This window comes from Bradyrhizobium sp. Kon69, assembly GCF_055807515.1.
Map to the genome: position 1 here is coordinate 56652 of NZ_JBVVOS010000009.1, position 115343 is coordinate 171994.

Genomic DNA, 115343 nt, shown 5'->3' on the forward strand with positions numbered 1-115343 from the left:
ATCACCACGCCCGGCCTCCTCGCGCAATCCGCTGCCGCTCCGCTTAGCCCAGCCGCGATGGCCGGCCTAGCGGAATCGGACGGTGCCGGGCTAGGCCTGTTGCCGCAAGGCCGCCGGCAGGTCCTGCCGCTTCGACCAGGCGATGTAGTATGCGACCGCGGCCATCGCCGCGAAGCCGGCCAGACTCACGGCGATCTGCATCACCACCAAATTGGCGCCGGTGATCAGGATGAGATGGCCGGCGAGGGACAGGAATACGCCGACGCAGAACACCGCGAGCCATTCTTCGCCGCATCGGATGACCACCCGTAGCGATCTCCATTGCAGGCCGGGATGATTGGCCGGGACGAGATGTGTCGCGATGAAAGCGAGCGCGAGGAAGTGGACCACGCGATAGGGCGCGAGGTTTTCCTTGTCGGTCGGCGTGATGTTGTCGAGCACGATGTTCGGCAAGTAGGCGGCAAGCGCCGGCGAGTGGCGCATCAGCGTGATCGCCATCGCGGATACGAGATAGGCGCCCGCAAGCACGCGTAGCCAGGGCAGGCCATGCAGCGCGCGGCTCGACGCACCGGTCACGGCGAACCAGGCGCCCAGCACCATCAGCATCTGCCAGCAGTATGGGTTGAAGGTCCACTCCTGGTCCGGATAGACCCGGAAATTCCATTCGAACCAGCGCGCGGCGACGTACAGCGCGACCGATGCAGCCAGCGTCAGGTTCGGCCGCCGCAACAGCCCCCACAGCGCGAACGGAAAGAAGGCCATCAGTGGGATCATCAGCTGTAACAGATCGAGATTCAGCGGCTCCTCCTGGAGCACGAGGCCACGCACCAGGATGCGCAGCGGGTGTTCGAGAATTCCCGATATGTTGTATTCGTGGATGATTTCGGGCGCCATCGATTGCGAGGCGACATAGGCGATGGTGTCGATATAGATCACGAACAGCACGACATAGGCGGCATACAGCCGCCACACGCGGCGAAAGATGCGCGTCGCCGCGACAACGTAGCCGCGCTCAAGCGCTATCCTGCCGTGAATGATCGCGACGCCATAGCCCACCACGAACACGAACAAGTCTGCGGCGCCGCTGAAGCCGAAGTTGCGCAGCGTCAGCAAATTGACCACGTTGTTCGGGATGTGGTCGACGAAAACCGACCAGTTGGCGATGCCGAGCGTCAAATAGAGCCGGGGGTCGTGATGGAATGCGGCGAGGTTCGCCTGGACAGACGGTTTCATCGAAAAAATGACTTTTGGAATCAGGGGCGCTGCTTTTAGCGGCAACCGCCTGCCTATCCGAGTAGCGTTTGCGTGAGTAGGGACATTCGCGTCGGGCGACGCAAATTTGGCGCGGCGCCCGCGGGTGTCGAATTCCGAAAGATGCGCTTGCGGGACCTATGACGAAATTTTCTAACGCGCGCTAGCCGCTACTCGGCAGGTTCAGCCGATGCCTCGTCGGGTACGCCGGCGCGGCTCGCCATGATTCCGAGGGCGACGCCGCCGATCGCCAGGATCGGCAACAGCCGCTTGATCCCGATGGCGCGAACGATCTGGAGTCCGGTGGCGAGCAGCATCGGGTCTGCGAGCATGCTCGAGGCCGCCGACTTCGTGGCGCGCTCGGCTGCGATATGAGCTTGCTTGCGCAGCTGCCGTTTGTAGACCCAATAGCTCACCGCTGCGGTCAGGGTCAGCAGAAAGAAGATGCCTGCACCGGCGAGGCAGGCCTGCACCGGACCATATTTGTTGAGCACAGAAATGAACGCCGCCGCGCACAGGAAGCACGTTGTGATGAAGAGTGCGAACGCCGCGCCTGCTGCCAGCGATGTCAGCCGCACAGTGGTGCCGGTGGATGCGCTGATCCCGTCGATGATGCGCTGAAACATGGCCTTGCTCCTCAGATCCCCACAAGCCGGCACCGGCGGCGCCGCTGCGCCACCGTCTTAATACCCGTTCGCGATCTCAGCGGCGCCAGACCGCGCCGATCAGGAAGCCGATGCCCAGCGCGAGCCCGACGGTCGCGAGCGGCCGCTGCGTGATCGCGTCCTCCAGCGTCTCCTCGATCGAGCCGTAGGCCTCCTGTGCCGCGCCCATCATCGCGCTGCCGCGCTCCGACATGTCGTCGATCGCGGAATCCACGTTCTCGCGCGCCTGGCTATAGCCGCGGCGGGCCTGCTTGCTGGAGGAGTTGGCAAAAGTATTGAGCGCGTCGGTGATCTGATCGGTGAGGGCGGCGATATCGCTTTTCACGGCTGCTACATCCTTCTCGAGGCGTTCTCGGGTGGCTTTGTCGGTCCAGTCTCTCATCCCGGCTTCGGCATTGGTGGCGGACATCGGGGGGCTCCGAGCTGTTGACGATTGAGACAGCCGGGAAACGTTTCGTCGTCGCGTAAGTTCCGTTCACGGAAACCGATCAGTCCTGCGGGAGCTGCGGCGAATCCTGCGGCAACAGATGCTCCTTCAGGATCAGGGCGACGATCAGCAGCGGCGACGACAGGAACGCACCCATCGGGCCCCACAGCCAGGTCCAGAACGCCAGCGCCAGCAGCACCGCAAGCGCATTGAGCGCCAGCCGCCGGCCGATGATGGTCGGCGTGACGAAATGTCCCTCCAGGAAGGTGATGCCGCCAAAGGCGAGCGCCGCCATCAGGCCGCCGCTGACGGTCGGGAAGGTGACCAGTCCCACCACGACCAGAATGGCGAACATGGCCACCGGTCCGATGATCGGAATGAAATTGAGGGTGGCCGCGAGCGCGCCGAGGCCAGCCGGATTGGGCATTCCGGTGAGGGCGCAGACGATGCCTGCGGCGACGCCGACGCCGACATTGATGAGGGTCACGGTCAAGAGGTAGTTGCCGAGATGGACCTCGATCTCGTTGAGGATGCGTAGCGTACGCAGCCGTGCTTCGTGATCGCTGAAGGTCATGATCATCGCACGTCGCAGGTCCCGCCAACTGGCGATGAACAGGATCAGGGTGACGAAGAACAGCAGGAATTCGGTAAACGTCGGTGACAGGAATTCGATCGTCGGCTGCACCCAATCGAATTTCGGCATCTGGAAGCTTGGCAATCCCTCCGAGCCGCCGAGCATCATCTGCAGCTCTCGCCACAGCGCCAGCGGCCGGTCGAACACGTGGACCTTGTCTTTCAACTGCGCGCCGAGTTCGGGCAGGCGCGAGCTCCATTCCATCGCTGGCGAGGCGATCAGCGCGACGATGAAGCCGACCACGGCGGTCACCGCGAGCACGATCAAGGCGGCGGCGAGCCCGCGCGGCACTTTCTGCTTCTCAAGGAAGGTCGCCGCCGGCGAGAGCATCGTGCCGGTAACGAACGCCATCACGACCGGCAGGAAGAACGCCTTGCCGACATAGAGCACCGCGACGATGGCGATGAGGAGCAGTCCGGCGAGCGAGAAGGCGACGAGCTCGGTGCGGCGGATCACCGGCGGGAGCTCGCCGTGGCTCTCAGGAAGCGGAGTGCCTTCGCCGTTTCCGGAAGTCATACGTTCACTGGGAAGGACGCGCACAATACCTCTCCGGCACGGAGGCTTCGGTCCGCGCGCCCATGACGAGAGGAGAACGTCCAAGCGCCCTGCGGGTTCCATCGCGGCTTCGTGAAGAGACGCTCGCTTGACTGTGACGTCGCTGCTGCATCGCTCCACGGAACTTGTATCGGCTCGGCCGCGTTGATCGAACCAGCGCATCACCCAGATGCGGGCATCCAACGGGGCAGCACATGACAAAGTTCTCTGCAGTCCGACGCCGCTTATCGCCGCGCCGCATCACCGCGTTCGCGTTCGCAACCGCCTTGCTGGCAGTGCCGTTCGGCGCCGCAAGCGCACAGACGCTGGGCTACACCTATCCGCAGGATCAGGCTTACCCGCAGGACCAAGGCTATTCGCAGGGTTATGCAAACCAAGGCTATGCGAACCAAGGCTATGCAAGCCCGAACGCGCAGGCCTCCGACGAGGATGCCGCGCTGCCCGATCGCCTGCGCAAGCAGATTGTCAGCTTCGACCGCAGCGAGCCGGCCGGTACCATCGTCATCGATACCAACAATACTTATCTCTATTACGTGCTCGGCCAGGGCCGCGCCATCCGTTATGGCGTCGGTGTCGGGCGCGAGGGTTTCACCTGGTCGGGCGTGCAGAGCGTCAGCCGGAAGGCGGAGTGGCCGGACTGGCATCCGCCGGCTGAGATGATCGCGCGCCAACCCTATCTGCCTCGCTTCGTCGCTGGTGGCCCCGGCAATCCGCTCGGCGCCCGTGCGATGTATCTCGGATCGAGCGAATACCGCATCCATGGCACCAACGATCCCACCACGATCGGCAAGTTCGTTTCGTCCGGCTGCATCCGCATGACCAACGAGGACGTCACCGACCTGTTCGGCCGCGTCAATGTCGGTGCCAAGGTCGTTGTGCTGCCCAAAAACGCGCCGCTGATGGCCAAAGGCGGGGATTCCGTGCGCAAGCGTCCGGCAGTGACGGCGCTGCCCTCGGGCCGTCAGGCGCTGAACATTTCGAATTCGGCCGTGAACTAAGGGTCGAGTGAGGTCACATGAAGAGACGTTCGATCGGCAAACTCGCCGGGGGCGCGGCGGCATTGGTCGCCGTTGCCTCCTTCGGCCTCGCGCTGACGCCACCGGCCCATGCGGAGGACTTTTTCTCGGCGCTATTCGGCGGCTTTCGCGGGCGGGCGGCGCCCGAGATCCGCATGCCGTTCCAGACCGATGACGCTCCGCGCTACGACACGCCGCGCCAGCGGGCCTCCTATGGCGGCGGCACGGCCTATTGCGTGCGCGGCTGCGACGGACGTTATTTCCCGGCGCAGGGAAATGATTCCGAGAGCAAGGCGCAATCCTGCAAGAGCTTCTGCCCGGCCTCGGAGACCTCACTGGTCTATGGCGGCAACATCGAGGACGCGACCACGGACAAGGGGAAATCCTATTCCGACCTGCCCAACGCGTTCCGCTATCGCAATGAGATTGTCGCAGGCTGCACCTGCAACGGCAAGGATCCGGTCGGGCTCGCTCAGGTCAAGGTCGACGACGATCCCACCTTGCGCAAGGGCGACATCGTCGCGGGCGCCGACGGTCTGGTGGTCGCCAGCCGCAATGCCAACGACCGCCGCGGTGTCGCGATGAATTTCTCGCCGCTGCCGGATTCGGTGCGCGCAAGATTCCGCCAAGTGCCGGTAGTGGCGAAGGAGTAGCCCTCAACGTCGTCCTGGCGAAAGCCAGGACGACGTTGAAGGTGTGGGCGCGGCTCTCTCTTTAACGGCCTACGCTACGCTGCGCGGATCTTGCCGAGGAAGTCGCTGACCTCATGGCCGAGCTGGCGGCTCTGGCTCTCCAGCATCTCGGAGGCGTGCTTCACGTTGTCGGCGGCGGCGGCAGCAGCGTCAGCATCGGATTTGACGCCGGTGATGTTGTCCGAGACGTTCTTGGTGCCCTGCGCCGCAAACTGGGTGCTGCGGGTGATCTCTTGCGTGGCCGCCCCCTGCTCCTGCACGGCGGCGGCGATTGCGGTCGCAACCTCGTTCACTTCGCCGATGATGCCGCCGATGGTCTGGATCGCGCTGATGGCGTCGCCCGCGACCTTCTGGATGTCGGCGATCTGCTCGGAGATCTCCTCGGTCGCCTTGGCCGTCTGGCTCGCCAGCGACTTCACCTCGGAGGCGACCACGGCAAAGCCCCGCCCCGCTTCCCCGGCGCGGGCCGCCTCGATCGTGGCGTTGAGCGCGAGCAAATTGGTCTGTTGAGCAATGGTGTTGATCAGCCCGACGACCTCGCCGATTCGGCCGGCCGACTTCTGAAGTCCCTGCACCGTGCCGTCGGTCTCGCGCGCCTGGGTCACGGCGCGGCTGGCGATGCCTGCGGCATGCGCGGCCTGCTGGCTGATGTCGTTGATCGAGGCGCTGAGCTCTTCCGCGGCGGCGGCAACGCTGTCGACGCTCATGGAGGCGTCGTTGGAGGCCTTGCCTGCGACCTGCACGCGGTCGTTGGTCTGCCGCGACACCGCGGAGAGATCGCCCGAGGTCTTGCGCATTTCGCCGGAGGCTTCGCTCAATTCGCCGAGCGTCTTGCGCACCGCGCCCTCGAACTCGCCGACATAGGCCTCGACCGCGCGCTGGCGCGCCGAGGCGCCCGCATTGCGTTCGCGCTCCTGCGCCTCGATCGTGAGCTTCTCGTTGGCCTGCTGCTTGAAAGTCTCCAGCGCGCCGGCAAGCGCGCCGATCTCGTCGTTGCGATCGAGATAGCCGCTATCGACGGCAAGGTCGCCGCCGGCGACCTTCAGCATGGCGTCCCGGATGGTGTTGAGCGGAGTGATGACGCGGCGGCTGACCAGCATGATCGCGCCGACGGCAAGCCCCACGGCGAGCGCCAGTAGCGTAAGCTGCACGAACAGTGCGCGCTCTGCGGCGCCGCGCTGCTCCTGCGTGTGGATCTTGGCAGCATCGAGCGCACCTTCTGCTACTGCGACCGCGCTCGCCATGCGGCCGACCGTGAGCGGGCTCCATTGGTTCGCCGTCATCTCGGGCTTCTCACCCTTGACCAGCGCGTCCGCGAGACGGTCGCGCAAGGCCAGATATTGCGGCTCGAAATAGGAGGTCTTGGCGGAGGCCATCGCGGAGGCGAGCCCCGCCGGCAACTGCATGCCGGACGTCGACAACTCCAGCGCCTTCCACATCGCGCTCGTGCCGCCGACATGTTGGGTATAGGCGTAGCGGCCTTCCGGCGTGATCTTGCCGGCGGCAAGCCCGGTCGAGACGATCAGCGACGCCTCGCCTGCGGTGTTGCGGAGCAGCCAGGCGTTCTGCTTGATCGACAGCAGCTGGTCGATCGCGGCGTCCAGGTGATTGACGGTGGCGGCGAGCGTGTTCGAGAGCTTGTCGAGCGTGTCGAGAAGTCCCTGCGTCGTCTCCATGTATTCCTTGGGCAGGCCGGCGCGGCGCTGGTCCTTTGGCTTGGCCACATCCTCCCAGAACTGCTTCTGCTCTTCGATCAGCAGCTTGTAGAGGCGCGCGAGCTCCGGCACCAGCGTGCCCGATTGCGGAAAGTCCATGGCCGGCAGCAGCTCGATCGCGCGCGCCATGGCGGGCATTTGGGCATCGCGCAGGGCGCGCAGATATTTCTCAATCTCGCCGTCCATCGGCTCGGTCGCGTTCAGGAGGCGGACCGTAGTCGAGCGGTCGGTGCGCAGATTGTGCATCGCCTTGAACAGATCGGCGGACGTGTCGGCGATCTGCGAGATGCGGTTGGCGGTCTTCAGGCGATCCCAGGACTCGTAGGCGGTGAGCGAGAGTGCGATCACCACGCAGACCGACGTGATCGCGATCACCGCCTTCAGCAGCGCGGATACGGTCAGACGATTCAGCATCGAAGTCCCCCAATTCCCATTACAAAGTGCGTGAAATCGCCCCGGCAACATCGGAAAACTGGGCGCACGCAAGACCAGGCAATCGCATGCCGTTTGTGGCTCAGGGCCCAAACGGTGACTGCATCTGAAAGGAAAAGGGTAAAGTTTTAGGCAGGCCGGCTGACGGTAGAAGTACGGAATTACTAGAAGTTGCAGAGGGTTGCGTCGATGGAACCGGCGCGAGAGTTGTGCGTTAAGAAGCGTCAGCAACTGGTCTAATGGGGGTCCTAGCAATGTTGGTCGGCGTCCTCGTCACCTTTCTCGTCGTCATTCTCGTACTTTACCTCATCAACATGCTGCCGATGGACGGCCGCGCCAAGCAAATCGCGCGCGTTGTCGTCATCATCATCGGGATCGTGTCGCTGCTGAAATATCTGGCAGTGTTCTAGCCGCGCTACTGCTCCAACAAAAAAGCCCCGGCGCGAGCCGGGGCTTCTGGTGCTCGCTTATTCGGGCCTACCCCGCCGCTTTGGCCTCGCGGCGGCGGGCGGTGAGGATGTATTCGGTGTAGCCGTTCGGCTGCTCGCGGCCCTTGAAGATGAGGTCGCTAGCCGCCTTGAAGGCTGTGCCGTCGAAGGCGGGCGCCATCGGCTTGTAGACGGGATCGCCCGCATTCTGCTTGTCGACGACGAGCGCCATGCGCTTGAGCGATTCCATCACCTGCGCCTCGGTGATGACGCCCTGGTGCAGCCAGTTGGCGAGGTGCTGGCTGGAGATGCGCAAGGTGGCACGGTCTTCCATCAGGCCGACGTCGTGGATGTCAGGCACCTTGGAGCAGCCGACGCCCTGGTCGATCCAGCGCACGACATAGCCCAGAATGCCTTGGCAGTTGTTGTCGATCTCCTGCTTGACGTCGTCGGGAGCCCAGTTCGACTTCGACACCGGGATGGTGAGGATGTCTTCGAGCTTTGCCCGCGGGCCGCCCTTGGTGAGTTCCTGCTGGCGCGCGGTGACGTTGACCTGGTGGTAGTGCAGCGCGTGCAGCGTCGCCGCCGTGGGCGAGGGCACCCAGGCGGTGGTGGCACCGGCCTGCGGATGGGCGAGCTTCTGCGCAAGCATGTCCGCCATCTTGTCGGGCGCGGCCCACATGCCCTTGCCGATCTGGGCATGGCCGGGCAGGCCACAGGTCAGGCCCATGTCGACGTTCCAGTCCTCATAGGACTTGATCCAGGGCTGCGCCTTCATCTCGTTCTTGCGGATCATCGGACCCGCTTCCATCGAGGTGTGGATCTCGTCGCCGGTACGGTCGAGGAAGCCGGTGTTGATGAACATGATGCGCTTGGAGGCGCGCTGGATGCAGGCCTTGAGGTTGACGGTGGTGCGCCGCTCCTCGTCCATGATGCCGACCTTGAGCGTGTTCTCGGGCAGCGACAGCATCTTCTCGACGCGATCGAAGATCTCGCAGGTCAGTGACACCTCGTCGGGGCCGTGCATCTTCGGCTTGACGATATAGGCCGAGCCGGTGCGGCTGTTCTTGACCTTGGAATTGCCTTTCAAGTCATGGACGGCAAGAAGCCCGGAGACGGCGGCGTCGAGCAAGCCTTCCGGAATCTCCTCGCCCTTGTCGTCCAGCACCGCGTCGGTGAACATGTGGTGACCGCAATTGCGCATCAGTAGCAGGCTGCGGCCGTGCAGCTTGACCTCGCCCTTGCCGTCAGGCGTCTTGTAGCTGCGGTCGGCATTGAGCGAGCGCGTCAGCGTCTTGCCGCCCTTCTCGAAATCGGCCGACAGCGTGCCGTTCATCAGGCCGAGCGTGTTGCGATAGACCAGCACCTTGTCTTCGGCATCGACGGCCGCGACCGAGTCTTCCATGTCGAGAATGGTTGAGACCGCGGATTCCATGACCATATCCGCGACGCCGGCCGGATCGTCCTTGCCGATCGCGCTGGTGCGGTCGATCTTCACCTCGACATGCAGGCCGTTGTTGGCGAGCAGCACCGCGCTCGGTGCGGCTGCGTCGCCTTGGAAGCCCGCGAATTGCGCGGCGTTCTTCAGCGCGGTGGCGTTGCCGCTCTTCAGCTTCACCGCGAGCTGGCCCGCGACCACGCTATAGGCGGTGACGTCGGTGTGACTGCCGGTCGCCAGCGGCACGGCGGCATCGAGGAAGGCTTTCGCTTTTGCGATCACCTTGTCGCCGCGCGCCTTGTTGTAGCCTTTGCCGCTCTCGGATGGATCGTGCGGGATCGCGTCGGTGCCGTAGAAGGCGTCATAGAGCGAGCCCCAGCGCGCATTCGCCGCGTTCAGCGCGTAGCGTGCATTGGTCAGGGGCACGACCAGCTGTGGGCCGCAGATCTTGCCGATCTCCTCGTCCACATTGGCGGTCTCGACCTTCTGCGTCGCCGGCTCCGGGACGAGATAGCCGATCTCCTTCAGGAAGGCAGTATAGGCATTGAGGTCGAACGCCTTGCCCTTGTTGGCGCGGTGCCAGTCGTCGATCTTGGCCTGCAACGTGTCGCGCACCGCCAGCAGCGCGCGGTTCTTCGGCCCCAGCTCCTTGATGATGGCGGCGAGCCCGGCCCAGAACGCATCCGGCGCGATCCCCGTCTTCGGGGCCGCTTCCTTGGCGATGAAATCGAACAGGACGGGAGCGATCTTCAATCCGTGGGCGTCGACGCGTTTCATGATGGGCTTTCTCGTTGGAAATGGCTGTTTTTGGCTGCTTTTGACCCGACAGCAGCAAAATGCGCTCCAAGGAGCGGCTTTCAGGGTCTTATTAGCCCCAAAATCGGGGCCGTGAGAAGGCCCCCAAAAGTTGTCAAAATGTCAAGGCGAGTGGCGCCGCTAGTGTCGTCCTGGCGAAGGCCAGGACCCATTACCCCAGGGAGGGGTTTGGCGAACACTCGTCGTCCGGTACTTCGACCGTGCCTAACGGATAGATCACGCGGTATGGGTCCTGGCCTTCGCCAGGACGACACCGATGATGTGGCGGCGCGTGGGCTCCCTCAAGCTGAGCCGGCTCAAATATTCGCGGCGAGGTCCACGAGTTCGTCGAACAGCACGCCGGTCGTCTTGAGCATCTGTTCGATCTCGTCCGCGGCTTCGGCGACCGTCCGCGTCGAGGTGTCGATCACGAGCTCGGCGGCCTCGGGCCGCTCGTAGTCGTTGAGGATGCCGGTGAACGACGCGAGCGTGCCGGCGCGGGCCTTCTTGTAGTGACCCTTGGGGTCGCGCTCCTCGCAAATTTCCGCAGGCGTCGCGACGTGGATCTCGCGGAACGAAGTGTCGGCGATGCGGCGCGCGGTGGCGCGGTCCTCGCGGGCGGGCGAGACAGCGGCGACAATGGCGATGTGGCCGTTACGGGCGAGATGCGTCGCGACTTCGGCGAGACGGCGGATGTTCTCGCTGCGATCGGCGGCCGAGAAGCCGAGATCGCTGTTGAGCCCGGCGCGCAGCGTGTCGCCGTCGAGCAGGATCGGCGAGCCGCCATTGCTGAACAGCCGCCGCTCCAGCGCTTTTGCGAGAGTCGACTTGCCGGAGGCGGGGAGGCCGGTGAGCCAGACCACGGCGCCGTTGTGACGATAGCGCGCGGAGCGCTCGTCGGGCCGCAGCGCGGACTCCACCGGCACGATGTCGACGGGCACGGCGCGCTGGCCGGCGTCGACCGACAGCACGAGACCGCCGCCGGCGATGCGCCCGGACACCTCGATCACCAGACGGCCGGTGCGCGGATTTTCCGTGTAGGGGTCGGTGGCAATCGGATTCGAAAGGGAAATGTCGATCTCGCCGACATGATTGCGCCCGATTGCCTTGTTCTCGACGCTCGACAGCTCGCCCGGATCAACCGCCTTCTCGATCGCGACGACGGTGGCGCGGCTTTCCTTCGGTCCGCAGCGAACCAGGAGCTGGTCGCCCTTGCCCAGCGGCTTGTCGTGCAGCCAGAAGATCCGCGCGCGCAGCCGCCGGGTCTCGCGCGGCGCGCTGTTGGTATGCGCGATGATATCGCCGCGTTCGAGGAACAGCTCGCGGTCGAGCGTGATGCCGACCGAGCGGCCCGCACCCTGGCGGCCCGCGACCGGCGTCACCGGCCAGCTCTCGACCGTCTTGATCCTGGCGATCTTGCCGGCGGGCATGATCACGATTTCGTCGCCGGCAACCAGGCTGCCGGATTCGATCCGGCCCGCGACGATGCGGCGGTCGTCGAACTTGTAGATCGCCTGCACCGGCAGGCGCAGCGCCAGCGCTTCCAGCGGCCGCGCCGGCTCGAGCCTGTCGAGGGCTTCGACCACGGTCGGACCCTTGTACCAGCCGATGCGGTCGGTCCGCTCGGCGACGCCGTCGCCGTCGCGGGCGGAAATCGGGATCACGGCCGTGGGCTTCACACCGAGGCCTTGCAGATGCGCCGAGATCTCGTCGCTGATCTCCCTGAAGCGTTCGGCGGAGAAGTCGACGCGGTCCATCTTGTTGACGACGACCGCGACCTGCTTCACGCCGAGCAGATGCAGGAGATAGCCGTGCCGTCTCGTCTGGTCGCGCACGCCTTCGAGCGCGTCGATGATCAGCACCGCGCCGTCGGCCTGCGAGGCGCCGGTGATCATGTTGCGCAGGAATTCGGCGTGGCCGGGTGCATCGATCAGCACGATGTCGCGTGAATTGGTGCGGAAGCGGATCTGCGTGGTGTCGATGGTGATGCCCTGGTCGCGCTCGGTCTGGAGCGCGTCGAGCAGGAACGACCATTCGAACGGCATGCCGCGCCGCGCGCTGACGGCCTTGAGCATGTCGAGCTTGCCGTCGGGCAGGCTGCCGGTCTCGTGCAGCAGGCGACCGACCAGCGTCGACTTGCCGTGGTCGACATGGCCGACGATGACGATGCGGACCTGCGGACGCGTGGTGCCGTTCGGGGTGGCAGGCGATGCGGGGGTGACGATCATGTTCATACGACGCTCGCGTCCTTGATCAGAGATAGCCGGCGACGCGCAGGCGCTCGAAAGCGTCCTCGGTCTCGTGGTCGAGCGCGCGGCCGGAACGTTCCGGCACCTTGGTCTGCTCGAGCTCGATCAGGATCTCGTCGATAGTCGACGCGTTTGAGGCGACCGGATTGGTGATATCCTGATCGCCCAGCGAGCGATAGCGCTTGCCGTTTTGCGACAGATACAGCGGGATGATCGGGATGTTCTCGCGCTTGGTGTAGGCCCAGATATCGGACTCGGTCCAATGCAGGATCGGATGGATGCGCAAATGCGCGCCTTGCGGCGGCGACGCATTGAAGTGGTCCCAGAACTCCGGCGGCTGGTCGCGCACGTCCCAATTGCCTTCGAGCCCACGTGGCGAGAACACGCGCTCCTTGGCGCGCGTCGCCTCCTCATCGCGGCGAATGCCGGCGATCAGACCGTCGAAACCGTATTTGCCGAGCGCCATCTTGAGGCCCTCGGTCTTGCGCGCGGCGGAACGGGCGGCGGGCGGCAGCGTTGGGTCGACGGCATCAATCGGCGGGCAGGGCTCGACACGCAGATCGAGATCCCATTCCTTGCCGTAGTGATCGCGGAAGCGATACATCTCCGGAAACTTCTTGCCGGTGTCGACATGGAGGGCCGGAAACGGCAGACGGCCGAAGAACGCCTTGCGCGCCAGCCAGATCATGACGTTGGAGTCCTTGCCGAGCGACCATAGCAGGGCGATCTTCTTGAGGCGGCCGAAGGCTTCGCGGAAGATGTAGATGCTCTGGGCCTCGAGCTGGTCGAGATGGTCCATGCTCGGGGCAAGGTCGGCAGAAAATTCTTGCGCGGACACGCGCTCGGCGAGAGCGGGGCTGCTCAGCCCGCCAGCAGTGGAATTGTCCTTGAGAAGATGCATCTCTGCCACTTTGCGTTTGGAGGCGAAAATTCTATAGTTGCGGTGCAAGGGAGAAGAAAAAATTTTCTCTTTGCGCGCTCGAAACGACACATATATAGAAAATAATTCCAGTCAACCCCGGATGTGGGGTAAGCGAGTATCGTATGCGGTTCTTGCCCGTGTTCCTCGATCTCAAGGCCGGTCCGGTGGTCCTCATCGGCGCGGGTGAGCTTTTGCGCGCCAAGCTGCGCGTGCTGGCCGCTGCCGGTGCGCGCATCCGCGTGCATGCGATCGACGGCAATCAGGACCTGGGCCTGAGCTCCGAGGACGCCGCGCGTATCGACATTGCGGCGGCCGATCCGCTGACCGCCGATCTCTCGGGAATCATCGCGGTCGTTTGCGCCGGCGCAGGCGATGTCGGCGTCGCGATGTCGGTCCGCGCCAAGGCGCTCGGGCTGCCGGTCAATGTCATGGACGATCTCGAGCATTCCAGCTTCATCTTTCCGGCGATCGTCGATCGCGGCGATGTCGTGGTCGCCGTCGGCACTGGCGGCACGTCGCCGGTCGTGGCGCGGCGCGTACGCGAGAAGATCGAGGCGCTGCTGCCGGCGCGGATCGGCGAACTCGCCGAGTTCATCGGCGGCTTCCGCAAATCCATCAACGAACGTATTGCCGAGTTTCCGCTGCGCCGCCGCTTCTGGGAGCGCGTCATCGACGGCCCGATCGGCGCCGCCATTCTGGCCGGCCGCAAAGGCGAGGCGGACGCGGCGCTCAAGGCGATTTCCGATCCATCCGCGTTCGCGCGGGCCGACAAGCCGGAAGGCTCGGTCGCGCTGGTCGGCGCCGGCCCCGGCGATCCGGATTTGCTCACCATCAAGGCGCTGCGCGCGCTTCAGGATGCCGATATCGTTTTCCATGACGAGCTGGTCTCGCCTGAAATTCTCGACCGCATCCGCCGCGACACCACGCGCGTGCCGGTCGGCCGCCGCGTCGGCAAGCCCGGCATCGGGCAGGACGCCATCAACAAGCGCATGATCGAGGCCGCCCAATCCGGCCAGCGTGTGGTGCGGCTGAAGGGCGGCGATCCCTTCGTGTTCGGCCGTGGCGGCGAAGAAGTCGAAGCGCTGCGTGCTGCCGGCGTTGCCTATTCGATCATTCCTGGCATTACCGCAGGTCTTGGTGGCGCCGCCGATTTCGAGGTGCCGCTCACCTACCGTCACGAAGCAACCCGCATCACCTTCCTCACCGCGCATAAGGCGCGCGACGCGGAAGTCGTGGACTGGTCGACGCTGTCCGACGCCAGGATGACCGTCGTGGTTTACATGGGCATGACGGCTGCGCCCGCTATACGCGCCGGCCTGTTTGCCGCCGGCCGTTCGCCGGAGACGCCGGTCGGCGTGTTCGCCCGCGTCACGCGTCCCGATGCGCAAGGCGCGATCGGCACGCTGCGCGACCTGCCCGAGCTGGTGCGGCGGACCAACGGCGGCCCTGCCATTCTCATCATCGGCGATGTGGTCCGGCATGCCGGCTCACTTCGCCGCCAAACCCCAAAGCAAATCATCTCTGACCTATTGGATGCAGCCGAATGACCTCCCCGCTTGAGCAGAAGAAGATCAAAATCGCCGGCCCCTCGGTCGTGACCGCCAACCGCACCTGGGACGGCATTGTGGTTTACCGCACCGCCGCCAAGAGCTGGTCCGCGGATCTCTCGGAAGCCGCGATCGTGCGCAACTCCGACGAGGCGAAAGCGTTGCTTGCGGAGTCCGTCGCCGATGACGTCGGCGCAATCGGTCCCTATATCGCCCCGGTACAGGTCGGCGCCGACGGCAAGGTCGAACCCGGCAATCTGCGCGAACAGATCCGCCGCACCGGCGTGACCATCGGACAGCCGGTCCAGGTTTAAGGCATTCTCTCATGTACGCTTACGACGAAATCGACCGCACGCTCGTCAACGAGCGCGTCTCGGAATTCCGCGACCAGGTGAAGCGCCGCCTCTCCGGCGAGCTCACCGAGGACGAGTTCAAGATCCTGCGGCTCCAGAACGGCGTCTATCTGCAACTGCACGCCTACATGTTCCGGGTCGCGATCCCCTACGGGACGCTGGCGTCGAACCAGTTGCGGGCGCTAGCCCACGTCGCGCGCAAATACGATCGCGGCTACGGCCATTTCACCACGCGGCAGAACATCCAGTTCAACTGGATCAAGCTCGCCGAGCTGCCAGATGCGCTGGCCGATCTCGCCGAGGTCGGCATCCATGCGATGCAGACCTCCGGCAACAACATGCGCAACGTCACTTCGGACCAGTGGGCCGGCGTCGCGCCCGGCGAGATCGAGGATCCCCGCATCTGGTCGGAGCTGATTCGCCAGCACACCACGCTGCATCCGGAATTCTCGTTCCTGCCGCGCAAGTTCAAGATCGCGATCACCGCGTCGGACCACGACCGTGCCGCGATCAAGATCCACGACATCGGGCTGAAGCTGATCAAGAACGAGAAGGGCGAGACCGGCTTCGAGGTTCTGGTCGGCGGCGGGCTTGGACGCACGCCGTTCATCGGCAAGACCATCAAGCACTTCGTGCATGGCCGCGACATTCTCAGCTATATCGAGGCGATCCTGCGCGTCTACAACCAGTACGGCCGCCGCGACAACATCTACAAGGCGCGCATCAAGATCCTGGTGCACGAGCTCGGCATCGAGAAGTTCTCGCGCGAGGTCGAGGAGGAGTGGCAGCACATCCGCAACTCCTCGCTCCAGATCGACGACGAGGTGGTCGAGGACATCCGCTCGCGCTTTACCTATCCCGCCTACGAGAAGCTGCCGCACAATCCGGACGAGCTGCGCCAGGCCGCGGCCGATCCCGATTTCGAGGCATGGCGCAAGAACTCGGTCGCCCCGCACAAAGTCCAGGGCTATTCCATCGTCACGATCTCGCTGAAGCCGATCGGCGCGCCTCCAGGCGATGCCACCGCCGAGCAGATGGATGCGCTCGCCGACCTCGCCGACAGATATTCGTTCGGTGAGATCCGCGTCGGCCACGAACAGAACCTCGCTTTGCCGCATGTCGCCAAGCGCGACCTGCCGGCGCTATGGAAGGCGCTCGACAAGCTCGGGCTGGCGACGCCGAACGTCAATCTGATCACCGACATCATCGCCTGCCCGGGTCTCGACTATTGCTCGCTGGCTAATGCGCGCTCGATCCCGATCGCGCAGGAACTGACGCGGCGCTTCGCCAATCACGAGCTGGCCAATCTGATCGGCCGGTTGCACATCAACATCTCCGGCTGCATCAACGCCTGCGGCCATCACCATGTCGGTCACATCGGCATTCTCGGCGTCGAAAAGAACGGCGAGGAGGTCTACCAGATCACGATCGGTGGGCGCGCCGACGAGAGTGCCGCGCTCGGCAATCTGATCGGCCCCGGCGTCAAATTCGACGAGGTTGCCGATGTCGTCGAGGACATCGTGGAAGCCTATCTGGCGCTGCGCGAGCGGCCCGAAGAGCTGTTCATGGACACCGTAAAGCGCCTTGGCGTCGAACCCTTCAAGGAGCGCGTCTATGCCACTCGTTAACGGCGGAAAGATCGCCGACGACAGCTTCGTCAAGCTCGCCGTCGACACGCCGCTGCCCGAGGGCGGCGACATCCTGGTGCCGGCCGAACGCTTCGTCGGCGAGGCCGATACGTTGCTCAAGCGGACCGGCAAGGTCGGTGTGATCTGGCCGAACAATCGCGACATCGCCGAGCTGGTACCCTATCTCGGCAAGATCGCCGTCGTCGCGCTGGTGTTCCCGACCTTCCGCGACGGACGCGCTTACAGCCAGGCGCGGCTGCTGCGCGAGCGCTACAATTACCGCGGCGAATTGCGTGCGACGGGTCAGATCCTGCGGGACCAGTTCGTGTTCATGCTGCGCGCCGGCTTCGATTCCTTCGACGTCAAGAAGCAGGCCGACGCGGAAGCCTTCATGCAGACCGCGAAGCGCTACTCGGTATTCTACCAGCCCACCGGTGACGGCCGCATCACGGCGCTGCACCGGCGCATGCAACTGCGTCACTCCGAAGGAGTCGGCACGTGAACGTAGTCGCGTCGCAGGTTTCGCCCATCTCCGTCTCGGCGCTGCCCTCGGCGGAGGAGCTTGATCGCGCCTTGCGCGATGCCTCGCCCGCCGAAATCATCGCCGCGGCGCTGAAGACGGTCGGGCGCGACAAGCTTGCGCTGGTGTCGTCCTTCGGCACGGAATCGGCGACGCTGCTGAAGGTCATGGCCGATGTCGATCCGGCGATCCCGGTGATCTTCCTCGACACCGGCTGGCTGTTCGAGGAGACGCTGGCCTATCGCGACACGCTGATTGCGACGCTGGGCTTGAAGGACGTCCGCTCGATCAAACCTGCCGAGGAGACGCTGTCGCGCGAAGATCCCGACCGCGACCTCTGGTTCTCCGATCCCGACGCTTGCTGCCGTATCCGCAAGGTCGAGCCGCTGGCGCGGGCGCTGAAACCGTTCGACGCATGGCTCAATGGCCGCAAGCGCTTCCAGGGCAGTACCCGCGCTGACATTCCGGTGGTCGAGGACGACGGTGCGCGGTTGAAGTTCAATCCCTTCGCCAATGTTTCGCGCGAGGAACTCGAGGCGATCTTCGCCCGCGCCAAATTGCCGCGTCATCCCCTGGTTGCGTCGGGATTTCTGTCGGTTGGGTGTATGCCTTGCACGAGCAGAACGACTGAGGGCGAGGATGAGCGTGCCGGTCGCTGGCGCGGCCGGGCCAAGACGGAATGCGGCATCCACACGATGAAGACTTCGTAGCAAAGTTACGCTGCCCTGCTACGAACAAGAAAATCCGTTTCCGTTGACTTAAGCGCGTTTCGCCCCGAGTTATGCCCGCACGTCTTCGCTGACACCGACGTCATCGAAGTGAATGGAGATGGACATGATGCGCCGTATCGTTCCGCTCGCGGCAGGACTGCTCGTGACAGGATTGTTGGCAAGCTCGGCTCTCGCCGCTGACATCAATCTGCTGAATGTGTCATACGATCCGACGCGTGAGCTCTATGTCGAGTTCAACAAGGCGTTCGCGAATGCCTATCAGAAGGAAACCGGCAAAAGCGTCGAGATCAAGCAGTCGCATGGCGGCAGCGGTTCGCAGGCGCGCGCCGTGATCGACGGATTGCAGGCCGACGTGGTGACGCTTGCGCTCGCCTACGACATCGATGCCATCGCGGGCAAAGGCCTCACGACGGCTGACTGGCAGAAGCGGTTGCCGCAAAACTCGTCGCCCTATACCTCGACCATCGTGTTCCTGGTGCGCAAGGGCAATCCCAAGGCCATCAAGGACTGGGACGATCTGCTCAAGCCGGGCGTCGCCGTGATCACGCCGAACCCGAAGACGTCAGGCGGCGCGCGCTGGAATTATCTGGCGGCCTGGGGTTTTGCGCAGAAGAAATACGGCTCGCCGGACAAAGCCAAGGATTTCATCGGAAAGCTCTATCAGCAGGTGCCGGTGCTCGATACCGGTGCGCGCGGCGCGACCGTGACCTTTGTCGAGCGTGGCGTCGGCGACGTGCTGCTCGCCTGGGAGAACGAGGCGTACCTGGCGCTGAAGGAATTCGGTCCGGAGAAATTCGAGATCGTGGCGCCGCCGCTCTCGATCCTGGCGGAACCGCCGGTGACGATCGTCGACAAGGTTGCCGATAAAAAAGGCACCCGCAACGCCGCCGACGCCTACCTGCAATATTGGTATACCAAGGAAGGTCAGGAAATCGCGGCGCGCAACTTCTATCGTCCGCGCGATCCCGAGATCGCCAAAAAACACGAAAACTCCTTTGCAAAGGTCGAGCTGTTCACGATCGACGAACTTTTCGGCGGCTGGACCAAGGCGCAGAGGGAACATTTTGCCGACGGCGGCGTCTTCGATCAGATCTACAAGAACTGATCGGGCGCTGTCGGCGGGGCTTAAACAGGGGGCCTGGTGAGCGCAATCGCAGCACGACGCCGGACATTGCCGGGCTTCGGTCTCACCATGGGGCTGACGTTGTCCTGGCTGTCGATCATCATCCTGATTCCGCTCGCCGGCCTGTTCCTGAAATCGCTCGAGCTGAGCCCAGAGCAGTTCTGGAACATCCTCTCCAGCCGCCGCACCCTGAATGCGTTGCGCGTGTCCTTCGGCCTCGCCTTTGCGGCCGCCTGCGTCAATCTCGTGATGGGCAGCATCATCGTCTGGGCGCTGGTGCGCTACCGCTTCCCGGGAAGGCGGCTGTTCGATGCCATCGTTGACGTGCCCTTTGCGCTGCCGACGGCGGTCGCCGGCGTCGCGCTGACCGCGTTGTTCGCCGAAAAGGGCTGGCTCGGCGCGCCGCTTGCGGCGGCCGGCATCAAGGTGGCGTTCACACCGGTCGGCATCTTCGTCGCCATGATCTTCATCGGCATCCCCTTCGTGGTGCGCACGGTGCAGCCGGTGCTCCAGGATCTCGATCCTGAGATCGAGGAGGCGGCAGGAAGCCTTGGTGCGAGCCGCTGGCAGACCATCATCCGCGTGATCCTGCCCTCGCTCGGGCCGGCGCTGCTCACGGGGCTGGCGCTCGCCTTTGCGCGCGCGGTCGGCGAATACGGCTCGGTGATCTTCATCGCCGGCAATCTGCCCAACGTCTCCGAGATCGCGCCGCTGCTAATCGTGATCCGCCTCTCCGAATTCCGCTACGCCGACGCGACCGCCATCGCGGTGGTCATGCTCGTCGTGTCCTTCGTCATTATTTTTGCCGTCAACCGGCTCCAGCGCTGGGCGCAGAGCCGGATCCCGGCACGCTGAGGGCGGATCATGACGATGCAGATCGCAGATTCGGTTTCGCTCTCGGCCCCCGACGCCAAGGCACGCGCGCATGCGGCGGCCGCGCGGAACAATCTGCGCACCGAACCGCGCGCGGTCCGCATCGTCATCATCGCGCTGGCGATAACCTTTCTCTCTGTCTTCGTCGTGCTGCCGCTGGTTGTGGTGTTCGCGCAGGCCTTCTCGAAGGGAATCCTCGCTTATCTCGCCGCGCTGGCCGACCCGGAGGCGCTGTCCGCGATCAAGTTGACCCTGTTGGTTGCGGCAATTTCCGTCGGCCTCAATCTCGTTTTCGGCTTGGTTGCCGCCTGGGCCATTGCAAAATTCGAATTCCCGGGCAAGACCTTCCTGATCACGCTGATCGATTTGCCATTCTCGGTTAGCCCCGTCATCTCGGGCCTCGTCTTCGTGCTGCTGTTCGGCGCGCAGGGCTATTTCGGCGGCTGGCTGCGCGATCATGACATCCAGATCCTGTTCGCGGTGCCCGGCATCGCGCTTGCGACCACCTTCGTGACCTTCCCCTTCGTGGCGCGTGCGTTGATCCCGCTGATGCAGGAGCAGGGCACGCAGGAGGAGGAGGCCGCGATCTCGCTCGGCGCCTCGGGCCTGCAGACCTTCTTCCGCGTCACGCTGCCCAACATCAAATGGGGCGTGCTCTACGGCGTCCTGCTCTGCAACGCGCGCGCGATGGGCGAGTTCGGCGCGGTCTCCGTCGTCTCCGGCCATATCCGCGGCGAGACCAACACGATGCCGCTGCTGGTCGAGATTCTCTACAACGAATACCAGTTCGTCGCGGCGTTCGCGATCGCCTCGCTGCTGGCGATGCTGGCGCTGATCACGCTGATCGCCAAGACCGTTCTGGAAAATCACCTCGACGAAGGACATGACGCAAGTGAGCATTGAAGTCAGGAATCTCGTCAAGAAGTTCGGCAGCTTCAAAGCCCTCGACGGCGTCGACCTCAAGGTCAATGACGGCGAGCTGCTCGCGCTGCTCGGTCCATCAGGTTCCGGCAAGACCACGCTGCTGCGGATCATCGCCGGCCTCGACTGGCCCGATTCCGGCGAGGTTTCCTTCAACGGCGAGGACGCGCTGGCGCAGGGCGCGCGCGAGCGGCACGTCGGATTCGTATTTCAGCACTACGCGCTGTTTCGTCACATGACAGTGTTCGAGAACGTCGCCTTCGGGCTGCGCGTGCAGCCGCGCGCGATCCGCAAGGACGAAGCGACCATCCGGGCGCGCGTCAAGGAGCTGCTCGATCTCGTGCAGCTCGATTGGCTCGCCGACCGTTATCCGAGCCAGCTCTCCGGCGGCCAGCGCCAGCGCATCGCGCTGGCCCGCGCGCTCGCGATCGAGCCGCGCATCTTGCTGCTCGACGAGCCCTTCGGCGCGCTCGACGCCAAGGTGCGCAAGGAGCTGCGCAAATGGTTGCGTTCGCTGCACCACGAGATCAACGTCACCTCGATCTTCGTCACCCATGACCAGGAGGAGGCACTCGAAGTCGCCAACCGCGTCGTGGTGATGGACAAGGGCAAGATCGAGCAGATCGGCTCGCCCGATGACGTCTATGAGAGCCCCGCGACCGCCTTCGTCCACAGCTTCATCGGCGAATCCATCGAGCTTCCGGTCCTGGTCGCGGACGGTCTCATCACGCTCGGCGACCGGCCGCTGCGGCTCGCGGCAGATGGCCTTTCGCCTGGCGCGTCAAGACTGTTCGTGCGGCGACACGACATGCTGGTCGGCCCGCCCGGCAGCGGTGCCCTCGAGGGCGCCGTGCAGAATGTCCGGAATTTCGGCCCCGTGCAGCGAGCCGAGGTGGCACTCGCTGGCGGCGAGACCATCGAGATCGACGCTCCCCGCGACAGGGAACTGCGCGCCGGCGATACGATCGGCCTGGAGCCCCGCCGCTACCGGATATTTGCGGGCGCCTAAGCGGGCCAACCGGTCAATTTTTCCTCAATATTCACCTTTCAGCCACGGTTGGTATGCAACAACGGCCCCTGATTTTGGGGGCTCCTGTTCATGCGCGCCGCGGCCGCAATACTCATCACTTTGCTGCTCGCCGGCTGCGCCGGCAACGAAGCACCGGTCCAGCAGCCCTCGATGTACGCCGATATGGCCATCCCGGGCGCAAAGCTCGATGCGCAGGCGGCGGCGATCATGATCTCGCAATACCGTCAGAACAACGGGCTCGGCACCGTCGTGATCGATCCTGCCCTGATGAGTCTCGCCGAATCCCAGTCCCAGGCCATGGCAGCGGCCAACAAGATGGACCATGACGTCCGCGCGCCGCTGGCCAAGCGCCTCAGTGCCGGCGGCTATCCGGCGACCGTTGCGGTCGAGAACGTCTCGGCCGGCTATCATACGCTGGCGGAAGCATTTTCCGGCTGGCGCGACTCGCCCCCGCACCGCGCCAACATGCTCAAGGGCGGTGTCACAAAATTGGGCATCGCGGCGGGCTATGCTCCCGGCACCAAATACAAGGTGTTCTGGACCATGATCCTGGCCTCGACGGACGCCCGATAAGCCAGACTTGATCCCGGGATGCATTGACGCCGCGGCAGACTGTCGCCACGGTCGCTCGCCATCTGCTACTGTTCCCGCATGACCGATCATAGTCCAGAAGTCGCAACAATCCCCGCGAACGCGCAACGTGTCCTGGTCCTCCAGGGCGGCGGCGCGCTCGGCTCCTATCAGGCCGGTGCCTATCAGTCGCTCTGCCATGCCGGCTTCGAGCCGGACTGGGTCGCCGGCATTTCGATCGGCGCGGTCAATGCCGCGATCATCGCCGGCAACGAAGGGCAGACGCGCGTCAAGCGGCTCAAGGAATTCTGGGAGATGGTCTCCGCGCCGGTGCCGTGGAAACCGATCGGCAAGAGCGATCACAGCCGCGAACTGTTCAACTCGACCAGCGCCGCATTGATTGCGACCTTCGGCGTACCCGGCTTCTTCACGCCGCGCATTCCGCCCGCGCCGCTCTGGCCGCCCGGCAGCCCGCAGGCCGAGAGCTATTACGACACCGCACCGCTGAAGAAGACGCTGGAGCGACTGGTCGATTTCGACCGCATCAACGATCTGAAGACGCGGCTGTCGGTTGGCGCGGTCGGCGTCACCTCCGGCAACTTCAAATATTTCGACAATTTCGAGTTCAGGAAGCTCGGCAAGAAAATCGGCCCCGAGCACATCATGGCCTCCGGCGCGCTGCCGCCCGGCTTTCCGTCCGTCGTGATCGAGGGCGAGCATTATTGGGACGGCGGCATCGCCTCCAACACGCCGCTCGACTACGTGCTGGACGCCGAGACCGACCGCGATCTCCTGATCTTCCAGATCGACCTGTTCAGCGCCCGCGGCGATCTGCCGACGTCGCTGCTCGAGGCAACCGAGCGCGAGAAGGACATCCGCTTCTCCAGCCGCACGCGGATGAACACCGACAAGAACAAGCAGGTGCACAACGCCCGCAAGGCCGTGCGCGACCTGATTTCCAAATTGCCCGATTATCTCAAGAACGACCCTTCCGTGGAATTCCTTGCCAAGGTATCGCGCGAAAGCACCGTGACTGTGGTGCACCTGATCTACCGCAGCAAGAACTACGAATCCTCGTCCAAGGATTACGATTTCTCGCATGTCGCGATGGTCGAGCATTGGGAAGCCGGCGTGCGTGACGTGCATCTGTCGATGCGCCACAAGGACTGGCTCGAGCGGCCGCAATCCGGCGAGACCATGGTGACCTACGATCTCACGGGGGACGTCACTGCGCCCCCGCCAAAAAGGAGCGAGTAATATGGGAAGTCTGTCAGGCAAGAACGCCGTCGTGACCGGGTCGACCAGCGGCATCGGGCTTGCCTATGCGCGCGCCTTCGCCGCCGCCGGCGCCAACGTCGTCATCAACGGCTTCGGCTCGCCGGAGGACATCGAGAAGGAGCGCGCCAAGATCGAGTCCGATTTCGGCGTGAAGGCGGTCTATTCGCCCGCCGACATGACCAAGCCGGCCGAGATCGCCGGGATGATCGCGCTCGGCGAGAAAAGTTTTGGTTCGGTCGACATCCTCGTCAACAATGCCGGTATCCAGTTCGTCTCGCCGATCGAGGAATTCCCGCCGGAGAAATGGGATCAGATCATCGCGATCAACCTGTCCTCGGCCTTCCATGCCATTCGCGCCGCCGTCCCGGGCATGAAGAAGAAGGGCTGGGGCCGCATCATCAATACCGCTTCCGCGCATTCGCTGGTCGCCTCGCCCTTCAAGTCGGCCTATGTCTCGGCCAAGCACGGCATCGCCGGCCTGACCAAGACCGTGGCGCTCGAGGTCGCGACCAGCAAGATCACCTGCAACTGCATCAGCCCGGGCTATGTCTGGACGCCGCTGGTGGAGAAGCAGATCCCCGACACCATGAAGGCCCGCAATCTCACGCGCGAGCAGGTCATCAACGACGTGCTGCTCGACGCGCAGCCGACCAAGGAGTTCGTCACCTCCGAGCAGGTCGCGGCCCTCGCGCTGTTCCTGTGCGGCGACGATGCCGCGCAGATCACCGGCACCAACCTGTCGATCGACGGCGGCTGGACCGCGGAGTAGTTCGGCGGTGCCGTAGGGTGGGCAAAGGCGCGTCAGCGCCGTGCCCACCATTCTTGTTCGAATGAGGAACAGTGGTGGGCACGCTTCGCTTTGCCCACCCTACAAGATGATATCGGACGACGCCATTTTCGTTCAGTGCGTCCAGGCCAGCGCCGTCTCGAACGCCGAGGACAGGTGCAGCTCCGCGAACATGATCTTGCCGGCGACCACGAACAGCACGCTGGCAAGGGTCAGGCGCAGCACCGTCTCGGGCACGCGCGTCGCGCTAAAGCTGCCGACGACGATGCCGGGCAGCGAGCCCAACAGCAGCACGCCCATCAGCGCCCAATCCACGTCGCCAAGGGCCCAGTGCCCCATTCCGGCTATCAGCGTCAGCGGGACCGCATGGGCGATGTCGGAGCCGACGATGGTCGCCATCGGCAGGCGCGGATAGAGCAGCAGCAGAACGGTGACGCCGACCGCGCCGGCGCCGACCGATGAAATCGAGACCAGCACACCCAGCACGATTCCGGTGACGACCGTCGCGATCGCTGTGGTGCGGTCATCGACCTGCTCCAAACGCCGGCGATAGCGCTCCATGATCGATCTGCGGAAGATCAGCGAGGTCGCGGTCAGCAGCAGCGCGAAGCACAACACCAGATTGACCAGGCCGCGCTCGGAATCGCTGTTGAGGTCGAGCTTCCACAGCACGAGCAGCGTCAGCGCGCTCGCAGGAAGGCTGCCGCAGGCGAGCCGCAGCACCGCCGGCCAGTGCACGCTGCGTGACCAGCCATGCACCACGCTGCCGCCGGTCTTGGTGGCGGCGGCATAGAGCAGGTCGGTGCCGACCGCGGTCGATGGATGAATCCCGAACAGCAGGATCAGCAGCGGCGTCATCAGCGAACCGCCGCCGACGCCGGTCATCCCGACCAGCAGGCCGACGCCGAACCCGGAGGCGACGTAGAGTGGATCGATCATGTCCAGGGAATCTTAGGTTTATCTCGTCGGTTGGGCAATACGACGTAGAATAAACTTTCCCTTGGGCGCAACCGGTTGGACCGAATAAGAAAAATCCTCCTGCAAGGGGGCAGAGTGGAGGCGTTTTCTCCAATTCATCGCTCTCTTGCGAAACGGACGTTTCGGCGAGACGTCAAAACAAAGATTTAGAACTTCGGTTCTGATTCAATCAGATCCGACAACGGTCTAGGCAAATTGCCTACCGGGCTCATTCAGCCCCGCGAGCGGCCGCCGTGACGTGTGGCGAATATGGACAATATGGATCACATCGTCGCTGACGCGGTAAAATATGCGGAATGGATAGCGGACGACCGTTACCACGCGGATTTGGGGGCGGTTCGCAACGCGAGGCGCTGCGAAAGGCGCACCCCGAAGGCGCTCGATGACATCGGCAAATCTCCGTCCGACGGCTTCCGCGATCACAGGGCTGGCATTGCTGGCATAATAGGTCGCGATGTCTGCGAGATCAGCAAGCGCCTCTCGCGTCCAGACGACCTTCATCCCCGTCGAAACTTCGCGAAGGCCTCCGCAACCTCGGCATCCGTAGCGACTTCGCCGCGATCGATGGAGGCCAAGGCCGTGTCGATGCTCCGCAACTCATCTTGCGTCGCCAAATACTCGCCGCCGAGCAGCTCACTCTCGATTTCGCTAGCAATCGCAACGAGCTCGTTCTGGGCCTCTTCGGGCCAAGTCTGAGCACGTTCCAGAAGGTTTCGCAGATCGCTTGCAGCCATGACCCCTATTATATCAGGTGCCGCATTGCTTTCCAAATGCCTTGAGCCGACGGTTAGTGGCCGAACGCCAGCACGTGCAGGCCGAGCCGCTGTCGCACGATCCAGAACAGCAGCACCGTCTCGAAACTGAGCGAGATCGAGGTCGCGGCGGCCGCGCCGTGGCCGCCGAAGCGCGGCACCAGCGCGATGCAGAGCACCAGGTTCATCGCAAAGGCCAGCGCATAGGCCAGCGCGCAGATCTTCTGCTGGCCGAGCATGTTGAGCAGCCGTTCGACCGGGCCGATCGCGGAGCGCACCACGAGGCCGATCGCGGCGACGAACATGATGTCGTAGCCGACCACGAATTGCGGCCCGAACAGCCAGAGCAGCGGCTTGCCGAGCGCGAGCAGCACGATGGTCGCCGCAAGCGACGGCCAGAACGTCCAGTTGATGGCGTGGGCCACGTAAGCCGACAGCCGCGCCTTGTCGCCCGCAGCGTTGTACTCGGCGAAGCGATGCGCGGTCGTCGCCGACATCGCATAGTGGATGAACGAGACCAGCGCCAGTGTCTTCACCACGGCGAAATAGACGCCGACCTCGTCGGAGGGGCGGAATTGCTGCAGCACCAGTACGTCGGTGTAGGACAGCAGCAGGTAGAAGCTTTCGACCAGCAGGATCGGCAGCGAGACGGCGAGCCAGCCGCCGACGTCATAGGCCTTGGGGCCCGGCTCGATGTGATCGGCGAGCTTGCGGTTCAGCACCGCCATCTGCCCGGTCATCGCGATCCACACCGCGCCGGCGCTCGCGACCATCGCGGCGACCGCGCCGAGATGATAGCCGAGCAGGAAGGCGCAGGCCGTGATGCCGATTATCAGCGCCTGGCGGATGATGAATTGCGGCATCAGGCCGAGCTGCATCCAGTCATGCGAGCGCGCGATGCCGTCCTGGGTGTTGGCGACCACGAAAGCGGGCAGCGTCATGCAGCCGATATAAAGCGGCAGCTCTTCGGCCGGATTGATCCAGGGCGACAGCAATTTGACGAGACCGGCGAGGCCGAGGGACACCAGTGCGGAAACGCCAAAGGTCAGCCAGCGGCTGCCCGAGAGAAAGCCGCGCAGCAGCGCATGCTCGCCACGGCTGCGATATTCCGGAATGATTTTTTGCGCGGAGGCCGAGATGCCAAAGTCCATCATGCTGCCGAGCAGCAGCACCCAGGTCCAGACATAGACATAGACGCCGTAGTCCGACGTCCCCATCCAGCGCGCGAGCAGGACCTGCGAGAAATAGGCAAGGCCAGCGCTGATCACGCGAATGATGAAGATGGTGCCGGCCAGCCGCCGCGTCAGCGATGCCTCGCTCGACCCGCCCGTCAATTTATCGCGCAGCCGCGCGATCAGGCCGGCAGGTCCGGTCGTTGCGGGGTCTGCATCCATCACGGCCAATTCGAAGGGTCTCCGAGGCGCGCACGAGTGCTGCGGCAGGCTTGCCGCAGGAGCCCATGGGATTAGCAACCATTCGTTAAGATTCGGTTGGGTGGGCCACGTCTCTATCCCACGTCGTCCCGGCGAAGGCCGGGACCCATAACCGCAGGGAGAGGTTTGGCGAAGACGGGTCGTTCGGGATTTTCACCGTGCACTGTCGATAGATCACGCGGTATGGGTCCCGGCCTTCGCCGGGACGACACTCAATCCAAACTGGTATTGAACTCGTACGACTTCTCCGGTCCGACCAGCGTGAACTTCAGCGCTGCGCCGTCAGGCTTGGCGCCCGGCGGCAGTCCGTCGAGCTCGAAAGAAAATCGCTTCACGCCCGGTGGGCTGGGCTCGACCGGTGCCGGGATCGGCAACGCCCAATCGGGCGTCGGGCCTTCCACGTACAGATTGACAGCGCGCGCATCCGGCGCGACCACGTCGACCACGACATTCTTGGGCCCGTCACGTTTGACGTCGCGGATGGTGAGCGGGTTGGGATCGCCGATGGTGGCAGGCTTGGGCACCGTGTCGAGTGCTGCACGCAGATTGGCGTCCTCGGTCGAGGCGACGCTGTTGAAGCCGAGTTCGGCGCGGGCCTCGACCGGAATGCAAAGCTTTTCGCACACCGCATAATTGATCTCGGCGCGCAACGTCACCGGCTTGTCGGCCGCCTTGGCGATGATGCGCAGGGGCAGCACGATCTGGTCGTGGTAGCCGATCGAATGGCCGCCCGCGCCGTCGTCGAATTTCTGCGGGGCCGGCCACATCACCGTCACCGCCTCGACATTGTCGGATTTTGAGAAATCGAAGCGTGGCGGAACGCCGGAATCGCCCGGCATGCGCCAATAGGTTTTCCAGCCAGGCTGGATCTGGAAGGCGATACCGCCGAGCAGGACGGCGCCGCTGCGCGATCCCGCCAGCAACCGCACCGCGGAATGTCCATCGCGCTGCCACGGCGATGCGTCGCCGGCATGGGCCGCAAGCGTCAGCGACGACGCGAGCAGGGTTGTCGCGACGCCAATCGCCGCACGCCGGGGAACTCTTGTCAGCATGGTACGTCTTTACAGGGTCACCCCGCGGCAAACCATTGAATTGCTTGTGATGGATGCACTTGAATCAGGTCCGTGCAAGCCTTGATTTGACAGCCGGCCGGCCCGACATCAGGATAGGAATTGAAACCGGAGTGCTTCACCGATGGCTCCCACAGGCAAGAGGACGGGCGAAAGCACCCGCAAGTCAGCCCCCGCGCTCCCGAACTCGGCGGGCTACCTCGACGGCCAGCTGTTGATCGCCATGCCCGTGATGGGCGACGAGCGCTTCGAGCGCTCGGTCATCTATCTCTGCGCGCACTCCGCCGAAGGCGCGATGGGCATCATCGTCAACCACCCGGCCGGCAGCATCGATTTCCCGGAGCTGTTGCAGCAGCTCGGCATCATCAACAAGGGCGAGCACATCAAGCTGCCGGAGAATGCCGAAAGCATGAAGGTGCTGCGCGGCGGTCCGGTCGATACCGGCCGCGGCTTCGTGCTGCACTCCAGCGATTTCTACATCGAGAACGCGACGCTCCGGATCGACGACGGCGTCTGCCTCACCGCGACCGTCGACATCCTGCGCGCCATCGCCAACGGCTCCGGTCCCAAGCACGCCATCCTCGCGCTCGGTTATGCCGGCTGGGCGCCGGGCCAGCTCGAGACCGAAATCCAGAGCAATGGCTGGCTGCATTGCGACGCGGATTCGGATTTGATCTTCGGCGACGACGTCGACGAAAAATACGGACGCGCGCTGCGCAAGATCGGCATCGATCCCGGCATGCTCTCGAATGAGGCGGGGCACGCGTAGGCTTGCTGTCGTAGGCTTTCTGTCATGCCCCGCGAAGGCGGGGCATCCAGTACGCTGCAGCGTATCGGTTCTATGAGCGACGTCTCGGAGTACTGGATCGCCCGGTCAAGCCGGGCGATGACACCGATTGCTGAGTAGCGCCTACTCCGCCGCCTGCTGCTGCACGGTCGGCTCCGTGCCCGCGACCGTCGCGCGGCGCATGTCGCGGGGTTGAGACTGGTCGTAGCGGCGGACGCGGTGCATGGTCTGGCGGTTGTCCCACATCACGAGATCATGCAGCGTCCATTTGTGGACGTAGACGAACTCGCTCTGGGTCGCGTGCTCGTTGAGATCGCGCAGCAGCAGCCTTCCCTCGGGGACGCTCATGCCAACGATTTTGCCGGCATGCGATGAGAGATAGAGCGACTTGCGGCGATGCACGGGGTGGGTGCGCACGAGACGTTGCAGCACCGGCTTGAACATCTCCTTCTCGTCATCTGTGTATTCGGTGAAGCCGAGTGATCCCCGCGAATACATCAGCGAGTGCTCGCAGACGAGGTCTTCGATCTCCGCCTTGGTCTCGTCGTCGAGCGCGTCATAGGCCGCGCGCATGTCGGCGAATTCGGTGTTGCCGCCCTTCGGGTTCACCACGCGCGCCGAGAGCAGCGAGAATTTCGCCGGGATGGGGCGGAACGAGCTGTCGGAATGCCACAGGCAGTTGCCGAGGTTGAACAGATGCGCGCGGCTGTCCTTTGCCAGCGGCTTGCCGTCCTTGCCAAGATTGGAGACGTCGTTCAGGCCCGTTTGGAGCCGGTAGTCCTTTTCCTTCGTGACAGTGCCGCCGCGCGCGTCCTCGCGCTGGCCGAAGTTCAGCGCAAAGGCCATCTGCTGGTCGTCGGTGATGTCCTGGTCGTGGAACACCAGCACCGCATATCTGTCCATGGCGGCTTCAACCTCGCGCGCCTCATCTGGTGTGAGAGGCTGTCGCAGATCGAGGCCGGAAACCTCGCCGACAAAATGTGTTTGAAGCTGCCGGATGGCGATCGTCATGGTGTTTTCTCCCGGGCGTGCGAGCGGTTGGTCCTGCTCTGTCGGTGAAAAAGTTACTCCCGTAACAAGCGATGTCAACGCTTGGGCAGCATACCTCTCACGCGTTGCGCGCCATCAGGCCGCCGTCGACGGGGATCACCGCGCCGGTGAGGAAGGACGCTGCCGGCAGGCACAGGCTCAGCGTCATGTGCGCGACTTCCTCGGGATCGCCGTAGCGGCCCAGTGCAGTGCGTCGCTTGGCGTAGATGGTCTTGTGCTCTTCCGAGATCCGGTCGGTGATGGCGGTGCGGACCGGCCCCGGGCAGATGCAGTTGACGGTGATGCCTTCACGGCCGAGCTCCACCGCAAGCGAGCGGGTGAGGCTGGCGACGCCGCCCTTCGCCGCCGAATAGGGGCTGTGCAATGCGGTGGCGCCGAGCGCCTCGGTCGAGGCGATGTTGACGATGCGCGGGCTCTTCGACTTGCGCAAGTGAGGCAGCGCGGCGCGGATGATGCGCGGATGCGCCGTCAGCATCACCGCGATACCCCTGGACCAGGCGTCCTCATAGGCTTCGTCGTCGATCGCGACGCGCACGGAGATGCCGGCATTGTTGACGATGATGTCGAGCCCGCCGAAATGCGCAGCGACGTCGCCAACCACGCGCTTGATCTCATCGCCATCGGCAACGTCAAGCTTCCAGGCTTTCGCGGCTCCGCCGCTTGCCGCGATCTCCTTCGCCACGGCCAGCGCGCCCTGCTCGTCATAGTCGGTGACGGCAACGTTTGCGCCGTCAGCGGCGAACACGCGGGCCGTTGCACGCCCCATGCCGCTGGCCGCGCCGGTAACGAGAACGGTCAGGCCATTCACGGACCGGCTGAGCTGTTTGAAATCGGACATGGTGTTTCCTCTGACCGCTGCTTGTTCTTGTTGTGATTGACAAGGCTGTCATCGATCCGCAGACAGGTCAAACAAGCAAGACAATCGGGGAGGCCAGCGATGACGAACGAGCTCGATTTCTCAGGCAAGCAGGTGCTGGTTGTCGGCGGATCCAGCGGCATCGGCAACGGTATCGCGCAAGCCTTTCGCGTCAGGGGCGCGCAAGTTGCGGTCTGCGGCACGCGTGCTCACGCGAAGGAATATTCAGCTGAGGAGGGCTCGGATCTCACCGGTCTCTCCTACGCGCAACTCGACGTCGGCAATGCCGGAGCGGTCGAAGCGTTCAAGCCGGCATTCGAACGGCTCGATATCCTGGTGCTGGCGCAGGGCGCGGTGCTCTATCGCCGCGGCGAATTCGAGATGGCCGGCTTTCGCAAGGTCGTCGAGGTCAACCTGATGAGCCTGATGGCCTGCGCCACGCGATTTCATTCCATGCTGCGGGACTCGCGGGGATCGCTGATCATGGTGTCCTCGACCGCGGCCTATCATTCCACCATGGGCAATCCTGCTTACAACGCGTCGAAGACCGGCGCGGTCGGATTGACGCGCACGCTGGGCGAGGCCTGGGCCGAAGACGGCATCCGCGTCAACGGCATCGCGCCCGGTCTGGTCGACACCAAGATGACGAAGGTCACGACCGATAATCCCAAGCGGCTCGAAGGTGCACTTTCACGCATTCCGCTGCGGCGATTGGGCACGCCCGCTGACATGGCCGGCGCGGCGCTGTTCCTGGCATCACCGCTGTCGTCCTACATCATCGGCCAGACATTGGTCGTCGACGGCGGGCTTATTCTTTGAGTCCAATTTCAAGTCAGATGGAACTGCGCCGCTCCTGATCGGTTACTTGGGCTGACCCCCGAGGAGGAGCATCATGGATAAGGATCGGATTGTCGGATCGGCCAAGGAATTCGCCGGACGCGCGGAAGGCGCCATCGGAGATATGGCCAGCGATACGCAGACACAGGCGTCCGGCAAGGCTCGCGAAGCCGCCGGCACCGTGCAGAATCTCTACGGCCAGGCCAAGGATGCGGTACGTGACGCCACGGACACCGCGGCCAGCTATGCCAAGGACGCCTACGACAAGCCGGCTGAAACCTTGCGCGACGGCTCGCAGGCGATTGCCCAGAAGGTGCAGGACAACCCGATGGGCGCGCTGCTGGTCGCCGGAGGTATCGGCTTCGCGCTCGCGCTTCTGATGGCGCGGCCTTCGCGCCGCCCGCCGCCGCGCTGGCGCTATTACGGCTGAAGCCAACGCGCGATAAGCATCGGGCCCCGGACGCAGCACGGCGTGTAACACCGCATTGCTGAGCCGGGGCCCATTCTTTTTGTGACTGTCGGACGTGCTGGGTCCAGCTCTGCGCAGCAGCGTTTCACGCTGCAGCGCGTCCGGGACACGAGACCTCAGCTTAGAAGAAATTACCGGAACACTTCCGCCGATCGCCCGACGTTGCCTGGTGGACGCGGGATCGCGGGGTTGGGATTCGGATTGCGCGGCGCCGGCGCCAATTGACGCGGCGGGGGCGGCGGCGAACCAAAGCCGAAGAAATCGCGCATCGATGGCGCTGCCTGTGCCGGTTGCTGCGGCGCCGGTGGCTTCTTCGGCGCAAGCTTTGGCGGGGCGATCGCTGCGGCCGCACCCGGCGTACCGCCGTCGGGCGTCGTCGCGGCCACCGGCGTATCGCCCTTGGCCTGCTCGCGGCCGACTTCGCGGCGCGGCCAGGCATAATCGTCGGCGCGGCCGGCGGGCGCAGCCAGTGGCTCGCCCTTCACCATTGTCTTCGCAGCGAGCGCATCGACGGCGGCAGGACGCGAGCCCGGCCCACCCAGCAATTGATCGGTCGAGATCGAGGCCGCCACCAGCGGCACGATCGGGCCGGCCAGCGGCCGCGGTGCGGGCTTGCCGGGTTCGGCGCTGGTGTCGGGGGTCGCCGGTTCGCTCGGCAGCGCGATAGGGCCGGAGCGCCCGGCGAGCAGGCGGGTGATCTCGCGCTCGACATAGTGGGCGAGCTTGCGCGCGCCGGGTTTCGTGAAATAGACGCCGTCACCGCTGCGGAGCTGACGGATCTGGCCTTCGAAGTCCGGGCCCTTCTGCAGGAAGCGGCCCGCCTCGTCGACAAAGCCGTCCCAGACGTCGACGTATGTGATGCCGGCCTTGGCCGCGCCTTCGCGATAGAGCGAATCCAGGAACAGCATGTCCGCGGTGCCCTTGGGACCGCGGATGGCGGGCAGGCCGACCCAGAGCACCGGCACGCCCTTGGACTTGAGGACGTTGGCGAGCTCCTCGATCTTCTTGCCGTAGAGTTCGACCCAGCGCTCGTCGCGGAATTCGTAGAGGCCGTTCGGGTTGCGTGCGGTCTTCTCGGGCGCTGCGACTGCGGGTGCGTCAGCGTTATCGGCATCATCCTGCGGCAGGTCGGCATCGGCCGGCTTGTCGTCCGGCTTCGCGGCGGTGGTGTCGCCGGGCTTGGCATCGCCGGGCTTGCCCGGTGGTTTGCCGCGCGCGCCCTTGTCGTTCTTCTTGTCCGTCGCCTTGTCCGATTTATCGGGGGCTGCCGCCTCGCGGATCGCGATGCGGTCGTTGAGGCCGAGCATCACCACGATCACGTCGGGCTTCTCGGTCTCGAGAATGCCCTTTGCAGCAGCCGTCCAGTCTGAGGGCTCACCCTTGGGCTGATACTTGATCAGGCCGGACGTGGTCTTGTGCTTGCGGATCACGCCCATGTCGGGCTGCTCGGTGTAGGCGTCCTCCAACCCGTAGGCGAGCCAATCGGCCATGGCGTCGCCGATCACCAGCACGTTCCTGTCGGGAGTGGTCTCGCGCTTGGCCGGCGCCGGCGCGCGCGAAAAGTCCTGACGCGGTGCTTGGGGCTGTTGCTGCTGGAACGGCGCGAAGAAGTCGCCGCCGAACCATCCGCCACCGCCACCTCCACCTCCGCCGTTCCGCGGCGGCGGCGGAGCCGAACGCTGCGGTGGGCCGCCGAAGCCGGGGAAGTTGAAGAACTGCGCCGAGGCGGGTCCCGCGACCGACACCAGAATCGCAAGCGCCGTCCCCAGCGCGATTAGCGGGCCGCTCTCGGTCAGCACCTTGAACAGGGACTTCTTCGACATGCGATCTCGGCACGTGCAATGGGGATCGGGACAGGCTCGAATATAATAACGGAATCGGGCGCCAAACGGGCAGATTCTCTTTTCAGTTTCTCTTCAGATACTGAGATCCTTGGCCCAAGATTCTGGGGTTAAGATCCTTGGCCCATACACGGCGAACGGCCGCCCCGGTCAAGGCTGTCGGCCAAAATCCCTGTTCAGGGTTACTTTCAGCGCGATTTTACCGCCCGCGCAGCCGGTTCAGGGCGTCGGAGGAGGCAAATCCGTCCGCGGGGACCCCGATCGAGGCCTGGAAGTTGCGCAGGGCTTCCCGGGTCTGGCCGCCGAACTGGCCGTCGGGGGTGCCCTTGTAGAAGCCGCGCTGGGCTAGCAGCTGCTGCAGTTCCAGCCGCTCGGTCCGGGACAGCTCCCGTTCCTGCCGCGGCCAGGGCTGCACGAACGGCTGGCCACCGCGCAAGCGGTCGGCGAAATGGCCGATCGCCAGCGCATAAGCCTCGGCCGGATTGTACTTCATGATGACCCGGAAGTTCTGCAGCATCAGGAAGCCCGGCCCCTGCGCGCCGGCCGGCGCCAGCAGATAGGCCTTCTCGGCCGGATGCGGGAAGGGCTGGTTGGCCGGGCGCTTGAGGCCGAGCTTCTCCCATTGCGCCACCGTCATCGCCTTGGCGCGATCGGCCAGCATGTAGTTGAAGCCTTGGGGCACCACGACCTCGTAGCCCCAGGTCTGGCCGGCCTGCCAGCCGTCCTTCTTCAGATTGTTGGCGGTCGACGCAATCAGGTCGGAGGGATTGTCGACGACGTCACGCCGGCCGTCACCATCGCCGTCCACGGCAAAGCGCTTGAACGCGGTCGGCATGAACTGGGTCGGGCCGAAGGCGCCGGCCCAGGAGCCGCGCAATTGTTCGGGCCTGAGATCGCCGCGGTTGAGGATCTCCAGCGCGGAGAGGAATTCATCCTTGAAGTAAGCCTGGCGGCGGCCGATGCAGGCGAGCGTCGCGGTCGATTGCAGCACGCTGCGGTCGCCCATCTGCGTCGAGTAGTTGGATTCGATGCCCCAGATCGAGGCGATGATGTAGCGATCGACGCCGGTGGCTTTTTCGGTGGCGTCGAACTGCGCCTTGTACTTGGCCAGGATCTCGCGGCCCTTGGCGAGGCGGTTGTCGTTCACGAGGATGTCGAGATAATCCCAGATCGACTTGGTGAACTCCGGCTGCGAGTCCATCAGGTCCATGATGCGCAGATCGGGCGCGAGGCCAGCCGTGAAGCGTTGGAAATTGTCCTGCGTGATGTTGCGCCGTGCGGCATCGGGCCACATGCCCGCCACGCAATTGTTGAAATTGCCCGCGGCCTCGCGGATCGCGGCGGCCGTCATCAACGGATGGCCAGAGGCGCCGTCCTCGCCGGTCCAGGGTTGAACTCCCGTTGGAGTGCCGCTGGGCCCGGGCGCTGCTGGCGAAGGCGCCGCGTTCGGGCCGGAGAAAATACCGCCGAACAGATTTGACAGACCATTCTGAGACTGCGCGCCGGCGGGAAGCGGGAACAGCAGGGCGGCCGCAATCATCGTCGCACCGGTCACGGACCCGCCCCGTTTCGCCAGCTCTGCCATTGATTGCATCATGTCCTCACCTGTCCGGCCAAAATCCGCCCTCAGGAGGCCTGGTTACGGTTGCCAACAGCTTAACAAAGGTGAAATTTTGATGGTGGCCTTTTTCTTAACTCTGTGAGGATGAGGCCCCACATCCGCCTTTGTTGGCGGCTGCAAACAAGCTAGCAAGATGGCATTGCTCCCTTCACGTGTTCCTCAGGTATTCGATCAATCCCATGAAAATCCGCAAAGCCGTATTTCCCGTTGCCGGCCTCGGCACCCGCGTCCTGCCCGCCACCAAGGCGATGCCGAAGGAAATGCTGACGATCGTCGACAAGCCGCTGATCCAGTACGTCTATGACGAGGCCCGGGAAGCCGGCATCGAACACTTCATCTTTGTCACCGGCCGCAACAAAAGTGTCATCGAAGATCATTTCGACCGGATGTTCGAGCTCGATGCGACGCTGGCCGCGCGCGGCAAGAAGACCGAGCAGGACGTTCTGGCGCAGAACCAGCCGGAGGCCGGCGCCGTCAGCTTCACCCGCCAGCAGGCGCCGCTCGGCCTCGGTCACGCGGTCTGGTGCGCGCGCGACATCGTCGGTAACGAACCGTTCGCGGTGGTGCTGCCCGACGAACTCGTGCTCAATTCGCCCGGCTGCCTGAAGCAGATGATCGACACCGCCAGCAAGCTCGGCGAAAAATCCAACGTCATCGCGGTCGAGCCGGTGCCCGATCATCTGACCCATCAATACGGCATCTGCGGCGTCGGCAAACGCACCGGCAAGATGTTCGAGGTCGACGGCATGGTCGAGAAGCCGGCCAAGGGCACCGCGCCCTCCAACCTCTCGATCACCGGCCGCTACATCCTGCAGCCGGAGATCTTCAAGATCCTGGAGACCCAGGAGCGCGGCGCCGGCGGCGAGATCCAGCTCACCGACGCCATGATCGGCCTCGCCAGATCGCAAAAATTCTACGGCGTCGAGTTCGAGGGCGAGCGCCATGATTGCGGCTCCAAGCCCGGCTTCCTCCGCGCCAACATCGCCTACGGCCTGAAGCGGCCGGAGCTGCGTGACGGGCTCATTGCGGAGATGAAGAAGTATTTGGGGCAGTAATTGCCGTCGTCCCGGCGAAGGCCGGGACCCATACCGCGTGATCCATCGTTTCCGGTCGGTAGCAGTACCGAACGACGAGTCTTCGCCAAACTATGCCTTGTGGTTATGGGTCCCGGCCTTCGCCGGGACGACGCTGAAGGTATTGCGGGCTACCTACCCAAACGACGGCCGCCCTCTCACGCCACCAGCGACAGCTTCGGCAGGCTCGCGACCACCGACTGATTGCGGCCGCCGGCTTTTGCGGCGTAGAGCGCCTTGTCGGCGGCGGCGACCAGCAGCGGCCAGTCCATGCCCGTGGTCGGAACGAGGCTCGCGATGCCGCAGGACACCGTCGAGCTCGTGTGGTCGTCGGACCATCCCTGCACCTTGGCGCGGATCTTCTCGGCGACATGGAGGGCGTCGGTGACCGAGGTCCCCGGCAGCAGCACGGCGAATTCCTCGCCGCCATAGCGCGCCGCGCAGTCGCCGGCGCGGCTCACCGAATCGGAAATGCAGATGGCGATGCCGACCAGCACCTGGTCGCCGGCCTGGTGGCCGAACGTGTCGTTGTAGGCCTTGAAGTGATCGGCATCGATCATCAAGAGCGCGATCGGCGTCTGCTGCCGCATCGCGCGGCGCCATTCGACGTCGATCACCTGGTCGAACTTGCGGCGGTTCTTCAGGCCGGTGAGCGCGTCGGTCGTCGCCATCTCTTCGAGCTTGCGCTCGGCCTCGGCGCGCCGGCCGATTTCGCGCGCGAGCACCAGCGTCGATGCCAGCATGAACAGGCTGAGCGCCAGGACCACGGCGCCGATGCGGTAGGCTTCCCTCTGCCAGAGCTCGAACACGGTGTTCAGTGGCTTGCCTGCCACCACGAATAGCGGGCTGGTCCCACCGCTGCGGACATAGAGCCGCGGCGTGCCGTCGATCGGCCCCTGTCCAGCGAATGCGCTGCCGACCTTCAGATTTTCGGCCTTCCAGATCGGCCGGGTGGCCAGATTCGTGCCGATCACGTCGAGATCAAACGGCCGCCGCATCATGACGGTACGGTCGCGCCTGAGCACGGTGATGGTGTCGTCGGGATCGAGGCTCAGCCGCTCGAACAATTCGTGGAAATAGCTGAAGCGGATCGATCCGGCGACGACGCCGAGGAAGCCGCCGTCGGTGTCGCTGATGCGCCGGCTCAGCACGATCGAATAAGCGCCGCGGAACAGCATGGGACGGCTAATGAAGAGGCCTGCGTCCGGATTGTCCCGATGGGCCTTGAAGTAATCCTCGTCGCCCCGGTTCACGACAACGGGATCGAGCGTCGACGCGTCGATGGTCAGCCGGCCGTCGGCGTCGAACACCTGGATCGCGCCGAAATGCCTCGCCGTGGTCGAATGGTCGAACAGGATGAGGTGACGGATCGGCTTCGAGACCGTGGCGATTTCCGGCAGCAGCATGTTGCTGGCGACCGCCTTGAGGGCCAGGTCGTAGATCTCGATGTTGCGGCTGACGTCGGACTCGATGGTCGTCGCCAGGTTTTCCAGGGTCTGGCGGGCGAGCGCCTCCTCGCCGCGGCGCATGTCAAGCATGACGTTGACGCAAATGGCGGAAAAGCCGATCACCGTCACCACGGACGAGATGATCAGCAGCTTCGCCGAAAGCCGCCATGGCCGCCGGGCCGTGACGTCGCGCCATCGAGACAACATCGTTTGCTCCCGGCACCAGTGAATGCGCCCGAAAGCTTGAGTAGTGTTTAAACCGGGACGGCGCTGCCGGAATGAGTTAAAAATTGGTTTCCGCGGCTGACGTTTTTGGGCAAAGCGGGCCTTCGACCAGCGAAGAGGACAGCGGTGAACGACTACGACGCGTTGCGCGATTATCTGATGCGGCAGAAGCAGGCGGAATTCGTGCTGACCTATGAACAGATCGAAGAGATCATCGGCGCGGCCCTGCCGCGCGCGGCGAATCGCGCCTCATGGTGGGACAGCCTGCGCAGCCCGGACATCCAGATGCCGCAACGCGAAGCCTGCCTCGCCGCGGGTTTCAAGGCGATGCGGATGCCGGACGGCGAGAGCGTGCGGTTCACGAAGCTGAAGGCTGACCGGCGGCGCTAGCGGTGTGCGCTCTCTTCCCTTCTCCCCTTGCGGGAGAAGGTGGCGCGAAGCGCCGGATGAGGGGTTGCATCCGCAATTGAGAGAGTAGCATTCGGGGAGAGATACCCCTCACCCCCGCTCGCTTTGCGAGCGGACCCTCTCCCACAAGGGGAGAGGGAAAGAAGAGCTAGCTCGCCGCTTCCAGGCGCACTTCCGTCAGCAGGCGCATCGCGGCGTCGGCATCCATGGGTTCGCCGAAGGCAAACCCTTGCGCGTATTCGCAGCCCATCTGGTAGAGCTCGACCGCGTCGGAATCGGTCTCGGCACCTTCGGCGACCACGTCCATGCCGAGGTCGTGCGCGAGCGCGATGATGGACTTCAGGATCACCGGGCGGGTGCCGCGGTTGGTGGTGCGCACGAAGGACTGGTCGATCTTGATGGTGTCGAACGGGAAGCGCTGCAGATAGGCCAGCGACGAATGGCCGGTGCCGAAATCGTCGAGCGAGAGCCCGGTGCCGAGCTCGCGGATCCGCGTCAGCATCTGCGCCGCGTGCTCCGGATTCTCCATCACCAGCGATTCCGTCAGTTCCAGCTTCAGCGTGCCGCGCGCGACCGAGGAGCGCGACAGCACGGTGCGGATGTCGTGGATCAGATCGTGGCGCAGCAATTGCCGCGAGGAGACGTTGACCGATGCGAAGATCGGCTCGCGCGAGCGCATCGCGCGCTGCCAGATCGAGAGCTGCTTGGCGGTCTGGTCGAGCACGAACATGCCGAGGTCGATGATCAGGCCGGTCTCTTCCGCGATGGTGATGAATTCCGACGGCGCCATGCGTCCGAGCTTGGGATGATCCCAGCGCACCAGCGCCTCGAAGCCGGCGACAGAGCGGTCTTCGAGTCGCACGATCGGCTGGTACAGGATCGTGAGCTCCTGCCGCTCGATGGCGCGGCGCAGCTCGCTCTCCAGCGTCAGCCGGTCGGTTTTTCGCGCGCGCATCGCGGACTTGTAGACGTCGATGCGGTCGCCGCCGATGCGCTTGGAGTGATACATCGCAAGCTCGGCGTCCTTGATGATCTCGTCCGTGAGCTGAACTTGCGGATCGGACAAGGCGAGGCCGATCGAGGCCGTGAGAAAGATTTCGCGTTCGTTGAAGGCGATCGGCGCGCGGATGGTCTTGCGGATGGTCTCGGCGAAAGCGGTGATGCGGGCGGGGTCCTGCTCCGAGAGCAGGATCAGGCCGAACTGGTCGCCGGCGAGCCGCGCCAGCGTATCCTGCGGCTTCAGGATGCGGGTGAGGCGGCGGGCCAGCGTCAGCAGGATGGAATCGCCGACCGCGATGCCGACGGAATCGTTGACCTGCTTGAAGCGGTCGAGATCGATCACCATCAGCGTCGGCCGCAGCGTCGGCATGGTCTTGGCGAAATGCGCGACGGCGCCGAGCCGGTCCATGAACAGCTTGCGGTTGGGCAGGCCGGTGAGATTGTCATGCACGGAATCGTGCAGCAGGCGCTCCTCGGCGTTGCGCAGCTCGGTGACGTCGGTGAGGGTGCCGACCACGCGCGAGACCTCGCCGTCGGAGCCGACCACCGGGCGCGCCTTCAGCGCGAACCACATGAAGTGACCGTCCGGCGTGCGCAGGCGGAAATCCTGCACCAGGCGGCCGCGGCGCTGGTCGAGCACGCTGTCGAGCGCGGCGCGGAAACGGTCCTGGTCGAGCGGGTGCAATACTTCCAGCCAGGAGGCGGCCGGACCTTCCAGCGTGCCGCGCTTGAGGCCGAGCAGGGCCTCGGTCTCGGGGCTGGTGAAGACCTTGTCGGCGGAAACGTCCCAGTCCCAGATCAAATCGCCGGAACCGGCCAGCGCCAGCGCGCGGCGCTCGATGTCGGAGACGACGCCGGTGCTGGCGCCGCCGCCGGCGAACGCATGCTGCATCACCGTGAAGCCGATCAGCATCACGATCAGCACGAGGCCGCCGAGCAGCGCCGGGCCGACGATGTCGTTGGTGACGGAGCCCGCGACCGTCATGCCGGCCGCGACCACCCAGACCACCAGCAGGAACCAGGTCGGGATCAGCAGCACCGCGCGATCGAAGCCGTGGGTGGAGAGATAGACGATCAGCGCGAAGCCGGCGAAGGCAATCAACACCAGCGATATGCGCGCGATGCCGGAGGCGACCGCAGGGTCGAACAGGGCCAGCGCCACCAGGGAGCCCAGGAACGCGAGCCAGCCCACCGTGATGTGGGAATAGCGCACGTGCCATCGACTGAGATTGAGATAGGCGAACAGGAACACCAGCAGCGTCGCCGCCAGGATCGCCTCACCCGCCGCGCGCCAGATGCGCTCGGCGTTGTTCGACATGTCGAGCACCTTGCCCCAGAAGCCGAAATCGACGCCGATATAGACCAGCACCGCCCAAGCCAGCGCCGCGGCGGCCGGGAACATGATGCTGCCCTTGACGACGAACAGGATGGTCAGCACCAGCGCCAGCAAGCCGGAGATGCCGATCACGATGCCCTGGTACAGCGTGAAAGAGTTGACCTTGTCCTTATAGGATTCCGGCTCCCACAGATAGAGCTGCGGCAGCTTGTCGGTGCGCAGCTCCGCGACGAAGGTGACGACGGCGCCGGGATCGAGGGTGACGCGGAAGACGTCGGCGGTCGGGCTCTCCTGCCGCTCCGGCCGGTCGCCGGTCGAGGGCGTGATGGTCGCGATGCGCGACAGCCCGAGATCGGGCCACAGCAGCCCCGAGGAGACGATGCGGTAATGCGGGGCGACGATCAGGCGGTCGAGCTGGTCGTCGGTGTTGTTGGCGAGCGCGAACACCACCCAGTTCTGGCCACCCTCGCGGGCGCGCACCTCGATGCGGCGGACAATGCCGTCGGTGCCGGGCGCGGTGGAGACCTGGATGCGGTCGGCGTCGCTGCGCTGATGTTCGAGCACGCCGGTGAGGTCGATCGCGGGCGCGTCACCGCGGACGCTGACAGCGTCCAGCGCGCGCGCCGGGAACGCGCAGACGAGAATCATGAGGCCCAGCGCTATGGGCGCGAGGCACCTGATCAGACGCAAGGTCAGTTCTCCGCGTTCGACGCAAACTGTTCGGTGCAGGCTCTTCGGTGCACGGCGTTTTCCGAACGGAACAAGGTGGTTCGGTGCGTCGCGATAGATGCCACGAAAGCAAGGAAAATCAAAGGGTTTCCGGCTTGCCCTGTGGGCCGCTGGCCTAGACCTCCAACACAATTTTGCCAATATGTGCCGAGGTCTCCATCCGCCGGTGCGCGTCGGATGCCTTTTCCAGCGGGAAAGTGCTGTCCATCAGCGGCTTGACCCGGCCTTCGCGCAAAAGCGGCATCACTTTCGCCTCGATCGCGGCCACCATCGCCGCCTTGTCCGCATTACTACGGGGGCGCAGCGTCGAGCCGGTGTGGGTGAGGCGCTTCACCATCACCTTGGCGATGTTGACGGTAACCTTGGGCCCGTTGAGCGTCGCGATCTGCACGATGCGGCCGTCGAGCGCGGCGGCGTCATAGTTGCGGTCGACATAGTCGCCGGCGACCATGTCCAGGATCAGATTGGCGCCGGCATTGTTGGTCTCAGCCTTGACTACGGCGACGAAGTCTTCGTCCTTGTAGTTGATGGCACGATCAGCGCCGAGCTTGAGGCAGGCATCGATCTTGTCCTGCGATCCCACGGTGACGATCACTTTGGCGCCGAACGCTTTGGCGAGCTGGATTGCCATGGTGCCGATGCCGGAAGAGCCGCCATGGATCAGCAGCGTCTCGCCGGCCTTCAGGCCGCCGCGCTCGAACACATTGTGCCAGACCGTCATCAGCGTTTCCGGCAGTGCGCCGGCTTCCTTGATCGACAGCGACGGCGGCACGCTCATCGCCTGGCCGTCCTGGGCGATGCAGTACTGCGCATAGCCGCCACCGGCGACCAGCGACATCACCTTGTCGCCGATCTTGTGCCGCTTGGCGTTGCTGCCGACGGCCACCACTTCGCCGGCGATCTCGAGGCCGGGCAGGTCGCTGGCGCCGGGCGGCGGCGGATAGGCGCCGGAGCGCTGCGCCACGTCGGGCCGGTTGACGCCGGCGGCCTGCACCTTGACCAGGATCTCGTCGGGCCCGGGCTGCGGCAGCGCCCGTTGTTCCGGCACCAGCACTTCCGGTCCGCCGGGTTTCGAGATGGCGACCACGGTCATTTGCGCGGGCAGCTTGTCCATGATGTGTCCTTGAGCAAAGGTGCGGGATGGAACGAGGCCATTGCTTAGCCAGCGCAGTGCAGGCTGGCAACCGCCTCAGCCGCTTGTGAGGCGAACGCAGGAGGAACCAGGATGGCGATGGAAGACGACGACCGCCCGCGCAAGAAGATCAGCCATGACATCGGACAGGATCTCTCACTCTTGTCAGTGGAGGAACTGACCGAGCGCATCGCGCTGCTCAAAACCGAAATCACAAGGCTGGAAGAAGCCGCAATAAAGAAGCGCGCCTCGCGCGATGCGGCGAATAGCGTTTTCAAGAAGTAGGCGTCGCACCACCGCCGTCGTCCCGGCCTAGTGCGCAATTGCGCACGAAGGCCGGGACCCATAACCACAGGGCGTGGTTTGGCGACGACTCGGAGTTACGCCTTCGCGAGACAACTGCTCCCTGTGGCTATGGGCCCCGGCCCCCGTGCGCAGTGCGCACTAGGCCGGGGCGACGGAGAGAGTTCGTTCCGCGGGCCCACTCGGCCACTGACCGACATGGCTAACGAACCCTCAAAATAATCGCTCGTTTACTCGACATTAAGCTTTCGAGTTTATGACTAGGAACTGTCCTTGTTTGGACACCGAGTGGCTCCTGTCCACTCTGTTTGACGCCTCCCTGTTATCAACTTTCAAAGCCGCCGGTTTTCCGGCGGCTCTTTTTTTGCGCCGACGCCCGGTTTTTGCGTCTCGCACCGGTTGAATTCAGAGCAAAGACGCGCGGAAACCATATCCGCGCTTGTCACTGGACTCGGCGTCTCGCCCGCGCAATGATTTGTTCATCATAAGCCGGCGCCAAAGCCGGGCAGTCAGACAGTTGCGTAAGGGGCGTTAACCATGGAACGTTTGCAAGCCGAAGGCGCTCTCGTTCAACTCAGCGAGCGGTTCACCAATTCTGCGGCGTTCGGCGTCCTGTTCCGCGAGGGCATGGACCTGGTCGAGGAGACCGCGGCCTATCTCGATGGCGCCGGCCGCACCGAGGCCAAGGCGCTCGACCGCGCCGTCAGCCTCACCTATGCGACCGAGAGCATGCGTCTGACCACCCGCCTGATGCAGCTCGCTTCGTGGCTGCTGCTGCACCGCGCGGTGAAGGAAGGCGAGATGACGCTGGGCCAGGCCAACCGCGAAAAAACCAAGGTCAAGCTCTCCGCCGCCGATCCCGGCTCGACCGACAGCATCGAGAAGCTGCCGTCGCAGCTCCAGGATTTGATCCATCGCTCGATGAGCCTCCAGACCCGCGTGCGTCGCCTGGACACCACCATCCACACGCCGCCGGTCGATCATTCCTCGATCGGCAATCCGCTGGTGCCGCATCTCAACGCGCTGAAGGCGGCGTTCGAGCGGTAAGCTCCCGTCATTGCGAGCGGAGCGAAGCAATCCAGAATCCCTCCGCGGAGACAGTCTGGATTGCTTCGTCGCAAGAGCTCCTCGCAATGACGATCTGCCCAAAACAAAAAACGCCCCCGGCTCTCCGGGGGCGTTTTCGTCTCCAGCCTCGAGGGGCCGGATCAATCCTTTTTGAGAAAGCCCGAAAACTTCTTCTGGAAGCGCGAGACGCGGCCGCCGCGATCCATCAGCTGGGCGTTGCCGCCGGTCCAGGCCGGGTGCGACTTGGGGTCGATGTCGAGGTTCAGCGTGTCGCCTTCCTTGCCCCAGGTGGAGCGGGTCAGGTACTCGGTTCCGTCGGTCATCACGACCTTAATCGTATGATAGTTCGGGTGAATTTCGGCTTTCATGGCAATTCCTCGGCGCCCCGGCGCCTCACTTGAGTGGCTATCGAATGACGGATTTGGCGCGGTCTATACCCCACGAGGCCCTGTAAAACAAGCCATTGCAGGGCCTTAGTAGGGGACCGGGCGGCCCCCTAAGGGACATCCCGGATTTGCCACTCCCGCTCGCCCGGCCTATCTGGAGCGGAGCACCTCTCTTTGTCTTTTGGTCGGATCTCATGAGCGCAGTTGAACGGCTTGAAACCGGGCCCGCGGAAGCCCCGTCGATCGAAGCCGACCTGATCGAAGCGCCGGCGAAGAGCCGCGCGAAGCTGCGGCCGCTGCTGGCGCTCGCGCCCTATGTCGCGCGCTATCGCGGCCGGGCGGCGCTGGCCTTCGTCGCGCTGACGATCGCGGCGCTGACCACCCTGCTGGTGCCGGTCGCGGTGCGCAGGATGATCGATTTCGGCCTGACGCCCGAGGGCATCGAGCTGATCAACAGCTACTTCTCGGTGATGATCGCCGTCGTCGCCGTGCTCGCGCTGGCGAGTGCCGCGCGCTACTACCTCGTGATGACGATCGGCGAGCGTATCGTCGCCGATCTCCGGCGCGACGTCTTCGCCCATCTGCTGTCGCTGTCGCCGGCCTTCTTCGATTCCGCGCGCAGCGGCGAGCTGGTGTCGCGCCTCACCGCCGACACCACCCAGATCAAATCCTCCGTCGGCGCCTCGGTCTCGATCGCGCTGCGCAACCTGATGATGTTCTTCGGCGCCGCGGCGATGATGGTGTTCACCAGCCCGCGGCTGTCCGGCTTCGTGCTGCTCGCCATTCCCCTGATCGTGCTGCCGCTGGTCGCCTTCGGGCGCTGGGTGCGGCGGCTGTCGCGCAATGCGCAGGACACGCTGGCCGAGGCCACCGCCTATGCGAGCGAGCTCGTCGGTGCGATCCGCACCGTGCAGGCCTATACCAGCGAGAGCCTCGCCGAGAAGCGTTTCGGCGGCGAGGTCGAGCAGGCTTATGAAGCCGCGCGCACCTCCACGCAGGCCCGTGCCGTGCTCACCGCCATCATCATCTTCATCGTGTTCGCAAGCGTGGTCGCGATCCTCTGGATCGGCTCGCACGACGTGCTGACCGGTACCATCACGCCGGGCCGGCTCGGCCAGTTCGTGCTCTATGCGGCCTTCGCCGCGGCCGGCCTCGGCCAGCTCAGCGAGGTCTGGGGCGAAGTCTCGGCGGCCTCAGGCGCTGCCGAGCGCCTGTTCGAGATCCTGCATGTGCAGCCCGACATCACCGCGCCCGCCTCGCCGCGCGCGCTGCCGGTGCCGGCGCGCGGCGAAGTCGGCTTCGCCCGTGTCAGCTTCGCCTATCCGGCGCGGCGCGACGTCAATGTGCTGGATGCCGTCTCGTTCACCGTGCGCCCCGGCGAGAAGGTCGCGATCGTCGGCCCCTCCGGCGCCGGCAAGAGCACGATCTTTCATCTGCTGTTGCGCTTCTACGATCCGCGCAGCGGCGCGATCTCGCTCGACGGCGTGCCGGTCAAATCCGCCGATCCCCGTGAATTCCGTTCGCGCATCGCGCTGGTGCCGCAGGAATCCAACGTGTTCGCGGCCAGCGCCCGCGACAACATCCGCTTCGGCCGGCCCGATGCCACCGATGCCGAGGTCGAGCGCGCGGCCGAGCTCGCGCACGCCGCCGAGTTCATCCGTCGCCTGCCGGAAGGTTTCGACACCCCGCTCGGCGAGCGCGGCGTGACGCTGTCGGGCGGCCAGCGCCAGCGCATCGCGATCGCCCGCGCCATCCTGCGCGATGCGCCACTGCTGCTGCTCGATGAAGCCACCTCCGCGCTCGATGCCGAAAGCGAGACGCTGGTGCAGACCGCGCTGGAAGAGCTGATGCGCCACCGCACCACGCTCGTGATCGCGCACCGCCTCGCCACCGTCTTGTCCTGCGACCGCATCCTGGTGATGGACCAGGGCAAAATCGTCGAGCAGGGCACGCATGCGGAGCTCGTCGCCGCGAACGGGCTCTATGCCAGGCTGGCGAGGTTGCAGTTCGAGGGGGCGTGAGGCGGAGGTAGTTCGGACTGTTGTCCCACTCACAGTGTCATCGCCTGCGAAGGCGGGCGATCCAGTACTCCGAGACGGTCGTGATCAATCGAGAAGCTGCGGCGTACTGGATTCCCCGCCTTCGCGGGGAATGACAGCGGAAATTTGGCGAGAGCGTCGCACCACATGGTCTCCGTTCGTAGGCGGTCGATAGCGGATATTCGTCTATCTGATCGAGCGCCACGATCCGAATGGGCCGCATCACAAGGTTGGTCGGGCTGTTTCCTTCCCGGCTTTCGTCACGGAATTCTGGCCAAGCGCGCACAGCGTGAGCCCGGAACGAATTTTACCGAAGGTTGTTAGAGGCTCAAGTTATCTGATGTCGCTTCTATCCTGGCATGAGGCCCGACAGGAAGGGCACTTCGTCCAGCTTTAGCCCCCGAGCTCTTTGTTGATGAGTGGCGCTCGGCCTTTCGTTCGGTCAAACTCTAAAAGGAAAAATGGCATGACGAAAAGCACGCTCGATCTGGCACGTGCCAGGCTAAAGGCATACGTCGATAAAGATCGGACAGCGATCGAAACGCTTCTTGCGGACGACTATCACTTCTCAAGTCCGATCGACAATGAGTTGGATCGTGCGACTTATCTGCGCCGCTGCTGGCCCAACAGCGAAAAAGCCAGTTCGTTCGATGAAGTCATCGCGACCGAAGATGGAAACCGAGCAGTCATCGTCTATGAGGCAGCTGCTTCTGGAGGTCACAGGTTTCGTAATTGTGAGGTAACCACCGCGCGCGGAGACAAGATCGTTCGGGTGGAAGTCTACTTTGGATGGGACATGCCTCATACAGCTCCGAAGGGCGGCTCCATCGAAAAATGATGGTGAGGGTCACGCTTAGCAGGATTGGCGTCGAGGACGCGCTTTTTGCAAGGTCCCGAGTGCGATAATCGCCACTGGCTTCCGCCGATAGACATCGGCTGGTGACCCAAAGCAATTTTCAAAGCGGCTCGAAGATCATCTGCCAGCCCTTTCGGGTGTCCATATATTCGCGAACCAGCTTGATGCGGTCGCCCGAAAGGACAAAGACGAAGCAATAGTCATTCTCGTAGGGCTTGCCTCCAGGAAGAGTGGCTCGCATCCGCTCCTCGACCACCACAGTGTCACCATCGGCATGAAGGCCCAGAAACGAGATCTCGACGCTCGAGAACAGATGATGCATCTCCGTGGCAATGAAGCGTGCGATTTGGTCCGCTCCATTCATGTGGTCGGTGTGCTTGAGAGCGACTGCAGTGGCATTTCCGGCCGGCGCAATCCATTCGGCATCGGGAGTAAACAGCTCCGCGATCAAGCCGGCATCACGGGTTTTGAAAGTCTTCCAGGCATTGATGACGATCTCTTTAGGATTCGTGCTGTTCATTTCTTCTTCTCCAAGTGCTCAGCGGATCTGGGCTCTCTTATAAGAAGAGCGCATCGACATCGCTGGCCGGAATCGGACCTGATCATCTCAGGGCTGTTCTTTTGGCGGCGGTCTACGGTAAAATGAGTCATGCTCAGTTTTGAGGTATGCAACACCGCGCGCTTGCAGCGCGATCCGCGCTATGACGGCCGTTTCTACACGGCAGTCAGGACCACGCGAATCTACTGCCGTCCAGTTTGTCCGGTGAAGCAGCCGTTGACCCGTAACGTGGCCTACTATCAAACTGCGGCGGCTGCCGAAGCTGCGGGATACCGGCCTTGCCTGCGTTGCCGTCCGGAGACCGCGCCCTTCTGTGCTGCCTGGAATGGCACGCGCTCGACAGTCGCGCGCGCCTTGAAATTGATCGATGGTGGCGCGTTGGACAACGGTTCGGTTGCTGCACTCGCCGATCGGCTCGGGGTAAGCTCGCGCCACCTTGCGCGTCTGTTCGAGCGGTATGTCGGGGCCAACCCCCAGCAGGTAGCAAAGACGAGGCGTGTACAGCGGGCGAAGCGCCTAATTGACGAGACAGATGATCAATTGGCCCAGATCGCCTACCGGGCCGGCTTTGGCAGCGTGCGCCGGTTCAACGCCGCCTTTCGCGAGCTCTATGGACGCTCTCCGTCCAGCATTCGCCAGCACCGTAAGGTATCCGCGTGATATAGGCATCGCTAACATTGGTCAGCTTGTGGCCTTAGCCGACGTGCTCATCAGCTTTTTCTGAGGTCTGACACCGCCTTAGCGGACTCCAGTCCCACAAAGCGAAAGTCGTATTGCGAAGGGCGGCAGCCAGAGCGCGGAACGATGTAGTGACTTTGCAGTTGTATGTTGTCCCCCCTCATCGGAGCCGGCCATTTGCAGACCCCTCAGTCAAAACTTGACGGGATCGACGATACCGCGCGACTTCAACTGCTCATCGATGCGATCGTTGATTACGCCATTTACATGATCGACATAGACGGCACCGTCCGCAGCTGGAACTCCGGCGCGCAGCGGCTGAAGGGCTACACGCCGGACGAAATCATCGGCAAGTCGTTCGCATCCTTCTATACGCCCGACGATCGTACCAAAGGGCTCCCGGAGCGCGCCTTGAGCGTCGCAGCGCAAGCAGGCCGCTTCAGCGCCGAGGGATGGAGAGTCCGCAAGGACGGAAGCCGTTTCTGGGCATCGGTGATCATCGATGCCGTCCGCAACGAGGCTGGTGAGCTGATCGGCTTCGCCAAGGTCACGCGAGACGTAACCGAGCGTCAGCAAGCCCATGAAGAGCTTCTCCACAGCGAGCGGCGCTACCGTCAGCTGATCGAGGCGGTGGTCGATTACGCGATCTTTCAGCTCGATCCGCTCGGCAACGTGACAACTTGGAATCCCGGTGCGGAGCGAATCAAGGGTTACGCGCCGCCGGAGATCATTGGCCGGCACTTCAGCGCTTTTTACACGCCCGAGGACATTGCACTCGGTGTGCCCAAGCGTGCGCTTTTAGAGGCGGCGGAGCATGGGCGATTTGAAGCGGAAGGGTGGCGCCTGCGAAAAGATGGCTCCCGCTTTTGGGCGTCGGTCATCATCGATCGTATTACGGACGAGGCCGGCAACATCGTCGGGTTTGCCAAGGTCACGCGCGACGTTACGGACCGGAAGCGCGCCGAGGACGAACTCAAACACGTTCAGGAGCAACTCGCCGCATCCCAAAAGCTGGAAGCGGTGGGGCAACTCAGCGGCGGAATCGCGCACGACTTCAACAATCTGCTGATGATCGTCCTTGGCAATCTCGAAACAGCTGAGCGGCACGCCAAGGCGCCCGGAGCCAATCTGAACCGGGCGCTCGCAAACGCGAAACGAGGCGCGCAGAGAGCCGCGGCGTTGACCAGTCGCTTGTTGGCATTTTCGCGACGACAGGCGCTCGATCCCAAGCCGATCAACGTGAACAACTACGTCAATGGTCTGCAGGAATTCCTCCAGCGTACGCTGGGGGAGAGCATCGAAGTCCAAACGGTCGGAAGTGCGGGTCTGTGGCAAATTGAAGCCGATGCCAATCATCTGGAGTCGGCCATCGTCAACCTGGCAATCAACGCTCGCGACGCCATGCCTGACGGTGGAAAGCTGACTCTGGAAGCTGCCAACATCGCCGCCGACGAGGATTACTGCCGTCTCAATCCGGAATTGGCGCCCGGTCAGTACGTCGCTATCTGCGTGACTGACACAGGCGTCGGAATGTCGCGGGACGTTCTCAATCACGCGTTTGAGCCCTTCTTCACCACGAAGGAGCCGGGCCACGGCACCGGGCTTGGGCTAAGTCAGGTCTATGGCTTCGTCAAACAATCCGGAGGCCACGCAAAAATCTATACCGAGGTGGGGCAAGGCACGACGATCAAGCTGTATTTCCCGCGCTTCACCGGCAGTGTCCGACATGAGGAAGTGGCACCTGAGGAGCTCGCCGAGGGTGAGATATTCGAGACCATTCTCGTGGTCGAGGATGATGAAGATCTGCGCGTCTATATTTCTGACGTCCTTCGTGATCTCAACTACCGTGTCCTCTCGGCCCGCAGCGCCCAAGCGGCCCTGACCATTCTCCTGCAGGACGAGTCGAAGGTGGATCTTCTTCTCACTGACGTGGTCATGCCGGGGATCAATGGTCGCGAACTTGGCAGGCGCGCGCACCAAATTCGACCGGAGCTGAAAATCCTGTACATGACCGGGTATTCGCGTAATGCCGTCGTGCACCAGGGAAGGCTTGATGAAGGCGTCAATCTGTTGGAGAAGCCGATTTCCCAAGCGAAGCTTGCACTGAGGGTGCGAGAGATTCTCGACCAGGACGAATGAACTAGGCCTCAGATCGAGCGTCTTGACGATTTGAAGAGGTTAGTTCCGCCACAGATGCGCGCGCAATCGCTGGCTTCCGGAATTTCGGATAGGGCAGCACGCCCCTGAGCCGAGTGGATGGACCTTGCAGTTCCCCCGGATGTGGCGCCTAATCAGGTATCGCCGGCCAAAGGCTCGTCCGTAGGCGTCGGTGCCTGAGAGATGATTTGTGCTCCCGCCTCAACGGGAGTGCGCCTCATGGCCCAGCCATTCAGCAAGGAAACCCGCGAACTCCTGGAGCGGGCGCAGCGCGCGATCGATGCGTCGATCCGGCTTCGCGAAGACAGCCACCGCGCGATCCGCCAGGCCGAATTCTGGCAGTTCGATCTTGAACTCCGCTTGAGCCGAGAGCGCCTCGAGGCGAGTTGCGCGACAGCGCCGCTCATCGACACTTCGGCGACAGCGCCGGCACGTTCGGCCACGGCCAGTTTTTCCAGCTCCCGTCCTCTTCAACGCAGGCCGATGGCCCAAGGCCGTTCGTCGGAGCACTCGTCGTCTTGACCGGCGTGGCGAGGCGCTGGTCGACATAGCTCGTCGAGACATAGCCGGCGACGATGACGCCGAGCAGGACCGAAGATCCCTTGGCCAGATCGCTCAGTTTCATTGGTCATCTCCATCCGCTTGCCGGCGCATCTTTCGGCACAACGACTAGCCGACGTCCCGGGATCCCGACGTGACGGGGGTCACGCCCGCCAGAATCAAGGTCGCCAGAATCTAAGGTTGCCACATCATCTTCAGCACGGGCCGGCCCGAAGTCGGGTTCACCTCGTCGCCGGCATGCGCGAAACCGTTGCGCTCGTAGAAGCGGATGGCGCGGCTGTTGTCCTTGTTGACGAGCAGCGTCACGCCCGTCGGTGACAGGCGCTTGGCCTCATCCACCAGCAGCCGCGCCGCGTCCGAGCCCCAATGCGCGGGATCAACCACGAGCTGGTCGAGATAGCCGTCGCCATCGATGGTGACGAAGCCGGCCAGCGTGCTGTCCTGCTCCGCCACCACGATCGAGGCCTTCGGCACCAGATCCTTGCGCCAGCGCTCGCGCCACCAGTCAAGCCGCGCGGCGAAGTCGATCTGCGGATAGGCCTGCTGCCAGGTGCGATGCCAGAGCTCGATCGAGGCGGCCTCGTCCTCGGGTCGGTAAGGGCGGAGCTGGAGGGCGCTCAATTTGCGAAGACCGTCATGCCCGGGCTTGTCCCGGGCATCCACGCCTTTCTGCCGTAGACCGAAGAACGTGGATGGCCGGGACGAGCCCGGCCATGACGCTGGGATGAGCGTTGAGTCATTTCCTCACTACCGCTCCGTCAGCTTCAGCTCGATGCGGCGGTTGCGCTTGTAGGCTTCCTCGGTGTTGGCGGTATCGAGCGGCTGGAATTCGCCGAAGCCGGCGGCGACCAGGCGCTGGGCCGGCACGCCGAGCGAGATCAGATATTGCACCACCGAGATGGAGCGGGCGGCCGAGAGGTCCCAGTTCGACTTGAAGTTCGGACCGTTGACCGGGCGCACGTCGGTGTGGCCGTCGACGCGCAGTACCCAGGGGATCTCGTTCGGGATCTTCTTGTCGAGCTCGATCAGCGCGGCCGCGAGCGTGTCGAGCTCGGCGCGGCCTTCGGGCAGCAGTACCGCCTGTCCGGTATCGAAGAACACTTCGGACTGAAATACGAAGCGGTCGCCGACGATGCGGATGTCGGGGCGGTTGCCGAGGATGGCGCGCAGGCGGCCGAAGAATTCCGAGCGGTAGCGCGACAATTCCTGCACGCGCTGCGCCAGGGCGACATTCAGGCGAGACCCCAGATCGGCAATTCGGTTTTGCGATTCCTTGTCGCGCTTCTCGGAGACGTCGAGCGCTTCTTCCAGCGCCGCCAATTGCCGCCGCAGCGCGCTGATCTGCTGGTTCAGCACCTCGATCTGCGCCAGCGCGCGGGCCGAAACCGCTTTCTCGGAGTCCAGTGCCTTGCCGAGCTCGGAGGTCTTGCCCTGCGCGTCGTTGCCGGCGGCGGCGAGCCCGTCATAGAGGCCCTTGATGCGGTCGCGCTCGCTCTCGGCCGAAGCGAGGCCGGCTTTCAGCGACGAGACCTGGTCGTCGAGCGTGAGCTTGCCGAGCTTCTCCAGCGACAGCAATTCGTTGAGCTGCGCGATCTTGGCGTTGAGCTGCTCCAGCGCCTTGTCCTTGCCGGTGACCTCCTGCGACAGGAAGAACTGCACCACCAGGAACACCGACAGCAGGAACACGATCGACAGGACCAGCGTCGACAGCGCGTCGACGAAGCCGGGCCAGTAGTTGAAGGAGGTATCGCCGCGGCGGCCGCGCGCCAGTGCCATGTCGCTAACCCTTCTCGGGCTGACGCGCGATGCGCTCCAGCAGGCGCCGGATCTCGCGGTTCTGCTCGCCCTGGCCGTCGGCCCATTCGCGGATCATCTGCTGCTCGGTCCGCATGTGCGAGACCAGCGCCTGGATGGCTTCGGCGAGGCTCGCCATCGCCGCTGTGGTACCCCGGCTGCCGCTGCCTTCCTCGAGCACCGTGCGCAAGCGCTCGACGACGGCCTGAAGCTCGCCGCTGGCAATGCCACCGCCTCCACCGGAGGCGACCGCCACTTCGCCGCTGCCATATTCGCGCACGGTGGTGGCAAGCCAGTCTTCGAGATCGGTGTAGAAACGGTTCTGGGCCTGGCTCGATTGCAGGTCGAGAAAGCCCAGGATCAGCGAGCCGGCGAGGCCGAACAGCGAACTCGAGAACGAGATGCCCATGCCGCCGAGCGGGGCGGCCAGCCCCTCCTTCAGCGTGTCGAACAGGGCGCCGGAATCGCCGCCGACCTTGAGCCCGTCGATCACCTTGCCGACCGAGCCTACCGTCTCGATCAGGCCCCAGAAGGTGCCGAGCAGGCCGAGGAAGACCAGCAGGCCGGTCATGTAGCGGGAGATGTCGCGGGCCTCGTCGAGGCGGGTCGCGATCGAATCGAGCAGGTGCCGCATGGTGGTCTGGGTGATCGACATCCGCCCGGTGCGCTCGCCGCCGAGGATCATCGCCATCGGCGCCAGCAGCTTGGGGTGGCGGGCGGGCGCAAGGCCGGGATCGGCGATGCGGAAATTGTTGACCCAGGACACTTCGGGATACAGCCGGATCACTTGGCGGAAGGCCAGGATGATGCCGATGAACAGCACGCCGCCGATCAGGGCATTGAGCCCGGGATTGGCGAAGAAGGCCTGGATGATCTGCTTGTAGAGCACCACCCCCACCAGGGCGCAGAGCACCAGGAAGACCAGCATCCGCACCAGAAAGACGCTGGGCGAGGATAGCTTGGTGTATTCGATGTCGAGGGAGGAGCGGGGCGAGGCGCCTGGCGGCATGGCCGGTATCATCCGTTAACTTGCTTGCGGGGCGCACTATGGCACAGCGCCAGCCCAAAAAAAGCGCCGGATGCGCCGATTTCGAGGAGAGCTGGGGAACCCAAAGCTGAAACCGGGCTTTGGTATGGACGTACTTTCCAAATCGTCCGCATTCCACAGGTTCAAGTCGCACTTTTTCCCCTGCCGCCCAAGATCTGGCGCCCAAAGACGGAGTCGTCGCATGAGCGTCGTGTCCGCAATCATCGGGACTGCCGAACGGGTGCCTTTGCCTGATGTCGTGATCCGCGCGGCGATCCAGCGCCTGTGCTCGCGCACGGTGACGCGGCTGTCCGCGCTGGGCGGGGCCGACGATGCCGCCTTCGCCGGGCGGATGATGCTGCGGCCGATCGCCGAGGACCCGGATGCCGGGCATGACGAGGTGCCCGCTTCCTTCTTTGCGAAGGTGCTCGGTCCCAACCGCAAATACTCCTGCTGCTTCTACAAGACCGACGCGACCACCTTGCAGGAGGCCGAGGAGGAGGCGTTGCGCCAGACCGCCGAGCATGCCGCTCTCGCCGACGGCCAGACCATCCTCGAGCTCGGCTGTGGCTGGGGCTCGCTGTCGCTGTGGATGGCGCGGCAGTTTCCGCACGCCAAGGTGACGGCGGTGTCGAGTTCGCAGGCGCAGCGCACTTATATCGAAGAGGAGGCGCGGCTGCGCGGTCTCCTCAACCTGCGCGTGGTCACGGCGGACATCAACGTGTTCGCGCCCGACGGGCAATTCGACCGCATCGTTTCGGTCGAGATGTTCGAGCATGTGATGAACTGGCGCAAGCTGATGACGCGCCTGCGCGCGTGGCTCGCGCCGGAGGGGCGGTTCTTCATGCACATCGTCGCCCATCGCTCTGGCTCCCACCTGTTCGACCGGGCCGATCGCGACGACTGGATCGCGCAGCACGTCTCCACGGGCGGGCTGATGCCGAGCCATCACCTCGTCAGGCAATTCGACGATATCTTCACGGTCGAGAAGGAATGGTGCTGGAGCGGCACGCATTATCAGCGCACCGCCAACGACTGGCTCGCGAATTTCGACACGCATCGCTGTTTCATTGAAGCGGCCTTGCGCAACATCCATGGCGAGGAGACCGGCCTGCGGATGCGACGCTGGCGCTGGTTCTTTCTCGCGACCTCCGGCCTGTTCGGCTACGCCGACGGAACCGAGTGGGGCGTTAGCCACTATCGGATGAAGGCGGCGGGGTAATTGCGCTGTTCCGTCGCAGCACGCCGCGAGGGAACTCGATTCACGATCCGGTGACTTTCCGAAACACTCGTTTTTTGAACGGGATAGCTCGTGTGACAATGAGCCGCCCAAGCTCTCATTGCGTCGCAGCAAACACCGATTATTTTCCTTTTCAAATCAGACTGTCCGGAACTTCTTCGGAAGACCAGCGATAGAACGGGGCAACTACCCTTATGTCAGCACTTCACGCGCGATCCGCCTGCATGGCCATAATGCTCGCGGTCGCGGCACCGCTTCTTGCGGGCTGCGATGAATCAAACTCTGCGATCGTCCAGGCGCAACCGACCGAACCCGACGTCAGCGTGGTGACCGTAAGACCGCAGCCGCGCGCGGTGGTGCGGGAACTCCCTGGCCGGATCGCGCCGACGCGAGTCTCCGATGTTCGGCCCCGAGTTTCGGGTATCGTGGTTGAGCGCCTGTTCCATCAGGGCAGCGAAGTGAAAGCCGGCGATCCGCTCTACCGTATCGATCCGCGCCCGTTCGAGGTCGAGGTAAAGGCTAACGAAGCCGCGCTCGCCAAAGCGGAGGCTGGGCTGATGCAGTCCCAGCAACAGGCCCGCCGCATCGCCACGCTCACAGCCCAGCGCGCCGCGCCCGAAGCCGAGAACGAGAAGGCGATCGCGGCCGAGCGCCAGGCTCATGCCGAGGTCGAGGGCCGCAAGGCCGACCTTGCGCGGGCAAAGCTCAATCTCGACTACGCCACCGTGCGCGCGCCGATTGATGGCGTCGTCGGTGCGGCCCTGGTGAGCGAGGGCGCGCTCGTGGTCCAGAACGAGACGAATCTGGCCACCATTCAGCAGCTCGATCTGATCTACGCCGACTTCACCCAGTCGGTGAACGAGCTCCATCAGCTCCGCCGCGCCTTCGAGAGTGGCGATCTCGAACGTATTGCGCCCGGTGCGGTCAAGGTGCGTCTCGTGCTCGACGACAACACGATCTATCCGCTGAACGGCACGCTCCTGTTCTCCGATGCCAAGGTCGACGCCAACACCGGTCAGGTGACCTTGCGCGGTGAATTTTCCAATTCGAAGCGTGAATTGCTGCCTGGCATGTACGTTCGCGTACGAATCGAGCAGGGCATCGACAGCGACGCGATCGCGGTGCCGCAGCAGGCGATCCAGCGCAACGGCGGCGGCGGCAGCGAAGTCTTCGTCGTCAAGGACGATCACCGCGTCGCGGTACAACCGGTGCGCATCGGTTCGGCGCAAGACGGCTTCTGGTTCGTCACCGAGGGCCTGAAGGCCGGTGACAGGGTCGTGGTGGAAGGCTTCCAGAAGTTCGCAGCTGGCGACAAGGTCAAGCCGCAATCCTGGGCCGAGGCCGAAGCCATCGTGGAAAGTCAACGCGCACAGATGATGCAGTAAAGCATCATGGCGAGCTTCTTCATCGACAGGCCGATCTTCGCCTGGGTGGTCGCGCTGTTCATCTGTCTGGTCGGCGCAATTTCGATTCCGCTGTTGCCGATCGCGCAGTACCCGATCATCGCGCCGCCCTCGATCTCGATCTCGACCAGCTATCCCGGCGCCTCGCCGGAAAACCTCTACAACAGCGTCACGCGGCTGATCGAGGAGGAGCTCAACGGCGCCTCCGGCATCCTCAATTTCGAATCGACCAGCGACTCGCTCGGCCAAGTCGAGATCATCGCCAATTTCCAGCCGGGCACAAACACCAACGACGCCTCGGTGGAGGTGCAGAATCGCATCAAGCGGGTCGAGGCGCGCCTGCCGCGCGCGGTGATGCAACAGGGCATCCTGGTCGAGGAAGCTTCCAGTGCGGTGCTCCAGATCATCACGCTAAGCTCGACCGACGGAAGCCTGGACGAGGTTGGCCTCGGCGACTTCATGATCCGCAACGTGCTCGGCGAGATCCGCCGCATCCCCGGCGTCGGCCGCGCCACGCTGTATTCGACGGAACGTAGCCTGCGCGTCTGGGTCGATCCGGCCAAGCTGGTCGGTTATGGGCTGACCGCCGACGACGTCAACAAGGCCATTGCCGCGCAGAACGCGCAGGTCGCTTCCGGCAGCATCGGCGCCGAGCCGTCGACCTCGACCCAGCGCACCTCCGCGCTGGTGCTGGTCAAGGGCCAGCTCTCGTCTCCGGATGAATTCGGCACCATCATCCTGCGCGCCAATGCCGACGGCTCGACCGTGCGCCTGCGCGACGTCGCGCGCATCGAGGTCGGCGGCCTCAGCTACCAGTTCAACACCCGTCTCGACGGCAAGCCGACCGCCGGTCTGTCCGTGCTGATGTCGCCGACCGGCAACGCGCTGGCGACCGCGAGCGCCGTCGAAGAGAAGATGAAGGAGCTGTCGCGCTTCTTCCCGGCCAACATCTCCTACGAGATCCCCTACAACATCACGCCCGTGGTCGAGGCCTCGATCAAGAAGGTGCTGTCGACGCTGGTCGAAGCCGTGGTGCTGGTGTTCGTGGTGATGTTCCTGTTCCTGCAGAACATCCGCTACACCATCATCCCGACCATCGTGGTGCCGGTGGCGCTGCTGGGCGCCTGTACCATTCTGCTGCTCGCCGGCTACTCCATCAACATGCTCTCGATGTTCGGCATGGTGCTCGCCGTCGGCATCCTGGTCGACGATGCCATCGTCGTGGTCGAGAACGTCGAACGCATCATGAGCGAGGAGGGGCTGCCGCCGAAGGAGGCGACGCGCAAGGCGATGTCGCAGATATCGGGCGCCATCATTGGCATCACGCTGGTTCTGATGGCGGTGTTCGTGCCGATGGCGTTCTTCCCGGGCTCGGTCGGCATCATCTACCGCCAGTTCTCCGTGACCATGGTCGCCGCGATCGGCTTCTCCGCCTTCCTCGCGCTGTCGCTGACGCCGGCGCTGTGTGCGACGCTGCTCAAGCCCGTCGCTGCCGGCCACGGTCACGCCAAGAGAGGCGTGTTCGGCTGGTTCAACCGCATGCTCGACCGCAGCAAGGAGGGTTATTCCAGCACCGTCGGCTTCTCGCTGAAGCGCACGGGACGCTTGATGCTGGTCTATGTCGCGCTGCTCGCCGGCCTGTCCTGGGCCTTCGTCAATCTGCCCGGCGGCTTCCTGCCCGTCGACGACCAGGGCTTCGTCACCACCGACGTGCAGACGCCGTCGGATTCGTCCTACGGCCGGACCGAGGCGGTGATCGAGAAGGTGGAAAAATACCTGGCGCAGCGCCCGGGCGTCGACAACGTCACCTTCCTCACCGGCTTCAGCTTCTCCGGCCAGGGCATGAACACCGCGCAGGCCTTCATCACCCTGAAGGACTGGTCGGAACGCGGGCCGAAGGATTCGGCAGCGGCCATCGTCAATGACATCAACCGCGATCTGGGATCCTCGATCCGCGACGCAAAAATCTCCGCGCTGCAGCCGCCGCCGATCGACAATCTCGGCAACTCCTCGGGCTTCTCGTTCCGGCTCCAGGACCGCGGCCAGAAGGGCTATACGGCGTTGATGCGCGCCGCCGACCAGCTGATCGCGGAGGCCAATGCCAGCGCCGTGCTGCAGAAGGTCTATGTCGAAGGCCTGCCCGAGGCCGGCGTCGTCAATCTCGTGATCGACCGCGAAAAGGCCGGCGCCTTCGGCGTCACCTTCGAGGACATCAACAACACGATCTCGACCAATCTCGGCTCGAACTACATCAACGACTTCCCGAACCGCGGTCGCATGCAGCGCGTCGTGGTGCAGGCCGATGCCCGCGACCGCATGCGGACCGAGGACATCCTCAACTACAACGTCAAGAACAGCCGCGGCCAGCTCGTGCCGTTCTCGTCCTTTGCCACCGTGGAATGGGCGCGCGGCCCGACGCAGATCGCCGGCTTCAATTATTATCCGGCGGTGCGCATCTCCGGCGAGGCGAAACCCGGCTTCACGTCGGGCGATGCCATCGCCGAGATGGAACGGCTCGCCGGCAAGCTGCCGCGCGGCTTCGGCTATGAATGGACCGGGCAGTCGCTCCAGGAGAAGCTGTCGGGCTCGCAGGCGCCATTCCTGCTCGGGCTCTCGGTGTTCGTGGTGTTCCTGTGCCTCGCCGCACTGTACGAGAGCTGGACCATTCCGCTGGCGGTGCTGCTCACCGTGCCGCTCGGCATCGTCGGCGCGGTGGTCGCGGCGATGCTGCGCGGGCTGCCCAACGACGTCTATTTCACCGTCGGCCTGATCACCATCATCGGTCTTGCGGCAAAGGATGCGATCCTCATCATCGAGTTCGCCAAGGATCTGCGCAAAGAAGGCAAGCCGCTGGTAGACGCCACCATCGAGGCCTGCCGCCTGCGCTTCCGCCCGATCCTGATGACCGGCCTCGCCTTCATCTGCGGCGTGCTGCCGATGGCCATCGCCCATGGCGCCGGCGGCGCCAGCCAGCAGGCGCTCGGCAGTGTCGTGATGGGCGGCATGATCGCGGTGGTGATCCTGGCGCTGCTGATGGTGCCGGTGTTCTTCGTCTCGGTGCAGCGCGTGCTGGGCGGGGATCGGGAGAAGGTGGCGAAGGAGGCCGAGATGTACGGGCCGCCCGCGCCGGCCAAGCTGTAAGGTGAGGTGTCATGCCCCGCGAAGGCGGGGCATCCAGTACGCCGCGGCCTTTCCGTACCCAACAGATGTCTCTGGAATACTGGATCATCCGCCTTCGCGGATGATGACAGTCGGATTTGCGCTGGTGAGAGTCGGCCATTGAACACCGGATCGGTCGGCTTGATTTCTCGGAGGCCTCAATCCAGACTGCATCCCTGGATTGAAACAACGTATTCGCACCCCGTCCGCGAATGCACAGGCGCCCGCCGATCGAGAGCACGTCATGCGTCCGACCGACATTGCGATCTCGAACTATCGCTCCATTCGGCGGCTCTCCATACCCATCCACCCCCTATCGGTGTTTGTCGGCGAAAATGGCGTCGGCAAATCCAATCTCTACAAGTCCTTGTCGCTGTTGCGCGACGCGGCGACCGGTCAAATCACCCGCACGATCGCCGATGAAGGCGGATTGAATTCGGTCTGCTGGTCCGGCATTCGCAAAAAAGGCGAAGACGGGCGGCTGCGGCTGTCGGCCACATTCGACAGCATGAGATATTCCATCGAGCTCGGGTTTCCGAGCCCGCTTCAGGCCGCGTTTTCCGGCGAGCCGATGATCAAGGCCGAAACGATCGAAACGACGCGCGGCAAACGCACGGTCAAGCTGATGGAGCGGGTCAATTCGCTCATCAGCGTCCGCGGCGAGAGCGGCGCCTGGATCGCTCACAAGGATGCGGTGCTGCCGTCAGAGACCGCGCTTGCGGCTTTTTCCGATGGCAAGCAGTGCCCGGAAATCGACCTGATCAGAAATGCGATGCTCGGCTGGCGATTCTATCATGATTTTCGCACTGATCCTGCGTCGCCGATACGAAAGCCGTGTCTCGCGATCGCGACGCCCTCGCTCAGCGCCGATGGCATCGATTTGGCTGCCACCCTGGCGACCCTCTATGTCATTCGGGAAGACGCCAACGACCTGCAGGACGCAATCCAGGATGCATTCCCGGGCGCCGAACTCCGCGCATGGGAAGAAAACGGCAGGTGTGAATTCGATCTGCAATTGCCGGATATGCCGCGGCCGTTCAGGGCTCATGAACTATCCGATGGGACGCTGAAATACATCTGCCTGCTCGCGGTGTTCATGGGTTACCGGCTGCCGCCGTTCATTGCGCTGAACGAACCCGAGACCAGCCTGCATCCGTCGCTGCTGGCGCCGCTGGCCCGGCTCATCGCCAAGGCATCGCGCCGCGCCGACATCTGGATCGTCACCCATTCGGAACAGCTGATGGACGCACTGCGAAGCGAGAGCTCGATCCCGCTCCGCCGGGTCATCAAGTCGAAAGGCGCCACGGCCATCGAGGGCCTGACCATCGGCGGTGAATATCGCGACGAGGAAGATGACGAGGACGAGGACGACGATTCTTGAACGTCGCCGTCGAACTGCTGCACCCTACTTCCGCAAAATCTTCACCAATTCCCCGTGCACGAATTCATTCCCGCACACGACATGCCCGGTCACCAGGGCATCGCCCGGCGTGTCGATGTCGGTGACCGTGCCGCCCGCTTCGCGCAGCATGATTATGCCGGCGGCGACGTCCCAGGATTGCAGATTGCGTTCCCAGTAGCCGTCGAGGCGGCCGGCGGCGACGAAGGCGAGGTCGAGGGAAGCGGCGCCGAAGCGGCGCAGGCCGGCGACGCGCTCCTGCATCGCGGTCATCTCGCGGCGGAATTCCTCGTGGTCGCCCCGGCCGATATGGGGCAGGCCGCAAGCCACCACGCATTCGTTGAGCTGGCGGCGGCCGGCCACGCGCAGGCGCTGGTCGTTGAGGAAGGCGCCCTTGCCGCGCTCGGCGATGTAGAGCTCGTCATTGGCGGGATTGTAGATCACGCCGGCGATGATCGTGCCCTCGCGCGAAAGCCCGATCGAGATCGCGAATTGCGGGATGCCGTGCAGGAAGTTGGTGGTGCCGTCGAGCGGATCGACGATCCAGGTGTGGCTTTTGTCGGAGCCTTCGCGCGTGCCGCCTTCCTCGCCGATGAAGCCGTAACCGGGCCGCGCCTTGGCGAGGTCCTGGTAGAGAATCTCCTCGGCGCGCTTGTCGGCCAGCGAGACGAAATTCGCCGGTCCCTTCAGCGAGACCTGGAGATGCTCGATCTCGCCGAGATCGCGCTTGAGGCTGCGGCCGGCGCGGCGCGCGGCCTTGACCATGACGTTGATAGTTGCGGAATACAGCATGAGCTTCCGGTCTTGATCGGGGGAAATGGCGTGAAATCGCGCCTGTTTGAGGGATGGGGTGCCCTGCGGGGGCCTCAACGTCAAGTCATTTGGCCCCGAGCCATTTCTTGGCGGCGGCCTCGGCCTTGGCCCGGTCCTCGGCCGGCAAATCGGACAATTGCTTGTCCAGCTCCGGATCGCCCTTGCCGGCGGTCTTGGCCACCAGATGCCATTTGAAGCCCTCGACCTTGTCCACGGCCGTGCCCATGCCGTTGATCAGCACCCAGGCCAGCCGGTTCTGCGCGATCGCGCTGCCCTGGCGGGAGGCCTTGCGGAGCAGGGCTACGGCCGCCGGCTGATTCTTCGGCGTGCCGGTGCCGTTGAACAGCGCGATGGCGTATTCGACCTCGGCATCGACATTGTCGGTCAGCGTGGCGACCTGGAGCAGACGCACCGCCCGTTCCAGGTCCTTCGGCACGCCTGTGCCTTCCTTGTAGAAGGTCGCGAGCGCGTATTGCGCTTCGGGCAGGCCGGCATCAGCCGCCTGGCGCAGCAGCTCGGCGGAGCGCTTGACGTCCTGCGGCAGGGTCTGGCCGTCGAGATAGAGCAGCGCGAGGTTATAGGCCGCCTTGGGCTCGCCGAGCTTGGCGGCGGACGCCATCAGCTTGACCGCCTCGTTCTTGTCGACCGGGCCGCCACGGCCGGACATCCTGAGCATGGCGAGCGCAAACATCGCCTCGCGGTCGCCTGCGTCGGAGGCGCGCTTGTACCATTGCAGCGCCTTGGCATAGTCGCGCCGGATGCCCATGGCGTTGGAATAGAGCTCACCCAGCATGGTCATCGCCTTGGCATCGCCGGTCTCGGCACGAGCGGTGGCGAGTTCGAAGGCGGTCTTGTATTGACCGCGCTGATAGGCGCCGAACACCAGATCGACGTTGGGATTGTCGGCCGGAGGCGCCGGAATCACGGTCGCGGCCGGAGCAGGCTTTGAGGACGCTGAAGGTTTGGGGGAGGCTGAAGGTTTGGGTGCCGGCGCCGCTTCCTTCTTCTTGGTGATGGTGTGCGGCGTGGCCTTCGGCTTGTCCTTGGTTTTCTCGGCCGAAGGGTTCGGCGTTGCAACCGGTGGCGTGATCTGGAGCTGCGCGGCCGCGGGCACTGTGAGCAGCAGCGTGGCCAGGATGGTGATGCGCGGGAGCTTCATGACGGGCGCTAGCCGTGCTCCTGTTCTGCAAGCGCAGTCGCATGAGCCTTCTTGATCGCAGCGTCGGCCTCGATCATCGCCGCCTTGGGTCCGCGCGGATCGGCCCAGATGAAGTCGCCCACCAGCACGAAGTCGGCGCCGCTGGCGGCGAATTCGTGGGCCTCCTCCAGCGACATGGCAAAGCCGACGCAGGGCGGCTCGAACAGCTCGGCCCACCAGTCCAGCCGCTCGGCAATCGCCTGCGACGACGGCCGCTGGCCTTTTGCGTCGGGCTCGCCGAACAGCACGTAATCCGCTCCGATCTCGCCCGCATCCATGGAATGGTGCCGCGTCGTCAGCCCGCCGACGCCGGCGATGCGATCGGGCTTCAGCGATGGCAGCGCCTCCTTCAGCGCGGCGATGCCTGGCAGGTGCGCGCCGTCGGCGCCGCCGCGTGCGACGAGCTCAGGATGGCCGTCGACGAGCAGGGCCGCGCCCGCTTTCTGAACCGGCGGCGCGAAGGCCTTGATCCGGGAGATCATGGTGCGCTGATCGGTCACCTTCAGCCGCAACAGCACGGCCGCGACGTCGGCGGCGGCGAGCAGGCTGGGCAGCTCGACCAGAAGCGAAGCGGGATCATCGACGACGGGCGTCGCGAGATAAAGGCGCGGCGCCGGGCGCGGCGGAGGAGATTTGTTCGACAAGATCTAGGCTGCTTTCTGTTCCAGGCCGCTTTGCCATTCGCCCTTGGATGCGAGGCCGTTCATGCGCGCGCGATGACTGAATGCGTTTTGTCCGGCTGCGACGTTCTCGGCCTTGCCGGACCAGGCCTTCTGCGGCGCGGCCTGGAGGGCGCGACCATAGGAGAAAGTCAGGCCCCAGGGCAGCGGGCCGAGCTTGTGCATCGCGTTGAGGTGCGCCGTTGCCTCTTCATCCGACTGGCCGCCGGAAAGGAAGGCGATGCCGGGCACCGCCGCGGGCACGCACGCCCTAAGCAGCCGTATCGTCTTCTCCGCGACCTCCTCGACGGAAGCCTGCTTCGGGCATTTCTTGCCGGAGATGGCCATGTTCGGCTTCAGCACCATGCCCTCGAGCGCGACGCGCTGCACTCGCAATTCCTGGAAGGTCTTGTTGAGCACACGGCTCGTCACCTCATAGCAACGATCGATGTCGTGATCGCCGTCCATCAGCACTTCGGGCTCGACGATCGGCACGATCTGCGCGGCCTGGCACAGCGCTGCATAACGCGCCAGCGCGTGGGCGTTGACGCTGATCGCGGTCATCGAGGGGATGCCCCGGCCGTCAGTGCCACTGCCGATGTCGATCACCGCGCGCCATTTGGCGAAACGCGCGCCGCGCTCGTAATATTTCTTCAAGCGCTCGGCGAGCTTGTCGAGCCCGACGGTGACGAGTTCTCCCGGGCACATCGGCAGGGGTTGCGTGCCTTCGTCGACCTTGATGCCGGGAATGGCGCCGCTACTCTCGATCAGCTTGACCAGGGGCGTGCCGTCCTTTGCGTTCTGCCAGATCGTCTCGTCGTAGAGGATGACGCCGGAGATGTGCTGGTTCATCGCGTCCTTCGAGCGGAACAGCATCTCACGATAGTCGCGGCGGTTCTCCTCGGTCGATTCCACGCCGATCGCGTCGAAACGCTTCTTGATGGTGCCGGAGGATTCGTCCGCGGCAAGGATGCCCTTGCCGGGCGCGACCAGAGCGGTCGCGATCCTGTTGAGCTCAGTCAGATTCATCGAGATGTCCTCCCAAAACGATTCTGCCCTTGCCGGTGAAAATAGACCGTTCTCGGGCAAATGCCGAGTTAACGTTCGTCGCAGGGTAAGGGGGGAGGGGCCTGTTACCTCGCCCCGCTTGCGGGGAGAGGTCGGATCGCCCTTGCGATCCGGGTGAGGGGGTACGGGTCCCGCAGTCATCTCATCTGCGGAGAGAGCCCCTCACCCCAACCCTCTCCCCGCGAAGGGCGGGGCGAGGGAGACGACAGAGCGTGCCGGACTTCACGCCACCTTCGGGGCGAGCTCGCCCTTGGCGTAGCGCTTGGCCATCTCGGCTGTGGTCAGCACCTTCTTGATCTTGGAGGCTTGCCCTGCGGTATTGAATTCCTGGAGCCGCTGCTTGCACAGCTTGGTCATCGCTTCCATCGCGGGCTTCAGGTATTTGCGCGGGTCGAACTCTTCCGGATTGTCCTTGAGCACCTTCCGGATCTGGCCGGTCATCGCCATGCGGTTGTCGGTGTCGATGTTGATCTTGCGCACGCCGTTCTTGATGCCGCGCTGGATCTCGGCGACAGGCACGCCCCAGGTCGGCTTCATCTTGCCGCCATAGGCGTTGATGATGTCCTGGAGGTCCTGCGGCACCGACGAGGAACCGTGCATGACGAGATGCATGTTCGGCAGCTTGCGATGGATCTCCTCGATCACGTTCATGGCGAGGATGTCGCCGTCGGGCTTGCGGGTAAATTTGTAGGCGCCGTGCGACGTCCCCATCGCGATCGCGAGCGCGTCGACCTGGGTCTCCTGGACGAACTTCACGGCCTCGTCCGGATTGGTGAGGAGCTGGTCGTGGCTGAGCTTGCCCTCGGCACCGTGGCCGTCTTCCTTGTCGCCCATGCCGGTCTCGAGCGAGCCGAGCACGCCGAGCTCGCCCTCGACCGAGATGCCGCCGAGATGGGCCATGTCGGTCACGGTCTTGGTCACCCCGACATTGTAGCCCCAGTCGCCGGGGGTCTTGCCGTCAGCCTTGAGCGAGCCGTCCATCATGACCGAGGTGAAGCCGGCCTGGATCGCGGTCATGCAGGTCGCCGGCTCGTTGCCGTGGTCGAGATGCACGCAGACCGGAATGTGCGGATAGATCTCGGTCACCGCGTCCATCATGTGCTTGAGCATGATGTCGTTGGCGTAGGAGCGCGCACCGCGCGAGGCCTGGATGATGACGGGCGCGTCGACCTGGTTGGCCGCGTCCATAATCGCCAGCGCCTGCTCCATGTTGTTGATGTTGAAGGCCGGGACGCCGTAATCGTTCTCCGCCGCATGGTCGAGCAATTGACGCAACGTGATCCGAGCCATCTGTGTTGTTCTCCCGTTTGGGCCTGCAAGGCCACTGCTTGAAGGCGGCTGACGACTTGCCGACCGATTACTTGGTGCGCAGAACTTCGACGCCGGGCAGGGGCTTGCCTTCCATCCATTCAAGAAATGCGCCACCGGCGGTCGAGACATAGGTGAACTGACCGGCCACATGGGCCTGGTTGAGGGCCGCCACGGTGTCGCCGCCGCCCGCGATCGAGACCAGCTTCTTGGCCTTGGTGCGCTCGGCGGCATGCTTGGCGGCGGACATCGTGCCGCGGTCGAACGGCTGCATCTCGAACGCACCGAGCGGTCCGTTCCAGACCAGCGTCGCCGCATCGTCGATCGCAGCATGAACACGCGCGATCGACTGCGGACCGACGTCGAGGATCATGCCGTCGGCCGGGATCGCGTCGAGGCCATAGGCGTGCGACGGTGCGTTGGCCGCGAAATGATAGGCGACGGTGGCGTCGACCGGCAGGATGATGGCGCAGTTGGCGGCTTCCGCCTTTTCCATGATGCGCAGCGCCGTCGCGGCGAGATCCTTCTCGGCCAGCGACTTGCCGATGCCGACGCCCTGGGCGTGCAGGAAGGTGTTGGCCATGCCGCCGCCGATCACCAGCGCGTCGACCTTGGTCACCAGGTTTTCGAGCAGGTCGATCTTGGTCGAGACCTTGGCGCCGCCGATGATGGCGATGACGGGCTTGGTCGGCGAGCCCAGCGCCTTCTCCAGCGCGACCAGCTCGGCCTGCATGGTGCGGCCGGCATAGGCGGGCAGTTTGTGGCCGAGGCCTTCGGTCGAGGCGTGGGCGCGGTGCGCGGCCGAGAACGCGTCATTGACCCAGATGTCGCCGAGTTTTGCGAGCTCCGCGACAAAGGCCGGATCGTTCTTCTCTTCCTCTTTGTGGAAGCGGGTGTTTTCCAGACAGAGGATGTCACCGTCCTTCAGCGCCGCCACGGCCTTGACCGCGGGCTCGCCGATGCAGTCGTCGGCGAAGGCGACGGGCTTCTTCACCACCTTCGACAGCGCCTCGGCAACGGGCTTGAGCGAGTCCTTGCCATCGCGCCCTTTCGGCCGGCCGAAATGCGCGAGCAGGATGACCTTGCCGCCCTTCTCCGAGATTTCGGTGATGGTCGGCGCGACGCGCTCGAGCCGGGTCGCGTCGCTGACGCGCCCGTTCTCCATGGGCACGTTGAGGTCGACGCGCAGCAGCACGCGCTTGCCCTTCACATCGACGTCGTCGAGGGTGCGGAATTTGTTGGTCACGAGGGATCCCCTGAACCGCCTTGGGTAATGTTGGGCCAGTCCTCGATCTTCCGATCCGGATCGGGCTTGATCTTCGAGCCCGATCGCAAGAACAGGAACAACAGGCCGCCCATCAACGCCAAGAGGAGCGCGAGGGCGACGAGTTGCGAGGTCATGGCGTTCTCCGGCTGTGCCGTGACGCGTCTTGGTTAGATCACTTTCGCCATCGCGACGGCGGTGTCCGCCATGCGATTCGAGAAGCCCCACTCGTTGTCGTACCAGGACATCACGCGCACCAGCGTGCCGTTCTGCACCTTGGTCTGGTCCATGTGGAACGTCGAGGAGTGCGGGTCGTGGTTGAAGTCGATCGAGACGTTCGGCGCGCTGGTGTAGCCGAGGATGCCTTTGAGCTGTTGCTCGGAGGCACGCTTCATCGCCTCGTTGATTTCCTTCGGATCGGTGGCGCGCTTGGCGACGATCTTGAGGTCGACGACCGAGACGTTCGGGGTCGGCACGCGGATCGCGACGCCGTCGAGCTTACCCTTCAGTTCCGGCAGCACGAGGCCGATCGCCTTGGCGGCGCCGGTCGAGGTCGGGATCATCGACATCGCAGCCGCACGGCCGCGATAGAGATCCTTGTGCATGGTATCGAGCGTCGGCTGATCGCCGGTATAGGCGTGGATCGTGGTCATGAAGCCGGTCTCGATGCCGACGAGGTCGTTCAGCACCTTGGCGATCGGCGCGAGACAGTTGGTGGTGCAGGAGCCGTTGGAGACGACCAGGTGTTCCCGGGTCAGCGTGTCGTGGTTGACGCCGTAGACGATGGTGGCGTCGGCGCCGTCGGCGGGCGCAGAAACGAGAACGCGCTTGGCGCCGGCGGTCAGATGCGCGGAGGCCTTGTCCTTCGAGGTGAAGATGCCGGTGCATTCCATCGCGATGTCGATGCCGAGATCCTTCCAGGGCAGCTTCGAAGGATCGCGCTCGGCGGTCACCTTGATCTTGTTGCCGCCGAGGCTGATCGTGTCGCCATCGACGGTCACGGTGCCGGGGAAACGGCCATGGACGCTGTCGAAGCGAAGCAGATGCGCGTTGGTCTCGACCGGGCCGAGGTCGTTGATGCCGACGACCTCGATGTCCTTGCGGCCGGACTCGGCGATGGCCCGCAGGATGTTGCGGCCGATGCGGCCAAAACCGTTGATTCCGACGCGGACTGCCATGTTTCGTCTCCTTCAATGACCGTTGTCATCCCGCACAACGCGCTAACGCGCCTGCGAGGGTTTTTTTAGGGCGGACGCCCGGTTCGGCCGGGCGGGGCTTGATCATATGAGAGTTAGGTAGTCCTTTTTTTCGGCAATCTCAACTCTCAGGAAACGCGTTTCAGAACGGCGTTAACCGCGGCCTCGGCGGTAATGCCAAAGTGCTGGAATACCTTGTTGAGAGGGGCGCTGGCGCCGAAGGAGTGCATGCCGATAAACTCGCCATCCTGGCCGATCACGGCGTCCCAGCCCCAGCGCACGGCGGCCTCGATCGCGACCTTGACCGGGGCGTTGCCGATGATCTCGTCGCGGCGTTCCTTTGGTTGCGCTAACAGGAGCTCGAGCGAGGGAACCGAAACCACCCGGGTCGGAATGCCGCGCTCGGCGAGCTGCTTCTGGGCGGCCACGGCCATCTCCACTTCGGAGCCGGAAGCAAACAGCGTCGCCTTGGCTTCGCCCTGGGCGGCCACCAGCTCGTAGGCACCGAACCGGCAGGGGCTCTCGTTCGGCGCGGTGGTGCGCAGCTGCGGCAGGTTCTGCCGGGTCAGCGCCAGCACCGTCGGACCGTCGATGCGGTTGAGCGCGAGCTCCCAGCACTCGGCGACCTCGATGGAATCGCACGGGCGGAACACGCGCATGTTGGGAATGGCGCGAAGCGCCGACAGATGCTCGACCGGCTGGTGGGTCGGGCCGTCTTCGCCGAGGCCGATGGAATCATGGGTCATGACATAAACGACCCCGGTCCCCATCAACGCGGCGAGCCGCATCGCGGGTCGCGCATAATCCGTGAACACCAGGAATGTCGCGCCGTTCGGCGCAAAGCCGCCGTGCAGGAAGATGCCGTTCATCGCCGCGCACATGCCGTGCTCGCGGATGCCGTAATGGATGAAGCGGCCCTTCGGCGTCTTGGCCGAGAAGGCAGTCGCCGACTTCGCCTTGTTGTTGTTGGAGCCGGTGAGGTCGGCCGAGCCCGCCAGAAACTCCATCGGCATCGCGCCGGCAATCACTTCGATCACGGCTTCCGAGGATTTGCGGGTCGCCGCATTCATCGGCTTTTCCAAGAGCTCCTTCTTGTAACCCTTGAACGCCTTTGCCAGCGCGGCCGGGCGCTCGTGGCGCAGGCGACGCTCGAACTCGGCGCGCTTGCGGGTGCCGAGTTCACCGAGCCTTGCTTCCCATTCCTGTCGTGCCGTCGCGCCACGGCTGCCGGCCGCGCGCCAGGCCTTGAGCACGTCGTCGGGCACCGAGAACGGCTCGAGCGAAATGCCGAGATTTTCCTTGGCGGCCTTGAGCTCGTCGGCACCGAGCGCTTCGCCGTGGACCTTGTTGGTGCCGGCCTTGTGCGGGGCGCCGAAGCCGATGGTGGTGCGGCACGCAATCAGCGTCGGCTTGTTTGATTTCTGCGCGCGCGTGATCGCGGCCGCGATTGCGGCCTGGTCGTGGCCGTCGATCTTTTCGGCGGCCCAGCCCGCCGACTTGAAGCGCTTCACCTGGTCCACGGAATCGGAGATCGAGGTCGGACCGTCGATCGAGATGCCGTTGTCGTCGTAGAGCACGATCAGCTTGTTGAGCTTCCAGTGCCCGGCCATCGCGATCGCTTCCTGCGACACGCCTTCCATCAAATCGCCGTCGGAAGCGATCACATAGGTGTGGTGGTCGACGATCTTCTTGCCGAACTCGGCGGCGAGCATCTTCTCGGCGAGCGCCATGCCGACGGCGGTGGAAATGCCCTGGCCGAGCGGACCGGTGGTGGTCTCGATGCCCTTGGTATGGCCGTGCTCGGGATGTCCGGGGGTCAGCGATCCCAACTGGCGAAAGTCCTTGAGCTGGTCGATCGTCATCTCGGGGCTGCCGATCAGATACAGCAGCGAATAGATCAGCATCGAGCCGTGCCCGGCCGAGAGTACGAAGCGGTCCCGGTCCGGCCAGTCCAGCGCGGCGACGTCGAATTTCAGGAATTGCGTGAACAGCACGGTCGCCATGTCGGCGGCGCCCATCGGCAGGCCCGGATGACCCGATTTCGCCTTCTCGACGCCGTCCATGGCAAGGCCGCGGATCGCATTGGCCATACGGTTGTGATCGACCTGCGTCATGTCTGAAAATCCGTCTGAAATGAGGCGCTTGTGGCTGGATTTGGCCGCGCCGGAAGGAGCCTTTCGGCCGCTGGGGTCGCGGCTGGGATAGCATCTCGGTTCCGGCAGGCCAAGGCAATCAATCGCCGGTTTGGCCGCAAAAGTTGCTTAGCAGTGCATAGTTTCGTGGCGGCGTTGCGCTCCGCTAGCTTGCCACGTAAATTTCTGCTTCTAACCGCTTGCCGAACCGAGTCTTTTGCCGGACGGCAAGCTCCAAGGTAAATGCCCAAAGGAAAAGCCCAAGGGCAAGGCCACAGGTTCCGCCGCTGACTGCATGAACGATCGCGTATCCAACAGCTCTGCCATGACCGAGTCCTCGGCCGTCGAGATCGAGATCGCGACCCGCAGGCTCATGGCGGCGCTCGACTCGCTCGAAAGCGCCGTGGAGCGGCGGCGCGATGCCGACCGCGACGAGAACGAGCTCGCGGCGCGGATTCAGGCGCTGGGCGCGGACCGCTCGCGCCTTGCCGACGAGCTCGACGGCGCGCTGGTGAAGGCGCGCAAGCTCGAGCGCTCCAGCCGCGAGATCTCCGATCGGCTGGATTCCGCGATCGTCACGATTCGCTCGGTGCTCGATACCGGAGAGGACGGATGAGCCACATCAACGTCACCATCAACGGCCGGCAATACCGCATGGCCTGCGAGGAGGGCCAGGAGGTGCGGCTGCTCAAGCTCGCCGAAAGCCTGGAGACGCGGATTCAGTCGCTGCGCGGAAAGTTCGGCGAGATCGGTGATGCCAGGCTCACCGTGATGGCGGCGCTGACCGTCTGCGACGAATTGGTCGATGCCGGCAACCGCATCCGCACCATGGAGCAGGAGCTGACCGAACTGCGGGATTTCCGCAACGCCGCCGTGGAGCGCGCCCGGCTGACCCAGACCGCGGTCGTGAACGCACTGAACTCTGCGGCCGAGCGCATCGAGAAGTCGACCCAGGTCCTGAACCGGACCGTCGGCAACGGGATCGCCATCGGCTGACCGTTCACCGGGCTGGCGATTCGTCAGCATCGTTGTTACATTGCCCGAGCGGGGCTGCGACGCGCGTCAGGAGCCATTATCCCCGGGGCCTTATCGATCCTTTAGGGAACTGTCCCTGGCCGGGCCCGTGGGCTCGGACATATGGTGCCCACCTACTTTCGTAGGGAACTCCGGGATCGAGTGCTTCAACGGCGTTCGCGGCTTCGCACTTTTGTTCTTCCTTCTGGTTCGTGCCTGTCGAAATTGCGTCCCCGACACGCTGCGGGTGATGACAGCGGGGGTAGCTCTGCCTCGGGGGCAAGCGCATGACCAACACCAAAGCCGAACTCCGCGCCAAAGCCCTCGCGGCGCGAGATGCGCTGAGCGACAAGAAACGCACCGCCGCCGCCGCCAAGCTCGCCAAGCGCGGGCTGCCATTCTCGCTGCTGCCGGGCAGCATCGTCTCCGGCTATTCGCCGATCCGCAGCGAGATCGATCCGATGCCGCTGCTGAAGACGCTGGCCGAGCAGGGCGCCAGGCTCGCGCTGCCTTGCGTCACCGCGCGCGGCCAGTCGCTGATCTTCCGCATCTTCCATCCGAACGATCGCCTGATGCTCGGCCCGCTCGGCATTCCCGAGCCGTCGCCTGGGGCCGCTGAAGTCATTCCCGACATCATGCTGACGCCGCTCGCGGCCTTCGATCGTCTCGGCCATCGCATCGGCTATGGCGCGGGGCATTACGACCACACCTTCGCGCATCTGCGAAAAGCCAAGAATATCGTCGGCATCGGGCTCGCTTTTGCAGCGCAGGAGATCAAGGCGGTTCCGGCACTAGCCCACGACGTGGCGCTGGATTATGTGCTAACGGAATCCGACGTATTCGATTTCCGGAGTTCTGAAGTTGCGCATTCTGTTCGTGGGTGATGTCGTCGGCCGTGCCGGGCGCAATGCCATCGCCGAATATCTGCCCGGCATGGTCAAGGACTGGTCGCTCGATTTCGTCGTCGTCAACGGCGAGAATTCCGCCGGTGGCTTCGGCATCACGGAAGCCATCTATCAGGAGTTTCTCGACGCCGGCGCCGACGCGGTGACGCTCGGCAATCACTCCTGGGACCAGCGCGAAGCACTCGTGTTCATCGAGCGCGCCGAGCGCCTGGTGCGGCCGGCGAACTATCCGCGCGGCACGCCCGGCCGCGGCGCCGCATTGGTCGAGACCAAGAACGGCAAGCATGCGCTCGTCGTCAACGCGCTCGGCCGCGTCTTCATGACCCCGTTCGACGATCCCTTCGCAGCGCTGGAGCGCGAGCTCGGCGCCTGCCCGCTCGGCATTGCCGCGGACGCCATCGTCGTCGACTTCCATTGCGAGGCGACCAGCGAGAAGCAGGGCATCGGCTTCTTCTGCGACGGCCGCGCCAGCCTCGTCGTTGGCACCCACACCCATGTGCCGACCGCCGACCACCAGATCCTGTCAGGCGGCACCGCCTACATGACCGATGCCGGCATGACCGGCGACTACGATTCCATCATCGGCATGCAGAAGGAAGAGCCGCTGCGCAGGTTCACCTCCGGGATCCCCTCGGGCCGCTTCGAGCCGGCGGCGGGCGCAGCGACGCTCAGCGGCGTGGCCGTGGAGACGGATGACGCGACGGGCTTGGCACTGCGGATCGCACCGGTGCGCGCCGGCGGCAGGCTGGAGCCGGCGACGCCGAAGTTCTGGTTGAGCTGAGTTTTCATGTAGCTCGCCACATACTCAGTGTCGTCCTGGCGAAAGCCAGGACCCATTACCACCGGCCGTAGTAACGGGCAGGCTCGTGGTCGAGGACGTCGCGCCAAACAGGCAGTTGGGGTAATGGGTCCTGGCTTTCGCCAGGACGACAATGAGGCCTACTCCGCCGTCTGCTCCCTCAACTCCGCCACATCCTTCGCGGTCAGCTTCGATCCCTTCGCCCCGAACCGTGCCGTGACATAGTTCGCCACGGCCGCGATCTCGTCGTCGCTATAGGCGTTGCCGAACGCGGGCATCGACAACGCCCCGTCCGGCGTGTGGCGCTTGGTGCCTGACAGCACGATCTGCGCGACGTTGGTGGCGGCGGGGTCGTTGACGGCCCAGGTGCCGGTCAGGGTCGCCATCGGCGAGACCGGGCTCTCGCCGCTCCAGCCGTGACAGCTGGCGCAGGCGCTGGCGAACATTTTCTTGCCGCGCGCGTCCGCCGTAACACCGTCCTTGTGCGAGGCGGGCGCAACGGGCGCGGTGGTTGCCGGCAGGTCGGGCGAGGGCTGCGGCGGCACGCTGCGCAGATACGCGACGATGCTGCTTATGTCCTCAGGCGCGAACTGGCTGAAACTGTGGTCGACCGCTTCACCCATCGGACCCGACGCCGAGCCGTGGCCTGGCGCCTGGCCGAGCGACAGATAGGAGACCAGGTCCTCGTCACGCCAACTGCCGAGGCCGGTGGCCTTGTCGGAGGAGATGTTGAAGGCGCGCCAGCCCGCCGTGATCGCGCCTGCAAATTTCTTGCGGTTGTCCAGCGCAAAGCCGAGATTGCGCGGCGTGTGGCATTCGCCGCAATGCGCCAACGCTTCAACAAGATAGGCGCCGCGATTCCATTCCGGGCTCTTGGAGGTGTCGGGCGCAAAGCGCGTGTCGGGATTGAACACGGCCGACCAGACAATCATGGCCCAGCGCTGGTTGAACGGGAACGACAGCGTGTTCTCCGGCGGCTTCGCACGCACCGCAGGCAGGCTGAACAGATAGGCCTTCACCGCCAGCACGTCCTCGTCGGTCATGTAGGTGTAGGACGTGTAGGGCATCGCCGGATAGAGCCGGGCGCCGTCATGGCGCTTGCCGCGCTGGACCGCGTTGAGAAAATCCTGGTCGCTGTAATTGCCGATGCCGGTGTCCTTGTCCGGCGTGATGTTGGTGGAATAGAGCGTGCCGAACGGCAGCTTGAAGCCGAGCCCACCGGAATAGTCCTTCTCACCCGGCTTGGTGTGGCAGACCATGCAGTCGGCCGCCTTCGCGAGGTATTCGCCGCGCTCGACCAGGCCAGCCTTCTCGAGCTTCGCCGGCACGCCGGCCGGCTTGCCGGCGCGGTAATCCGCCAGCGCCACCTTGGGGCCGCCGGCGAAGTCGAGCGGACCGGGCCCGCGGATGATCCAGACGCCGAGCGCCGTCACGACAATGGCGATCACGACGATGCCGGTGAGGATACGCATCTTGCCGCTCATGCCTTTTTCCCCGCAGCCAGCAGTTTCCGATCGATCGGCAGGCGCCGCAGCGCGACGCCGGTTGCCGCGTAAATGGCGTTGCGCAGCGCCGGCGGGCCGGCGTTGACGCCGGCCTCACCGATGCCGCCGGGCGCCTCGCCGCTCTTGACCACGATCACCTCGATCTTCGGCATCTCGTTGATGCGCATCATGCGATAGTCGTGGAAGTTCGATTGCTGCACGCGGCCCTTCTCGATGGTGATCTCGCCATAGAGCGCGGCGGTGAGGCCGAACACCAGGCCGCCCTCGATCTGCGCCTTCACCGTATCGGGGTTGACCGCGATGCCGGTGTCGACCACCGAGGTGATGCGGCGGAGCACGATCTCGCCGATATCGTCGATCTCCGCTTCCACCACGGTGGCGAGGAAGCTCGCAAACGACGGCTGCACGCAGACGCCGCGACCGACCCGCGCGGGCAGCGGTTGGCCCCAGCCGGATTTCTCGGCGGCGAGATTGAGCACCGCGAGCATGCGCGGATTCTTGGTCAGCATCGAGCGGCGGAATTCGACCGGGTCCTTGCCGGCCTTGCGCGCCAGCTCGTCCATCGCGCATTCGACCGCGAACACGTTGTTGTTCGGACCGACGCCGCGCCAGAAGCCGGTGGGCACCGCCGGCGGTTCGGCGCGGACATATTCGACATGGAAGTTGGCGAAGTCGTAGGGCGCATCCACGGCGGCATCGACCGCGTCGATGTCGATGCCCTTCTGGAACGCCGGCGGCAGCCAGCGCGCCAGCACGGCGGAGCCGGCGACCTTGTATTTCCAGGCCGCGACCTTGCCGTCGACCAGCGACGCCGTGACCTGGTCGCGATAGACCGGGCGATAGACGTCGTGCTGGATGTCTTCCTCGCGGGTCCATATCACCTTGACGGGATAGTCGACCTGCTTTGCGATCTTCACGGCCGCCACCACCATGTCCGGCTCGAGCTTGCGGCCGAAGCCGCCGCCGAGCAGATGCTGGTTGACGATCACCTTGTCGACCGGGAGGCCCGCGGCCTTCGCCGCCTCCGACTGCACGCGCGTCATGATCTGCGTGCCGGTCCAGATCTCGCAGGCATCAGGCCTGACGTGAACGGTGGCGTTGATCGGCTCCATCGAGGCGTGCGCCAGGAACGGCAGTTCGAAGCTTGCCTCGAACCTGTCGCCGCTCGCGAGCCCCTTGGCGATGTCGCCGACGGATTTCGCGACCACGCCGTCCTTCGCGCTGGCGGCGCGCAGATGCTGCCAGATGTCCTCCGTGCTGAGCTTCGCGTTCGGGCCCTCGTTCCACTCGATCTCGAGCGCATCGAGGCCTTTCTTGGCGGCCCACATGTGGTCGCCGATCACGGCGACCGTGTCCTCGAGCACCACGATTTTGCGCACGCCCGGGATTTTCACCGCCGCGCTGTCGTCGACCTTGCCGACCTTGCCGCCAAAGACCGGGCAATTGGCGATCGCGGCGATCTTCATGCCGGGCAGGATCGCGTCGATGCCGTACACGGCCTTGCCATTGACCTTGTCCGGCGTGTCGAGCCGCTTCAGCGGCTGGCCGATGATCACGAAATCCTTGGGATCCTTGACTGGGACGTCCTTCGGCGGCGTCTGGCCCTGTGCAGCCAGTGCCAGTTCGCCATAGCCGAGCTTGCGGCCGCTTGCGGCGTGCACGACCTCGCCCTTCGATGTCGTGCAGCTTGCAGGCTCGACCTGCCATTGCGCCGCTGCGGCCTGCACCAGCATCGCCCGCGCGCTGGCGCCGGCTGTCCGCAACGGTTTCCACCAGGCGCGGATCGAGGTCGAACCACCCGTTGCCTGCAAGCCGAACGCGGGATTGGCGTAGAGCTTGTCGTTGGGCGGCGCATGCAGCACGGCGACCTTTGCCCAATCGGCCTCGAGTTCTTCGGCCAGGATCATCGCAATCGAAGTATAGACCCCCTGGCCCATCTCGACCTGCGGCATCAGGAGCACGGTGCGGCCGGTCTCGTCGATGCGGATGAAGGCGTTCGGCGCGAACTTGCCATCGGTGGTGTCGCGCGGCTGCTCCGGCTCGTTGACGGCGGCGCGCAGCGGCAGGTGGAAGGCGAGCAGGAAGCCGGTGGCGAGACCACCAGTCAGCAGCGCGCGGCGGGAAACGGCGGGAAGAGTCTTGTCTGTGATCATGGCGGACCTCACGACTGACGGCCGGAGGCGGCCTGCTTGATGGCCTCGCGGATGCGCACATAGGTGCCGCAGCGACAGATGTTGCCGGCCATCGCGGCGTCGATGTCGGAATCGTCAGGGCTGGGCGTTGCCGCCAGCAGCGCCGCGGCCGACATGATCTGGCCGGACTGGCAGTAGCCGCACTGGACCACTTCGGCATCGAGCCAGGCCTTCTGCACCTTCGCGCCCATCGGTGTGCTGCCGACATGCTCGATCGTCGTGATGGCGCGGTTCGCGACCGCACTGACCGGCAAGACGCAGGAGCGCACCGCCTTGCCGTCGACGTGGACGGTGCAGGCGCCGCACTGCGCGATGCCGCAGCCGAACTTGGTGCCGGTCATCCCAAGGACGTCGCGCAGCACCCACAGCAGCGGCATGTCAGGCGGCGCGTCGAACGATTTCGTTTCGCCGTTGATGGTGAGAACAGTTGCCATATGCATCCCCTTGCTCGCGCGATCGCTTACGGCGATCTAGTCAGCGAATTTGCGCGCACAATAATCATATCGATGCGAAACGATGAAGCGTCGACATGTCCGGCAATGCATTTTTGCGTAGCGAGCGCGTCAGGCCATGACGATCACGAATTTGTGCGGCGATCGCTGCGGCGATTTTGGGCTAATTGATATGATAAGCGTCATTTTCTGACGCTTTTTGCTTACAAGCGCCGTTGATCGCCACAGATGATCGTGCGAATGCGCAAAATCATGCGATGACGAAACTCGTGCGATTGTGGAAGTCGATCGACGGTGCGGACTTCTGACGCGATCAAGTGCGGCGGCTCATCGTTGTGCCCTCTCCCCTTGTGGGAGAGGGCAGCGACGCCGATAGACGCAGCCTCACTCGGGTGAGGGGTCCGTCTCCGCCAACAGGCGCCGTTTTGGATCAACCGGCAAAGGGAAGCCTGATCGTGAACGAGGCACCGCCGTGCTCCCGATTACTCGCTGATATGAACCCGTTGTGCGCTTCGATAATGGTGCGCGCAATGGACAGGCGCATGCCCATGCCTTCCGCTTTGCTGGTGTAAAACGGCTCGAAAACCTGTTTCAATTTGTCTTCTGGAATGCCGGGGCCGCGATCTGACACGGATAGCTCGGCAAATTGATCCACGCGCGCAGTCCGGATGCTGATAGAGCGGCTTTCGTCAGACGTGTCCTTCATAGCCTCGACCCCGTTCAGCACAAGATTCAAAATGACTTGTTGAAGCTGAATGCGATCGCCGAGGATCGGTAGCGCGTCGGACGTGATCACGTTGGCCATTTCGAATTTTCGGCTGACGGTTAGCGCGGAAAGAAATCTGACCGTCTCTTGCACAACCTCATTGAGGTCCAGTTGCTTCAATTCGAACGGCGCCTTTTTTAGCAAGCTGCGCATCCTGCGAATGACCTCGGTGGCACGCCGGTCATCCTGTAAAATATCGTTCACGATTTCCCTGAGTTCAACAACATCGGAAAGCGCAGCGATATCGGGACGCTGCGATTGCAGGATCGCGGCTGCGGTTTCAGCGTTCGTCAGAATAGACCCAAGCGGCTGGTTGATCTCGTGAGCAATCGAGGCGGTCAGTTCGCCAGCGGTCGCGAAGCGATTGACGTGGGCCAGTTCAGTCATGCGCTGCCGCGACTGCACTTCGGCGAATTGACGTCGGCGATGCTCAAATAACAAAAGCGCGATCAGTCCCGCTTGCGCGAGGACAAGCGCGATAGTGAACGTGATTTGCCACCAATATCGCTCCCACAAATTGGGCTCCCGGAAGTAAACCGTGCTGTCAGGCGGCAGTCTGCTTTGGGGAATTCCCCAGCGCTGCAGTTGTCGCCAGTCAAACATAGGCGCGGCCAGTGGGACAAAGGTCGGCTTGATGTCGGCGACATTTTCGCCGTTGAGGATGCGAAGCGCGACTTCCGCCGCCTGCTTGCTTTGTCTGGCGACGACCTGCATTGGTCCACCGACGATGCCCTCTCCAAAAAAACTTTCATCGTGAAAAAAGATGGGCGCATTGGCTACGCTGTAAAATCGGTTAAACGCAGTGTTGCCCTCATGCGCCACTCCCGCCGCATCGACATTCAATCCAATCCAGAAAATAGCACTGTGCGACGGTAGGTTGGCCGCATCCTTGAGCATGTCTTCGAACGAAAGTTCATTGTACCATCGAAACTGGACACGATCCGCGAACCGCGCGGTGGACTTGGCGACCTCGTTACGCCACCAGGTTTCGCTCGGCGAAGCGCCGACTACGATGGCAATCGTAGTTGTTTGAGGTAGGACCTGCAGGATATTTTCAAAGAAAACACGATCGTCGTTCGTGATTGCCACAACGGCGTCGTACTTGGTCAATTTATCGAAGTCGACGCGGCGTCGCTCTACCAGAGTGTACAGCATCGGCGTAGTTGGAAAGAGGTCTTTCCGGTGCGCCTGCACGAAATTGGCAGCAGGCGCACCGATCGCGACGATCAGGTCGGGCGGCTGGTCTAGATTGAGGGAACGAAGATACTCGACAAAGGGGGCGTCTGACTTGTCGCTGCTTCGCCGGGCATTCAGCAGAGACTGGTCTTGAAATTCAATGGATGCCCGTCGGCTCAGCTCGGCGCGAAGGGCTTCCGAATAATCAGTCCAAGGTCTGAACCTGAGACCGAATGAATGCAGCATCAGTACTCGTTTTGCCTCTGGATCAACTGCCGGACTTTGGCCTGTCGTCGCTATCAACAATGCGATGGTCAACGCAGCGGTGAGGCTCCGCACGCGACAGGTTCGCCATGAGCGAGGCAGCCAGAAAAGCATCGCACCCCGAGCCCCGATCCAAGTGGAGTACCGTATCTGCTCGATCAGATTATCAACAAGCGGAGACAAGGGGAAACTGCGAGGCAATTCTGACACAAACAGGTCCGCAAGAGTTCATAGCGACGCGGTCGCGCGGTCCCTGCGATAGGCCGCGTCGCCCAGAGTACCTGCAGACCGATGACGCAGGTCGCCATCATCGGACGGTCACCGTCAGCGCTTGCGCGCACAGAGGACAACCCGCGCTATCGCGCGTCGCCACGGATTAATAGGCGCAAATATAGTTCCCGTAAGCATCGTAGCAGCTGCGGCGGTACGCAGCAGTGCCAAGGGCAGCCGCGCCTACCGCTGCCGCTCCCACACCGTAGCCCCGATAGCCGTAGCCGCGATAGCCGCCCCGATAGCCGTAGCCACGGTAACCTGCGCCGCGCACTGCAACAGCGCCGCCGCCCCGCGGTCCTCGAACTGCGACCGCACCGCCGCGGTAACCGCCGCCACCCCGATAGGCACCTCCGCCGCGCCGAGCCTCGGCGTCATCGGGGATCAAGCAGGCGGTGAGCAAAACGAAAGCGGCAAGAGAAGCGAGAATATAGCGGAGCATGACGGAACCCTTCCATGAATTCACTAGGCCCCGCTCGCGAGATTGCGGCTCACTCTGCGCGTGAGCTTGATGTAGATCAATCGAACCCGCGCACTGCGACGCCTACGCTATGTCCAGCCGCACCTGAGGCGGCTTCCGTCACTTTCGGTGACGCAAGTGCGAAAAGGGAGGTCCGCCATGCATTCGAGAAAGCTTCTTTCGATCAAGTCAGCGACGGTCGCGGGCATTGCCGCCAGCGGCCTGCTTGGGCTTGCAACGCTGTCGCTTAGTCCAACCCCCGCCAAGGCGGTGATTTACTGCCAGTACGTAGAATATCCGGCGGGTTGCGTGGCCCGGGCAGGCGTCGTGCTCAGGCCGCGCCCGGTGGCGCGCGCCGCAGTCCGTCACAACGCCGGTGGCAATGCGAATGGTGGCGTCAATCGCGTTGGAGCCGGGCGGTAAAAGCCGGTTTCGCAAGCCAGCAAGAAGCCGTCATCGTTTCGTCCCGGTGGCGGCTTTTCTTGGTCTGGCAGGGATAGGCACTAGTACCGCCGGGGCGGCATTAGGGCATGAAACACACTTGGTACGTCACTTTTGAAGTGCCGCCGGACGGCACACTGTCAAGACGGCGACATCCGCGTCTAACGAACACGTTTGAAAGCGAAGCGGCAGCTAAGAATTTTGCGCGAACCAAATTTAACGACGGACTGATCGTCACTGCAGGGACTATCATCCCTCACTTTCCGAGAGTGTCGATCCCATCGACCGAAATCCCAACGTGGCTTGAAGCACCGAACCAAGTTGATCCAGATCAATAACTGGGCCACCGACGCTGGTGACATGCTCTGACGGGGCAGCAACCGGGAGCCTGAACATGAATGAACGTTCGGAGCCGAAACAGGTCTGTCGTCGCAACGCACTCACCTTCCTTGGATACGCAGGGGTGTTTGGGCTTGTGGCTTCGTCCTCGATTTTTACGGCCTCAGAGGCTGTTGCTCAAACCACTGCGCCAGCCGCCGCGCCTACCACGCCGCCAGCAGACGCGCCTAAGTCGGGTACGGAACGCCGCCAGGAGCGGCGCAGCGGGCGAACAGAGCGGCGGCAGGAGCGCCGCGCCGGCCGCACGGAGCGGCGGCAAGCACGGCGTACAGGACGCGACGAGCGACGGGACGCTCGCGACGGCACCCCGGCCGCTGCGACGACCACGGAGCAAAAGAAGTAGTCCGTTCATTTGGCAAGCACAGCGACCGGGCCACCTCAGCGTAGGCCCGGAACGCCGTACAGCGCGCGGCCAGCTACCAGAACGCGGGGCAAGCCCGTCTGTCGCATCGCGTGGTTCCCATAAAGGAGTGAGGGGAAGAGAGGGAATGGAAATTTCGGAATAATAGCACTCTACGCCTGTTTTGCCCGACGGCGCAACGCCGTCCGAGGCGCCTGGACCAACGGATTCATCAGGCGCTTAAGCCATTGATTCCGCTCGCCCCGGCTACTGTGCATGGGGTTGTTTTCTGGTTTTTTGATTCAAGGGCCGCTAGAGCGGTCCTCAGCTCTGCCGAAAGCCCATCCGGAAGGCGCCCCAGTGCTTGCCGCGGATCATGATCGGTGAGGACAGGTCCTTCATCAGCACGAACTGCCCGCCGCCCATGTCGCGTCGATAGGTCTGGAGCAGGAACGGCTTGGTGTTGGCCGCGACCTTCTGCACCGCGCGATCGGTGAACAGGCGGCGGTTGCGGCAATTGGCGTTATTCCAGACCGGGTCCTTGCCCTGCGGCAGGCGGTAGTTCGGGTTGTGCGTCGGCAGGTAGCCGCCCTTGGCCCAGGCGACGCAGAACACGATGCGCGGATCGGACTTCTGAATCGGATCCTGGATCGCGGGCAGCACGCGGTCGGTGAAGTCGACATAGTCAGTGTTGTATTGTTTGGGATCGGTGCCGGGGATTTCCCGGTAGTTCTCGTCCATGAACTGGTCGAGCGTGATCTCGCCGCGGCCGATGGCGGCTTCGAACTCGTCCGAGATCCGCTTGGCGGTCTCGACGACGGCGCGGATCAGCGGCGCATCGGATGTCTCGACGCCGCTGTCGGCGATCAGCGCGATCAGGCCTTCGGAGGTGTCGAGCAGTTTGGTCACGCGCTGATCGGCGTTCTTGAGATCGCGCGAGGAGAGGTCGACGCCCTTGGCGAGCTCGTTGAGCTCGCTGATGACGGTGTCGCAATGTCCGAGATTGGAAGTCGCCGCGCGCGTGACGCTGCCGATCTCGGCTTCCACGGAGGCGAAGCCCCGCTGGACCCGCGAGATGATGCCGGAGATGCGCTGGGCGCCTTCGCCGGCCGTCTTCGCGCGCTGCGAGGCATCGCTGCTCTCGCCGATCAGGCCTTCGATCTGGCCGTCGAGATCGCGCACGGTGTCGGAGATCTGGTGTGTGGCCTGGCGGGTGGCTTCCGCGAGGTTCTTGACCTCGCTTGCGACCACCGCGAAGCCGCGGCCGGCATTGCCGGCGCGCGCCGCCTCGATGGTGGCGTTGAGCGCGAGCAGGTTGGTCTGCTTCGCGATCGCCTCGATCGAGCCGGACACTTTTGCCACTTGTGCCAGCGCCGAGCCGACGGCGCTGAGCCGCGCCTCGATCCGCTCCACCGCTGCAACGAGTTCGGAGATGTGGCTGACCGCGGCATCGACTGCGCCGCGCGACTGCGCGATCTCGCCGACCGCCGCTGACGTGGTCGTTTGCACCGCCTGCGACGCATTGGCGATGTCGTGGTTGGCCGACACCATCGTCTCGGCGGTTTCCTGGAGGTGGTGAAACCGTTCCGATTGGTTCGCGACGCGGTGTGCCACTTCCTGGACGTTGCCGGCGATGTCGGCGAGTTCCACGCCGAGGCCGCCGATGCGGTCGGCGAGCTGATCGATCAGCCGTTCGGCAAGCGTTCGGTTGGAGCCGGTGTCCAGTACTGCAAGTTGTACGACGGACATGTCTTGAGAGTCCTCCAGTCAGAGCCGTTCGCCGGCTCTCCGCGGCATTCCCATTCCAATTCCGGTCTTAAGAGGTGATTCGCGCGTTGGCGTCTTGCCTGAGCGCGCACTAGAGCTTGTAGGCCGTCCTGAATCCGCCCCAGTGCCGGCCTTGCACGCGGATCGGAACGTCGATCTCGCGCATCATCACCGTATTGCCGTTGCCCATGTCGCGCGCATAGCTCTGGACCAGATACGAGCGCAGGTTGCGCGCGGCGGCCAACCCCGCCGGATCGTTGAACATCCGCCGGTTGCGGCTGTTGGCTGTGTTCCAGGCGGCATCGCCCGGCCGCTGCGGATGCGAGTAGATCCTGTTGTGGACCGGCAGGAAGCCGTTGCGATCGACCATGGCGCAGAACGCCATGCGCGGGTCCTTTGCCAGAAACGCTTCCTGGAACGACGGCAGCGCGCGGTCGGCCCAGTCCAGATATTTGGTGCGGTACTGCTGCGGATTGGTTCCGGCGATTTCGCTATAATCGGTGTCGAAGAGGTCGTCGATCTTCACCTCGCCGCGTGCAACCGCCTGCTCGAAGATTCCGGTCAGCGCGTTACCCGCCTCCATGGCACGGGTGACGAACTCGGTGTTTTCCTCGTGGATCGACCAGAGCGTGTCCTCGATCTTCTCGCGGAGCGCGGCATCGGGATTGACGAAGTGCGCGCGCGCGCCGGCCTTGGACTGCTCGACCACGCGCAGGCGGCAAGCGCCGATGCCTTCGAGGCTGCCTTCGATCATGGCTTGCGATGCCAGGCGACCCGCCTCCGCGCCGCCGATCAGCACGCCGTCCATCGATATCTCGTAGACCGGCAGCACGCCGCGGGCGGTTTCGAGCTTGAGATGGCAGGGCAGCCGCTCGGTCTTGCGGCGGTCGTCGTGCTCGCTCTGCTTGAGCAGCACCGCGCAGCGCGATTTCAGCTTCTGCGCGAAGGTGGTGACCGCCCTGCCGGCGCTGGCGACGTTCTCGCCGTGGCTCTCGGCCGCCTTGGTCGCAGCATCGATCTCCGCTGCGCTTTCGCCCACCGAGATGATGAACTGCGACGCGCTTGTCGCGTTGCCGGAGACTTCGCTGGTGGTGGCGTTCTGTTCGGCGACCGCCCCGTTGACGGTCTCGAAGACCGGGCGGATGGCCTCGATCGCCTGCGAGATGCGGTGCACCGCATCCGCGGAGCCGGCGGCGTCGCGCTGCAGCGCGTCGATCTTTTTGGTGATCTCCTCCGTCGCGCCCTGGGTCTGCACCGCGAGTGCCTTGACCTCGGTGGCGACGACCGCAAAGCCTCTTCCCGCAGCGCCCGCGCGCGCGGCCTCGATGGTCGAGTTGAGCGCGAGCAGCGTCGTCTGCCGCGCGATCTGTGCGATCAGGTTGACGACGTTGCCGATGGCGGCCGAGGATTCGCGCAGGCGATCGACGTTGGCGCGGGCTTCCTGCGCCGCGGCGCTGGCCTCGTCGGCGAGCTTGCCGGCCTCGCGAACCTGCGCCCCGATGCCCAGCGCCGACTGGGTGAATTTGTCGGCGGCATGGGCGAAGGTGGAGGCGTTCGATTGTGCGGCGTTGGTCCGGCCGGTCAGGGCGTCGGTGCGGTCGCGAATGGCGGCAAGCGTCGTGGCGGTCGCCTCGGCGCCGCCGGCCACCGAATTGGCGGCGCGCTCGAGCTGGCGAATCATGGCGCCCAGCTCGAGTTCCAGCAGTTCCAGGATTTCCTTGGCCGAATCGCTTTCGACGGCCGCGGCAGGCTCGGAATGGGCCGCCGGCTGCGCAGCCTGCGGGGCAGCCGCAGATGCAGCCATGTCCGGCAGACGCTTCCGAAATAGTCCGAACGCCATCAGGTCTCTCTTGTCGGGGGACGGTCGGACGCTATTTTCGCAGCCTGGAATGAAATCAGGGTTAACGATGCCTGACATCTAGGCACGGGCCCATACGGTGTTACCTTAAAGTCGTAGAGCCTCTTTCTTTCCAGGGGGGTGGCGGCCTATAAGGCCGCGCTTCCCACGCTCACCTTGGCGCACGATTCCCCTAGAGAAGATCACGCATGGCCGGACATTCCCAATTCAAGAATATCATGCACCGCAAGGGGCGGCAGGATGCCCAGAAGTCGAAACTGTTCGGCAAGCTGGCGCGGGAAATCACCGTCGCGGCCAAGCTGGGGACGCCCGACCCCAACATGAACCCGCGCCTGCGTGCGGCCATCACCGCGGCGCGCCAGGAGAACATGCCGAAGGACAATATCGAGCGCGCCGTCAAGAAGGCGCTCGGCAGCGACAGCGAGAATTATGACGAGATCCGCTACGAGGGTTACGGACCCGGCGGCGTTGCCGTCATCGTCGAGGCGCTGACCGACAACCGCAACCGCGCGGCTTCCGACATCCGCTCCTTCTTCACCAAGTCCGGCGGCAATCTCGGCGAAACCGGCTCGGTGTCCTTCATGTTCGACCGCACCGGCATCGTCGAATACGACCGCAGCGTCGCCTCCGACGATGCGGTGCTGGATGCCGCGATCGAGGCCGGCGCCGACGACGTGATCTCGAGCGAAGGCGGCCACGAGATCTACGCCTCGACCGAAGGCTATCGCGACGTCGCCAAGGCGCTGGAAGCCAAGTTCGGCGAGCCGCGCAAGGCCGCGCTGATCTGGAAGCCGCAGAACACGGTCGCGGTCGACGACGAGACCGGCGAGAAGCTGCTCAAGCTGATGGACCTGCTCAACGAGCACGACGACGTCCAGCACGTCTACGCCAATTTCGAGGTGTCGGACGCGCTGCTGGCGAAGATGGGCGGGTAGGGGCCACTTCCCCTGTTACTTCCGTTCTGTTTCTGTTTCCCCCACGGCGGCCAGCCGCTATCACTGGCCCATGACGACGCTCCCGATTCGTGGCCCCGTTCGCATCATCGGCATCGACCCCGGCCTGCGCCGCACCGGCTGGGGCGTGATCGAGGCCGAGGGCAACCGCCTGATCTACATCGCCTGTGGCTCGGTGGAGCCGCCGGACGATTTGCCGCTGGCGAGCCGGCTGCTCGCGATCCATGAGGGGCTGGCCGCTGTCCTGTCCGGTCACAAGCCGATGGAAGCCGCGGTCGAGCAGACTTTCGTCAACAAGGACGGCGTGGCGACGCTGAAGCTCGGCCAGGCCCGCGGCGTCGCCATGCTCGCGCCCGCGATGTTCGGCATCAGCGTTGCCGAATACGCGCCGAACCAGGTGAAGAAGACGGTGGTCGGCGCCGGCCACGCCGACAAGCAGCAGATCGCGATGATGCTCAAGATTTTGCTCCCCAAGGCCGATCCGCCGTCCGCGGACGCCGCCGACGCGCTCGCCATCGCCATCACCCATGCCCATCATCGCCAGAGCACCGCGCTCCGGCTGAAGGTGGCCGGCTTATGATCGGCAAGCTCAAGGGCCTGATCGATTCCTACGGCGAGGATTTCGTCATCCTCGACGTCGGCGGTGTCGGTTATCAGGTGCATTGCTCGACGCGCACGCTGCAGCATCTGCCCTCGCCGGGCGAGGCCGCCGTGCTGTCGATCGAGACCTATGTTCGTGAGGATCAGATCAAACTGTTCGGCTTCCGCAGCGACCAGGAGCGCGAATGGTTTCGCCTGCTCCAGACCGTGCAGGGCGTCGGCGCCAAGGTCGCGCTCGCCGTGCTCGGCACGCTGCAGCCGTCCGACCTCGCCAACGCCATCGCGTTGCGCGACAAGGCTGCGGTGGCGCGCACGCCCGGCGTCGGCCCCAAGGTCGCGGAGCGCATCGTCACCGAACTGAAGGACAAGGCACCGGCCTTCGCCAATGTCGACCCGGCGGTCGTGCACCTCGCCGGTGCCGTCGACGACCAGCGCGCGCCGCGACCGGTGGCGGACGCGATCTCGGCGCTGGTCAATCTCGGCTACGGCCAGCCGCAGGCGGCGGCCGCGATCGCATCGGCCTCGCGCAGCGCGGGCGAGAGCGCCGAGACCGCGCAGCTCATCCGGCTGGGCCTGAAGGAGCTGTCGAAGTGAGTGCGGCCCGCGCCAATCCCGTCGCCGTTCTTTTTCGTCGCCTTTCGCGCGTGGCCGGTATCGTCGTGATCTTCTCCGTTGTGGGGCCGCTGACGGTCGCCGCGCTGGTTTCGGTGATGGTGGCGACGCTCGGTGCCGCGGTGCTGCAGATGTTTCTCGCGCTCCTCGAGCTGGAGGCACTGCGCACCCTGATTTCGATCGCGATCGTGCTGCTGGCCATCGCCACGATTCTCGCCTCGTTCCTTCCCGCAGTCGCAGCCGGCTTGATCTTCGCGCTGGCCGCGGTCTACGCCGACCTCAACATGATCTGGATGGCGTGGCTCGCCGCGGCCGTGGCCGCCGCCGGCTTCGTCGGGTTTGGCATGTTCGTTGTGCCCGCCGAAACCTCCGCAGTGATATTGCCAAGTGTTAATTCCGCGCCTGAGGCGCTGAAGCTTTCCGCCATGCTCGCCATCGTTGCTGTCATCCCGGCCAGCCTGTGCTGGTGGCTCGCGAAACCGCTGCACCGTGTTATCCTGCCCGCATGAGCACGCCCCCCCGCATGGTCACCCCGGAGCGCCGCAGCGATGATGTCGGCGACACTGCGCTGCGCCCGCAATCGCTGTCGGACTTCGTCGGCCAGCAGCAGGCGCGCAAGAATCTGTCCATCTTCATCGAGGCGGCGCGCAAGCGCGGCGAGGCGCTGGATCACGTGCTGTTCGTCGGTCCGCCCGGCCTCGGCAAGACCACGCTGGCGCAGATCGTGGCCAAGGAGCTCGGCGTCGGCTTTCGCGCCACATCAGGCCCGGTAATCGCCAAGGCCGGCGATCTTGCGGCGTTGCTCACCAATCTCGAAGAGCGCGACGTGCTCTTCATCGACGAGATCCATCGCCTGAGCCCGGCGGTGGAAGAAGTGCTCTATCCCGCGATGGAGGACTTCCAGCTCGACCTCATCATCGGCGAAGGCCCGGCGGCGCGTTCGGTCAAGATCGAGCTGTCGAAATTCACCCTTGTCGGCGCCACCACGCGGGCCGGCCTTCTCACCAATCCGTTACGCGATCGTTTCGGCATTCCGATCCGGTTGAATTTCTACACGATCGAAGAGCTTGAGAGCATCGTCACCCGTGGCGCACGCGTGCTCAACGTCGGCATGAGCGCGGATGGCGCCAACGAGATCGCGCGACGCGCCCGTGGGACGCCGCGTATCGCCGGCCGGCTGTTGCGCCGCGTGCGCGATTTTGCTTCGGCGGCCGATGCCGACAGGATCGATCGCAAGATTGCCGATCACGCGCTGAGCGCGCTCGAGGTCGACGCCGCCGGCCTCGACGCGATGGACCGCCGCTACCTCACGACCATCGTGCAGAACTATGGCGGCGGCCCGGTCGGCGTCGAGACGATGGCCGCTGCATTGTCGGAGCCGCGCGATGCGATCGAAGACATCATCGAGCCCTATCTGATCCAATGCGGCTATCTGCAGCGGACCCCGCGCGGCCGCCTGCTCACCTCGCACGCCTTTCGCCATCTCGGCATCAGCGAGCCCTCGCGCGATGCGGCGGCACAGTTCGGCCTGTTCGGCACCGACGAGAGCGACGACTGATCTACGCAGGTGCAGCCTGTTCGGGCCGTCATGAATTTCCGGTCATCTCGTGCAGAGGGTCTGCACAAACGCACCCCATTTGCGCTCCAATAGGGTCGCATCAAGAAGCCGCATCACGATCGGGCTGCCATGATCACGCGCCGTCATTTCTTCCGTTCCATCGGCGGCCTGTCCGCCCTCGGCGTCTCGACCGCGGCCTATGGCGTCGGCGTCGAGCCGATGCTGCGGCTTCGGGTCACCCGCTATCATCCAACCCCGCGGCAATGGCCGACAAATTTCCCGCTGAAGATCGCCGTGATCGCCGATATCCATGCCTGCGATCCCTGGATGTCGCTGGAGCGGATCGAGGCCATCGTCGATCGCACCAATGCGCTGAACGCGGATATCATCGTGCTGCTCGGCGACTATGTCGCCGGCCTGCACCAGGTCACGCGCATCATTCCTGCGAGCGAATGGGCCAAGGTGCTGGCCGGCCTGAAAGCGCCGCTCGGCGTCCATGCCGTCATGGGCAATCATGATTATTGGGCGGACAGGACCGTGCAGCAGGCTGGCCACGGGCCGACGGTTGCGCATCGCGCGCTGGAGGCGGCCGGCATTCCTGTTTACGAGAACGACGTCGTGCGGCTCACTAAGGACGGCCGCTCGTTCTGGCTCGCCGGCCTCGGCGATCAGCTCGCCTTTCTGCCGGCGCGGCGCTTCCGGAGCACGGGACGCTTCGGCGCCGACGATCTCAACGCGACACTCGCCAAGGTCACCGACGATGCGCCGATCATCCTGCTCGCGCATGAGCCCAATATCGCGCCGCGCGTGCCCGCCCGCGTCGCGCTGCAACTGTCCGGCCACACCCATGGCGGCCAGGTCCGCCTGCTCGGCTGGTCGCCAGCGGTTCCGCCGCAGCACGGCATCCGGCTCGCCTATGGCCATGTCCGGCTGAAATGCGACGTCATCATCTCCGGCGGCCTCGGTTGCAGCATCATGCCGGTCCGCGTCGGCGTGCCGCCGGAGATCGTCGAAGTGATGCTGGGGCGGGGACCGGTGGTGGCGTAGTATCGCCGTACCTGATTGTGCGGCGGCGAATGAAGCGTTAGCATCGCATAATGCAGGAAGCCGGCGATAACATTGAGAAGCTGTGCACGCTTAGATCTGCCATTGACGAAGGGATGGCCGATGTAGTGCTAGCTCGTGTTGTGCCTTGGGATTTGGAAGAGTTTCTCGAGGAAGCTCGCAGACAGAGAAGCTCTAAGGCGAAATGACAGCTCATCTCGACGGCGAGATCCGCGACGGCCGCCACCATATGCAGGTTCGCGTCTACTACGAGGACACGGATTTCCCTGACTTGCCATTGTCGTAGTATGCAAACGTGCTGATCTCTCGCTCCTTGCTGCGGTTTTCGGGAAAAAGGTTCTTTCCGCAAAGCGCGGAGCTGTTCAGGTAGGGCGTATATTCGTAGGGCATCCGCTTGCGAACCGGATGCACTACTATGCATTCAATCAAGTTGCGGAAGGCAATGCGAGTTTCGATCGCCTTCGGATTGGTTTTGAGCGCGGTGATAAGCCTTCTAACCTCCGAGGAGTATCGGTCACTGAATTTCGGGCGATCGAAGCCAACTATATTTTCGCCGCCACCGCCCAGCAGCCGCAAGCGCTCTTCAACGCTTTCCCGCTCCAGGTCGCACTCATCGATCCGCTTGAGCAATTCGTCCGGCTTGCGGCGGCTATTTGCGATGGCATAAGAGAGGCGTTCGATCTCGGTAGTCAATACGCGGCGTCGACGCTCTAGCTTATTGTGTTCGCTACCATTGTTCCGATCGTTTTTGCGCTCCTCCTTCCAAGTACGCATCGCCTCTTCAATGGCTTTCGGCGAAAGCAATTTCACCTGGATTTTTTCGGAGGCATCCTCGAGCAGAACGTCCATATCAAAGCTACGGGTGTGCTCGCAGGTGCCCCGCTGATGCGCGCTCGCGCATGCCGCGCGCGGCGCACCGTTACGCGAGGATTGAGCGATTCGCATATGGCCATTGCAGACGCCACACCGGAGCACACCGGCAAGCGGGTGCTCATTGTTGCGCGGACTCACGGCGCGACGCCGCGGCTGGCCAGTCGGTCCGAACATAGACACCGCGCGCACCCTACGAACCTTCTGCGCTAGATCCCAGAGCCCTTGCGGAACGATCCGCAGCTCTGGCTTTTTGACGATAATGTGGCGTTCTGCCGGATTGCGGCGCTTCTGTTTCTTCTGCGTCTCTGGGTTAAGAATTGTCGAGCGAACGTTCCAATGTATCTCGCCGATGTATAGTTCGTTGCCGATAATGCCGCGACCATGCCGACCGCCTGTGATGCACTGATGGTTCCAGGTGGTGCGACCCGCCTTGTTCTTGTGACGAGTTGCCCCTGGTGAGGGCACGCCTTCGCGGGTGAGGTCAGCGGCGATAGTTCGGGTCGAGCGGCCCGCTGCATATTCTTTGAAGATGCGGAGCACAATCTTTGCTTCGTTCTCATCGATTACGCGCTCGCCGGGCGCGCCCGGCCTTGGCCGATAACCATAGGCGTATGAGCCCGGAATTCTTCCGTTCGCAACAGCGTTGTCATGGCCGCGCCGAACCTTTTCGGCGAGCTGCGGCTTGTAAATCGTGTTGTACAGGCTTGCGATGCTAATGTCAGTGGCGGTCGCGTAGACTCCTTTCTGATCCATCAGCTCAACGCCGTTGAACTCGAAAACCTGCTTGAGACGCTGGATGGTTGCGGGATCGCGCGACAAGCGGTCGAAATGCTCAACGACGACTACGTCAAACTGCCGGCTTCGCACACCGTTGAGCAAGCGCTGATAGCCGTCCCGCGCACCTTCGGTAAGACCAGATTTTGCGGCATCCACAAACTCGCCGACGACATCGAGGTTGTTGCGCAATGCGACCTTGCGGCAGAGTAACAGCTGACCGTCAATCGAGCTCGCCTTTTGCATGTCGCTCGAATAGCGCGCGTATATTACGGCCGTTTTCTTCGATGACGGTGTCGTCATGCCGGTCCTCTATCGGCTGCCCCGAGCCATGATTTTCATCCCGTGCGATCTGACGTCCGATGGCGCGCGCCAACTCAAACCAGATTTCCTCATTGTCCGGATTATCCCAGCTCTGAGGATGGGAGGGGGCAAGCGGTCGAATGGTCGCTCGTTGTCTTCGGAAAGATCGAATGCGGGTAGGCATTTGCAAACTCGCGAGCGGAAGCTAGCGTAAATTTCCGCGCTGCGCTACGGCCAAGCCGCAGCGATTACTCGCAACGCGTCCTCATGCTGGCTTCGGCAGCGTCGAATGAAAATGAAATTCGTCAAGTGCCGCAGCGTGCGTGAGGGCATTCCTGGCGATGAGGCGCGTAGTCCAGAGCAGAAATGCTAAGCAAAGCGGAGTAAAAATACTGTCGGCGGCGTAAGTTTGTTATCGGGTGCGGGTGCGGGTGCGGGTGCCCGGTGCGTAGGAGCCGTCCTCGGTTCCCCACAGATTGTAGTGGCTGCCGCAGAGCCCCGGCGAACTGTAACGTTCAGCCCAGACGCGGTGGTCCGACCCCAAGGACCCTTCGATGATTGGGTCTTTTCTTATTCCGCTTGTTCGATCGCTCTTGCGTCGAGGCTCCAAGAGCCAGCAATCGCGTCTTCGTGAGCTCCGCAGTAGGGCGCGAAAAGCACTGTCAGAAATACTCGTGTTCCTCAGCATGCTGTAACTGGCGCTCGGGCAACCGGTTCGCCGGCAAGAGGGCCGGGCCGGTCAGCTGGCGGCCGGAAGGCTGACGCTCGAATCATCGCTCAAAGGCGCGATGGTTTCTAGCGTCATGTAACGGGCGCGCTGGACGGCCCATTGTCGTTCTGTTCGAGCAGGACCGCTCCAATGAGGCGAACCATGGCCTCCTCGTTGGGGAACATGCCGACCATATGTCCAAACCGGTTCACAGCCTTGCTGCACCACATCGAGAAAGACGCTCTGCTTCGGGCGTTTCGACGACAAAAGCCCGCAGGCCGGCGCGGAGGTCGATGCGATAAGGGAGGCAAAGTACGAAGAGGGGCTCACGGACCTATCCGCGATCTCTGCGCACGGGTCCACACTGTCCCTACCGGCTACAGCCGGTGCGGCGCGTCTACATCCCCAAGCCGACGGGGGTAGGCGGCCTCTCGGTGTGCCGGCCGCTAGAGGACAAGATCGTCCAAAGCGCGGTGGCCGAGGTGTTGAGCGCCGCCTATGAGCCCGAATTCCTCGGGTTCTCCTACGGCCTCCGGCCGGGGCGGGATCCTCAGATGGAGCTTGATGCCCTGGATCCGGCTATCATGACATATCCAGTGTCTTCGATTCGGTCGACCACGAGTGGCTGCTGCGGATGGTGGCGCACAGGATTGCCGATCCTCGTATCCTGCAGCTCATCGAGATGCGGCTGCGAGCTAGCGTTCGTGAGAGCGGCGAGAAGCAGGACACACGCCGCAAAGGGCAGGATCAGTCCGCTCCTTTCCAACATCTTCCTGCATTACCTCCTCGATCGCTGGGTCGACCACTGGAGCGGTCGCCATGCACGCGGTCGCGTTGTGACCGTGCGCTTTGCGCACGACTTCGTCATCGGCTTCGAGAGCAAGGCAGATGCCCAGGAAATGCTCTTGGCCCTCAAGGCGCGACTGGCCGGCGCTCCATGCGGACAAAACCCGGTTGATCGAGTTGGGCGCGGTTCGCGGCCGTCCCGCGTCAGCCGCGCAGCGAGCGGTGGCCGAGACCTTCGCCTTCCTGGGGTTCACTTACTTTGCGGGCGGACCCAAGATGGCCGGTTCATCGTGAAGCACAAGACCGAAGGGAAACGCCTGTGCTCTCGAGCAACATCACAAGTCTCGCGCGGCTCATGCGGGCGTCGCTCGTCGACAAACGTTGGTATAGGTTATGCAACCCGTTCTATATCCCCGGCTTACCTCTGTAGAGTTGAGCTGCCCGTCGGCTTGTCTGTAGTTTCAGCGTCGAAGCTGGATCGTCCGAAGGGTGGGGCGGCGCGAAATCCTAAGCTGAGTTGATAAGTGTGCTGCAAGGCATTGCTGCCATTGAGGCGTGGGACGAGGTTAAATGGAAATACGTCAGCCCACTTCCGCGTTGGAGGTCCATCAGCACATTGTGTGCTCCCTCCAGAAGCAGGACCCAGTGATCTTGGACATCGGCTGCTACGACGGAGCTGACTCTTTACATTGTCTGCGGCTTTGCCCAGAGGCTCAGCTCTACTGGTTCGAGCCGGATCCCCCGGGGCGGTTGCTAGCTTAAGAGAAACATGGGGCTCTACCCTGAGAAGGTCCCCTAGCCACAGTCGCCGCGTTGATGACTGTTGCTGTAGCCTGGCTTACTGGCGAATTTCCGTCAGTCTCTTGAATGCGAGCATCGCGATGGCATTTACCGAGCTCTTCATCAAACGTCCGATATTGTCTATCGTCGTCAGTCTCCTGATCCTGCTGACCGGCATTGGTGCGGCCACCGTTTTGCCAATCCGGCAGTATCCTAAGCTGACCAACACGGTCGTCAATATCACAACCTCTTATCCTGGCGCCTCCGCCGACATGATCCAGGGGTTCATCACCACGCCCCTTGAGCAAGCGCTCGCTTCGGCCGAAGGCGTTGATTACATTACGTCCTCCTCGGTGCTCGGTGCCTCGACGATCCAGGTCTATATCAAGCTCAATTTCGAGCCCAACGAGGCGCTCACTGAAGTGCTCTCCAAGGTCAACTCGGTCAAATATTTAATCCCTAAGGAATCGAACGATCCGGTCGTCACCAAATCTGCCGGTCAGACCACAGCTGTCATGTATATCGCCTTCTCCAGCGAAGAACTGACGGCCAGCGCGATCTCCGACTATCTCTCGCGCGTGGTGCAACCGATTATGTCAACTGTAGACGGCGTCGCAGCGGCAGACATCCTCGGCGGCCAGAGTTTTGCGATGCGGTTATGGCTCGATCCCGCGAGAATGGCGGGCCACGGCGTGTCGCCAGCTGATGTTTCGGCTGCAATCGCGGCCAACAACTTCCAGGCTGCGGCCGGCCAGACTAAGGGCTATTTCACTCTCTCCGACGTCACGGTCAACACTGATCTGCGGAGTGTTGATGACTTCAAGCGCATGATCGTCAAAGCCAACGACGGCGGCTTTGTGCGCATGGAGGACATCGCGACAGTCGAGCTTGCGGCGCAGAGCACAAACGCCAGCGTCGCGATGAACGGCGAACACGCGATCTTCGTCGCCGTGCAGGCGAGCCCAGAAGGTAATCCACTGAACATAGTGCGAGGCGTTCGGGCACTGCTTCCAGAAATGAAGCGCAGCCTGCCGCCATCGCTGAAGATGGAAGTGGCCTACGACTCCACCAAGTTCATCCAATCATCGATAGACGAGGTGGAGAAGACGCTCCTTGAGGCGGTCGCGATCGTGGTGTTTGTGATCTTCCTGTTCCTGGCCTCCCTGCGGTCTGTCATCATTCCGGTCGTCACCATTCCGCTGTCCATTATTGGCGTCTGCAGTATGATGCTGGCGCTGGGGTTCTCATTCAATCTGCTGACCCTCCTTGCGATGGTGCTTGCGATCGGTCTCGTGGTTGATGACGCAATTGTCGTGGTGGAGAACGTTCATCGCCATATGGAAGAAGGTGCGTCGCCCGCGCAAGCCGCTACGAACGGCGCGGGCGAGATCGTCGGCCCCGTCCTCTCCATGACGATTACGTTGGCCGCCGTGTACGCGCCCATCGGCTTTCTCGGCGGCCTCACCGGCGCGCTGTTCCGCGAATTCGCGTTTACACTGGCGGGTTCGGTGATCGTGTCGGGCGTGATCGCGTTGACGCTGTCGCCCATGATGTGCGCGGTCTTCCTGAAGAGCGCTGAAGAGGGGCGGTTTGCAAAGTTTGTGAATCGTGTGTTCAGCGCCATGACGCGCTGGTACGGCCGCAAGCTCGACCGCTCGCTCGACTATCGCCCGATTACCGGGCTGTTTGCGCTGACCATGCTGGGCCTCGTCGCCTTTCTGTATATGCATACTTCCAAGGAACTCGCACCCGAGGAGGATCAGGGCATCGTATTCGCACTGACAAAAGCGCCGAAATACGCCAATATTGATTACCTGGATTATTACGGCGCCAAGCTCGACAAGGCACTCCAGAAGTTTCCCGAGACGGATTTTCGCTTCGTGCTCAACGGCATCAGCGGTCCGCAGGGCGGCATGGCCGGGATGTTGCTTAAGCCTTGGGCCGAGCGCAAGCGCTCATCGATCGCGCTGAAATCGCTGGTCCAGGTCGAGCTGTCCAAACTGGAAGGCATCAACGCATTTGCCTTTAGCTTGCCGCCGCTTCCGGGCGGTTCGGGCGGCTTACCAGTGCAGATGGTGATCAAGTCGACGCTCGGTTTCCAGTACATCTACGAGCAGATGTCGGAGCTGAAGGATGCCGCGCGCAAGAGCGGTCTGTTCATGGTCAGCGACTCTGACCTTGAGTTCAACCAGCCGGGGGTGCGAATCAAGGTCGATCGATCCAAGGCGAGCGACCTTGGCATCACCATGCAGAACGTCGGTAGCGCGCTCGCGACCCTCCTTGGCGGAAACTATGTCAATCGCTTCAACCTGCAGGGCCGCTCCTACGAAGTGATCCCGCAGGTGCCGCGCGAGAAACGCCTGACGCCGGAATCACTTGGGAGCTATTATGTCAAGACAGCGGCGGGCTCGATGCTGCCGCTATCGACCGTGGTCTCCATCGAGACTGCGACCAATCCGAACGCACTCACCCACTACAACCAGCTCAACTCCGCGACCTTCCAAGCCGTACCGATGCCCGGCGTCACGATCGGTCAGGCTGTGGACTTCCTCGACGTCGAGGCAATGAAACTGCCCGCAGAGTTCAGCCACGACTTCCTCGGGGACGCCCGTCAATATGTGCAGGAGGGTAACAAACTAGTCATCACCTTTGCGTTTGCACTCATCGTCATTTTCTTGGTGCTTGCGGCGCAATTCGAAAGTCTGCGCGATCCCCTCATCATCATGTTCAGCGTTCCCATGGCAATCGCCGGCGCCTTAATCCCGCTATTCTTTGGCTTGGCGACGATGAACATCTACACCCAAATCGGACTGTTGACATTGGCTGGGCTGATATCCAAGCACGGTATTCTGATGGTCCAGTTCGCCAATCAGCTGCAGCTCAAGGAGAGACTCGATTCCCGCTCGGCCATCGAGATGGCGGCGCGCGTCCGCCTCCGTCCAATCTTGATGACCACCGCGGCGATGGTCACGGGCCTCTTACCTTTGTTGACCGCAACGGGTGCTGGCGCCGCGAGCCGCTTCTCGATCGGGCTCGTGGTCGTCGCGGGCATGTCCATCGGCACGCTGTTCACGCTTTTCGTGCTGCCGGCGCTCTATGTCGCGATCGCGTCGGATCACCGCGCCGACGCGAGTTCCGATCACGTCCAGAACGCCGCCGAGCTCGCCTTCGTCGGAGCATCCGATGCCCACTTGGCCAAGCGATGATCCTAACGATCAACTCGGGTTTGCTCGATCGCGCCGCTAGCGTAGCGGCGCTGCTCGCCGACCGCGGTAACTTGATCGCACTGGGTGCCTGCAGTTCATGGCGGCGGACAGGAAGGATGATCCGCGGCTGCTGCGCTTCGTCTCGATCTACTGCTTGCCCGAGGTGAAGGACTACATCGTGACCAAATACGGCCGCTTCATTGTGCAGATGTGGTGAGCGACGGATGCCTGGGAGGGTTTCACGGTCCCTTGCGCGTCCGGACCTTCAAGCCGGTGGTGCGAAGCTTGGGGGGAATCATGTGTTCGGCGAAGAGCGCGTCGCGGATCCGTTTCTGGTCCGACAGGCGGATGCTCTTGTTACCTGACCGAGCAGGCCACCGCCACGTGATTTGCCGGACATCACGGCAGCATAACTCGCAAGATTGACGTCGGCCGGGACAGGGACAGAATCCATGTTCCCCGAATGAGTGGCGTACCCATTTTTCAATTTGCTCTTGGTGGAGAATTATTCACTTCCTGACCGCGCTGCAATTGCTGTCTGAAAAGAGACCGCTGATTTGCTGCAGGCTTAGATAGTTGCCAAGAAATTCAATCCCCGCCAATTTTGGGCGCGAAACGAGCCGGCCAAGACGCGATAGTCCGGCGATTACTCGAGCGCGGCCGCCATTTCGGCTAAGGTTTGGGGATTGGAGGTTCCCGGGATGAACCCGTGGTCGGTGCGGGCCTGACTGCACTCTATCGGATGCGGCGGGGCGAGGCATCGGTTCCTGTGGACAGCTGTTCGCCCGGTTTACGTCCGCAGCTATTGGTTGGGTGGAAATAACCAGTCGGCCAAGGGATGCATCCCTGACCAGTCAGCGCGGACGCTCGAGTCCGGCACCTCGCCAGCTTCAATTGAGGCTTCGCCCGTCGAAGTTCGAACGGGGGATATTGACGGCGATGTCTATGGCACGCTCGCGCACATGCGGGCTTGCGCGATCTTGCATCCACCCGTGCTCCTCGCATTGGCGGCTAGCGCCGACCTGCTGCAGCACCAAGTCGCCGAGCCGCAGCGTCCGGGATGGCGGGTCGTCTCGCCGGTACAATCAGCATCGAATTCGCTCCTGAGGACGAATCCCTCAGATCGTTCCGCGGTTAGCACAACGCGGGATTCCGAATCGTTTGGCCGGAAGCTTTTCGAATGCGGTCACGTGATGGGTGTCCTCATAGCCAAACCGGGCGCTCCGGTCGGATCCAAGGGCTCCTCTGTGAGCGAGAAATCTGGCCGCGGGCGTGGCGGATGAAGAGCCGAATCGCAGATCGAGCAAGTCCGCTTCTGAGCCGAAGAACGACAGGCGCGCCGCATCGACACAGTCCCAAATCAGCGCTGAATTCAGCGATCGGGCCCGTCATATTCCGCCCAACTATCCGTCGTCTCGTACACCCTCACGCTCGAGAGTTGGGCGAGGCGCGGTTTCGCGTGCTCCCAGATCCAGATGGCGATATTTTCCGCCGTCGGATTTTCCAGTCCCGGGACGTCGTTGAGGCAATGGTGATCGAGCTTCTTTATAAGAAGGCCAAACGCTTCCTCCATGTTGAAGAAATCCATTACGAATCCGGTGTGCGGATCGACTGCCCCTTTCAGCACGACCTCGACGCGATAGGAATGACCATGCACCCGATGACAGCGATGTGTCTGCGGGACGTTTGGAAGTCGGTGCGCTGCCTCGAACTTAAATGCTTGGGATATCTTCATGTGATGCCGAGTGTTTGTGGGACGGCACGCTGAGCCGCCATTTCGGCTGAGCCAGGCAGTACGAGATAGCCCGCCGCTCGACGGCGTCAGGGCGGTCTTTCGATCGAAGCAGAAATTGTCCAAGCCACGTTCATCGAACCGGTCTGGCAGGCTGCCGGTTGCGGCCACACGAATTTTCAGTTCGTGTCCGCGAGTGACGGCCAGCGCGGCGCGATTTACTGACGCAAATCCAGTCACCACGCTGGCCGGGGCCGGCAGCCTGCCGTTCGTCTCGATCGCGCTGAGGAACCCGATATCTTGTAAAGATTGCAGGACATCATCGAACCACCACAGTGGTTCTGAGCACGTTCATTGCTTGTGCCATGCAGATGATGGAGCGTCTACTACAAGATCCGGTAGATGCCAAAACCAACTTGAGGCTCTAGGGTCTGGCCGCGTTTCCCCGCCGATCATCATCCCGAGAAGTGAACGCAACCGGCACGATGCTCAACCAAAGGGCGGAACGGCACAATATGACTAGCAGAACCTGGGGGCTACCCTCAAACACCTCAGTCAGTATTCGCTACAACTGATGGGAGGCGTATGCCCAGGCAAAAATCAGCTTTGAAAACGTCAACCTATCCAGGCGATCACGGCGTGCCAGAGCAGATCCAGAGAGGATTGCGCTGAGTACGCCATCGTCGAACTTGGAAAAGTTCACTCGTCCGTGAATGGACCGAATACAGAATTCGCCCTCGACAGCAAGCGCAATGTGATGCCGAAGAAAAAACAGCACGTCGATCTATCGGACCAGAATCTCTTGAGTCTTATCCTGCGGCTCGCCATTCCGTCTGTTGTTGGATTATCGATCCATGCGCTGCAGCAGGTCGTCAATGCGATCTTTGTTGGCGCCCTAGGCGCGCAGGCGATCGCAGCTGTTAGCATGACCTTGCCGATCGTGGTCCTGCTCGCCGCAGCCGGACAGGGGATCGGTGTTGGAGCAGCGTCGTTCATATCTCGTCATCTGGGCGCTCGTGAGTACCTAGAAGCGAGTCGAGGCGCAAGCACGGCACTCGCGCTCGCCGCTCCGATCGGTATCATAGTCACCCTCACTCTGCTTCCAAATCTGCCAGGGATATTTGCAACGCTCGGAGCAACCCCAACCATCATGCCCGTGGCGCTCGACTACGCGGGAACGGTTTTGTTGGGGTACACCCCGATGCTACTAAATACCGTCAGCGGGTTCATTGTAAGAGCCGAAGGCTATACACGATTTAGCATGTGGGTGATGATGACCGCGTTTATCCTGAACGCTGTGCTTGATCCCGTCTTCATATTTTCACTTGACCTTGGCGTGCGAGGCGCAGCCCTCGCAACGCTGGTGTCTCAGATCTCTGCTGTCGGACTGTATATCGTGTATTTTACGAAGCTTGGCGGGACGGTTCTCGTCAGGATATCTCACATATCATTGCGAGCAGATCGCATCAGACAGCTCGCGTTGGTAGGCGCGCCGGCGACAATGACGAGTATCTTATCTGCTCTTGCCGTTATGCTCTTGTACGGAGCTGCTGCGCCGTTCGGCGACGATTCCATCGCCGCGGTTGGAATAGCTGTGCGTATCTTGATGGTCGGCGCACTGCCTATCACCGGGTTCTGTATTGGCGCTCAAGCTATCCTGGGTTTCGGTTGGGGCGCACGCGACTATGCTCATATATTGAGAGCTGCGAAGTTCATGCTCTTCGTGACGATCGCATTCTCGGTGCTGTATTCTGCGGCCGTTGTGATTTTTGCGAGGCCTTTGGTGAGCCTATTTAGCGATAACGAGTACGTCACCGAAATTGCCGTCTCGACCTGCATCGTGTTCCATCTCTTCTTTGGACTGTTTGGGGTGCAGAGTTTCGTGACGGCAATGCTTCAGTCATTTGGGAGAGCGCGCCTCAGTGCAATTGTGTCCTTGGCCAGGCAGGGGTATCTCTTCATACCGGCCGTACTGTTATTCCCGCTGGTAGCGGGTTTTAACGGACTGTTAGCCAGTCAAGCGCTCGCAGAGCTTGGCGCCGGAATAATCGCTCTCATCGTCATGTTCAACCAGTTCGGCGAGCTCAGACGAGCGCTCCGGCACGGTCCTCAAGAGCGATCGGGATAGCGGGTTGAGCTGAGAACGGATATGATCGAGGCACAGAGCATTGGGCGCTAGCCTCCTGGGAGGCTCGCCCTTAAAGCGTGATGGGACTAGCTTCGATAGCCTGAGTTTTTGAGGTAGTTGGCGCATTCTTCGGGTGTAAATGCATAAAGGAGTTCGCTGATGGCGGCGCAGACCGCATCGACAGTTCGTGCGGCTGCCTTGCGGAGCAGATGCTTGAGTTTGGCAAAGACTTGTTCGATGGGGTTCAGGTCGGGTGAGTATTTTGGCAGGAAGAAGAGCTTTGCTCCGGCGAAGCGGATGAGCTGGCGTACGGCTTTGCTTTTGTGGCTGCCGAGATTGTCCGGGACGACGATGTCGCCGGGCCGAAGGGTCGGCAGGAGAACCTTCTCCACATAGATCCGGAAGCTCACGCCATGATTGGTCCCTCGATGAACCATGGCGCATCGATCCGGTCATGGCGCAGGGCCGCCAGAAAGGTAATGGTTTTCCAACCCATCTGGCCCCGAGCAACGCTGCCGGTCTCATCGACCCGCTTCATCCAGCCGATCGCCGTGCTGATCGCCACTCCAAACTGCTTGGCGGCCCGATTGCGCGCCCTACCGGCCAAATTAAGGGCGTCAGCTCTTACGGCATTGATATCGGCCAAAGGCTGGAAGTCGAAACGGCCCAAGGCAGCGGCAATGTGGTCGGCCGTGAAGCGGGGGTGATCTCAATCGAGAACTGACTGTCACACCAGTAACATGCGGCGTTTCCGAATTGGTGAATGGAAATGCGAACCCCTTTGCGCTTTGCCACTCTATGGCAAGCAGCTAAATGCAATGACGCCAATACAAAAGGTGATGCTAACTTTTGCTACAAACCAGGTAAACACTGGCACGGTCATCGACAAGGCCTATAGCCAGAGCATCTTGATTGACCTTACCTTATACTCAAACCGAATGTCGCATACGACATAAACAACGGCTGGGAGTGGGGAAACTTCAGCTGGGCCCCAGTCGAGACGACGGATGAGATTCTGACGCGCGCAGCTGCCTCTCGGCATCGGATGGATTTCGCGTGCCTCAGTGCCGTCTTGAATACGGCAGCGAACGAACGAAAAAATGTTGGGCCCGTGTTCGAACCTGCGGGACTCGATCACGCCTCGTGAATGTATCATCAGGTGAATCAGGCCGTAACCAGCTATCGGAGAACTTGCACATCTTGATCGGGCTACCGGCCGAACAGGATGTGAAGATTGGCGGAGGCCAGGACGGCCCCACGCGAATGGTTAGAATACGTTATCGACAATTTCTTACGTGTTTGCTGATTTTGCCGATCACTGCCCCTGGCACTTCGGCCAGGCGCGTCCGTATAAGCACGACTTGAAGAGAGGCCGGAGCACTGACCCATGAACAAGCGGCCTCTCGATCGCGGCGCATCGTCTCATCCGCCGCATCGGGTTGAGACAGGGCGATGGCGAGTTGGCTGTGGTATGACCTTCGTAGGTTGATCCTCCGGTGTTGTGCATCGACTCGCGGCATGCTCGTGAGCCCTTCCCGTACAAGGGCAGGTGCAGAATCGCGCTCATGCGCCATTCTCGCGATAACGGGTGCTCTCGTGCAGCATCTGCAAAACCGCGCTACGGTTCAGAAGTCCGCGGTCGATCGCGATTTCGACGAAGGGCCGCATTTGCTCAGCGGCTGCAAGGACAAGTGTCGATACCTGTTCATAACCCAGGCGCGGTACGAACACGGTCGCAAGAGCCGAAGATTGCATCAAGTTGCTGAGCGACCGTTCCCGATTTGCCCGGATCCCCGAGATGCAGTGGTCGGCAAATATTCTGGCCGATCGCGTCAAAAGCTCGATCGAATCGAACAGGCGCGAGGCGATGACTGGCTCGAAGTGATTGATTTCGAGTTGGCCGCTCAACGCAGAGAGAGATACTGCGGCGTCGTTGCCGACGATAGCGAACGCAACTTGCTGGATCATCATCGGCAGAACTGGATTGAGTTTACCTGGCATGATCGAAGAACCGGGCTGGAGAGCGGGCAACCGCAACTCGCCAAGCCCCGTATTTGGCCCAGAGCAAAGGATGATCAGGTCAGAGGCAATTTTCGCCAATACCTCTGCTGCGATGCGGATTTCCGACGACACGCGTGCGAAGGCGTCGGCGTTCTGCATGGCATCGAACATGTCGTCGCCTGGGCGTACCGCGGCGCCCAAGATCGCCTCAAGATGTCCATAGACGGCACGGCGATAGCCCGGCACTGCTCCGAGCCCGGTGCCAATCGCAGTGCCTCCGAGGGGAAGCACCATCAATTCCTGGCGCGCCACGGACAGCTTCAAGGAGAGCCGCTTGATCGCTGATGCGTAACCGCCGAACGCCTGACCGAGCGTCATCGGCTGGGCGGCCTGCATGCATGTGCGGCCGACGCGCAATACGTCAGCGAATACAATGGCCCGCTCCGAAAGAGCGGCCGCCACCTGTTCCAGCGCACCCACCAGATCGCCGGACTTTTCGTGCGCCGCCAACTTGAGCGCCGAGGGCAGCACATCGTTCGTCGACTGGCAAAGGTTCACGTGATCATTTGGGTGGATCACGTCGTACCGGCCGGGCTTTTCACCGACAATTTGCAGGGCCCGGTTCGCCAGAACCTCATTCATGTTCATGTTGATCGATGTGCCGCCGGAGCCTTCGAGCAAATCGATGATAAACTGCCGATCGTGTTTACCAGCAATGACCTCGTCCGCAGCCGCGATTAGTGCTCCTGCTACTTTGGCGTCGAGGGCTCCGAGCTCACGGTTCGCCGCCGCGGCAGCGCGCTTGATGCGCGCTAGTGCCCGAAGAAGTGCCGGCTGATCACCGAGCTTCTGGAGTGAGATGTCGAAATTCTCGCTCCCACGCAGGGAGGCCAAGCCGTACAGGGCGCGCAGCGGCAGCTCGCGCGTTCCTAGACTGTCTATTTCGGTGCGAGTCGCTGACATCTCTGATCCCGGGTTCGGACGCTACGCAAACAACTCTCTCCGAAGACGGGCGAGAGTTAAAGCTGAGATCGGAGATGTTATGGAGGCTAATAAGTATGATTAATTAGGGATATACTGTTCGTCGAGCGTCCGGGTGGAGCCGCCCGCAACGCACCGGCAGGCGGCGTCCTCGTGAGCGAGCGGATCCAACACGATGCTGCCGACGGAACGAGCCATCCAGGGAATTTGAGCAGCGATCTGGGGCAAGGTCCAGTTCCGCAGGAGCACACGAATATCATCCGCTATTCGCGCAGCCAACGTGTCTAATCCGCCTTGCTTAGTCACCAACGCGATCGTGCGCGAGAGGCCGGTCGCCGGCAATGGCATGACTTCGAGCGCCGGTCGATGGACGGCAGCCTGCAATATGCACAGGGGTGTTGTAATCGCCACGCCCATGCCATTGGCGACCATCGAGAGCAGCGAGTCCGACGTGTCGAACGACATCGTCTGCGGATGCTCTATCCTTAGACGCCGGAGATGACGTTCAATTTGCGTTCCCATGTGCGAACGCGCAGTGTAGCGGATAAGTCGGTGCTCGAGGAGTAGGTCGTCCAGTGGACGATCGCGAAGAGTATCCGCCCAGGCAATCGGTGCTACCAGGAGGAATGGCTCGCGCAATAGGGGTAATGGGGTAACTTCGTCAACGCCCTCCATTGGATCCGATGTGACAGCTGCATCGATCTCGTTGCGCATCAATGCCTCGGCGTGCGCGGGTACCAGCCCCGAATACGCGCTCACGCGAAGCGCGATTGAACCCGCCATGAGGCTGCGGACCAACAGTGGTCCAACTGTGGACGCGAACGTGTCGATCATCCCGAGCCGAAGGTCCTCGCGTTCGGGACGCGCTGCGGCGGCCCGCATTTCCTCGACAGCTCGTCCGACGCGCAGGGTTATCTCGCGCATGTGGGTGAGCAGAGCTTGCCCCGCCTCCGTGGGCCCAAGAGGACGACGATCGCGACGGACGAGGGACGCGCCAATATGCGCCTCCGCGCGCTTCATCGCTTGTGAAACGGCCGATTGAGTGATGCCAAGTCTGAGGCCGGCCGCGCTCATGCTGCCCTCTTCGATGACGACAGCCGCGACTTCCAGTACACGCAAATCAGGCAAGCTAAACATAGGAAGCTTACGCTAATGGATTTTTATCGGGTGTGCCACTAGTCCGATTTTGCAGTTGCGGCGAGTCAATCTGCTCGACAGGTTGGCGCACCGGAAACTCACGCTGACCGCGGAAACAGCCGCTCCAAAGCCGCAGCGGTGGAACTGTTCGATGAGACTTCATTTACCCACATTTCCAACCGCTCCAATTTCGGCGCAGAGTTCGATCCGGTGTGTCTGGAGAGTCCGCGCCAGATGACAACATTTCCGAGCGCATTGTGGCAGGTCGCTTCACTCGTTTCGGGATGGCCGTCGCATTGGATCATCGGCCGTTGGTCGGACGTGTCTAGCGCGTAAACTTGATCTAGAGGCCGCGCCGATCTTGCGTCTCGTCTTAAGGCACCATCATGCGCGTTCATTGACAGTAAGCCCAGTTCTAGACCATGGCTTTGAGATCCCAGTGGGTCTAAGGACGCAATTGATCAAAGTCGCTGCTTGGAATGCCATTGTGATGCTGGTGAGCGCTCAATCAGGAAGGCACGCAAATAGGTCATCAGCTTGCTCATTTCGCGCAGGAAGGCGATGATGGCTCAGCTGCTCGGCAGCGCCTCAGAAGAGCCAGCAAAGAGCGCCTTCGGTTGAGCGCGATAGGACCGATCATCGAGAAGCGCGTCACACGCCAGCGTGAGGACGCTCACGGGATGAAGAAGGCGAGCTTGCCCGTCTGTCGGGTAGCGCCAATTATGATGCTAGAATGCCGGGTAATCTCAGGACAGAGACATTGTTGTGTGGAAAGAATGCAAAAGTGTTCCGCAGTGCGGTAGACCGCTCGACCGAATGCTCCTCGCAATGCCGCAACGGCGCAATCGCCCGAAATGTTCGCGTACATCGCCAGAAACCTCGATGCCGAGTTCCTCAACGAGTTCTCGGGCAAGGCCTGGCGTGGTGTTTCACCCCCTTCGACCGGTCCGCTTGGCTGCACGAACATTTTGGTCCAACGCTCGCGTACCAGCGGAAGGTTTCGTGCGACATTCGTGGTAGGGCACGCGGCGATCCGCGCGTTGCGCACGGCTGCGGCGTTATCCATCAAGCAACGCCCCCTTTTTTAGATCACCCTCTGGGGCTGCTTGCGGGAGAACTATCAGCAGAGGGATGATGACGACCATACCAGCTGCCAGCATCACTCCTGATGGGCCGGCTACAGTCAACATCTGGGCGCCAAGGACGGCTCCGAAGCCGATGGCCGAATTGATGACCGCCGAGTGCATCGCGGCAGCAGTCATCACTGTCGAACCGGCGGCGCGCAGGATCCAGGTCTGGAGTCCCGCGAACAGCGCCGCGACGGCAGCGCCCCAGATGACCAGCAAGACAAGGACCCGGCCTGTCCCCAAGTGGGGACCAAACCATCCAAGGCCAACGAGCGCCAGACACAGAGCAAGCAGCCCCGCAGTGATGATGGGCTTCATGAAGCGGTCGATGAGGACGCCCGCCAGGATGTTCCCCAGGAATCCTGCTCCGCCAAAGCCGAACAACAGCGCGCCGATCATGACTTGGGCAACGTTTGGAATCTCGCTGAGGAATGGTTCTATAAATGTGTACGCCCCGAAATGCGCCGCCGCCATGAATGTCGTTACGGCATAGATCCCCAACAGGTCATGCCTGCGGCAGACTGATCCAAGCTCTCTCCATCCCGCTGGCGTCCCGGCCTGCATTTTCGGAAGAACTGCCACCATCAGGGCTGAGGTGATCAGTCCGATGGCGCCAATTAATCTGAACGCTGCACGCCATCCGCTCACCTGACCGACGAAGTTCGCGAGCGGCACGCCAACAACGGTCGCCATCGAGATCCCGCCGAATACGATTGCCATCGCAACACCCATACTGCGGGACGGCGCAATCTTAGACGCAACCGCAGCCGCCATGGCCCAATAGAAACCGTGAACGACAGCGCCCACCGTGCGTGCCAGCAACAACCCTTCGAAAGTGTGAGACATCGTCGCCGCAAACGTTGTTGCGGAAAGGATAAGAGTCAAGGCGATGAGTAGCGGCTTGCGAGGAAACTTCTGAAGCAGAACGGGTGACAACAGACCGCTGGCAGCACCGATCCAGGCATAGAGGGCCACCGTGAGCCCGACCGCTGCCTGATCTCGTCCGAGGTCGCGAGCAATCTGAGACAACAGCCCGATAGGTGCTATCTCTGCCAAGACGATGTGAAACGAGGCGATGCCTAGCACGATGACGGCGAGCCAGATGCGGAGCGAAGATTCTGTGCCGTCACTCGTCATTATTAAACATCACTGTACGAAGGATCCGCCCGTTTGATTTGTCGATGATCAGCCGCTGCTTGTACGCATTTTTCATCCATGGACGTGGCGCCGCATGGCACGGGCGTCTCTCCGGATGTTAATCGACCTGCATCGGTGGTATCCGATCGTTACGGTTGCATGGGTCGTTCTCTCCATCAACTGCGAGAGTTGATAGTTGACACACGACAAACGGCACTCGGTGTCCTCGACTGGCGTCCTGAGTGGGACTGTCGTTCCGGCCGGCGTCGTGAAAGAGGGCCTGACCTTACTCGAAGAGCTGCGTCGCTCGCCACCAGGCGCTGCGCTTCGCCAACCCCGCCAAACGAACGGTGCAATAGCATCGTGATGCCTTTCGTGCGTTCGGACGGCCTGCAGATTGCCGAGCTGCCAACACCGAGGAGGAGGTCTCACTCACGATGTCCCGGCACTGCTTCGGCAGCTTTAGCAGGGCGCTCGCGGATCATGATCTCCGGGGAGCCGCGATTGCCTCGCCTGCGTACGCGCGCGCTGGGTGTCAATCGGCCCTTTAATTGCGGTTTGTTGTCAAAACTTACATTTCTGAACTCGCCCACGGCACGGTGGTAGTGCTCGCGCCGTCGGAGCTGGTCCGGATTGCGGAGACGGCGCGGGCCGGCTGATACGTGCATTAGATCGCCGGGGCTGGTTGAGGTCTTCGCTGGGATCATGGTCCTTTCCAAGTCGCGCAGCGCCTCATGATGATGTCGGGGTCGGGCGCCTCAACGTTTGCAGCGGAGTGCGGACGAGCCGCCACCGCCTGATTGACCGAGGCCGCCACAACACCGTCCCAGCGAGACATCGCCAGTCCGGCAGACCGGACCAGGAACTCTACAAGATCGGATCAGGCTTCCTTCCTCTGGCCCCAGTCGAACGATGTGCCGTAGACCCAGATACAGTGAAGAAGGATGGCGAGTTTGCGCGCGATGGCGACCTTTGCCTTTCGCATGCCAATCCGCTTAGCGAGCTTCATGCCCCAAGCCCTAAGAGAGGACCATTTCTTCGTTCGATGAAGCAGGACGATCGCCGCCTCGTACAGGTAGGTTGGGAGAAGACGGTCGCCCCATCGTGATATCTTGCCCAGTTTCGCCAGAGTGGTTGCGTCGAGGCGTAAGACCCAGATAGGCGCCGACGCTTGATGCCGATCGGAAGCGCGATGTTTCAAGGTGCCGTCGCATGCGCTGGTTCATTAGGAGGACGGATCGAGCTTTAGCATTGATGCTAGCAGCCGCTCCGGCTTTGAATCCTCAAGTGGGCTTCAACGCGCGATGCCAACGGGCCGTATGTTGGTCCGTGCGAAGCCCTAATGATGGACGGAAGCGTTCCGCGGTTACATAAATTAGACTACGAGGGGCGCGGATCGGTGGTGGACGCCCGAAATGTCCCGGCTCAGCAAAATCCCCTTGGAATTCCGATAGGTGAGTTCGGCATTGCCTTCGTGCATCTCAAAATTCGATTTTCAGTTCTAGCCGGTTCGCTGCGCCAGGAGGATTGCCAACCTCCACGACGAGAGGCTCTAGGGCGGAGAGCGATCCCATAATGGCGTGGCGACCGGACGAGCACTCAACCAAAGATGGCCCCGCCCAATTAAGGTAAATTCAATCCAGCCCTGCCCCGACACTTATTGATGTGAAGGTAAACGATCATCGCCGCTGCGTATCATTTCTCGGCGAGATCATCCAGCACTTGAAGGGCGACTACGCGGTTGCAGCTTCAGCGTACGAGCCAGGCGTGTGGCTGAGCAAAGAACGCGGCGACCGCATGCACAACCGCGGCCGCAGGTGCGGCGTCGTGCTCCCCGAGATCCCCGAAGGCTCCTGATGGAGGGCGTTGAGGAGCCTGCCCACAATCTACGAATTGCCTGCTTGTGAGCCCTCGAGGCTGGCGACCTTGACCGGATCCAACGTCCGGCGAAGGGAGCTCGCGCATCAATAGCCTGATATCGTAGCCCTCTCGAACGCGCGAGAGTCCTTGCTTAGGTTTCCCATCCCTTCGTTGGTCCACACTGTTGAACTCGCGCCGCAGCACGGTATCGGGTTTGATCAGCGCCGGCGCCACCACCTCCGGTCCAGGATGATCGGGGAGGATGACCTTCCGACCAATAAGCCGCTCGCGAGCGCCTTCAAATCGCGCTATGACGAGCGGGCGGACTGACTGTTACCCGTCTACCAAACGGGACAAAGAGGCGATGCGCTAGCGAGCATCGCTAGCTACGTTCTTTTGTATTCGGACCCGCGAAACGTCGAAAATTGGCGAGAAATGAAACGACCCCAGTGCTTAAAGAGGCTGGGGTCGTTCCGAGGTAAGCGCCAGACTTGGGCGGGGGGCTGAGGCCAGACGCCTACGACATGAAATCAGACACGCAGATTTTCCGCACTGCTTTTACCGCGCCTCGGGTCGACTTTAAGCTCGTAAGAGACTGCCTGCCCTTCCCGCAGGTCAGAGAGGCCAGCGCGCTCCAGGGCGCTTATGTGTACAAAAACATCTTGGCCGCCCCCATCCGGCTGAATGAAGCCGAAACCCTTCGTCGCGTTAAACCATTTCACAACACCCCTCGCCACTCCCATCTCCCATTTGAGCAATACTGTAGAGTAGTTCTGGTCGGACCATTCGGGCGGCGCCGATTCGCCCATTGACGCACAATCTCCGCTGCTTCGGCGTCAGCGTAGTCGCTTGAGGAGTTCGAGCATGGCGAGCCTGGGCGATCATGCTTTCATGCCAGAGACCAGGCACAGCCGACGGGTTTGACCCAGGTCGCATCGTTCTGATCTTCCATCCTGTTGCGTCACTTGGGTGACGAAGGTTACGTTGGTGGGTTCTCCTAGCAGGGAAGCCGCGAATTTCATCGGCCCAAATGGCTCATCGGCCACTATTTTGCGGACAAGCAGCGGCCTCGCAACTACCAAAAGGGGTAGCTGGACGAGCGTACCGCACCAAATTAGCATGCTCCCATGACTGGTCGGAGAACATGGAAGATGAACTGGAAGAAGGAACTGGAGGCGCTGGTTCAACAATCCGCGGCACTCGTAGAACGCGCACGGAGCGTAGCGCCTATTCCAAAGCTGATAGCACCCATCGCGCCAATCGCAAAAGCTTCCCCACCCGATTCTCCCCCGCGGTTGAGCTGGGACACCTCCGAGCGAGAGCACATCAGCAAACGAGTTGCGAATTTCAGAGCGCATCAAGAGCGCGTGCGCCGCGAGCGCGACGAATATTTTTCCCACACGATGCAACGGACACGGGATCTCGCGAGAGGCCACGGCTCCGACGAACAGATGTAGGCGGTCGGAGAGTCGCGCAACTTTGCTAACAATCCGCCAAATCGCGCCAGAAGAGACGACTGTGGCCGACCACCGGCTGGGAACGGCGAGTAGCCGTGAGAGTCGTACGAGTCTCCAAGAGACGCCCGTCACAGCCCATCTGAGGATTGCCGCGCGCTGAGGATTGCCGCGTGGTGTCCTCACGCCATAGGTTGCCCTCGTACTGGATGCGCTGGGGGGCAACCACGCGATCGTTGTAGTGGCGCCGCCGACGCCCACACGAATCTGGTGCATGGATTTTGCACCGCCGAGGAAGGCGTGGGTGTTGACCCTGCCCCTCGGGCTTAATCCAGTTTGAAGTTCGTTCTGGCCGAAGACGAGGACCAGAGCATGCAGCACATTCGAGATCGGAAGGCCCGATCTGCTGGCTCGGCGCGTGAGGCAGAGACACGAGATGTGCGCATCGGGGAAGAGTTGAGATCAGACGCGCTTCACTGGAGATCGCGATAGGCATTTTGCTGCATCGGACGGTTGTTGTCGCGCAGTGTGAAAGCACGGAGTCGACATCGTCCGCGATGATCGAGACGCTGGGAGCGAAATGACGAATGATGATCGTCGTGCACGGCATGACTTGGCTCACGATGTGTCGCATCGGAACGGTGATGTTCGAGGGATGGAGCTTCTGAAGCTGTGTCGAAAGCGCTCAATGATGCGCATGACGCCACCACAATCCGGACAGGCAGGAACTTCGGCCCAGGTTTGAGCTTCCGAATCCACAGGCGGCGGCTGGCTGTCGTTTGGGCTGTCTCATGATCGAGAAGTTCGCGGCAAAGGGCGAGCTTGGCAGCGCGATGGCGGTTGGCCATGAAGCCGAAGTGGCGGATGCGATGGAAACCATCGGGCAGCGTATGAAGCAGGAAGCGGCGAATGAACTCGTCGGGCTTGAGCTTCATGATCTTTGTCGCGCCGTCCTGGCGGTAATCCTTCCATGTGAAGGCAACATGATCGTTGTCGGGTGCGACGAGCCGGCTGTTGGCGATCGCGACGCGATGGGTGTAGCGGCCGAGATAGGCCAGCACCTGTGCGGGTCCGCCGAAGGGCCGCTTGGCGTAAGCAACCCAGTTGACGCGCTGCATGGCTTTGATGCGACCAGCGAAAGAGTCGAGTTCGGCAAGAGAAGCAAGATCGCCGAAGAAGCGCAAGGCGCCGGCGTGGAAGGCCCCGATCAGGCGTTTGAGAAAAAGACAGCGAAAGAGCCGGGACAGCGGTTTGACGGCCAGGAAGAAGTTCGGTCGGCTGGCGATCCAGCGTGTTCCATCAGGTGACGGGCCGCCGCCCGGCACGACACAGTGAATGTGGGGATGATGCGTTAGCGATTGTCCCCAGGTGTGCAGGACCGCGACGCCGCCGATCTCCGCGCCGAGCCGGCGCGGATTGGCAGCAAGCGGCGGTCATCGCCTCGGCGGCGGCCCTAAACAGGATGGCCTAGACGACCGCCTTGTTTTGGAAAGCAATCGCGGCGATCGGTGCAGGAAGCGTAAAGACGACGTGGAAGTAGGGAACCGGCAGCAGGTCGGCTTCTCGCGCGGCAAGGCACGCGGCTCGGGCTGGCCCCTGACACTTCGGACAATGCCGGCTCCGGCAGGAATTATAGGCGATCCGCGTCATGCCGCAGTCATTGCGGGCCTCGACGTGGCCGCCGAGCGCCTCGGTTCGGCACCCAACAATGGCGCTCATCGCCCGCCGCTCGACGCGACCGTGATGACCGGCATGGTCACGACGATAGGCGTCGCCATGCCGGCGCAAGATATCGGCAATGTCAATGGCGGTCGGTGCGGGCGGACGTCGGGGGGTCATAAGCCGGATCCCGGAGCCGTTGTCATGCCGGTGGCGTCACCTCCAGCGACAGGCGGTCGAGCGGGCTCTGGGTCGCCCGGATCGTATGGGTGGCGACCTGCGTGTAGCGCGCGGTCGACGACGGATTATTGTGCCCGAGCAGAACCTGGCCGATCCGGATGTCGATTCCGTTCTCCAGAAGATGCGTCGCGAAGCTGTGGCACAGCGTGTGCAGCGTGACGCGCTTGGTCAGGCCCGCAGCCTTGACCGCCGAGCGGCAGGCGGCATGCAACTCGGTCGGATCAATCGGGTGACCTTCGTCACGCCCAGGGAACAGATAAAGCCGCGGCCGGGCGAGCCGCCAGTAGGTGCGCAGGATGCCGAGCAGTTGGGACGACAGCATCACGTTGCGATCCTTCGCGCCTTTGCCGTGGCGCACCTGGATGACACCGCGGGTGCTGTCGATGTCTTCGATCCGCTGTCCCGCGACCTCGGAGGCCCTGGGGCCGGCCGCATAGGCGGTGGTGAGCGCGGCGCGGCTCTTCAGGCTTCACACCGCCTCGAGGAACTGCACCACTTCGTCGGCGCTGAGAACGACCGGCAGCTTGCGGGGCTCTCGCGCATAGGGAATGCGCTCCGGGATGAGCGCCTCGCCGAGCGTGACGCCGTAGAAAAACCGTAGCGCACAGACGATGATCTGGCTCAGCGCCGGCCATGAGATGTCGGTCGAGACCAGATGCACCTGGAAGGCCCGGACGTCTTCCAGCTCCAACCGCTCCGGCGATCGGCCGAAATAGCGGCTGAACTTCGAAACCGCGCTGATGTAGGATCGCTGCGTCGCCGGCGACAGATTGCGGACTGTCATGTCCTCGATCATGCGGCGGCGAAGAGGCTCAAATCGGCCATCTCAATACCCTGTCTGAGGGGGGCTCCAACACCCACATCCTCTCAGCAGGAGGCGATCTACGCCACCTCGCCACGCACGCCGCGACAGCGGCTTCTGTAGGGATGGGTGGCGTCGAGATCGAGGATGATCTGCAGGCCTCAACAATGCGAGAAATGCGCGCTACGCTCAGGAGAGGCCATTGCGGCACCCGCCGAGCTGTGCGTTATAAACAGAACGCTGCCATGTAGCTCAGCGCTCAGTTGCAGGCAGCAAACCAATCAGCGCTTTAGCCTCGGACTTCAGCACTTCAACGGCAGATTTCCGAGCATCTGCATCAAAGCGAGTGCGAATGGCGGAGACTGAG

Annotated in this window: 95 protein-coding genes, 1 other RNA gene and 6 pseudogenes (2 of these 102 cut by a window edge); 47 read left to right on the forward strand and 55 right to left on the reverse strand. The window is 63.2% G+C overall.

What is annotated here, in order from left to right:
* The 5 genes from AC0L3U_RS13970 to AC0L3U_RS13990 all read right to left on the reverse strand — a co-directional run.
* Window positions 1-2: a 2-nt sliver of a TetR/AcrR family transcriptional regulator gene (locus AC0L3U_RS13970; protein ID WP_473362199.1), read on the reverse strand. It extends 607 nt beyond the left edge of the window; only 2 of the gene's 609 nt are visible here; the start codon is cut by the window's left edge — 2 of its three bases fall inside, at window positions 1-2; its stop codon lies off the left edge, out of view.
* A gap of 88 nt (window positions 3-90) precedes the next feature.
* Complete coding sequence (locus AC0L3U_RS13975) at window positions 91-1233, reverse strand: OpgC domain-containing protein (protein ID WP_473362139.1); 1143 nt, start codon at window positions 1231-1233, stop codon at window positions 91-93.
* Window positions 1234-1421: 188 nt separating this feature from the next.
* Window positions 1422-1877: a hypothetical protein gene (locus AC0L3U_RS13980; protein WP_354063005.1), complete on the reverse strand. Its 456-nt coding sequence runs from the start codon at window positions 1875-1877 to the stop codon at window positions 1422-1424.
* Window positions 1878-1953: 76 nt separating this feature from the next.
* The gene (locus AC0L3U_RS13985; RefSeq protein ID WP_027570222.1) at window positions 1954-2325 is read right to left on the reverse strand and encodes an ElaB/YgaM/YqjD family protein; all 372 of its coding nucleotides are present in this window, start codon (window positions 2323-2325) and stop codon (window positions 1954-1956) included.
* 79 nt (window positions 2326-2404) lie between these two features.
* Window positions 2405-3517 (reverse strand): AI-2E family transporter, encoded by a 1113-nt coding sequence (locus AC0L3U_RS13990; RefSeq protein ID WP_473347390.1) that lies wholly within the window; start codon window positions 3515-3517, stop codon window positions 2405-2407.
* A 209-nt stretch (window positions 3518-3726) separates the two neighbouring features.
* On the opposite strand from AC0L3U_RS13990, the gene AC0L3U_RS13995 reads away from it, so the two are divergent.
* Window positions 3727-4530, forward strand: a complete 804-nt coding sequence (locus AC0L3U_RS13995) for a L,D-transpeptidase (protein ID WP_473362140.1) — start codon at window positions 3727-3729, stop codon at window positions 4528-4530.
* A 17-nt stretch (window positions 4531-4547) separates the two neighbouring features.
* Window positions 4548-5201 carry a DUF2865 domain-containing protein gene (locus AC0L3U_RS14000; RefSeq protein WP_473362141.1) on the forward strand — a complete coding sequence of 218 codons (654 nt, stop codon included), beginning with the start codon at window positions 4548-4550 and terminating at the stop codon, window positions 5199-5201.
* Between the two features lie 74 nt (window positions 5202-5275).
* Here the strand turns inward: AC0L3U_RS14000 and AC0L3U_RS14005 are convergent, their stop codons facing one another.
* Window positions 5276-7369, reverse strand: coding sequence for a methyl-accepting chemotaxis protein (locus tag AC0L3U_RS14005; protein WP_473362142.1), 2094 nt, complete (start codon window positions 7367-7369; stop codon window positions 5276-5278).
* A 272-nt stretch (window positions 7370-7641) separates the two neighbouring features.
* Between AC0L3U_RS14005 and AC0L3U_RS14010 the strand changes: the two genes are divergently transcribed.
* A complete protein-coding gene (locus tag AC0L3U_RS14010; RefSeq protein WP_007599832.1) occupies window positions 7642-7797 on the forward strand; it encodes a Thivi_2564 family membrane protein in 156 nt (51 codons plus the stop codon).
* A 67-nt stretch (window positions 7798-7864) separates the two neighbouring features.
* Here the strand turns inward: AC0L3U_RS14010 and AC0L3U_RS14015 are convergent, their stop codons facing one another.
* The 3 genes from AC0L3U_RS14015 to cysD all read right to left on the reverse strand — a co-directional run bounded on the left by AC0L3U_RS14015 (window position 7865) and on the right by cysD (window position 13096).
* Window positions 7865-10030 (reverse strand): malate synthase G, encoded by a 2166-nt coding sequence (locus tag AC0L3U_RS14015; protein WP_473362143.1) that lies wholly within the window; start codon window positions 10028-10030, stop codon window positions 7865-7867.
* A 335-nt stretch (window positions 10031-10365) separates the two neighbouring features.
* A complete protein-coding gene (gene cysC, locus AC0L3U_RS14020; protein WP_473362144.1) occupies window positions 10366-12282 on the reverse strand; it encodes an adenylyl-sulfate kinase in 1917 nt (638 codons plus the stop codon).
* A gap of 19 nt (window positions 12283-12301) precedes the next feature.
* Entirely contained in the window at window positions 12302-13096 is a 795-nt protein-coding gene (gene cysD, locus AC0L3U_RS14025) for a sulfate adenylyltransferase subunit CysD (RefSeq protein WP_035974680.1), read from the reverse strand.
* 245 nt (window positions 13097-13341) lie between these two features.
* On the opposite strand from cysD, the gene cysG reads away from it, so the two are divergent.
* The 12 genes from cysG (at window position 13342) to AC0L3U_RS14085 (ending at window position 24562) form a co-directional block, all read left to right on the forward strand.
* On the forward strand, window positions 13342-14766 hold the full coding sequence (gene cysG, locus AC0L3U_RS14030) for a siroheme synthase CysG (RefSeq protein ID WP_473362145.1): 1425 nt from the start codon (window positions 13342-13344) through the stop codon (window positions 14764-14766).
* Window positions 14763-15080: a DUF2849 domain-containing protein gene (locus tag AC0L3U_RS14035; RefSeq protein ID WP_007599842.1), complete on the forward strand. Its 318-nt coding sequence runs from the start codon at window positions 14763-14765 to the stop codon at window positions 15078-15080. The genes cysG and AC0L3U_RS14035 overlap by 4 nt, the downstream gene beginning before the upstream one ends.
* Before the next feature lie 11 nt (window positions 15081-15091).
* Entirely contained in the window at window positions 15092-16747 is a 1656-nt protein-coding gene (locus AC0L3U_RS14040; RefSeq protein WP_247283711.1) for a nitrite/sulfite reductase, read from the forward strand.
* A complete protein-coding gene (locus AC0L3U_RS14045) occupies window positions 16734-17249 on the forward strand; it encodes a DUF934 domain-containing protein (RefSeq protein ID WP_027515473.1) in 516 nt (171 codons plus the stop codon). Before AC0L3U_RS14040 ends, AC0L3U_RS14045 begins: the two co-directional genes overlap by 14 nt.
* Entirely contained in the window at window positions 17246-17977 is a 732-nt protein-coding gene (locus AC0L3U_RS14050) for a phosphoadenylyl-sulfate reductase (protein WP_473362146.1), read from the forward strand. Before AC0L3U_RS14045 ends, AC0L3U_RS14050 begins: the two co-directional genes overlap by 4 nt.
* Before the next feature lie 124 nt (window positions 17978-18101).
* Entirely contained in the window at window positions 18102-19103 is a 1002-nt protein-coding gene (locus AC0L3U_RS14055; protein ID WP_473362147.1) for a sulfate ABC transporter substrate-binding protein, read from the forward strand.
* 36 nt (window positions 19104-19139) lie between these two features.
* Entirely contained in the window at window positions 19140-19976 is an 837-nt protein-coding gene (cysT, locus tag AC0L3U_RS14060; protein WP_081747971.1) for a sulfate ABC transporter permease subunit CysT, read from the forward strand.
* A gap of 9 nt (window positions 19977-19985) precedes the next feature.
* Window positions 19986-20897: a sulfate ABC transporter permease subunit CysW gene (cysW, locus tag AC0L3U_RS14065; RefSeq protein ID WP_473362148.1), complete on the forward strand. Its 912-nt coding sequence runs from the start codon at window positions 19986-19988 to the stop codon at window positions 20895-20897.
* Complete coding sequence (locus tag AC0L3U_RS14070) at window positions 20887-21924, forward strand: sulfate/molybdate ABC transporter ATP-binding protein (protein ID WP_473362149.1); 1038 nt, start codon at window positions 20887-20889, stop codon at window positions 21922-21924. The genes cysW and AC0L3U_RS14070 overlap by 11 nt, the downstream gene beginning before the upstream one ends.
* A 90-nt stretch (window positions 21925-22014) precedes the next feature.
* Entirely contained in the window at window positions 22015-22518 is a 504-nt protein-coding gene (locus AC0L3U_RS14075) for a CAP domain-containing protein (protein ID WP_473362150.1), read from the forward strand.
* 78 nt (window positions 22519-22596) lie between these two features.
* Entirely contained in the window at window positions 22597-23772 is a 1176-nt protein-coding gene (locus AC0L3U_RS14080; protein WP_473362151.1) for a DUF3734 domain-containing protein, read from the forward strand.
* A 1-nt stretch (window position 23773) separates the two neighbouring features.
* Window positions 23774-24562 (forward strand): 3-hydroxybutyrate dehydrogenase, encoded by a 789-nt coding sequence (locus tag AC0L3U_RS14085; RefSeq protein WP_106941870.1) that lies wholly within the window; start codon window positions 23774-23776, stop codon window positions 24560-24562.
* A gap of 132 nt (window positions 24563-24694) precedes the next feature.
* On the opposite strand, the gene AC0L3U_RS14090 is transcribed toward AC0L3U_RS14085, so the two are convergent.
* From AC0L3U_RS14090 to AC0L3U_RS14110, 5 genes are all read right to left on the reverse strand, one after another.
* On the reverse strand, window positions 24695-25519 hold the full coding sequence (locus AC0L3U_RS14090; protein ID WP_473362152.1) for a sulfite exporter TauE/SafE family protein: 825 nt from the start codon (window positions 25517-25519) through the stop codon (window positions 24695-24697).
* Window positions 25520-25744: 225 nt separating this feature from the next.
* Complete coding sequence (locus tag AC0L3U_RS14095) at window positions 25745-26059, reverse strand: type II toxin-antitoxin system RelE/ParE family toxin (protein ID WP_473362153.1); 315 nt, start codon at window positions 26057-26059, stop codon at window positions 25745-25747.
* The gene (locus AC0L3U_RS14100) at window positions 26056-26292 is read right to left on the reverse strand and encodes a hypothetical protein (protein ID WP_473347405.1); all 237 of its coding nucleotides are present in this window, start codon (window positions 26290-26292) and stop codon (window positions 26056-26058) included. Before AC0L3U_RS14100 ends, AC0L3U_RS14095 begins: the two co-directional genes overlap by 4 nt.
* Before the next feature lie 53 nt (window positions 26293-26345).
* Window positions 26346-27713: a flippase gene (locus AC0L3U_RS14105; RefSeq protein WP_473362154.1), complete on the reverse strand. Its 1368-nt coding sequence runs from the start codon at window positions 27711-27713 to the stop codon at window positions 26346-26348.
* Window positions 27714-27955: 242 nt separating this feature from the next.
* A complete protein-coding gene (locus AC0L3U_RS14110; protein WP_473362155.1) occupies window positions 27956-28795 on the reverse strand; it encodes a protein-disulfide reductase DsbD domain-containing protein in 840 nt (279 codons plus the stop codon).
* Between the two features lie 142 nt (window positions 28796-28937).
* Here AC0L3U_RS14110 and AC0L3U_RS14115 point away from each other — a divergent pair, with 142 nt between their 5' ends.
* Entirely contained in the window at window positions 28938-29582 is a 645-nt protein-coding gene (locus tag AC0L3U_RS14115; protein ID WP_473362156.1) for a YqgE/AlgH family protein, read from the forward strand.
* Window positions 29583-29723: 141 nt separating this feature from the next.
* Here the strand turns inward: AC0L3U_RS14115 and AC0L3U_RS14120 are convergent, their stop codons facing one another.
* Together AC0L3U_RS14120 and AC0L3U_RS14125 are read right to left on the reverse strand one after the other, a co-directional pair.
* Window positions 29724-30611 (reverse strand): TauD/TfdA dioxygenase family protein, encoded by an 888-nt coding sequence (locus tag AC0L3U_RS14120; RefSeq protein WP_473362157.1) that lies wholly within the window; start codon window positions 30609-30611, stop codon window positions 29724-29726.
* Between the two features lie 97 nt (window positions 30612-30708).
* Entirely contained in the window at window positions 30709-31488 is a 780-nt protein-coding gene (locus AC0L3U_RS14125; protein ID WP_473362158.1) for an SDR family NAD(P)-dependent oxidoreductase, read from the reverse strand.
* Window positions 31489-31587: 99 nt separating this feature from the next.
* Here AC0L3U_RS14125 and AC0L3U_RS14130 point away from each other — a divergent pair, with 99 nt between their 5' ends.
* Both AC0L3U_RS14130 and AC0L3U_RS14135 read left to right on the forward strand, forming a co-directional pair.
* On the forward strand, window positions 31588-32325 hold the full coding sequence (locus AC0L3U_RS14130; RefSeq protein WP_473362159.1) for an SDR family NAD(P)-dependent oxidoreductase: 738 nt from the start codon (window positions 31588-31590) through the stop codon (window positions 32323-32325).
* Window positions 32326-32398: 73 nt separating this feature from the next.
* Complete coding sequence (locus AC0L3U_RS14135) at window positions 32399-32773, forward strand: CsbD family protein (RefSeq protein WP_027515488.1); 375 nt, start codon at window positions 32399-32401, stop codon at window positions 32771-32773.
* Between the two features lie 170 nt (window positions 32774-32943).
* Here AC0L3U_RS14135 and AC0L3U_RS14140 read toward each other — a convergent pair whose 3' ends face one another.
* Both AC0L3U_RS14140 and AC0L3U_RS14145 read right to left on the reverse strand, forming a co-directional pair.
* Window positions 32944-34635 (reverse strand): SGNH/GDSL hydrolase family protein, encoded by a 1692-nt coding sequence (locus AC0L3U_RS14140; RefSeq protein WP_473362160.1) that lies wholly within the window; start codon window positions 34633-34635, stop codon window positions 32944-32946.
* Between the two features lie 217 nt (window positions 34636-34852).
* A complete protein-coding gene (locus AC0L3U_RS14145) occupies window positions 34853-36250 on the reverse strand; it encodes a lytic murein transglycosylase (protein WP_473362161.1) in 1398 nt (465 codons plus the stop codon).
* 203 nt (window positions 36251-36453) lie between these two features.
* Between AC0L3U_RS14145 and AC0L3U_RS14150 the strand changes: the two genes are divergently transcribed.
* Complete coding sequence (locus AC0L3U_RS14150; protein ID WP_007599884.1) at window positions 36454-37329, forward strand: UTP--glucose-1-phosphate uridylyltransferase; 876 nt, start codon at window positions 36454-36456, stop codon at window positions 37327-37329.
* 176 nt (window positions 37330-37505) lie between these two features.
* On the opposite strand, the gene AC0L3U_RS14155 is transcribed toward AC0L3U_RS14150, so the two are convergent.
* Window positions 37506-39002 carry a sensor domain-containing diguanylate cyclase gene (locus tag AC0L3U_RS14155; protein ID WP_473362162.1) on the reverse strand — a complete coding sequence of 499 codons (1497 nt, stop codon included), beginning with the start codon at window positions 39000-39002 and terminating at the stop codon, window positions 37506-37508.
* Between the two features lie 144 nt (window positions 39003-39146).
* On the opposite strand from AC0L3U_RS14155, the gene AC0L3U_RS14160 reads away from it, so the two are divergent.
* Window positions 39147-39410 (forward strand): DUF7662 domain-containing protein, encoded by a 264-nt coding sequence (locus tag AC0L3U_RS14160; protein ID WP_473362163.1) that lies wholly within the window; start codon window positions 39147-39149, stop codon window positions 39408-39410.
* 166 nt (window positions 39411-39576) lie between these two features.
* Here the strand turns inward: AC0L3U_RS14160 and AC0L3U_RS14165 are convergent, their stop codons facing one another.
* Window positions 39577-42453, reverse strand: a complete 2877-nt coding sequence (locus AC0L3U_RS14165) for an EAL domain-containing protein (protein ID WP_473347415.1) — start codon at window positions 42451-42453, stop codon at window positions 39577-39579.
* A 154-nt stretch (window positions 42454-42607) separates the two neighbouring features.
* Window positions 42608-43606: an NAD(P)H-quinone oxidoreductase gene (locus AC0L3U_RS14170; RefSeq protein WP_354159385.1), complete on the reverse strand. Its 999-nt coding sequence runs from the start codon at window positions 43604-43606 to the stop codon at window positions 42608-42610.
* 111 nt (window positions 43607-43717) lie between these two features.
* On the opposite strand from AC0L3U_RS14170, the gene AC0L3U_RS14175 reads away from it, so the two are divergent.
* On the forward strand, window positions 43718-43909 hold the full coding sequence (locus AC0L3U_RS14175; RefSeq protein WP_473362164.1) for a DUF1192 domain-containing protein: 192 nt from the start codon (window positions 43718-43720) through the stop codon (window positions 43907-43909).
* Window positions 43910-44464: 555 nt separating this feature from the next.
* The gene (gene rcdA, locus AC0L3U_RS14180) at window positions 44465-44974 is read left to right on the forward strand and encodes a protease adaptor protein RcdA (protein ID WP_007599893.1); all 510 of its coding nucleotides are present in this window, start codon (window positions 44465-44467) and stop codon (window positions 44972-44974) included.
* Between the two features lie 161 nt (window positions 44975-45135).
* Here rcdA and rpmE read toward each other — a convergent pair whose 3' ends face one another.
* Window positions 45136-45363 carry a 50S ribosomal protein L31 gene (gene rpmE, locus AC0L3U_RS14185; protein ID WP_007599895.1) on the reverse strand — a complete coding sequence of 76 codons (228 nt, stop codon included), beginning with the start codon at window positions 45361-45363 and terminating at the stop codon, window positions 45136-45138.
* A 212-nt stretch (window positions 45364-45575) separates the two neighbouring features.
* Between rpmE and AC0L3U_RS14190 the strand changes: the two genes are divergently transcribed.
* Window positions 45576-47402, forward strand: a complete 1827-nt coding sequence (locus tag AC0L3U_RS14190) for an ABC transporter ATP-binding protein/permease (protein WP_473362165.1) — start codon at window positions 45576-45578, stop codon at window positions 47400-47402.
* 484 nt (window positions 47403-47886) lie between these two features.
* The gene (locus AC0L3U_RS14195; protein WP_473362166.1) at window positions 47887-48258 is read left to right on the forward strand and encodes a nuclear transport factor 2 family protein; all 372 of its coding nucleotides are present in this window, start codon (window positions 47887-47889) and stop codon (window positions 48256-48258) included.
* Window positions 48259-48376: 118 nt separating this feature from the next.
* Here the strand turns inward: AC0L3U_RS14195 and AC0L3U_RS14200 are convergent, their stop codons facing one another.
* A complete protein-coding gene (locus AC0L3U_RS14200) occupies window positions 48377-48796 on the reverse strand; it encodes a nuclear transport factor 2 family protein (protein ID WP_473362167.1) in 420 nt (139 codons plus the stop codon).
* A 129-nt stretch (window positions 48797-48925) separates the two neighbouring features.
* On the opposite strand from AC0L3U_RS14200, the gene AC0L3U_RS14205 reads away from it, so the two are divergent.
* On the forward strand, window positions 48926-49495 hold the full coding sequence (locus AC0L3U_RS14205; RefSeq protein ID WP_473362168.1) for a bifunctional transcriptional activator/DNA repair enzyme AdaA: 570 nt from the start codon (window positions 48926-48928) through the stop codon (window positions 49493-49495).
* 165 nt (window positions 49496-49660) lie between these two features.
* Window positions 49661-51652, forward strand: coding sequence for a hybrid sensor histidine kinase/response regulator (locus tag AC0L3U_RS14210; protein WP_473362169.1), 1992 nt, complete (start codon window positions 49661-49663; stop codon window positions 51650-51652).
* A gap of 421 nt (window positions 51653-52073) precedes the next feature.
* Here AC0L3U_RS14210 and AC0L3U_RS14215 read toward each other — a convergent pair whose 3' ends face one another.
* The 4 genes from AC0L3U_RS14215 to AC0L3U_RS14230 all read right to left on the reverse strand — a co-directional run bounded on the left by AC0L3U_RS14215 (window position 52074) and on the right by AC0L3U_RS14230 (window position 55034).
* Window positions 52074-52295: a hypothetical protein gene (locus tag AC0L3U_RS14215; protein ID WP_456766284.1), complete on the reverse strand. Its 222-nt coding sequence runs from the start codon at window positions 52293-52295 to the stop codon at window positions 52074-52076.
* 110 nt (window positions 52296-52405) lie between these two features.
* Entirely contained in the window at window positions 52406-52852 is a 447-nt protein-coding gene (locus AC0L3U_RS14220) for a GNAT family N-acetyltransferase (RefSeq protein WP_473362200.1), read from the reverse strand.
* 126 nt (window positions 52853-52978) lie between these two features.
* Window positions 52979-54007 (reverse strand): peptidoglycan -binding protein, encoded by a 1029-nt coding sequence (locus tag AC0L3U_RS14225; protein ID WP_473362170.1) that lies wholly within the window; start codon window positions 54005-54007, stop codon window positions 52979-52981.
* Between the two features lie 4 nt (window positions 54008-54011).
* Window positions 54012-55034: a flagellar motor protein MotA gene (locus AC0L3U_RS14230; RefSeq protein WP_473362171.1), complete on the reverse strand. Its 1023-nt coding sequence runs from the start codon at window positions 55032-55034 to the stop codon at window positions 54012-54014.
* A gap of 220 nt (window positions 55035-55254) precedes the next feature.
* Between AC0L3U_RS14230 and AC0L3U_RS14235 the strand changes: the two genes are divergently transcribed.
* The 4 genes from AC0L3U_RS14235 to AC0L3U_RS14250 all read left to right on the forward strand — a co-directional run bounded on the left by AC0L3U_RS14235 (window position 55255) and on the right by AC0L3U_RS14250 (window position 62235).
* Window positions 55255-56274, forward strand: a complete 1020-nt coding sequence (locus AC0L3U_RS14235; protein ID WP_473362172.1) for an SAM-dependent methyltransferase — start codon at window positions 55255-55257, stop codon at window positions 56272-56274.
* Window positions 56275-56486: 212 nt separating this feature from the next.
* Entirely contained in the window at window positions 56487-57677 is a 1191-nt protein-coding gene (locus AC0L3U_RS14240) for an efflux RND transporter periplasmic adaptor subunit (protein WP_473362173.1), read from the forward strand.
* Window positions 57678-57683: 6 nt separating this feature from the next.
* Window positions 57684-60836 carry a multidrug efflux RND transporter permease subunit gene (locus AC0L3U_RS14245; RefSeq protein ID WP_473362174.1) on the forward strand — a complete coding sequence of 1051 codons (3153 nt, stop codon included), beginning with the start codon at window positions 57684-57686 and terminating at the stop codon, window positions 60834-60836.
* 262 nt (window positions 60837-61098) lie between these two features.
* Window positions 61099-62235, forward strand: coding sequence for an AAA family ATPase (locus tag AC0L3U_RS14250; protein WP_473362175.1), 1137 nt, complete (start codon window positions 61099-61101; stop codon window positions 62233-62235).
* Window positions 62236-62259: 24 nt separating this feature from the next.
* Here AC0L3U_RS14250 and AC0L3U_RS14255 read toward each other — a convergent pair whose 3' ends face one another.
* The 9 genes from AC0L3U_RS14255 to tkt form a co-directional block, all read right to left on the reverse strand.
* Entirely contained in the window at window positions 62260-63045 is a 786-nt protein-coding gene (locus AC0L3U_RS14255; protein ID WP_473362176.1) for an inositol monophosphatase family protein, read from the reverse strand.
* A gap of 85 nt (window positions 63046-63130) precedes the next feature.
* Window positions 63131-64225, reverse strand: a complete 1095-nt coding sequence (locus AC0L3U_RS14260) for a tetratricopeptide repeat protein (protein WP_473362177.1) — start codon at window positions 64223-64225, stop codon at window positions 63131-63133.
* 8 nt (window positions 64226-64233) lie between these two features.
* Window positions 64234-64908, reverse strand: a complete 675-nt coding sequence (locus AC0L3U_RS14265; protein WP_473362178.1) for a thiamine phosphate synthase — start codon at window positions 64906-64908, stop codon at window positions 64234-64236.
* A gap of 3 nt (window positions 64909-64911) precedes the next feature.
* Window positions 64912-65952: a class I fructose-bisphosphate aldolase gene (locus AC0L3U_RS14270; protein ID WP_473362179.1), complete on the reverse strand. Its 1041-nt coding sequence runs from the start codon at window positions 65950-65952 to the stop codon at window positions 64912-64914.
* A gap of 261 nt (window positions 65953-66213) precedes the next feature.
* Entirely contained in the window at window positions 66214-67281 is a 1068-nt protein-coding gene (gene fba / locus AC0L3U_RS14275; RefSeq protein ID WP_473362180.1) for a class II fructose-bisphosphate aldolase, read from the reverse strand.
* A gap of 67 nt (window positions 67282-67348) precedes the next feature.
* Window positions 67349-68545, reverse strand: coding sequence for a phosphoglycerate kinase (locus tag AC0L3U_RS14280; protein ID WP_473362181.1), 1197 nt, complete (start codon window positions 68543-68545; stop codon window positions 67349-67351).
* A complete protein-coding gene (locus tag AC0L3U_RS14285; RefSeq protein ID WP_247406375.1) occupies window positions 68542-68700 on the reverse strand; it encodes a hypothetical protein in 159 nt (52 codons plus the stop codon). Before AC0L3U_RS14285 ends, AC0L3U_RS14280 begins: the two co-directional genes overlap by 4 nt.
* A gap of 33 nt (window positions 68701-68733) precedes the next feature.
* On the reverse strand, window positions 68734-69741 hold the full coding sequence (gene gap / locus AC0L3U_RS14290) for a type I glyceraldehyde-3-phosphate dehydrogenase (protein ID WP_473362182.1): 1008 nt from the start codon (window positions 69739-69741) through the stop codon (window positions 68734-68736).
* A 146-nt stretch (window positions 69742-69887) separates the two neighbouring features.
* A complete protein-coding gene (gene tkt / locus AC0L3U_RS14295) occupies window positions 69888-71873 on the reverse strand; it encodes a transketolase (protein WP_473362183.1) in 1986 nt (661 codons plus the stop codon).
* A gap of 313 nt (window positions 71874-72186) precedes the next feature.
* On the opposite strand from tkt, the gene AC0L3U_RS14300 reads away from it, so the two are divergent.
* The 5 genes from AC0L3U_RS14300 to AC0L3U_RS14320 all read left to right on the forward strand — a co-directional run bounded on the left by AC0L3U_RS14300 (window position 72187) and on the right by AC0L3U_RS14320 (window position 74591).
* The gene (locus tag AC0L3U_RS14300) at window positions 72187-72507 is read left to right on the forward strand and encodes a DUF4164 domain-containing protein (protein ID WP_026232773.1); all 321 of its coding nucleotides are present in this window, start codon (window positions 72187-72189) and stop codon (window positions 72505-72507) included.
* On the forward strand, window positions 72504-72887 hold the full coding sequence (locus tag AC0L3U_RS14305; protein WP_007599950.1) for a cell division protein ZapA: 384 nt from the start codon (window positions 72504-72506) through the stop codon (window positions 72885-72887). The genes AC0L3U_RS14300 and AC0L3U_RS14305 overlap by 4 nt, the downstream gene beginning before the upstream one ends.
* Before the next feature lie 48 nt (window positions 72888-72935).
* A non-coding RNA gene (ssrS, locus tag AC0L3U_RS14310) (6S RNA) lies at window positions 72936-73095 on the forward strand.
* 97 nt (window positions 73096-73192) lie between these two features.
* Window positions 73193-73789: a 5-formyltetrahydrofolate cyclo-ligase gene (locus tag AC0L3U_RS14315; protein ID WP_473291853.1), complete on the forward strand. Its 597-nt coding sequence runs from the start codon at window positions 73193-73195 to the stop codon at window positions 73787-73789.
* On the forward strand, window positions 73767-74591 hold the full coding sequence (locus tag AC0L3U_RS14320) for a TIGR00282 family metallophosphoesterase (protein ID WP_247359553.1): 825 nt from the start codon (window positions 73767-73769) through the stop codon (window positions 74589-74591). The genes AC0L3U_RS14315 and AC0L3U_RS14320 overlap by 23 nt, the downstream gene beginning before the upstream one ends.
* 158 nt (window positions 74592-74749) lie before the next feature.
* Here the strand turns inward: AC0L3U_RS14320 and AC0L3U_RS14325 are convergent, their stop codons facing one another.
* The 5 genes from AC0L3U_RS14325 to AC0L3U_RS14345 all read right to left on the reverse strand — a co-directional run bounded on the left by AC0L3U_RS14325 (window position 74750) and on the right by AC0L3U_RS14345 (window position 81676).
* Window positions 74750-76093 (reverse strand): c-type cytochrome, encoded by a 1344-nt coding sequence (locus AC0L3U_RS14325; protein ID WP_473362184.1) that lies wholly within the window; start codon window positions 76091-76093, stop codon window positions 74750-74752.
* Window positions 76090-78267 carry a xanthine dehydrogenase family protein molybdopterin-binding subunit gene (locus AC0L3U_RS14330; protein ID WP_473362185.1) on the reverse strand — a complete coding sequence of 726 codons (2178 nt, stop codon included), beginning with the start codon at window positions 78265-78267 and terminating at the stop codon, window positions 76090-76092. Before AC0L3U_RS14330 ends, AC0L3U_RS14325 begins: the two co-directional genes overlap by 4 nt.
* Before the next feature lie 8 nt (window positions 78268-78275).
* Window positions 78276-78740 (reverse strand): (2Fe-2S)-binding protein, encoded by a 465-nt coding sequence (locus AC0L3U_RS14335; RefSeq protein ID WP_473362186.1) that lies wholly within the window; start codon window positions 78738-78740, stop codon window positions 78276-78278.
* A 448-nt stretch (window positions 78741-79188) separates the two neighbouring features.
* Window positions 79189-81078 (reverse strand): sensor histidine kinase, encoded by a 1890-nt coding sequence (locus tag AC0L3U_RS14340; protein ID WP_473362187.1) that lies wholly within the window; start codon window positions 81076-81078, stop codon window positions 79189-79191.
* A gap of 262 nt (window positions 81079-81340) precedes the next feature.
* Window positions 81341-81676, reverse strand: a complete 336-nt coding sequence (locus AC0L3U_RS14345) for a hypothetical protein (protein WP_245286150.1) — start codon at window positions 81674-81676, stop codon at window positions 81341-81343.
* Window positions 81677-81853: 177 nt separating this feature from the next.
* Between AC0L3U_RS14345 and AC0L3U_RS14350 the strand changes: the two genes are divergently transcribed.
* On the forward strand, window positions 81854-82117 hold the full coding sequence (locus AC0L3U_RS14350; RefSeq protein WP_473291869.1) for a hypothetical protein: 264 nt from the start codon (window positions 81854-81856) through the stop codon (window positions 82115-82117).
* 1081 nt (window positions 82118-83198) lie between these two features.
* On the opposite strand, the gene AC0L3U_RS14355 is transcribed toward AC0L3U_RS14350, so the two are convergent.
* Both AC0L3U_RS14355 and AC0L3U_RS14360 read right to left on the reverse strand, forming a co-directional pair.
* On the reverse strand, window positions 83199-84623 hold the full coding sequence (locus AC0L3U_RS14355; RefSeq protein ID WP_473362188.1) for a methyl-accepting chemotaxis protein: 1425 nt from the start codon (window positions 84621-84623) through the stop codon (window positions 83199-83201).
* A gap of 109 nt (window positions 84624-84732) precedes the next feature.
* On the reverse strand, window positions 84733-86481 hold the full coding sequence (locus AC0L3U_RS14360) for a methyl-accepting chemotaxis protein (protein WP_473362189.1): 1749 nt from the start codon (window positions 86479-86481) through the stop codon (window positions 84733-84735).
* 206 nt (window positions 86482-86687) lie between these two features.
* Here AC0L3U_RS14360 and AC0L3U_RS14365 point away from each other — a divergent pair, with 206 nt between their 5' ends.
* The 7 genes and pseudogenes from AC0L3U_RS14365 to AC0L3U_RS14395 all read left to right on the forward strand — a co-directional run.
* Window positions 86688-87434 (forward strand): YebC/PmpR family DNA-binding transcriptional regulator, encoded by a 747-nt coding sequence (locus AC0L3U_RS14365; RefSeq protein WP_473362190.1) that lies wholly within the window; start codon window positions 86688-86690, stop codon window positions 87432-87434.
* A gap of 70 nt (window positions 87435-87504) precedes the next feature.
* Complete coding sequence (gene ruvC, locus AC0L3U_RS14370; protein WP_473291880.1) at window positions 87505-88032, forward strand: crossover junction endodeoxyribonuclease RuvC; 528 nt, start codon at window positions 87505-87507, stop codon at window positions 88030-88032.
* The gene (gene ruvA, locus AC0L3U_RS14375; RefSeq protein WP_027515524.1) at window positions 88029-88646 is read left to right on the forward strand and encodes a Holliday junction branch migration protein RuvA; all 618 of its coding nucleotides are present in this window, start codon (window positions 88029-88031) and stop codon (window positions 88644-88646) included. Before ruvC ends, ruvA begins: the two co-directional genes overlap by 4 nt.
* Window positions 88643-89173: a hypothetical protein gene (locus tag AC0L3U_RS14380; protein WP_473362191.1), complete on the forward strand. Its 531-nt coding sequence runs from the start codon at window positions 88643-88645 to the stop codon at window positions 89171-89173. Before ruvA ends, AC0L3U_RS14380 begins: the two co-directional genes overlap by 4 nt.
* Entirely contained in the window at window positions 89170-90222 is a 1053-nt protein-coding gene (gene ruvB / locus AC0L3U_RS14385; RefSeq protein ID WP_473362192.1) for a Holliday junction branch migration DNA helicase RuvB, read from the forward strand. The genes AC0L3U_RS14380 and ruvB overlap by 4 nt, the downstream gene beginning before the upstream one ends.
* A 129-nt stretch (window positions 90223-90351) precedes the next feature.
* Window positions 90352-91269 carry a metallophosphoesterase gene (locus AC0L3U_RS14390; RefSeq protein ID WP_473362193.1) on the forward strand — a complete coding sequence of 306 codons (918 nt, stop codon included), beginning with the start codon at window positions 90352-90354 and terminating at the stop codon, window positions 91267-91269.
* A gap of 202 nt (window positions 91270-91471) precedes the next feature.
* A pseudogene (locus AC0L3U_RS14395) lies at window positions 91472-91552 on the forward strand (acyl-CoA thioester hydrolase); the annotation flags it as partial.
* Here AC0L3U_RS14395 and AC0L3U_RS14400 read toward each other — a convergent pair.
* Together AC0L3U_RS14400 and AC0L3U_RS14405 are read right to left on the reverse strand one after the other, a co-directional pair.
* Entirely contained in the window at window positions 91534-93237 is a 1704-nt protein-coding gene (locus tag AC0L3U_RS14400) for a recombinase family protein (RefSeq protein ID WP_259217620.1), read from the reverse strand. The pseudogene AC0L3U_RS14395 and the gene AC0L3U_RS14400 sit on opposite strands and share 19 nt — an antisense overlap.
* A 739-nt stretch (window positions 93238-93976) precedes the next feature.
* Window positions 93977-94137: pseudogene (locus AC0L3U_RS14405) on the reverse strand (IS256 family transposase); the annotation flags it as partial.
* A 1476-nt stretch (window positions 94138-95613) separates the two neighbouring features.
* Here AC0L3U_RS14405 and AC0L3U_RS14410 point away from each other — a divergent pair.
* Window positions 95614-98718 carry an efflux RND transporter permease subunit gene (locus AC0L3U_RS14410; protein ID WP_259217619.1) on the forward strand — a complete coding sequence of 1035 codons (3105 nt, stop codon included), beginning with the start codon at window positions 95614-95616 and terminating at the stop codon, window positions 98716-98718.
* 1372 nt (window positions 98719-100090) lie between these two features.
* On the opposite strand, the gene queD is transcribed toward AC0L3U_RS14410, so the two are convergent.
* Window positions 100091-100453: a 6-carboxytetrahydropterin synthase QueD gene (gene queD, locus AC0L3U_RS14415; RefSeq protein WP_259218648.1), complete on the reverse strand. Its 363-nt coding sequence runs from the start codon at window positions 100451-100453 to the stop codon at window positions 100091-100093.
* Window positions 100454-101159: 706 nt separating this feature from the next.
* Between queD and AC0L3U_RS14420 the strand changes: the two genes are divergently transcribed.
* A complete protein-coding gene (locus AC0L3U_RS14420) occupies window positions 101160-102578 on the forward strand; it encodes an MATE family efflux transporter (RefSeq protein ID WP_157234121.1) in 1419 nt (472 codons plus the stop codon).
* Window positions 102579-102664: 86 nt separating this feature from the next.
* Here the strand turns inward: AC0L3U_RS14420 and AC0L3U_RS14425 are convergent.
* A pseudogene (locus tag AC0L3U_RS14425) lies at window positions 102665-103068 on the reverse strand (IS630 family transposase); the annotation flags it as partial.
* Here AC0L3U_RS14425 and AC0L3U_RS14430 point away from each other — a divergent pair.
* Window positions 103033-103302, forward strand: a complete 270-nt coding sequence (locus AC0L3U_RS14430; protein ID WP_157233980.1) for a hypothetical protein — start codon at window positions 103033-103035, stop codon at window positions 103300-103302. The pseudogene AC0L3U_RS14425 and the gene AC0L3U_RS14430 sit on opposite strands and share 36 nt — an antisense overlap.
* Window positions 103303-104141: 839 nt before the next feature.
* Here AC0L3U_RS14430 and AC0L3U_RS14435 read toward each other — a convergent pair.
* The 5 genes and pseudogenes from AC0L3U_RS14435 to AC0L3U_RS14455 all read right to left on the reverse strand — a co-directional run bounded on the left by AC0L3U_RS14435 (window position 104142) and on the right by AC0L3U_RS14455 (window position 111558).
* Entirely contained in the window at window positions 104142-105542 is a 1401-nt protein-coding gene (locus tag AC0L3U_RS14435; protein WP_259217617.1) for an aspartate ammonia-lyase, read from the reverse strand.
* A gap of 99 nt (window positions 105543-105641) precedes the next feature.
* Complete coding sequence (locus AC0L3U_RS14440; protein WP_259217616.1) at window positions 105642-106697, reverse strand: LysR family transcriptional regulator; 1056 nt, start codon at window positions 106695-106697, stop codon at window positions 105642-105644.
* Window positions 106698-107755: 1058 nt separating this feature from the next.
* Window positions 107756-108961 carry an MFS transporter gene (locus AC0L3U_RS14445; RefSeq protein WP_259217615.1) on the reverse strand — a complete coding sequence of 402 codons (1206 nt, stop codon included), beginning with the start codon at window positions 108959-108961 and terminating at the stop codon, window positions 107756-107758.
* Between the two features lie 880 nt (window positions 108962-109841).
* Window positions 109842-110151 (reverse strand): annotated as a pseudogene (locus AC0L3U_RS14450) (transposase); the annotation flags it as partial.
* Window positions 110152-111351: 1200 nt separating this feature from the next.
* Window positions 111352-111558 (reverse strand): cold-shock protein, encoded by a 207-nt coding sequence (locus AC0L3U_RS14455; protein WP_219682983.1) that lies wholly within the window; start codon window positions 111556-111558, stop codon window positions 111352-111354.
* A 414-nt stretch (window positions 111559-111972) separates the two neighbouring features.
* On the opposite strand from AC0L3U_RS14455, the gene AC0L3U_RS14460 reads away from it, so the two are divergent.
* Window positions 111973-112278: a hypothetical protein gene (locus AC0L3U_RS14460; RefSeq protein WP_259217614.1), complete on the forward strand. Its 306-nt coding sequence runs from the start codon at window positions 111973-111975 to the stop codon at window positions 112276-112278.
* 615 nt (window positions 112279-112893) lie between these two features.
* Here AC0L3U_RS14460 and AC0L3U_RS14465 read toward each other — a convergent pair.
* From AC0L3U_RS14465 to AC0L3U_RS14475, 3 genes and pseudogenes are all read right to left on the reverse strand, one after another.
* Window positions 112894-114114: pseudogene (locus AC0L3U_RS14465) on the reverse strand (IS91 family transposase).
* Window positions 114115-114136: 22 nt separating this feature from the next.
* Window positions 114137-114970 (reverse strand): annotated as a pseudogene (locus AC0L3U_RS14470) (tyrosine-type recombinase/integrase).
* A gap of 258 nt (window positions 114971-115228) precedes the next feature.
* Window positions 115229-115343, reverse strand: partial view of an IclR family transcriptional regulator gene (locus tag AC0L3U_RS14475; RefSeq protein WP_259217612.1) — the end only. It continues 575 nt past the right edge of the window; the window shows 115 of its 690 coding nt (coding positions 576-690); its start codon lies beyond the right edge, outside the window; it ends in the stop codon at window positions 115229-115231.

Coding starts and splice junctions, on each gene's coding strand:
- AC0L3U_RS13975 (WP_473362139.1), bottom strand. CDS start 1,233: ATGAAACCGTCTGTCCAGGCGAACCTCGCCGCATTCCATCACGACCCC.
- AC0L3U_RS13980 (WP_354063005.1), bottom strand. CDS start 1,877: ATGTTTCAGCGCATCATCGACGGGATCAGCGCATCCACCGGCACCACT.
- AC0L3U_RS13985 (WP_027570222.1), bottom strand. CDS start 2,325: ATGTCCGCCACCAATGCCGAAGCCGGGATGAGAGACTGGACCGACAAA.
- AC0L3U_RS13995 (WP_473362140.1), top strand. CDS start 3,727: ATGACAAAGTTCTCTGCAGTCCGACGCCGCTTATCGCCGCGCCGCATC.
- AC0L3U_RS14000 (WP_473362141.1), top strand. CDS start 4,548: ATGAAGAGACGTTCGATCGGCAAACTCGCCGGGGGCGCGGCGGCATTG.
- AC0L3U_RS14005 (WP_473362142.1), bottom strand. CDS start 7,369: ATGCTGAATCGTCTGACCGTATCCGCGCTGCTGAAGGCGGTGATCGCG.
- AC0L3U_RS14010 (WP_007599832.1), top strand. CDS start 7,642: ATGTTGGTCGGCGTCCTCGTCACCTTTCTCGTCGTCATTCTCGTACTT.
- AC0L3U_RS14015 (WP_473362143.1), bottom strand. CDS start 10,030: ATGAAACGCGTCGACGCCCACGGATTGAAGATCGCTCCCGTCCTGTTC.
- cysC (WP_473362144.1), bottom strand. CDS start 12,282: ATGAACATGATCGTCACCCCCGCATCGCCTGCCACCCCGAACGGCACC.
- cysD (WP_035974680.1), bottom strand. CDS start 13,096: ATGGACCATCTCGACCAGCTCGAGGCCCAGAGCATCTACATCTTCCGC.
- cysG (WP_473362145.1), top strand. CDS start 13,342: ATGCGGTTCTTGCCCGTGTTCCTCGATCTCAAGGCCGGTCCGGTGGTC.
- AC0L3U_RS14035 (WP_007599842.1), top strand. CDS start 14,763: ATGACCTCCCCGCTTGAGCAGAAGAAGATCAAAATCGCCGGCCCCTCG.
- AC0L3U_RS14040 (WP_247283711.1), top strand. CDS start 15,092: ATGTACGCTTACGACGAAATCGACCGCACGCTCGTCAACGAGCGCGTC.
- AC0L3U_RS14045 (WP_027515473.1), top strand. CDS start 16,734: ATGCCACTCGTTAACGGCGGAAAGATCGCCGACGACAGCTTCGTCAAG.
- AC0L3U_RS14055 (WP_473362147.1), top strand. CDS start 18,102: ATGATGCGCCGTATCGTTCCGCTCGCGGCAGGACTGCTCGTGACAGGA.
- cysW (WP_473362148.1), top strand. CDS start 19,986: ATGACGATGCAGATCGCAGATTCGGTTTCGCTCTCGGCCCCCGACGCC.
- AC0L3U_RS14075 (WP_473362150.1), top strand. CDS start 22,015: ATGCGCGCCGCGGCCGCAATACTCATCACTTTGCTGCTCGCCGGCTGC.
- AC0L3U_RS14080 (WP_473362151.1), top strand. CDS start 22,597: ATGACCGATCATAGTCCAGAAGTCGCAACAATCCCCGCGAACGCGCAA.
- AC0L3U_RS14085 (WP_106941870.1), top strand. CDS start 23,774: ATGGGAAGTCTGTCAGGCAAGAACGCCGTCGTGACCGGGTCGACCAGC.
- AC0L3U_RS14090 (WP_473362152.1), bottom strand. CDS start 25,519: ATGATCGATCCACTCTACGTCGCCTCCGGGTTCGGCGTCGGCCTGCTG.
- AC0L3U_RS14095 (WP_473362153.1), bottom strand. CDS start 26,059: ATGAAGGTCGTCTGGACGCGAGAGGCGCTTGCTGATCTCGCAGACATC.
- AC0L3U_RS14100 (WP_473347405.1), bottom strand. CDS start 26,292: ATGGCTGCAAGCGATCTGCGAAACCTTCTGGAACGTGCTCAGACTTGG.
- AC0L3U_RS14110 (WP_473362155.1), bottom strand. CDS start 28,795: ATGCTGACAAGAGTTCCCCGGCGTGCGGCGATTGGCGTCGCGACAACC.
- AC0L3U_RS14115 (WP_473362156.1), top strand. CDS start 28,938: ATGGCTCCCACAGGCAAGAGGACGGGCGAAAGCACCCGCAAGTCAGCC.
- AC0L3U_RS14120 (WP_473362157.1), bottom strand. CDS start 30,611: ATGACGATCGCCATCCGGCAGCTTCAAACACATTTTGTCGGCGAGGTT.
- AC0L3U_RS14125 (WP_473362158.1), bottom strand. CDS start 31,488: ATGTCCGATTTCAAACAGCTCAGCCGGTCCGTGAATGGCCTGACCGTT.
- AC0L3U_RS14130 (WP_473362159.1), top strand. CDS start 31,588: ATGACGAACGAGCTCGATTTCTCAGGCAAGCAGGTGCTGGTTGTCGGC.
- AC0L3U_RS14135 (WP_027515488.1), top strand. CDS start 32,399: ATGGATAAGGATCGGATTGTCGGATCGGCCAAGGAATTCGCCGGACGC.
- AC0L3U_RS14140 (WP_473362160.1), bottom strand. CDS start 34,635: ATGTCGAAGAAGTCCCTGTTCAAGGTGCTGACCGAGAGCGGCCCGCTA.
- AC0L3U_RS14145 (WP_473362161.1), bottom strand. CDS start 36,250: ATGATGCAATCAATGGCAGAGCTGGCGAAACGGGGCGGGTCCGTGACC.
- AC0L3U_RS14150 (WP_007599884.1), top strand. CDS start 36,454: ATGAAAATCCGCAAAGCCGTATTTCCCGTTGCCGGCCTCGGCACCCGC.
- AC0L3U_RS14155 (WP_473362162.1), bottom strand. CDS start 39,002: ATGTTGTCTCGATGGCGCGACGTCACGGCCCGGCGGCCATGGCGGCTT.
- AC0L3U_RS14170 (WP_354159385.1), bottom strand. CDS start 43,606: ATGGACAAGCTGCCCGCGCAAATGACCGTGGTCGCCATCTCGAAACCC.
- AC0L3U_RS14175 (WP_473362164.1), top strand. CDS start 43,718: ATGGCGATGGAAGACGACGACCGCCCGCGCAAGAAGATCAGCCATGAC.
- rcdA (WP_007599893.1), top strand. CDS start 44,465: ATGGAACGTTTGCAAGCCGAAGGCGCTCTCGTTCAACTCAGCGAGCGG.
- rpmE (WP_007599895.1), bottom strand. CDS start 45,363: ATGAAAGCCGAAATTCACCCGAACTATCATACGATTAAGGTCGTGATG.
- AC0L3U_RS14190 (WP_473362165.1), top strand. CDS start 45,576: ATGAGCGCAGTTGAACGGCTTGAAACCGGGCCCGCGGAAGCCCCGTCG.
- AC0L3U_RS14195 (WP_473362166.1), top strand. CDS start 47,887: ATGACGAAAAGCACGCTCGATCTGGCACGTGCCAGGCTAAAGGCATAC.
- AC0L3U_RS14200 (WP_473362167.1), bottom strand. CDS start 48,796: ATGAACAGCACGAATCCTAAAGAGATCGTCATCAATGCCTGGAAGACT.
- AC0L3U_RS14205 (WP_473362168.1), top strand. CDS start 48,926: ATGCTCAGTTTTGAGGTATGCAACACCGCGCGCTTGCAGCGCGATCCG.
- AC0L3U_RS14210 (WP_473362169.1), top strand. CDS start 49,661: ATGTTGTCCCCCCTCATCGGAGCCGGCCATTTGCAGACCCCTCAGTCA.
- AC0L3U_RS14215 (WP_456766284.1), bottom strand. CDS start 52,295: ATGAAACTGAGCGATCTGGCCAAGGGATCTTCGGTCCTGCTCGGCGTC.
- AC0L3U_RS14225 (WP_473362170.1), bottom strand. CDS start 54,007: ATGGCACTGGCGCGCGGCCGCCGCGGCGATACCTCCTTCAACTACTGG.
- AC0L3U_RS14230 (WP_473362171.1), bottom strand. CDS start 55,034: ATGCCGCCAGGCGCCTCGCCCCGCTCCTCCCTCGACATCGAATACACC.
- AC0L3U_RS14235 (WP_473362172.1), top strand. CDS start 55,255: ATGAGCGTCGTGTCCGCAATCATCGGGACTGCCGAACGGGTGCCTTTG.
- AC0L3U_RS14240 (WP_473362173.1), top strand. CDS start 56,487: ATGTCAGCACTTCACGCGCGATCCGCCTGCATGGCCATAATGCTCGCG.
- AC0L3U_RS14245 (WP_473362174.1), top strand. CDS start 57,684: ATGGCGAGCTTCTTCATCGACAGGCCGATCTTCGCCTGGGTGGTCGCG.
- AC0L3U_RS14250 (WP_473362175.1), top strand. CDS start 61,099: ATGCGTCCGACCGACATTGCGATCTCGAACTATCGCTCCATTCGGCGG.
- AC0L3U_RS14255 (WP_473362176.1), bottom strand. CDS start 63,045: ATGCTGTATTCCGCAACTATCAACGTCATGGTCAAGGCCGCGCGCCGC.
- AC0L3U_RS14260 (WP_473362177.1), bottom strand. CDS start 64,225: ATGAAGCTCCCGCGCATCACCATCCTGGCCACGCTGCTGCTCACAGTG.
- AC0L3U_RS14270 (WP_473362179.1), bottom strand. CDS start 65,952: ATGAATCTGACTGAGCTCAACAGGATCGCGACCGCTCTGGTCGCGCCC.
- fba (WP_473362180.1), bottom strand. CDS start 67,281: ATGGCTCGGATCACGTTGCGTCAATTGCTCGACCATGCGGCGGAGAAC.
- AC0L3U_RS14285 (WP_247406375.1), bottom strand. CDS start 68,700: ATGACCTCGCAACTCGTCGCCCTCGCGCTCCTCTTGGCGTTGATGGGC.
- gap (WP_473362182.1), bottom strand. CDS start 69,741: ATGGCAGTCCGCGTCGGAATCAACGGTTTTGGCCGCATCGGCCGCAAC.
- tkt (WP_473362183.1), bottom strand. CDS start 71,873: ATGACGCAGGTCGATCACAACCGTATGGCCAATGCGATCCGCGGCCTT.
- AC0L3U_RS14300 (WP_026232773.1), top strand. CDS start 72,187: ATGAACGATCGCGTATCCAACAGCTCTGCCATGACCGAGTCCTCGGCC.
- AC0L3U_RS14305 (WP_007599950.1), top strand. CDS start 72,504: ATGAGCCACATCAACGTCACCATCAACGGCCGGCAATACCGCATGGCC.
- AC0L3U_RS14315 (WP_473291853.1), top strand. CDS start 73,193: ATGACCAACACCAAAGCCGAACTCCGCGCCAAAGCCCTCGCGGCGCGA.
- AC0L3U_RS14325 (WP_473362184.1), bottom strand. CDS start 76,093: ATGAGCGGCAAGATGCGTATCCTCACCGGCATCGTCGTGATCGCCATT.
- AC0L3U_RS14330 (WP_473362185.1), bottom strand. CDS start 78,267: ATGATCACAGACAAGACTCTTCCCGCCGTTTCCCGCCGCGCGCTGCTG.
- AC0L3U_RS14335 (WP_473362186.1), bottom strand. CDS start 78,740: ATGGCAACTGTTCTCACCATCAACGGCGAAACGAAATCGTTCGACGCG.
- AC0L3U_RS14340 (WP_473362187.1), bottom strand. CDS start 81,078: ATGCTTTTCTGGCTGCCTCGCTCATGGCGAACCTGTCGCGTGCGGAGC.
- AC0L3U_RS14345 (WP_245286150.1), bottom strand. CDS start 81,676: ATGCTCCGCTATATTCTCGCTTCTCTTGCCGCTTTCGTTTTGCTCACC.
- AC0L3U_RS14350 (WP_473291869.1), top strand. CDS start 81,854: ATGCATTCGAGAAAGCTTCTTTCGATCAAGTCAGCGACGGTCGCGGGC.
- AC0L3U_RS14355 (WP_473362188.1), bottom strand. CDS start 84,623: ATGTCCGTCGTACAACTTGCAGTACTGGACACCGGCTCCAACCGAACG.
- AC0L3U_RS14360 (WP_473362189.1), bottom strand. CDS start 86,481: ATGGCGTTCGGACTATTTCGGAAGCGTCTGCCGGACATGGCTGCATCT.
- AC0L3U_RS14365 (WP_473362190.1), top strand. CDS start 86,688: ATGGCCGGACATTCCCAATTCAAGAATATCATGCACCGCAAGGGGCGG.
- ruvC (WP_473291880.1), top strand. CDS start 87,505: ATGACGACGCTCCCGATTCGTGGCCCCGTTCGCATCATCGGCATCGAC.
- ruvA (WP_027515524.1), top strand. CDS start 88,029: ATGATCGGCAAGCTCAAGGGCCTGATCGATTCCTACGGCGAGGATTTC.
- ruvB (WP_473362192.1), top strand. CDS start 89,170: ATGAGCACGCCCCCCCGCATGGTCACCCCGGAGCGCCGCAGCGATGAT.
- AC0L3U_RS14390 (WP_473362193.1), top strand. CDS start 90,352: ATGATCACGCGCCGTCATTTCTTCCGTTCCATCGGCGGCCTGTCCGCC.
- AC0L3U_RS14400 (WP_259217620.1), bottom strand. CDS start 93,237: ATGACGACACCGTCATCGAAGAAAACGGCCGTAATATACGCGCGCTAT.
- AC0L3U_RS14410 (WP_259217619.1), top strand. CDS start 95,614: ATGGCATTTACCGAGCTCTTCATCAAACGTCCGATATTGTCTATCGTC.
- queD (WP_259218648.1), bottom strand. CDS start 100,453: ATGAAGATATCCCAAGCATTTAAGTTCGAGGCAGCGCACCGACTTCCA.
- AC0L3U_RS14430 (WP_157233980.1), top strand. CDS start 103,033: ATGGCGCAGGGCCGCCAGAAAGGTAATGGTTTTCCAACCCATCTGGCC.
- AC0L3U_RS14435 (WP_259217617.1), bottom strand. CDS start 105,542: ATGTCAGCGACTCGCACCGAAATAGACAGTCTAGGAACGCGCGAGCTG.
- AC0L3U_RS14440 (WP_259217616.1), bottom strand. CDS start 106,697: ATGTTTAGCTTGCCTGATTTGCGTGTACTGGAAGTCGCGGCTGTCGTC.
- AC0L3U_RS14445 (WP_259217615.1), bottom strand. CDS start 108,961: ATGACGAGTGACGGCACAGAATCTTCGCTCCGCATCTGGCTCGCCGTC.
- AC0L3U_RS14460 (WP_259217614.1), top strand. CDS start 111,973: ATGAACTGGAAGAAGGAACTGGAGGCGCTGGTTCAACAATCCGCGGCA.